Genomic DNA, 112558 nt, shown 5'->3' on the forward strand with positions numbered 1-112558 from the left:
CACCGGGAACGGCTCCCGGCCGGCCGCCACCGTGCCGTCGACCGGCCCGCCCGGCCCCGCCACCGGAAACGGCTCCCGGCCGACCCACACCGTCACGTCGGCCAGCCCGGCGTGTGCCACGAGCCGCCCTTGGCGCCGGATGCCGAAGTGCACGTCCTTGTCCCGTGACCGCACCCCGAACGCGGCGACCTCCCAGGGGTCGTCGACACCGCCGGTGATCTCGTCGAGGTCGGCCTTCGTGTACTGGGGGTGCCGGACGGCCGAGTACGTCATGAAGATCGTCGTCGCATCAGGGCCGCTCGGCCGACCACAGCCCCCGCAGCCACTCCGCGCACGCCGCGTCCCCCGCCGGGAGGTGTGTGCCCGGGAAGAGGCGGGTCCAGGCGCGGGTGGGGGCGAGGGCGCCCAGGCGGGTCGCCAGGGTCAGGGCGCGGCGGAGTCCGGGCAGCGTACGGCCGTCTCCCGTCCAGGGTTCCAGGTACGCGTCGCGCAGCCTGGGCAGTGCCTGCGGGCCGTACCGTTCGCGGACTCTGCGGGCCGGGACGGTGAAGCTGCAGAAGGGGTGGGAGAGGTTGGCGTCGCCCCAGTCGAAGAACGTGAAGCGGCCGGGCGCGGGGCGCAGGAGCTGGCCGTCGTGCAGATCGCAGTGGTCGAGGGAGTCGGGGACGCCGGTGGCGGCGAGTTCCGCGCACCAGTCGAGGAGGCGGGGGCGGAGGGCGTGCAGGCGGGTCCGGTCCTCCGGCTCCAGGGCGGTGTTCGCCGCGACGGCGGCGTCGAAGATGCCGGGCAGGGCGGCGGCGCGGGCGTCCGGGACACCGAGGCGGCCGAGCTCGTCGACGTACGGGAGCAGCGCGCGCTGCATGCTCGCGTACTGCCGCAGCGCCTCCTCCCAGGCCCGGATGTCGGCGGCGCCGCGCTCCAGCGCGTCCCGGAAGAGTTCGCCGCCGTGCGGCAGCAGCGACCAGCCGCGTCCGGCGTCGACGGCGAGCGGCTCCAGCACGTGTTCCGGAACCCGGCGGGCCAGCGCGGCGGTGAGCGCGCCCTCGAAGGCGCTGCCGGGCGGGTTGGCCTTGAACCATACGGACCGGACATCGGCCCCGTCGGTCACCTCGATGCGCACGAGCACCGACCACGGCCGCAGCCGCACCCGCCACCGCTCCGCCGTCACGCGCAGCCCCCGCGCGGCGAGTCCCTCCCGTATCCAGTCGAGCGCGGCGCGCCGCCACTCCTGCTGCTCCCAGGGGGTCACGGCGTCCCGGTAGGTCCCTCGGTCCACGACCGTCGGCGTCTGTCGCTGCACCTGGTCATCCGAACATCGCCGACGCCGGCGGGACCAGCGGTTTTCGCCGCGTCGCCGGGCACTGAGAGGATCACCGGGACCGTAGGTGTGCGTGAGGTGGGGAAACATGGGGCTCGTCGTACTGCTCTGCATCCTGGTGCTGGTGGTGTTCGGGTGTGTCTGCGTGGTGTGGGCCGCGCGCGGCGGGCCGCGGTGGGTGCGGGGCGTGGCCGCGGTGACGACCGGGCTGGGCGAGGTCGTGCGGGTCCTGGCGAAGAGCAGCAAGCGGAGCGGGAGAGGCAACTCCGGTTTCGGTTCCGACTCCGGCGGTGACGGCGGCAGTGACTGAGCCGATCCGGCCCGCCCCTTAACCCCGCCGCCGAACGCGTGCATCATTGCGAGGTCGTTGTCGATGATGCTGACGAGGTGAGCGGTGCGCGTGCGAAGAGCCGGGACGGGGACCGCGGTGCTCTGCGGTGTGCTGCTGGTCGCCTCCTGCGGGCCCACCCAGCACGCCGAGAGCGACGACCGTGCGACCGGCGCCGCCGTGCGGGCCGACAGCGCGCCCGCGCTGCTGCCCGTGCCGCGCGGCGACGGCAGTGAGGTCCCCGACGACTTCAACGGGGACGGACACCGCGACCTCGTCCTCAACGACCTCGTCAAGGCGGAGAGCCACACCGACGACCCCGGCATCGGCATCGTCTACGGCAGCGCGCGTGGACTGCGTTCGGGGGCGCGGCAGTTGGTGAGCGCCAAGAGGCAGGCGGTGGCCACCAAGGGGCAACTCCCGGCCGTCTTCGACGCGGAGGCGAGCTGTGACCTCGACGGGGACGGGTTCACCGACCTCGTCGTCTCCACCGACCCGCCCTTCGACGGACAGGGGCAGCCGCCGGTCCCGTTGCAGGTGCTGTTCGGTTCGCCGTCCGGGCTGGCCGGCAAGGCCGTCAAGCTCGCCGTCCCGGCCCGGGCCCGCGCGGGCAACGACTGGGCGGACCAGCCGGTGTGCGGGGACTTCGACGGGGACGGTGCCGAGGACCTGGTGCTGCACGCCTCGGGCGGTCGGCTCAGCTATCTGCAGGGACCTTTCAGCAGGAAGGGTGCCCCGCGGCGGGCCGGTGCCCCGATCCCGTCGCCCGGCCAGGTGCCCACCGGCCCGGCCGCCGACGTGAACCTCGACGGGTACGACGACCTCGTCGTCCGTACCGCCGAGGGCACCGCCGCCTCGGCCGTCGTCCTCGGCGGGCCCACCGGACCGACCCGGACCGGTGCCACCCTCCCCGCCGGCATCGACGTCGCCCTCGGCCGCTTCGGCAAGGGCAAGGCGTGGGACGCGGCCGTCGGTGCGATGGGCGGCACCGCGCTGCGCTACGACCTGCCCGACGCCGTACGCGGCACCCTCGCGTCCCCGGGTTCGATGCTCGACGCCGCCGACTTCGACGGGGACGGGCGGAGCGAACTCGTCTCCAGCGGCTCGCGGGTGAAGGTCTTCAGGGGGCTGGCGACGGGATTGTCCGCGTCGGCCCTGGTCACCGTGGAACCGCACGCCGTCGGCACCTCGCGCGTCGTGGGCGTCGGCGACTTCGACGGGGACGGCCGGGCGGACCTCGCGGTGCGCACGTACCGGGGCGAGACGAGGGACACCGTCGCGGTGTTCCCCGGCGCGAAGAAGGGTGTGGTGTCCGCCGAACCGGCCGTCACCTTCTCCACGTCCGCGTTCCTCACGGGGTGAGGCACGGCGCTCGCCGAAGGTGACCGGCTGCGGGGCGGCATCCTGCGTACGGTGTGGTGTCGGGTCGCCGGAGGGTGACCGGCCGCGCGGCAGCACCCTGCGTACGCACAGGTGCCGGGGTGCCGGAATGCAACCCTCCGTGTGGGCCCGCGCTCTGCAGCACCATGCGTCCCCGTCTCCCCCGCACCCTGCCGGCCCGCACCGCACACCTATTCTCTTCCGTCAGCTCGTCCGCCCCGCCTGGCTCCAGGCCCGCTGCTGCGGGTTCGCCGTCGCCCTGTTCGGCGGCATGGCGGCCGCCACCCTGCTCCCGCCGCTGCCGGTGGCGCGCTACGACCTGCTCCTCGCGTACGGCGTCCTGCTTGACCGGCGTGGGCTTCCTGCTGGGCTGGGAGACGCGTCGTGAGGTGCCGCTGTACGGCGGGTTCATGTACGCGGCGGTCGGCAGGTACCTCTGCCGTGCCTGGCGGCTGCTGGAGCTGTCGCTGACCGGCTACCGGGCCCGCGCCACCGCCGCCACCGCCGTCCTGCTGTACGCCGGCTTCCTCACCCGCCACTGGACACCCGACCTGCGCCTGCCGCTCGCCGCGCTGCCGGCGGCGATGACCGCGGGCTGAGTGCACCACACGGTCGGCGCCCGCCGGTACCGGATGCCGCCGGCCCTGTCCTGCGCGCTGCTGATCAGCGTCACCTTCGTCATCTGCGGGACGCGGGCGCACACGGCGACGCCCCCTGCCGAAACCTCGGACAGGGGGCGTCGTACGGCCGTACCGGCCTCGCGGGCTACTTGACCGGCTCGGACTCCGGGGCGGTCTCCGTCTCCTCCTCGCCGGCCGGGTCGACCGGGGTCTTGACGGACTCCAGCAGCAGCTGGGCGACGTCGACGACGGTGATCGACTCCTTGGCCTTGCCCTCGTTCTTCTTGCCGTTCACGGAGTCCGTGAGCATGACCAGGCAGAACGGGCAGGCGGTGGACACGATGTCCGGGTTGAGGGAGAGGGCCTCGTCGACGCGCTCGTTGTTGATGCGCTTGCCGATCCGCTCCTCCATCCACATCCGCGCGCCACCGGCGCCGCAGCAGAAGCCGCGCTCCTTGTGGCGGTGCATCTCCTCGTTCCTCAGGCCCGGGACGTTGGCGATGATCTCGCGCGGCGGCGTGTAGATCTTGTTGTGGCGGCCCAGGTAGCAGGGGTCGTGGTAGGTGATGATGCCCTCGACCGGGGTGACCGGGGTGAGCTTGCCCTCGTCCACCAGGTGCTGGAGCAGCTGGGTGTGGTGGATGACCTCGTAGTCGCCGCCGAGCTGCGGGTACTCGTTGCCGAGCGTGTTGAGGCAGTGCGGGCAGGTGGCGACGATCTTCTTGGCCGACTTGGGCTTCGCCGACTCGGGCACGACCTTGCCGTCCTCGTCCATCTCCTCGCCGAAGGCGGCGTTGAGGGACATGACGTTCTCCATGCCGAGCTCCTGGAACAGGGGCTCGTTGCCGAGGCGGCGGGCGGAGTCACCGGTGCACTTCTCGTCGCCGCCCATGATGGCGAACTTGACGCCCGCCATGTGCAGCAGCTCCGCGAAGGCCTTGGTGGTCTTCTTGGCGCGGTCCTCCAGGGCGCCGGCGCAGCCGACCCAGTACAGGTACTCGACCTCGGAGAGGTCCTCGATGTCCTTGCCGACGACCGGCACCTCGAAGTCGACTTCCTTCGTCCACTCCAGGCGCTGCTTCTTGGCCAGGCCCCAGGGGTTGCCCTTCTTCTCCAGGTTCTTGAGCATCGTGCCCGCCTCGGACGGGAACGCGGACTCGATCATCACCTGGTAGCGGCGCATGTCGACGATGTGGTCGACGTGCTCGATGTCGACCGGGCACTGCTCGACGCAGGCGCCGCAGGTGGTGCAGGACCACAGGACGTCCGGGTCGATGACGCCGTTCTCCTCGACGGTGCCGATCAGCGGGCGCTCGGCCTCGGCGAGGGCGGCGGCGGGGACGCCCGCCAGCTGCTCCTCGGACGCCTTCTCCTCGCCCTCCATGGTCTTGCCGCCACCCGCGAGCAGGTAGGGCGCCTTGGCGTGGGAGTGGTCGCGCAGCGACATGATCAGCAGCTTCGGGGAGAGCGGCTTGCCGGTGTTCCAGGCCGGGCACTGCGACTGGCAGCGACCGCACTCGGTGCAGGTGGAGAAGTCCAGCAGGCCCTTCCAGGAGAACTGCTCGACCTGGGAGACGCCGAAGACGTCGTCGTCACCGGGGTCGGTGAAGTCGATCGGCTTGCCGCCCGACGTCATCGGCTGAAGCGCGCCCAGGGCGGTGCGGCCGTCGGCGTCGCGCTTGAACCAGATGTTCGGGAAGGCGAGGAAGCGGTGCCAGGCGACGCTCATGTCGGCGTTGAGCGAGACGACGATCATCCAGATGAAGGAGACGCTGACCTTGATCCCGGCGAACAGGTAGACCAGGTTCTGCAGCGTGGAGACGTCGAGGTCACGCAGGGCGGCGACCAGCGGGTACGAGGCGAAGTAGGCGGCCTCGTAGTGCTCCACGTGGTGCAGCGAGCCCTCCAGGCCGCGCAGGATGTAGATCACGGTGCCGATGGTGAGGATGACGTACTCGACGAAGTACGCCTGCCAGGCCGTGGACCCGGCGAAGCGGGACTTGCGGCCGGCCCGGGAGGGCAGGTTCAGCAGCCGGATCGGGATGAGGATCGCGATGCCCACCGTGGTCATCACGGTGATGAACTCGACGTACATCTCCCAGGGCAGCCAGCCGCCGATGACCGGCAGCTGGAAGTCGGCCTGGAAGAGCTGGCCGATGGCCTGGCCCAGGATCGGGATCAGGGTCAGGAAGCCGATGGCGACGAACCAGTGGGCGAAGCCCACGATGCCCCAGCGGTTCATGCGCGTGTGACCCAGGAACTCCTTCACCAGGGTGACGCTGCGCTGGTAGGGGTTGTCGGTCCGGGCACCGGCCGGCAGCGGCTGTCCGAGCATGAAGAAGCGGACGAACTGCGCGATGACGCGTGCGAAGAGTGCTGCGCCGACCACGGTCAGGACCAGCGACACGATGATCGCTGCGAGTTGCATGTCGGGGGCTCCTCGGGCCTGGGCGGGGCGAGATTACTAAGCGGTAACTTATGCAGTCCTCTTGAGGGTACCCGCATCCTCGTTCGCACTGTAGCCAGCGCCGCGGTGATCTGTGTCGCTGAGGGTTGCCTTAAGGGGCGGCGGTGAGCATGTGGCAATCCGAACGTGTTATTCGTACCAAATTGGTACATTCGTGACTACTTTAAGACGGTGCTCTATGGGATCGCCGCCGCCACGACCGCCCTGCTGCTGACCGCCGTCCTGGCGGCCGTACTCCGTGCCCCCGCCCTGCGCCTGGGCCTCGTCGACCGCCGTCGCCAGCAGCGCAAGGTGCCGCTGTCCGGGGGTGTGGCCGTGGTCCTCGCGACCTGTGCGGTCGCCGTCCTCGGGGAATGGGCGGGGGTCGCGCCGGTACGGGCCGGCGGGCTGCTGGTGGCGGCCGTCTCCGTCGCCGCCCTCGGCCTCGTCGCCGACCTGTGCCGGGTCCGCGCGCGCGTGCTCCTCGTCGGTACGGCCGTGGCCGCGGCCTGCGTGGTGCCGTACGAGGAGACCGGCGTCGTCGGCGGGGTGCTCGCCGTGGGCTGGATCGCGTTCGTGGCGCTCGGGTTCCGGGCCCTGGACCACGCCGACGGGCTCGCCGGGACCGTCGGGGTCGTCGCCGCCTTCGGGGTGGGCGCCTGTGCGGCGGCCGAGGTGATGGACGGGCTCGCGGTGCTGCTGAGCGTGCTGGCCGCCGCGCTGACCGGGTTCCTCATGCACAACTGGCCGCCCGCGCGCGTGGGGCTCGGCTCGGGCGGGGCGCTGTTCGCCGGGTTCGTGCTCGCGGCGGCGGCCGTGGTGGCCCGGACCGGGCACGAGGCGGCCGCCAGCGCGGGCGTGCTGTTCGCGCTCAACGCGGTCGCCGTCGCCGACGTCCTCCTGGTCGTGGCCGCCCGGCGGCTGGCCGGGCGGCGCGGTCCCGACCATCTCGGGCACCGGCTGCGCAGGCTCGGGCTGACCCCGCAGGGGACGGTCGTGGTGCTCGGGCTCGGGGCGTTCGCCGGGGTGCTCGTCGGGGTGCTGGAACACCTCGGGTGGGTGGGCGGAACGGGGGCGCTGTGGGTGGCCTCGGGTGCCCTGGTCGGCGTCCTCGCGCTGCTGCGAGTGAAGTCTTCCAGGGTTCCTCGACCGGTATCGCCGCAGGTCAGTCCGCAGTTGCGTGTAAGGAACGGATAAGAGTTGAGCCTCACAGGCTCAGGTCTGTTGACCCATTCGTCGGCGTCATGCACACTTGAGTCCGTTCCACTCAAGTCAGCTGGAGGAATCAACCATGGCACGTGCGGTCGGCATCGACCTGGGCACGACTAACTCCGTCGTCAGCGTTCTCGAAGGCGGCGAGCCCACCGTCATCACCAACGCCGAGGGTGCCAGGACCACGCCGTCCGTCGTCGCCTTCGCGAAGAACGGCGAGGTGCTGGTCGGCGAGGTCGCCAAGCGCCAGGCGGTCACCAACGTGGACCGGACCATCCGTTCCGTGAAGCGCCACATGGGCACCGACTGGAAGATCGAGCTGGACGGGAAGCCCTTCAACCCGCAGCAGATCTCGGCGTTCATCCTCCAGAAGCTGAAGCGGGACGCCGAGGCCTACCTGGGCGAGAAGGTCACGGACGCGGTCATCACCGTGCCCGCGTACTTCAACGACTCCGAGCGCCAGGCGACGAAGGAAGCCGGTGAGATCGCCGGTCTCAACGTCCTTCGCATCGTCAACGAGCCCACCGCGGCGGCGCTCGCCTACGGCCTCGACAAGGACGACCAGACGATCCTCGTCTTCGACCTCGGTGGCGGCACCTTCGACGTGTCCCTGCTGGAGATCGGCGACGGCGTCGTCGAGGTGAAGGCCACCAACGGTGACAACCACCTCGGTGGCGACGACTGGGACCAGCGCGTCGTCGACTACCTGGTGCAGCAGTTCAAGTCCGGTCACGGCGTGGACCTCGCCAAGGACAAGATGGCGCTCCAGCGTCTGCGCGAGGCCGCCGAGAAGGCGAAGATCGAGCTGTCCTCGTCCACCGAGACCTCGATCAACCTGCCCTACATCACCGCCTCCGCCGAGGGCCCCCTGCACCTCGACGAGAAGCTCACCCGCGCCCAGTTCCAGCAGCTGACCGCGGACCTCCTGGAGCGCTGCAAGACGCCGTTCCACAACGTCATCAAGGACGCCGGCATCTCCATCAACGAGATCGACCACGTCGTCCTCGTCGGTGGCTCCACCCGTATGCCCGCCGTCGCCGAGCTCGTCAAGGAGCTGACCGGCGGCAAGGACGCCAACAAGGGCGTGAACCCGGACGAGGTCGTCGCCATCGGCGCGTCCCTCCAGGCCGGTGTCCTCAAGGGTGAGGTCAAGGACGTCCTGCTCCTCGACGTGACCCCGCTGTCCCTCGGTATCGAGACCAAGGGCGGCATCATGACCAAGCTCATCGAGCGCAACACCACGATCCCGACCAAGCGGTCCGAGATCTTCACGACGGCCGAGGACAACCAGCCGTCCGTGCAGATCCAGGTCTACCAGGGCGAGCGCGAGATCGCGGCGTACAACAAGAAGCTCGGGATGTTCGAGCTGACCGGTCTGCCGCCGGCGCCGCGTGGCGTCCCGCAGATCGAGGTGTCCTTCGACATCGACGCCAACGGCATCATGCACGTGACCGCCAAGGACCTGGGCACGGGCAAGGAGCAGAAGATGACCGTCACCGGCGGCTCCTCGCTGCCGAAGGACGAGGTCGACCGGATGCGCCAGGAGGCCGAGCAGTACGCGGACGAGGACCACCGCCGCCGCGAGGCCGCCGAGACCCGCAACCAGGGCGAGCAGCTCGTCTACCAGACGGAGAAGTTCCTCAAGGACAACGAGGACAAGGTCCCCGGCGAGGTCAAGACCGAGGTCGAGGCCGCCGTCGAGGAGCTGAAGAGCGCGCTCAAGGGCGAGGACACCGCCGAGATCCGCACGGCCACCGAGAAGGTCGCCGCGGTCTCCCAGAAGGTCGGCCAGGCCATGTACGCGGACGCGGGCGCCGCGCAGGCCGCGGGCGGCGCCGACGCGGGTGCCGAGGCCCCGAAGGCCGATGACGACGTCGTCGACGCCGAGATCGTCGACGAGGACCGCAAGGACGGTGCCGCGTGACGGAGGAGACCCCGGGCTTCGAGGAGAAGCCCGACGTCCCCTCCGGCGCGACCCCCGACGACGCCGAGCCGAAGGCCGCCGCCTCGCCCGAGGGCGAGGGGGCGGCCCCGGCCGGGGACTCAAACGCACAGATCGCCGGTCTGACGGCCCAGCTGGACCAGGTGCGCAAGGCGCTCGAAGAGCGCACCGCGGACCTCCAGCGGCTCCAGGCCGAGTTCCAGAACTACCGCCGCCGCGTGGAGCGGGACCGGATCACGGTCAAGGAGATCGCCGTCGCGAACCTCCTGACCGAGCTCCTGCCCGTGCTCGACGACATCGGCCGCGCCCGGGACCACGGCGAGTTCGTCGGCGGATTCAAGTCCGTCGGCGAGTCGCTGGAGACCGTCGCGGCGAAGATGGGACTGCAGCAGTTCGGCAAGGAGGGCGAGCCCTTCGACCCGACGATCCACGAGGCCCTGATGCACAGCTACGCGCCGGACGTCACCGAGACGACCTGCGTGGCGATCCTCCAGCCGGGGTATCGCATCGGCGAACGCACCATCCGCCCCGCGCGGGTGGCCGTCGCCGAGCCGCAGCCGGGCGCGCAGACGGTGAAGGCCGAGGAGGCGTCCGAGGCCGGCGAGGAGAAGGACAACAGCTCTGAAGAGGGCTGAAGTCGCCATGGGTGACCGGAAGGAGGGGCGTCGGGGATGAGCACCAAGGACTTCATCGAGAAGGACTACTACAAGGTCCTCGGCGTCCCCAAGGACGCCACCGAGGCCGAGATCAAGAAGGCGTACCGGAAGCTCGCCCGCGAGTTCCACCCGGACGCCAACAAGGGCAACGCCAAGGCGGAGGAGCGCTTCAAGGAGATCTCCGAGGCGAACGACGTCCTCGGTGACCCCAAGAAGCGCAAGGAGTACGACGACGCCCGCGCGCTGTTCGGCAACGGCGGCTTCCGCCCGGGGCCGGGCGCGGGCGGCGGCTCCTTCAACTTCGACCTGGGTGACCTCTTCGGAGGCGGTGGCGGCCAGGGCGGCCAGGGTTCCGGCGGCTTCGGCGGCGGCATCGGGGACGTGTTCGGCGGTCTGTTCAACCGCGGTGGTGCCGGGGGCACCCGGGTGCAGCCGCGGCGCGGCCAGGACATCGACACCGAGGTCACGCTGAGCTTCACGGAGGCCATCGAGGGCGCCACGGTCCCGCTGCGGATGTCCTCGCAGGCCCCCTGCAAGGCGTGTTCGGGCACCGGCGACAAGAACGGCACACCCCGTGTGTGCCCGACCTGCGTCGGCACCGGCCAGGTGGCCCGGGGCTCGGGCGGCGGCTTCTCGCTCACCGACCCCTGCCCCGACTGCAAGGGCCGCGGCCTGATCGCCGAGCACCCCTGCATGGAGTGCAAGGGCAGCGGCCGCGCCAAGTCCTCGCGCACCATGCAGGTCCGCATCCCCGCCGGGGTGACGGACAACCAGCGCATCCGGCTGCGCGGCAAGGGCGCGCCGGGTGAACGGGGCGGCCCCGCGGGCGACTTGTACGTCACCGTCCACGTGGACGCCCACCCGGTCTTCGGCCGCAAGGACGACAACCTCACGGTCACCGTCCCGGTGACGTTCGCGGAGGCGGCCCTCGGCGGCGAGGTGCGGGTACCCACCCTGGGCGGCCCGCCCGTCACGCTGAGGCTGCCGCCCGGCACGCCCAACGGCCGCACCATGCGCGCCCGCGGCAAGGGCGCGGTCCGCAAGGACGGCACCCGCGGCGACCTGCTGGTCACCGTCGAGGTGAGTGTCCCCAAGGACGTGACGGGGAAGGCTCGTGAGGCGCTGGAGGCGTATCGCGAGGCGACCGCGGACGAGGACCCGCGGGCGGAGCTGTTCCAGGTCGCGAAGGGAGCATGAGAGAGATGGACGGCCGTCGACGCAACCCGTACGAACTGACCGAGGAAACCCCGGTCTACGTCATCTCGGTGGCGGCCCAGCTCTCCGGCCTGCACCCGCAGACCCTCCGCCAGTACGACCGCCTCGGCCTGGTCTCCCCGGACCGCACCGCCGGGCGGGGCCGCCGCTACTCGGCCCGCGACATCGAACTGCTGCGCACCGTCCAGCAGTTGTCGCAGGACGAGGGCATCAACCTGGCCGGCATCAAGCGCATCATCGAGCTGGAGAACCAGGTCGCGGCGCTGCAGTCCCGGGTCGCGGAGATGGAGGCGGCGCTGGAGGGCGCCGCCGCCACGATGCGGCAGCGGGAGGCGGCGGTGCACGCCTCGTACCGGCGTGACCTGGTGCCGTACCAGGAGGTGCAGCAGACCAGCGCGCTGGTGGTGTGGCGGCCGAAGAAGGCCAAGGACTAGGCAGACGCATGCGGAAGGGGCCCGGAGGACGAACCTCCGGGCCCCTTCCGTGTCACCGGAGGGCTTGTCACCGCCCGCTGAAGAACTCCAGCGAGGTGCCCTCGTACCCGACGCGGCCGTAGTAGTCGACGGCGTGGACGGTCACCGTGCAGGGGCCGTTGTACGGCGCGACCCAGGAGATCGAGCCCGTCGTCGACAGCTGGGTGCCGCTGTCACCGCACGCCCCGGAGACCTCCCAGGAGTACCCCTTCAGCAGCCGCCCCTCGTCGCCCGCGCCCGGTGCGGCCGTGACCTGGATCGCGGAACGGCCGGGCACGCCGTTCGAGACCAGCGTCAGCTGCGGCGCCTTCGGCCCGACCGCCGTCGCTTTCGTGACCCGCTCGGCGGAGACCACCTCCGAGGGCAGTGACTCCCGGCTGTCGGCTCCCACGGTCGCGACGTAGTAGTACGCCGTGCCCGCGGGCGCGGTCCGGTCCTCCCAGCCGTCGCCGCCCGTGCTGCCGATCCAGGTCCAGGCGCTCTGGGCGCCGGTACGGCGGTAGACGTGGTAGCTGCCGACCATGTCGGGCGACGCCGTCCACGTGAGCATCGTGAGGTCGTCGGCCGGCGGCTGCACCGCGAGCCCCGTCGGCGCGGCCGCCGTCGAGGCCACGTCCCGGCTCGCGGTCACCTCGTCGGACACGGGCGAGACGTTCGCCGCGGTGTCGACGGCCTGCACGGAGAAGGCGTAGGGCAAGCCCGCGTCCTCGACCGGTACCGGCGAGCTGAACGACGTCCCGAACACCAGGTCCGGCCCGTCCGGGTCGGGGGCTCCGTCGCGGGAGGTCCACACCTCGTAGTGGTCGATGTCCTTCGACGGGGAGGCCTGCCAGGTGAGGGAGACACCGGCCGTGGTGCCGTCCGCCGCGAGACCGGTGATCCCCGCGGGGGCGGTGCGGTCGACGGTGGTCACGGGCTGGTCGGTGGTGCCGGTGGAGGTGTTGCCGGCTTTGTCGTAGGCGCGGATCTCGTAGTAGTACGTCTCGCCGGTGGGGGGCGGGGTGTCGGTGTACGAGGTGGAGGTGGTCGTCGCCAGCGGGGTGGTGCCGAAGGAGGTGCCCTTCAGGCGGCGGTAGAGCTTGTACCCGGCGAGGTCCATCTCCTTGTTCTTGGCCCAGGTCAGCTTGGTCTTGCCGGTGGTCTGGTCGTAGGTGACCGAGGTGCCGGTCGGGGTGAGGGGCTTGACGGTGTCGACGGTCGCCGAGGTGCGGGGTGTGTAGGTGAACTTGACCTTCGCGGAGCCGGTCCAGTTGGCGTAGTCGACGCGCAGGCTGTGCTTGCCGGACGGGATCGTCAGGTTGAGCGTCTTGGAGACGGTGGTGGAGGTGTTCTTCCAGAGGTCGATCTTGCGGACGCCGTCGATGTAGACCCGGATGCCGTCGAGGCCGGAGGCGGCGAGGGTGAAGGGGCCGCCGGAGCCGAAGTCGCGGGTCACCGACCAGCGGACGCCGAAGTAGTTCGACGGCAGGCCCGAAGCGGGGGCGCCGGTCTAGTTCTGGTCGATGGCGCTGTCGCAGTCGGTCTTCTTCGGGGTGCCGGAGAAGGTGGTGTTCGCGAAGAACTGGCGCTTGAAGACCGGCGAGGTGCAGGTCGTCGCGGCGGACGCGGGGGCGGCGGTCGTGGCGAGCAGACCGCCGGTGACGGCGAGCACGGCGGCGGACACGATCGTCGTCGTACGTCTGGCTGGCTTCATTCGATCCTCTGAGCGGATGGGGAACGGCCGGTGGAAGCCGTCGTGATCACGACTCGCGAGGAATGGAGTTGGTTGTACGGATCTTTGCCTTCGCTGTGCCTCCCCTTGAATGGGGAGTCCGTAAAGGGCGTTTGGAGATGGTTCCGTGATGTCTTCACAAGCTGAGCGGAGCGTGGCGTTGCGCACTCGTTAAGTGGTTCCGCTTGACGCTGGGGGGCGGGGCCGCGTTGGCTTTTCAGTCATCTGGGTCGCAAAGCTGCGCCCGCGTCCGGAAGGCACCAGAAGTGAGCTCCCCAATGCGTCGTACCGCCATATGCACGGCCGTGTCCTCGTTGGCCCTGTCGCTGACCGCCTGCGGGGCATTGGGCGTATCGGGGGACAGCACGGACGCGAGCCCGACCAAGGGCAACGACGTGACCATCGGCGTGCTGATGCCGGAGACGACGAACACCCGCTACGAGGACTTCGACTACCCGATCATTCAGAAGAAAGTGTCGGAGCTCACCGGCAAGCTGGGCCAGACCGTCTACGCCAACGGCGAGGCGGACGCCAAGAAGCAGACGGCGCAGATGCAGAAGATGATCGACGACAAGGTCGACGTCATCCTGCTGGACGCCGTCGACTCGCACGCCATCGCCCCCATGGTGAAGAAGGCCAAGGCCGCCGGCATCCCGGTCATCGCCTACGACCGGCTCGCCGAGGGCCCGATCGACGCCTACGTCTCCTTCGACAACGAACTCGTCGGCGAGGTGCAGGGCCGCACCCTCATCGACGCGATGGGCTCGGAGGTCGACACCTCCGACAAGATCGTCATGCTCAACGGCTCGCCCTCCGACCCGAACGCCGGACAGTTCAAGGCGGGCGCGCTCTCCGAGCTCAACGGCAAGGTGACGATCGCCAAGTCGTACGACGTCGACGGCTGGAAGCCGGCCATCGCGAAGAAGAACATGGCCGCCGCGATCTCCGCGATCGGCAAGGACAACATCGCCGCCGTCTACTCCGCCAACGACGCCATGGCCGGCGCCGCCATCGAGGCGATGGAGGACGCGGGCATGACCGACCTGCCGCCGATCACCGGCCAGGACGCGGAACTGGCCGCCGTGCAGCGGATCGTCAGCGGCGAGCAGTACATGAGCGTGTACAAGTCCTACCCGCTGGAGGCCGAGGCCGCCGCCGAGATGGCCGTGGCCAAGATCCAGGGCAAGGACATCCTGTTCGACTCCCTCACCCAGGACCGCGTCGACAGCCCCACCGACAAGGAGATCCCGGCCCAGCTGGTGTCGGTGGCCGCGCTGACGCAGGCCAACATCAAGAGCACGGTCGTCGCCGACGGCATCTACAACGTGAAGCAGATCTGCACCGCGAAGTACGCCTCGGCGTGCACCCAGATCAAGTTGAAGTAGGTCCCGGTGAGGCGGGCGTCATGGGGACGAACACCCCGTTCGGCGCCCGTCCGATGGGCTTGGTGCTGGTGAAGCTGGTCGGGTCGTTGTCGCCGGACACCTTCAGGCCGGTGACCTTCGCGCCCTTGGGGACGTCGTACCAGAGCTCGACCTCCATGAGGGTGTGGCCGCCGAGCCGCACCTTCTCCGACTGGCGGCGCACCGCCATCGCGAAGGAGTCGGGCCGGGACCGGTCGCCGGTGACGCCCGCGACGCGCTGCCGGGCCGACTCGTAGGTGTGGTAGTTCGGGTCGTTGTTCGCCACCCGCAGCCGTGCGGCGCAGAACTGCCCCGCCGGCGGGGCGTCCGCGTGGGAGCCCGTCACGCCCGTGATCCCGCACTGCAGGGACAGCAGGGTGAAGGTGAGATGCCCGTCCTTGTGGGACTTCTGGGCCGTGCCGCCGGAGGCGTCGCCGTCGTCGCCGCAGCCGGCGGTCGCGGCGAGGAGCAGGGCGGTCAGGGGCAGTGCCAGGAGGCGGAGCGGGCGGCGCGCTGTCGGCATGACGGCGATTGTGCGCCCTGCGCCCCGGAAAGGGGAGAAGGGCGGCACAAGCCAAGTGTGTTCACGCCACACGCGTGAGGTTGCGCGGGGCGTGCTCGGCCGCCGTGCCGGTCGTCGGGGCCGTCGGAGCCGTCGGAGCCGTCGGGGCCGCGAACTCCAACAGGCGTGAACTCGCCGTATGTTCCGCCGGTTCCGTCCGGGCGGGCGGCTCGGGCAAGGGGTCCGGCGGGGCCGTCTCCACCAGGCTGGAGGCGGTGATGGTGAGGTCGCCGTGCGGGTCCAGGAGGTCGAGGCCGGTGGCCTGGGTGCCCCAGTAGTCCCCGTACGACCAGGTCGCGGTCGCCGGGCCGACGGTGACCCGGGCGTCCAGGGTGGTCTGGCCGGGCGGGGGCAGCGGGGTCATCCGGACCTCGTTGTGGGAGGAGGGCGCGGGCTGGGCGTCCGACACCCGTGTGACGTGCTTGATCCTGAGGCGGCGGGTCATTCGCTCACGCCCCTTCCTGGGCCCGGATCACCGGCCCCCGGTACGGGAAGAACCGCTCCGCGACCGCCTCCGCCAGGGCCGTGCGGGCCTGCTGGAGGTCGCCGAGCAGAGCGGGAAGCTGAAACTGGAGGGCGTTCAGGTCGAGGTATTCGAGGCGGGTGCGCAGCCGCCCGATCGGACGCCGCGCCGGGTCCTGCCGGGGGCCGCCGAGGGCGCTCAGGCACTCCTCGGCGGTCGTCAGCGCGCGGAGCGCGAAGCGCGGGAAGCCCCGTTCCAGCAGCAGGAATTCAGCCATCCGCGCGCTGTCGCCGACACCGCTGTGCACGCGCGTACGCACGCCTTGTCCCGCTCGGCGAAGAGGGAGGGGGCAGACCCGTCAGGGCCCGCCGGTTCTCGATGACGTACGAAACGCCGCTGGGTACGCGGACGTTGTCCTCCAGCACCCGGAAGTCCCCGGCCTCGTCCCGGACGAGGTCGAGCCCGGCGACGTCGATGCGTACGCCGCCGGGTGGTTCGACCCCGTGTGCCACCCGGTGCAAGTTGGGGGGAGTTGAGAAGCAGCCGCCAGGGCACGACATCGTCCTCGTAGGCCCGGCAGTGCCCGTAGGCGTCGGCGAGACAGGCTCAGGCTCCCAGGGCGCGCACCCGCTGCCCGCCCCCGCGTTGCACGAGGTCCCATTCGACGGTGTCGAAGGTTCTCGGCACGAGGTCCAGCGGCCAGGGCCGCTCCTCGCCCGCTCGCCCGCGAAGGCGTAGGTCACGCCCCGGTCGGTGAACGCCAGGGCCATCCGGTCGGCCCGGAAGCGCAGTTCACCGGGCTCGATCGGCTGAAGCGCCGCCGGCGCCGGCCCACAGGCGGTCCTGACCTCACCCGGCCGCACAAACATCTCGTCCCACGCGTCGGCCAACGCGTACGTGGCAAATGTGTCCGCCATGAGGGGACGTTAGATGCGGTGCGTGACGCGGTGATCACCGGCGGACTTCCGGCGGCGCACGCGGAGAATCGGATTCCGCCGGGCGGGCGGCCGGTACGGAGGGGACCACCAGCTTGTTGCAAGGCGCCGGTCGGAGGCCCGACGATAGCGGGGCGAACCGGTGGTTTCCCTCGGTCACACCGGGACGAGCCGTGTTGCGGAGCTGGTCTGGTCCGCGCATAGTTGCGGAGCCGTAGGGGTGTGTCCGTGCCACAAGCGCGCGCACGCCGGGCACAAGAGGCTGGATGCGGGGGTGGGCTGGGCGATGGCCGGGCACGGGACGGACGAGCATCCACACGGTGCTGACCGACTGTGCGAGGCCGGGGATCGCGTGTATTCCCGGGCCGTACGGCGGGGCCGGGTGCCGCGTGCCGACGCGGAGGCGGTGCCGTGCCTGCTGGAGCTGGCGCTGCTGCACCCCGACCCGGACGACATGGACTGGCTGGTCCCGACGTCCCCGCAGGAGGTCATGACCCGGCTGCTGCGCGGGGTCTACGACGAGGTCAGCGCGAGTCAACGACGGATGGGCTCGGCGGTGGCCGCGTTCGAGTGGTACGCCGGTCTGGGCGCGCACCTGTCGGTGGCGGGGACGGCGGCCGACCGTTCCGCGATCCGGGTCCTGGACGGTCTGTCCCGCATCCAGGCGGCGATGGACGAGGCGACGCAGGCGTGCACGACGGAGGTGCTGACGGTCCAGCCGGGCGGCATCCGCCCCGAGCACGAGCTGACGGAGGGCCTGCACCGGGCGCTCGCGCTCCGCGGCCGGGGTGTCCGCATGCGGGACCTGTACACCCACGTGGCCCGGCACGGCCAGGGCCTGCTCAACTACCTGGAGCTGATGGGCGACGCGGTCCAGGCCCGCACCCTCGACGAGGTGATCGACCGCCTGATCCTTTTCGACCGTACGGTGGCGTTCATCCCGGCGAACGCGGACCGCACGCTGGCGCTGGAGCTGCGCCACCCGGCGCTGGTGGGCTTCCTGGCGACGGTCTTCGAACGCCTGTGGCGCCTGGCGATCCCGCTGACCGCCCCGCTCCCCGACACCGGCATCGAGGGCATCTCCAACCGGGAGCAGTCCATCGCGGCGCTGCTCGCGGAGGGCCACCAGGACGCGGTGATCGCGGAACGGCTGGGGATAAGCGTGCGTACGTGCCGGGCGCACATCGCGCGCCTGTCGGAGACCCTGGGCGCGGCGAGCCGCACGCAACTGGGCGTCCGCATCGCCCAGGTGGGCCTGGACGGCCCGCCCCGGCCCAGCGGCGGCGCCGCTTCCCTCACGATCCCTGATCAAGAATCCCGGAGCGTCCGATGAGGTAGCCGAGCTGCGCCCGGCTCTCGCTGCCGAGGGTGGCGGCGAGCTTGGCGATGTGCTCACGGGCGGTGCGGATGTTGAGGCCGAGGCGGTCGGCGATGACGGCGTCGGTGTGGCCTTCGATGAGGAGGGCGGCGATTGCGCGCTGGCGGGGGGTGACGCCGTTGAGGGTGGGCTGCTGGACCGCCTGGGGGTGCATGGGGGTGGCGAGGCGCCAGAGGCGGTCGAAGGTGGTGGCGAAGTAGTCGACCATCGCGGGGACGCGGATCTCGAGGGCGCGTGTGCGGTCCGTGCTGGCAGGGATGAAGGCGACCGTTCGGTCGATGACGATGAGCCGGTCGGTGATCTCGTCGAGCGAACGTGCCTCGGCGTCCCCGCGCAGCCGCTCGTAGCGGGCGATCACGGTGGGGGAATGGCGCAGGGTGTGCTGGTACAGAGCGCGGATCCGGCCGCCGCGGTCGAGCAGGGCCTGGTCCCGGTCCAGGGCGGCGGCCAGCCGGGTGGCGGCCGTGTTGCCGTTGTACGGCTGGATGGCGAGGAGCTCGACGGAGGCCTGGGCCATGGCCTCGGAGATGGCCTGGTTGATCTGGGCGAAGCCGGTGAGGGCGCTGATCGCCGACGGGTCGGTCACCGTCCGGGGCCCGTCGATCCGCATCAGCGGCTCGAACAGCTCCGCCAGTTCCTCCTCGCGCCGGCGCTCGTCCGCGATCCGCTTCTCCGAACTGCGCAGCAGCCGGTGGAGGGCGACAGCCGGGGCGACGGGCTCCAGCCGGTCGGGGTCCGCGACGGTGGGGTGCAGCAGCCCGGACTCCACCAGACAGGGCGCGCGTTCGGCGTCGCCGCCGCGCACGTGCCCCTCGCGCAGTGCCCGCTCGTACACCTCGGTTCCCGCGGCGCACAAAGTTCCCGCGATGTGCGCCGGATGCGGCGCCGCACTCACTGCTCCGTCTCCTCCTGTTTGAGAATGCCGGACTCCGCGATGAGATAGCCGAGCTGAGCCCGGCTGCCGCTGCCGAGGGCAGCCGCCAGCTTGGCGATGTGGGCCCGGCAGGTGCGGACGTTCATGCCGAGCCGACGGGCGATGGCTTCGTCGACGTGGCCGTCGATGAGCAGCTTGGCGATGGTGCGCTGCACCCCGGAGATGCCCTCGGGCGTCGACTCGTAGGGCACCTCCTCCATGAGCGGGGTCGCCCGCTGCCACAGCTGCTCGAAGACCTTGATGAGGTACTGCACGAGGCCGGGGTGACGCAGCTCCAGGGCCACCTGCCGGTCGTCCTGCGCTGGGATGAACGCGACCGTCGTGTCACAGATGATGAGCCGCTCGATGAGTTCCTCGAGGGTACGGATCTCGACCTTGGCGCCGGCCATCTTGTCCATGTACGCAAAGGTGCTCTGACTGTGCCGGACGGTGTGCTGGTACAGGGTGCGCATGGCGATGCCGCGCTCGATCAGCGGCTTGCTGCGCTTGAGAGCCTGGCTCAGGATGTGCTCCGGCCGGCTGCCGCCGGGCTGCACGGTGAGGACCTCGGTGCGCGCTTCGGCGATCGCCACGTCGAGGGCGGAGTGGATGCGGTCGATACCCTCCAGGACCGTGATGGCGTGGGTGGTCGCGGGCTTCTGGGCGCTGATCGCGAGGAACGGCTGGAAGGTGTCGGTGAGGTTGAGGGTCAGCCGCCGACGGTCCTGGATCTCCCGTTCGAGCGGCTGGAGTTGCTGCGCGAGCACGACGGAGGGCGGCACGGGGCGTAGCCAGCCGGGGTCGTCCGGATCCGGGTGAAGCAGTGCGAATTCGAGCAGACAGGGCGCCGGTTCCACCTCCCCGCGAGAGATGCGTCCGGAGCTGAGTGCGCTTGCGTAGAGGCGCGATCCTTCGGGGCATAGGTCAGTGATGCCGTGAGGATGTGTCGGTTTTGTGCGGTTTATTGGCAAATCTCCACCCCCCAGGGTCCTGAACGTGCAGGAACATGATGCATCTCTTGTGTGGCATTGACGTGCCTGAATGAGCCATCGTCTTGTTTCGCGGGGGAGAGGAAGCCATCAAGTGAGGACGAAGCCGACCATGAATAAGAGAATGCTTCGCTCGGTGCTTGCCGCTGCCGTCGTTGCTCTGACGCTGGCCCTGGGTACGGCCGGTCCTCTCGGCGACGTCGGATGGAGTGCCGACAACAGCGCGGCGGCACAGTCGCCGGGTGACGTCGGTTGGGACATCCGGGCCTCCTCCGCGGACGTCGGCTGGAAGATCGCGGCGGGTGCCGACAGCACCCAGGACGTGGGCTGGTAGGCGAAAACATGACCACGCCACCCGACGACCGCTCCTTCCGTCGCGAAATGGCCACGGCCTATCGCTCCGGATGGCACTTCATCGACCTGGTCACCGCGATCCCCCACTCCGGTGACTCGTTGATGGTGACCGTCTTCGGCGAGCCGGTCGTCGTCACCCGCGACGACGACGAGGACGTGCGGGCGTACCGGTGTCTGCGGCGGCCTCGGGGGGCGCCGCAGCCTGTGCGGTGTGCCATTCGGTACGGAATGATCTTTGTGAACCTCGACCAACGAGACCATCGGCTGGTGGAACCGGAATCCCCCACCCCACGGACCATCTCAGCCACCCCCCGCAGTGCCTGACGCGATTCCCCCGTCGTAACAGATCGCTCAGGCGCTTCCCCCCGCAGCGGCGTCACCGTGACCTGAACACGGTGACGCCGCTGCAGTTTCCGGTGACATTTCCGGGTATCCGCCCTTTCAAGTCATGGCCGGAAATCGTCAGCGGCCGCGAAGGCGGGCGCGCTCAGCCGCGTCCCAGTGCTCTCGTCAGCTCGATCTCGATCACCACCCGGGACGGATTCGGCGACGGCGTGCGCTCATAGCGCTCCGCGTACCGCCGCTCCGCCTCCGCGACCCGCTCGGGGTCCGTGCGGACGTAGGCCCGGCCCTCCAGCGTGGCCCATCGCCGGCCCGCCACCTGGCACACCGCCACCCGGGCCCCCTCCGGCCCGGCCGCCCGTACATGGCCGGCCTTCGCGCTCGCCTTGTTCGTGATCACCCGGGCCAGCCGCGCCTCGGGATCGTAGGTCACTCCGACCGGCACCACATGCGGGCTGCCGTCCGGGCGCAGGGTCGTCAGGGTGCACAGGTGCCGTTCCCGCCAGAAGCTGAGGTAGAGCGGGTCCGGTGCGCCGGGGTCCTGGGTGTACGTCGCCATGCCTGGAAGGTAGCCCCTTCAAGGTTTCCGGAAGCTCCTGAAGCCTCCCGCCAGCCATCTTGAGTGGAATAGACTCAACTTTGTGTACGTTGGATGAGTCAGTCCAGGGAGAGCCGACACCGAGGAGGAGTACGCGAACGTGGACGCCGAGCTGACCAACCGGAGCCGGGACGCGATCAACGCGGCCGAGAAGCGCGCCGCCGCCGAGGGACACCCGGACCTCACCCCCGCACACCTGCTGCTGGCTCTGCTCCAGGGACAGGACAACGAGAACATCGTCGACCTGCTGGCCGCCGTCGAGGCCGACCTCGCCGCCGTCCGCGCCGGCGCGGAGAAGATCCTCGCCGGACTGCCCAGCGTGACCGGCTCCACCGTCGCGCCCCCGCAGCCCAACCGCGAGCTGCTCGCCGTCGTCAACGACGCCGCCACCCGCGCCAGGGACCTCGGGGACGAGTACCTCTCCACCGAGCACCTGCTCATGGGCATCGCCGCCAAGGGCGGCCAGGCCGGGGACGTACTCTCCTCCCAGGGCGCCGACGCCAGGAAGTTGCAGGACGCCTTTCAGAAGGCGAGGGGAGGAAGAAGGGTGACCACCGCCGACCCCGAGGGCTCCTACAAGGCCCTGGAGAAGTTCGGTACCGACTTCACCGCCGCCGCGCGCGAGGGGAAGCTCGACCCCGTCATCGGACGGGACCAGGAGATCCGGCGGGTGGTGCAGGTGCTCTCCCGCCGCACCAAGAACAACCCGGTCCTCATCGGTGAGCCCGGCGTCGGCAAGACCGCCGTCGTCGAGGGCCTCGCCCAGCGGATCGTGAAGGGGGACGTGCCGGAGTCGCTGAAGAACAAGCGGCTCGTCGCCCTGGATCTGGGGGCCATGGTCGCCGGGGCCAAGTACCGCGGCGAGTTCGAGGAGCGGCTGAAGACCGTGCTCGCCGAGATCAAGGACTCCGACGGGCAGATCATCACCTTCATCGACGAGCTGCACACCGTCGTGGGGGCCGGCGCGGGCGGGGATTCCGCCATGGACGCCGGGAACATGCTCAAGCCCATGCTCGCCCGCGGTGAGCTGCGCATGGTCGGCGCGACGACCCTCGACGAGTACCGCGAGCGGATCGAGAAGGACCCGGCGCTGGAGCGCCGCTTCCAGCAGGTGCTCGTCGCCGAGCCGACCGTCGAGGACACCATCGCCATCCTGCGTGGACTCAAGGGCCGTTACGAGGCCCACCACAAGGTCCAGATCGCCGACAGCGCGCTGGTCGCCGCCGCCACCCTCTCCGACCGCTACATCACCTCCCGCTTCCTGCCCGACAAGGCCATCGACCTCGTCGACGAGTCCGCCTCCCGGCTCCGCATGGAGATCGACTCCTCGCCCGTCGAGATCGACGAACTCCAGCGCTCCGTCGACCGGTTGAAGATGGAGGAGCTGGCCCTGGAGAAGGAGACCGACCCGGCCTCCCGTGAACGCCTGGAGAAGCTGCGCCGCGACCTCGCCGACAAGGAGGAGGAGCTGCGCGGCCTCACCGCCCGCTGGGAGAAGGAGAAGCAGTCCCTCAACCGCGTCGGTGAACTGAAGGAGAAGCTCGACGACTTGCGCGGCCAGGCCGAACGGGCCCAGCGCGACGGCGACTTCGACACCGCCAGCAAGCTGCTGTACGGCGAGATCCCCACCCTGGAACGGGACTTGGAGGAAGCCTCCGAGGCCGAGGAGGAGGCCGCCAAGGACACCATGGTCAAGGAGGAGGTCGGCTCCGACGACATCGCCGACGTCGTCGCCGCCTGGACCGGCATCCCGGCCGGACGCCTCCTGGAGGGCGAGACCCAGAAACTCCTGCGCATGGAGGAGGAGTTGGGCAAGCGGCTGATCGGCCAGCAGGAGGCCGTGCAGGCCGTCTCGGACGCCGTCCGCCGCACCCGCGCGGGCATCGCCGACCCCGACCGCCCCACCGGCTCCTTCCTCTTCCTCGGCCCCACGGGCGTCGGCAAGACCGAACTCGCCAAGGCCCTCGCCGACTTCCTCTTCGACGACGAGCGGGCCATGGTCCGCATCGACATGTCGGAGTACGGCGAGAAGCACAGCGTCGCCCGCCTGGTCGGCGCGCCCCCCGGCTACGTCGGCTACGAGGAGGGCGGCCAGCTGACCGAGGCCGTCCGCCGCCGCCCGTACTCCGTGGTCCTCCTCGACGAGGTGGAGAAGGCGCACCCGGAGGTCTTCGACGTCCTGCTCCAGGTCCTGGACGACGGGCGCCTCACCGACGGCCAGGGCCGCACGGTCGACTTCCGCAACGCGATCCTGGTCCTCACCTCCAACCTGGGCAGCCAGTTCCTGGTGGACCCGCTCACCACCGAGCAGGAGAAGAAGGAACAGGTCCTGGAGGTGGTCCGTACCGCCTTCAAGCCGGAGTTCCTCAACCGCCTCGACGACCTGGTCGTCTTCTCGGCCCTGTCCAAGGAAGAGCTCGGCCGTATCGCCCGCCTCCAGATCGACCGCCTGGCCAAGCGCCTCGCGGAACGCCGCCTCACCCTGGAGGTCACCGACGAGGCCCTGGCCTGGCTCGCCGACGAGGGCAACGACCCGGCCTACGGTGCCCGCCCCCTGCGCCGCCTCGTCCAGACGGCCATCGGCGACCGCCTCGCCAAGGAGATCCTCGCGGGCGAGGTCAAGGACGGCGACACGGTCCGCGTGGACGCCTTCGGCGACGGCCTGATCGTGGGACCGGCGACGGGCAAGACGCTCTGACCCCGGGTACCCGGACCCCCGGCGACCAGATCGAGTCAGCCCACGGCTGACAGGCCCCGCCGGGGGTTGCCACCCCCCTCCCCGCATGGGGGAGGATGGCGGAATCCGTACGAAGGGAAAATCACGGTGACCATCGACCCGTCCTCGATTCCGAACTTCGGGGGCCAGCCCGAGCCGCAGCCGCAAGGACCGGCGGGCCCCGTCGTCCCGGATCAGGACCTCGTGAAGCAGCTCCTGGAGCAGATGGAGCTGAAGTACGTAGTCGACGAAGAGGGTGACCTCGCGGCTCCGTGGGAGCAGTTCCGTACGTACTTCATGTTCCGGGGTGAGGGGGACCAGCAGGTCTTCTCCGTCCGGACGTTCTACGACCGGCCCCACAAGATCGACGAGAAGCCGCAGCTGCTGGAGTCCATCGACGACTGGAACCGGCGCACCCTGTGGCCCAAGCTCTACACGCACACCCACGACGACGGCACCGTCCGCCTCATCGGTGAGGCGCAGATGCTGATCGGCACCGGTGTGAGCCTGGAGCACTTCGTGTCGTCGACGGTCAGCTGGGTGCGGGCCGCCATCGAGTTCGACAAGTGGCTCGTGGAGCAGCTCGGCCTGGAGCAGGAGATCAACGACGCCGAGACGCCCGACGGCGACGGCGACGGCGACGGCGACGAGTAGGACGTCTCTGCTCTACAGCGGCGTGTTCGCGATCACGACGAGATACGCCCCGTAGCCGAACGAGAGCCCGGCCAGGGCACCGGTCACCACGACCGCGTGCCAGGGCCGGGCTCTCGCCGTGCGGACCAGGGCCCGGGCGAGCGGCAGCAGCAGCGGGAACGCCGGGAGCAGGAAGCGCGGCTTGGACTCGAAGAAGCCCGAGCCGCCGAGGGTGATGAGGAGCAGGACGCCGGCGTAGACGGCCAGGGGGAGCGGGGGGCGGTCCAGGAGGAGCAGGGCGTAGAGGAGGACCGCCGCGGCGACGATCAGCATCGTCACCGGGAAGACCAGGCGGTCGCCCTGGAGGATCAGATGGCGGGCGAAGCGCAGCGAGCCGCGGCCGAAGTCGAAGCTGGAGCCCCACCCGCGCTGCACCGCGAAGTAGCCGCCCAGCGGGTCACCCTTGCGGAGGCCGACCCACAGGACGTACGCCGACCAGCCGAGCGGTGCGAGCGCCGCGCCCGTCCACAGCCTGTGGGTAACTTTTCCGCGCCGTCGCCCCGCCTCGCAGGCCGCCGCCGCCAGGACCGCCGCCGCCACCGCGAGACCGTTCGGCCGGGACAGACCGGCCAGCGCGGCCAGCGTGCCCGCCCACAGCCAGCGGCCGGTGAGCACGGCGTACAGCGACCAGGCGGCGAAGGCGGTCAGGACCGGTTCCGTGTACGCCATCGACAGCACGACCGAGTGCGGCAGCAGGGCCCACAGCAGCACCAGGGCGGCGCCCACCGCGCGGCCGTGCAGCCGGGTGCCGACCGCGTGGATGCCGCAGGCCGCCGCCGCGGCGGCCGTCCAGGAGACCAGCAGGCCCGCCGCGCCGCCGCCCAGCGGGCTGACCGCGGTCACGGCGCGCACCAGCGCCGGGTAGAGCGGGAAGAAGGCGAGGTCGCTGTAGACGACGCCGGGGCGGATGTGGAGGGTGTGGCCGTAGCCGTGCGCGGCGATGCCCAGGTACCAGCGGGAGTCCCAGGACCGGCCGAGCAGGGTGAGCGGGTGGTGGCCGGTGGCCCAGGCGGTCGCGGCGAGCACGGCCAGACCGGTGAGCCGGGCGGCGGCGAACAGGCCGAGCGCCACCACCAAGGGGTGGGGCGGCGCGGCGCGTGCGGCGGGGCCGGGCTGTGCGACGGGGGGCGGCGCGAGCGTGCTGGCATGGGTCACATCAGCACATTGCATAAGAAGTCAGGCATAAGCGAGCATCATGCGCCCGGTGTCTGGCCGCGCTGCCGCAGGAAGGGGGCGCCCGCCTCCCGGTGGTCGTAGAAGACCGCGTCGAGGATGGCCACGACGCCGGCCCGCTCCGGCAGGGCGCGGCAGACGCGAAGCCGTCGCCCTCGTGGGACCGGGCGGCGCCCAGGGGGCGGTTCTGCCTCGCGCCGGGCGACCGTCCGGGCCCCGCCACCGCCAGGTCCGCCGCCGACCGCACCCGTACCGACGCCGAGAGCCTCGGCGAGGCCCGGCACCTGACCGCCGGCTGGAGCGCTGGCCGGCTGACCGCGCAGCGCTCGCGCAGCGAACCACGGATCAGCCGCGCCCGCGCCCTGCGCAACGGCCGGGCCACCACGAGACGGCGCGCCAGCAGCCGCGGCACACCGTGCGTACCGCGCTCGCGCACCAGGACGTCGGCATCGCTGTCTTCCCACTGGCCACCGCTGACGAGGTCGGTGAAGACGCGGCGGACATGGGCTTCGGGGCAGAGCTGCCCGGGGCCGGCCCCCGGTGGCGGGCGGCGGGGCATGCCGCCGCGGGCCGGGTGCCGGCGCCGTCGTCGCCCCGCTGCGCTCAGGCGGTGAGCAGGGGGCGGGTCAGGCCGAGCCGGGCGGCGAGGACCGCCGTCTCGACGCGGTTGCGGGTGCCGAGCTTGCTGTAGATCACGCTCACGTGGTCCTTCACCGTGGCCGGGCTCAGCACCAGCTGACGGCCGATCTCGGCGTTCGACAGTCCCCCGGCGAGCATGGTGCAGACCTCGGACTCGCGGGGAGTGAGGGCACTGACCCGGGCCCGGACCTCCACGGGCAGGCTGGTGCGGTGCAGCTCGTCGATCAAGGAGAGCATGGCGTCCGAGGTGACGACCCGGTTGCCGGCGGCGACGGTGGCGATCGCGTTGTGCAGCACCTCGGGCGCGGCGTCCGGGTGGAGGACGGCCGCGGCCCCGCCGCGCAGCGCCTCACTGGCGACGTCCGCATCGACGTCACGCACCAGCAGGATGATCTCCAGCTGCTGCCTCTGGCGCCGGAGCGCGCTGAGATAGCGGGAGATCCTGCGGGCGGACGGACGAAGGCCGGCCACGATGATGTCGGGGCGGTACCGGCGGGCGGCCAGGGCGACGTCGCTCTCGCTGCACGTGCCTTTGACCTCCACACGGGGCGCCCCGTCCAGCACCGCACCGAGGCCCAGCCTCGCCAGATGATCATCGTGTGACACAAGAACGCCAATCACGTGCTTCCCCCATGTGTGGTTTTGCTCCCGCCTGTTGGTCATCAAGCGGAACTTAGCGATCAATCGTGCGGGCACCACGAACCGATCTCAATCTTTTCTCTCAAAGTTGAGCTTCTGCAGAGGTTCGTGAGCCGTTGCCTGTGTGAACCATGTGAAGAATAGGCCAACTTCCGACACCTGTGCCGCGGACGCCGGTGTCCCGTGCCGACCCGTCCGGCGTGCCGCGCCGCAGCCCCGCGGAAGTCTCGACTACGGCGCTGACCTGATCTTTCTGTCCGCGCGCGCCGCCGCGCCGGTACCCGCCTGGCGGGCCCGCCGCCCTGCCGTCCGGCGGGGTTCGCCCCCCGCCGGACGGCGGGGTGACGGGCCCCGTACGGCCGATGTGCGGACCGGACAGCCATGGGCATCATCCATCCCGCGATGCCTACAGAAACATCACAGCCAGGGGGTCAAGTGCAGGGACAGCGCGCCACATTCACCCCGTCGGATCTGGAGGCGGTACCGGCGGTCAACGCTCTGCTGGGCCGGCTCGGTCTCGGACGGCTCGCGACCGAGGACGTGGAGTCTCTCTTCGGCCGCAATGAGAACTGGGCCGGGACGACCTCGGCGGGCGTGGGCGTGTTCGTCAAGCGGGTCTCCCTCGACGGCGGCCCCGAGGACGCGGCGCTCCGGATCGCCCGCAGCCGGTCCTTCGCCACCATGATCGCGGCGCACGGTTCCCCCGACCTTCACACTCCGGAACTCATCGGGGAGGACGCCACCTCCCAGGTGCTGGTGTTCCGGCTGCTCGACGAGACGCGCACGTTCGCCGAACTGTCCGCGGACGAAGAACTGGACGCGGCTCTGGCCCGGCGCGCCGGACGGGCCGTCGGTGTGCTGCACGGCCTGGGCGAGGCCCTCGACGGCACGACTCATGCGGACGGCCTGGACCGCTCGTCCTTCCCCTTCCCCAGCCTGGGGCTGCTGCGTGCGCTTCCCCTCAGCGGCTTCATGAACCTGACCTTCGCGGAGGTCACGCTCTGGCGCATCCTGCACGGCGACCCCGAACTCACCGAGGCTCTGGCCGCGTTGCGCCGCTCGGAGGCGGCCGCGCCACAGGTCACGGCCCACTGTGACCTGCGCTTCGACCAGTTCCTGCTGTCGCACGGCACGCTCCATCTGACCGACGGCGAGGAGTTCCGCTGGGCGGACGCGGCCCGCGACATCGGCTCCCTGGCAGGCGAGTGGCTCTTCCGAGCCATCACCGGCCTCACCTCACCCGGGCGGGACGCCCCGCCGGCCGCGCTCGTCGTGCGCGAGGCCACGCACGAGGAGATCGTCGCGCGCGGTGTCGCCGAGATGGACCGGGTCCGTCCGCTGATCAGCGCGTTCTGGGCCGGTTACCGCTCCACCCGGACCACCGCCGACTCGCAACTGGCCACCCGCGCCACCGCGTTCGCGGGCTGGCACATGATCGACCGCGCCATGGCGACGGCCGGCCGCGGCAGCCGGCTGCCCGCGGTCACCCGGGCGGCCATGGGCGTGGGACGTACCGCACTGCTCGCCCCGCAGAACTTCGTCGGGGCCCTCGGACTGGAGGCAGGACGATGACGACGCTGCGGACCGACCCGATACCCCTCACCGTCGACGGGCTCGCCCCCCGGCTGGCCCGGGCGCTCGACACGGTGCACATCGCCGACGACGGGCTGGCGGCCCGCGTCGGAACGGCCGAGGTCACCGCCGACACCCCGGTGAAACTGCGCGACCGGCTGGCCGTGTCGCTCTACGAGAACCTGCACGCGGGCCGCCCCGGCGGTGAGGAGACGCTGCCGCGCACCCTGCGCGACACTGCCTTCGAACAGCCCCTGCACGAGGCGACCCCGCACACCACGACGCCGTACCGGGCCCGGATGCACGGGCTGCATGACGACCAGCCCGTGATGGAGATCGAGGGCGTGCGCGTGCTGGTGCCGGCCACTGGTCCGCACGGCCCGACGGACCCCGACGGCACCCTGCGCGCCGCGGCCCTGCGCGCGACGCGGGCATCCGAGGCGGTGTGGGCCGACCTCGTGGTGCCCGCCGTGCGGCCCGCGCTGTCACCGGGGTTCTTCCTCGCGGACGGCTCGCGCGGACGGCCCGCCGGCGGGCCGGTGCTGCGCCTGTACACGCACATCACGCAGGCCCGGTACGCGGCGGACGTGTGGGGCGTCGTGCTGGGCGCACTGGAATCGGCCGCGGTCCCCTACCGGGCCAAGGTGTCCTCCTCCCCGCTGCTGTTCCCGCGCCGTGACGCGCTCGTCGTCTACCTGGACACCGGCGCGCTGCACGCCCTGGACGCGGTGCGCGAGGCGGTGCGGGACGTGCCGGGCCTGGGGCCCGACACCTCCCCGTTCACGTACGAGATCGCGCCGGGCTTCGCTGCCGCGTGGGAGCCCGACGACGAGCGGCCGGGCCGCCGCCACATGAGTTTCGGCGAGCACCGCTCCGCCCTCGTGGCGCAGGCACTGGTCGAGCACGCCCTGTCCCCGGAGCACCCGTCGCGGGACGCGGCGGTCGCCCACGCGCTGCGCGAGGCGGGCGTCGACCCGGCCCACCCGGCGCGCGGGCTGCGCCAGCCGCACGCCGATCCGCGGGTGAGTCCGCGCAAGGAGGCGTGAGCGTGCCCAGGCCGCCGGCGCTGCCGGCCAAGGACAAGACACGGCTGGTCCTCTCGGTACTGGCCAAGGAGTGCACGGTCTCGGAGGCCGCCCGCGCTGCCCAGGTGTCGGAGCAGTCCATCGCGAACTGGCGTCGCCAATTCATCGAGGGCGGCAGCATGGCGCTGGCCGGTGCGGCCCCGCCGTCGGGCTCGCAGCGCGAGGCGGCCCTCACCGAGGAGGTGCACCGGCTCAAGCAGGCGCTCGGCGAGGCGTACGTGGAAGTGATGGCCTGGCGGCGCACGGGGGACCGCCCCAGGGTCCCTTCGAGGACCTCGAAGCGCTCCGCACCGAACTGGGAATCCCCGTTTCGAGGTACTGCGTGATCTTGGGAATCCCTCGCCGGACCTACACCCGGCGACTGCAACAACATCGAACGCGGGAGGAGCACGACGATGCACGGTCCGACTGATGTCGTGACGCCGGCCATCGCCGTACGGGACCTGACCATGCGGTACGGGCGCCAGGACGTGCTGCGGGGAGTCGATCTGACGGTCGAGCAGGGGGAGTTGCTGGCCCTGCTCGGCCCCAACGGGGCGGGGAAGACCACCACCGTCGAGATCCTCGAGGGCTTCCGGACGCCGACCGAAGGACACGTCGAGGTGCTGGGCCAGGACCCGGCGCGCGCGGACGAACGGTGGCGCGCGCAGGTCGGCGTGGTGCTCCAGTCCTGGCGCGACCACGCCCGGTGGCGGGTGGGCGAACTGCTGGAGCACGTCGCCTCGTACTACCCCGCGCCGCGTTCCGTGGCCGGGACCCTCGACACGCTGGGGCTGACCGCGCAGGCCCGCAAGACGTGCCGGGAGCTCTCCGGCGGCCAGCGGCGACGCCTGGACGTCGCCCTGGGGATCATCGGCGACCCGCGGCTGCTGTTCCTGGACGAGCCGACGGCGGGATTCGACCCGGTGGCGCGCCGCGAGTTCCACGAGCTGATCGAGCGGCTGCGGGAGGACGGCATGACGATGGTGCTGACCACGCACGACCTGAACGAGGCGGAGCGGCTCGCCGACCGCACGGCCGTGCTGATCGACGGCCGGATCGCCGCCTTCGGCACGGGCGCGCAGCTCGCCGAGGAGGCGCGGGCACGGGCCCGGGTCGTCTGGACGGACGGCGGGGAACGCCGCGAGCAACGGGCGGCGGACCCGTCCCGTCTGGTGTGGGAGCTGCACCAGAAGTTCGGCGGACCGATCCCTGGGCTGGAGGTCCACCGGCCCACGTTGGAGGACGTGTACCTGCGCATGGTCGCGGAGGCGGAGGGGTGAACATGAAACGTGGGGACGGGACGTCGCCGGGGCCGCGCGGCGCCGGACACGGGTCCGGGCGGGTGCTGGCGGTCGGGGTCCGCCGGGGGCTGATCGAGGTGCACCAGCTGGTGCGCACTCCGCGCGAGGCGTTCACGCTGCTGAGCACCCCCCTGCTGTTCATCGTGCTGGGGGCGGTCGTCGACGGCGACATACCCGGCTCGGCCGTGCCGATGGCTGATCTGCTGGTGGCCGGCGGCGTGACCACGATGGTGGTCCAGGCGGGGCTCCTGACGTTGGTGCAGACGCTGGCCGTGGAGCGGGAGGACGGCACCCTGCTGCGCATGCGGGCGGTGCCGCACGGCATGCCCGCCTATCTCGTGGCCAAGACCGTCGTGGTGGTGACGACCGCGGTGGGCGGTGGCGCGCTGACCCTGGCGGCGGGAGTGCTGGTGCTCGGCACGTCGGGGCCCGGGAGCGTCCGGGACTGGCTCGTGCTGCTGTCCGTGCCCGCCATCGGGCTGCTCGCCCTGGTTCCGCTGGGCGCGGTGCTCGGGGCCGTACTGCCCAACGCCCGTGAGGCGCTGGGCTTCCTGATGATCCCGCTGCTGGCCCTGATGCTGTTCTCGGGCATCTACTTCCCCGTCACCTCGTTGCCGGGCGCCGTGCAGGACGTCGTCCAGGGCTTCCCCCTGAAGTGGACGGCCCAGGGCGTGCGGGCCGCGCTGCTGCCCGACGCGGCGCTCGCCGCGGAGGCGGGCAGCACCTGGGATCTGCCGAAGGTGTACCTGATCAACGGCGCCTGGGCCCTCGCGGGCTTCCTGGTCGCCCCGCGCGTCCTGCGCCGGATGACCCGGCGCGCGACCGGCGCCCGACCCGAGAAAGCCGAGGCTGAGGCATGAACCGTCCCCTGAAGCACATATCCGCGATCTTCCCGATCCAGCCCGACGCACTGGACCCGATGGTGGAGATCGGCACGTTCGCCCGCGACGCCGGGGTGCGCCGACTCTGGCTCGGGCAGTCGCTGCGGGTCGAGACGCACCTGGCGCTCGCGGCGTTCGCCGCCCGGGTCCCCGGGGTGGCGCTCGGCACCAGCGTGGCGCTGACGATCCTGCGCCACCCGTACCAGGCGGCTGTCGAGGCGCGCTCGATCAGCGCGCTGTCCGGCGCCCCGTACGTGGCGGGGTTCGGCCCGGGACCGGTGGGTTTCCAGCGCCAGCTGCTCGGCGAGCCGTACCCGAAGCCGCTGCGCGCCATGCGGGAGTACGTGACGGTGATGCGCCGGCTGCTGGACAGCGAACGGGTCGTGCACGAGGGCGAGTACTTCACGTCGACGGCACCGCTCATGCACGTACCGGCGCCGCCCATCGAGGTGGGCCTCGGGGTGCTGCGCACCGGCATGGCCCGCACGGTGGGCGAGGTCGCGGACGCCGCGATCACCTGGTTGACACCGCACTGGTACATCAAGGACGCGCTGATCCCCGCCATGGTGCGGGGGGCCGAGCAGGCCGGGCGGGTCCGTCCGCCGCGGGTGGTGTCGGTGCTGCACGCCGCGCTGGAGCGGCCCGGCCGCAACCTGCGCCGCACCGTCTTCACGGCGACCGGACCGCACCTGTCGTCGGAGCACTACACGGACATGCTGCGCCGTGCCGGCGTGCCGGCGGACCCGGCCGAACCGGTCAAGGGCGCGGAGGCACTCATCGAGCAGCAGGTGTTCGCCACGGGCACGGCGCAGGACATCGCGAAGGTGGTCCGTGCGCATCGCGAGGCCGGGGTCGACGAAGTGGTGCTCAACGTCTGCGGTGTCTATCTCACCGAGGGCGACCGGGCGGCCATGGAGGACCTCGGCGAGATCCTGGAAGCGGTCGCGGCCGATGACTGACACGACGCTCCATCCGGAGCTGGGCGAGATCCCGGTGTTCCGTGGGCGGCGGCTGGTCCTCGTGGTGACCGGTTCCCTCAGCGCGGCGCACACGCCGTTCTGGACGAACTGGCTGCGGCACGCGTACCCGGAGACGGAGCTGCGGGTGGTGCTGACGCGCTCGGCGGGCCGGTTCGTGACGCGGCAGGCGCTGGCCTCGCTCAGCGGTACCGCGGTCGAGACGGATCTCTGGCCGGACGAGCCCGCCACGAGCGCCCTGCACGTCGAACTGGCGGAGTGGGCGGACACGTTCGTGGTGGCGCCCGCGACGCTCGGCTTCTGCACCCGGCTGGCGAACGGCATGGGCGACAGCCCCGTGCTGCTGGCCATGCAGTGCAGCACGGTCCCGCAGGTGCTGGCGCCCGCGCTGCCGCCCGGCGGTCTGACCTCCCGGGCGTACGAGCGGGCCCGGGACCTGCTGGCAGGGGCACCGCACGTGGCGGTGGTGCCGCCGGTCGCGGGGCTGAGCAGCACCACCGGTCGCCGGGACGCCGCGCTCAACGCGCCGATGCCGACGGTGATCGCGACAGCCGAACGGCTCCGGACGGCGATCGCGCGGCAGCGGACCGCCGGCCGTCCGGACACCCGGGCCGCGTCGTGACCTCCCGGAGCGCCTTGGCGCGAGCCACCCCCGAGGACCCGGAAACCGTGCGGAGGCCGCCCGCCCTCGCCCTGTTCGGCACCGGATACCTGGCGACGCGGGTGACGCGGGCCGGCGACGGCTTCCTGTGGTCCCGTACCGCCGGGCCGGACCGGCCGGAGGACTTCACGCCGGTGCCCGCGGCTCTGGCCCGTGCAGCGCGCGCCGCGCGGGGCTGGGCCGTCGGGGGCACCCGGGTGGTGCTGGGGGCCGAGGAGCGGGTGCGGGCCGAGGACTACGGGCCGCTGCCGATCCGCGGAGCGGGCGTCGTCGAGCGCCGCTACCCGGCGCCCGCGCCGTACTCGCTCGGGCATGTACTGGGCAACCGGGCAGCGGCTCCCGCGCACTGGGCCGCCCTGCCGCGGCTGCTGGAGCGGGTGGGCGAGGTACTGCGGCAGGTGCACACCTCCTTCGCCGACGTCCCCGTGGCCGGGGGCCCAGCCGGACCGCGCAGGCTGGCGCACTGGCTGGCGGGTCGTCAGAACATCGGCCGGGCAACGCGGTTGTGGCAGGAGGCCCACCGCGTCCTGGGGCCCGAGCGGATGGCCGTGGCCGCCTCCTGGTGCACGGACCCGGGCGCGAGCACGGCACCGCCCGTGCTGCTGCTCGGTGGCACCGGACTGGGCTCCCAGGTGCCCACCCCTGATGCGGCCGACTGCGTCCTGCTGACCGGCGAGGAACTCGCAGCCGGGCCCGCCTCCCACGATCTGGGCTGGATCGTCGGTGAGCTAGCCGAGTTCCGGCTGCTGCACTTCACCGGGTCGGCCGAGGACGCCGCCGCCCACTGCGCGTCGGCGACCGCGGCTCTGCTGCGCGGCTACGCCGGCGGCCCGGGACCTCGTCCGGCGTCCGCGGGCCTCGACGCGGTGGCACGGTCGGCCGTGCTCCGCATGTTCACGCACTGCCTCGACTACGCGGCGTTCGTCGGCTGGGACGACCGGTTCCCCGATCACCTGGACGTGCTCGCCGCGCTGCTGGACCACCCCATGGGCACCATCGACGGCCTCACCGGCGCACCCGTGGCACCGGACGTGGCCTTGGAAACGGAGGAATCGTGATAGCGCAGAACGCCCATTACAACGAGAAGATGGCCAGCGTCTACGAGCAGATGTACCCCATCGGCTTCGACACGGACGCGGCCCTGGAGTTCCTCGCCACGCTCGCGGAGCCCGGCGCGCGGGTACTCGAACTCGGTGTCGGCACCGGAAGGATCGCCGTCCCGATGGCCGAGCGGGGTTACCGCGTCTTCGGCGTCGACGCGTCCGAGTCGATGATCGCCAAGTTGGCCGAGCGGGACAGCAAGGGCGAAGTCACCGTGGAGCTCGGTGACTTCACCCAGCCGGGACTCGACATGGGCGGCGATTTCCCGCTCGTGACACTCGTCCTGAACACGTTCTTCGTGGCCGTCTCGCGGGAGGCGCAGCTCAACTGCCTGCGCAACGTGCGCGACCAGTTGGCGCCCGGGGGCCGTTTCGTTCTGGAAGCCTTCGACCCGTCGCCCTACCACGTGCTCACCAAGCCGGACCTGTCGATGCGCTTCCTCGGCGAGAACGCGATCATGCTGGACACCTTGATGGTGGACCGCTCACAGCAGCTCATGGTCGCCACGCATACGATCCTGGACGGCGGAGCGCCGCAGACCACCCAGCATGTTCTGCGCTACGCGTTCCCCCAGGAGATCGACCTGCTGGCCGAGTTGGCCGGGCTCCGGCTGGTGGAACGCACTGCCGGCTGGCGCAAGGAACCCTTCACGGCGCTCAGCCCCCGGCATGTGTCCGTGTTCGAACGGGCAGAATAGCCGGGTTTATCGAAGACCCACCGGGCTCCGGCCAGGAAACCGGGGCCGATACCCGAAACAAGGGAGGCCAAGCATGATCGAGAACATCTCAGGGGCCATCGCCGTCGGCATCTCGACGATCCTGGGCGTGGCCGGCGAGAACACGTCGAAGAAGCGCGCCCAGGCGTTCACCAAGCGCTACGGGTCCTACGAGGGATTCCGGCAGCAGGTGGACGAGGACCGCGTCCAGGGGGTCCTCAGGACCCGCGGGAAGGTGGCGGCGATCAAGGAGGTGCGTGACAACTACCCCTACGTCTCGCTGCCGATGGCCAAGCGTTACGTGGAGCAACTGCCCGCCTGACGGTCCTGCCCCCCCCGGGCGCCGCCGCGGACCTTTCTCCCGGCGGCGCTTTTCACGGGTCACAAAGAGCGGACAGGTGCGAGAAAAAAGCGGAGGCAAAGCTTCACCGTAATTCCGGTGAGTCATATTTCTTTTTCCGTGGTGTAATCCCCGGTGAATCGTATAGAAAAGAAGTCGACGGCGGAACGGTTCCGTCGATCGTCTTCTTTCGAGGAGTCCTGGTGAACACCACCGACACCCTGCTCGCCGGCTACGCCGCGTACACCTCCGCCGACGAGATCGCCGCCGCCCAGGACGGCGGAGCGCCGGAGATCAGCCCGGTCAGCCTCTCGATCGCCGTCTCCATCGCCGAGTCCTCCTACGCCTGCAGCGCGGGCCTCAGCATGAGCGTGGGCGTGACCGTCGGCAAGGGCTGCTGAGCCTGCCGCCAAAGGCCCCTCATTTCCGCCGTCCCGCTCTCGGTCCACGCGGCCGGGCAATTCCGGGCTCCGGTCGCTCCGAAGAATTCAGGACCGCATCCGGATGTCCGGCGGGACAGGAAAGCAATTCCCTTCAGGCGCAGAACACGGCGCCGCATTCCCATCCCGAAAAGGAGTCACCGTGAACACCACCGACACCCTGCTCGCCGGCTACGCCGCGTACACCTCCGCCGACGAGATCGCCGCCGCCCAGGACGGCGGAGCGCCGGAGATCAGCCCGGTCAGCCTCTCGATCGCCGTCTCCATCGCCGAGTCCTCCTACGCCTGCAGCGCGGGCCTCAGCATGAGCGTCGGCGTGACCGTCGGCAAGGGCTGCTGACCAAGCCCCCCGGCTTCCTGTGACCCGGCCGGCCCGGCACCCCGACCCGGGTGCCGGGGCGGCGGTCGCCCTTGCCGGCTCCCTCCCACCCCGTACCGCCCGCAACCGGACACCCGAAGGGACGCGCACCGTGCGGCAGTTGACTCTCGAGAACGGACTGCGCGTCGTACTCGACGCCCGGGGCGGCCCGCCCGCCGTCGGCGTGGCCGTCCACTACGGCACCGGATTTCGCGGCGACCCCGCCGGACGCAGCGGTTTCGCCCACCTCTTCGAGCACGCCATGTTCCAGGGCAGCGCCTCGGTCGGTCCCGGCGAACACATCCGGGCCGTACAGGGTTCGGGCGGAACCGCCGGCGCGTCGACGCACCAGGACTACACGGACTTCTACCAGGTCGCCCCCACCGCGGCACTGGACCGGCTGCTCTTCCTGGAGGCCGACCGGATGGCCGGCGTCCGGCTGGACGCGCACGGCCTGGACATCCAACTGCGGGTGATCCGTGAGGAGATCGCCACCCAGGTCACCGGCCGCCCCTACGGCGGCTTCCCCTGGACCGTCCTCCCGTCCGTGCTGTACACGTCGTTCGCCAACGCCCACGACGGTTACGGGGATCTGGCCGGGCTGCGTCAGGTGACGCCCGAGGAGTGCGTCGCCTTCCACGCCGCGCACTACGCGCCGTCCCGCGCCGTGCTCACCGTGTGCGGCGGCTTCGACGAGACCGAGGCCGAACGCCTGGTGCTCCACCACTTCGCCGCCCTGCCCCCGCGGCCCGCTGCTCCCCCGCCCGACCTCGCCGAAGCGCCCCCGGTCCGCGCACGCGCCGGCGACCACGAGGACGCCCGCGCCCCCCTGCCCGCCCTCGCCCTGGGCCACCGGCTTCCGGATCCGTCCCACGCGCTGCCCGCCTACGTCGCCCACATGGTGCTCGCGGCCCTGCTGACCGGCACCGACCGGGCCCGGCTGACCGCCCGCCTGGTCACCGGGACCGGCCTGGCCACCGCCGTCCGGGCCGGCTGCGGCTTCTTCGGACCACTCCAGGCCCGCGACCCCGACACTTTCCAGACCGTCGTCACGCTGCGGCCGGACGCCGACGCCGAAGACGTCCGCGCGGAGACCGACCGCATCCTGACCCGGCTCGCCGAGCACGGCCCGACGGCCGACGAACTGACGCGCACCCGGACCCAGCTGTGCGTCTCCCTCTCGCGGACCTACGACAGCCTGGTGCATCGCACCCGGCACATCGGCGCGTTCACGCTGTTGCACGGCCGCCCGCACCTGGTCGACGCGCTGCCCGGCCTGGTCGGCCGCTGCACCGCCGACGAAGTCGCCGCCGCGGCCCGGAACCTGCTGGCGGTCCCCTGCGCGGTCCTGCGCCTGCACGTCCGGGAGGTGGCTCCCGTATGACCGCGCGCGCCACCGCGCTGCCACCGTTGGGCCCGCCCCGCGCATTCGTCCCGCCGCCGTGCACCGACACCGTGCTCGGCACCGGTCTGCGCCTGGTGACCGTGCGGTCCAAGACGGTGCCGCTGGCCGAGATCCGGATGCTCGCACCGCTGCCCGCGCACGCCGTCGATCCGGCCACCGCCGACGTCCTGGCCGGCCTGACCGCGCAGGAGTGCACCCGCGAGGTCACCGCGGGCGTCGACGAGGACCCCCGTCGCGAGGGCACGCTCGTCTCCGTCACCTGGACGGGCACCTGGCTCGCCCTGAACGCGTCGGTGCCGGCGACCGCCGCGCCGTGGGCCCTGCGGCTGCTCGCCCGCGTGCTCGCCCGGCCCCGGCTCACCGAGGAGGCGTGCACGGCCGCGGCCCGTTCTCTCGCCGCCCGGGCCCCGGGACGGCTCGCCCATCCGCGCACCGCGGCGCACGCGGCCCTGTACGCGCACGCCTACCCGGGCTGCCGGGAGCGGCATCCGGGACCGGACGCGCTGCTCGCCGTCACCGCCGCCGAGGTGACGGCGCTGCACGCGGCGCACGTCCATCCACGGGGCGCGTACGCGGTGGTCGTGGCGCCCGACGACCTCGCCGAAGAGGCGTCGCGTGCCTACGCCCTGTGGACCGGCACCGGGACCCGGCCGGCCGCGCCGCCGCCCGCGCCGCCGCCGGCCGGGCACGGGATACGCGCCGTCCCGTGGGGCGGCGACGCGACGACGGCGCAGGTTCTGCTCGCCGCCCCCGCACCGGACCGGACCGATCCCTCGTTCGCCGCGCTCTCACTCACCAACTGCCTTTTCGGCGGGTATTTCTCGTCGCGACTCATGCGGGAACTGCGGGAGAATGAAGGACTGGCCTATCAGATCGAATCAACCATCGACGATTCTTTCCCTCGTCCCTCCGTCCTGATCTCTTATGCGACCGCTCCGGAAAATGTCAGCCGATCTCTGCGCGCAGTGACACGGGAATTGCGAGATCTGACGTCCCGCCCGCCCGGCGCGGCGGAGATCGACGCCGCCCGCGCGCACATGACCGGCCTCACCTGGATCGGACAGACCTCCCAGTCGGGCCTGGCTTCCGCGTACGCCGGGGTGCTCGGCCACGGCCTGGACCCCGGCTGGCTGACCACCTTCCCCGAACTGCTGCGGCAGGTGACACCCGCGCAGGTCGCGCAGGCTGCCGCCGCACACTACGGCCCGCACCGGTTCACCGGTGTCGCCCTGGGCGCACCGCCCGGCGCGCGGGCCGAGTACGCACTGGAGTGAGAAGGAACTCGGAACCCGCGCCAAGAAGGCCGGTGGAACAGTCCCGACGGACTGTTCCACCGGCCTTTTCCGTTGTTTCGGACCAAAGCATCGAAGTCGCGAAAGTGAGCCAGTAAAGAATCTTTCCGATGCGTTGTCACAGCCAGCCGCGTGATTCCCCCAAAGAAAGGGGATGGCTCGTCGGTGGCGTCCGTGAGAGAAATTCCAGCGTCAGCTTCTTTTCCACCAGATCGCCAACGGAGGAATCATGAACACCGCGGACCAGCTCATCGCCGGCTACACCGCCTACACCGACTCGGCCGAGATCGCCGCGGACGCCACGGCCGAGGCCCCGGCCATCAGCCCGACGACCACGATCACGATCGTCTCGGTCGAGTCCGTGCTCGCGTCGATCGGTGCGTCCGCCAGCTTCAGCGCCGGTTACACCGTCTCGTCCGGCTGCTGATCCGACGCCGGCCGGCGCCCCACGGGGCGCCGGCCGGCGTCCTCACGACCGTCCTCGGAAGGGACTCCCGCATGAAGACCGGCTCCACCACCCCGGCGACCGCCGCACACCGCGTCCAGGTCTTCCGCGACCTGGTCCGGGACAACTCCGCATCGGTCGTCACCGCCCTGCTCCTGAGCCTGGCGGCGACCGCCGCCACCTTGGCCGTCCCGCTCCTGGTCCGGGACCTCATCGAGGCCCTCGGCCAGAACGACTCGGTCATCGACGTGCTGGCCTGGATGGTGCCACTGGCACTGGGCGGCGCCGCGGCCTCCTCCCTCTCCGGGTACCTGCTGGCCCGCACCGGGGAGCGGTTCGTCCTGCGGCTGCGCTCGCGGGTCATGGAACACTCGCTGCGCATGCCGCTGCCCGCCGTGCGCGCGGCGGGTCCCGGCAACCTCGTCGCCCGGATCACCTCGGACGCCATGCTGCTGCGATCGGTGGTCGACGTCGGAGCCGTGCAGGTGCCGGTCGCCGTGGCCTCCATCCTCGGCACCATCGTCCTGATGGCGATGATCGACCTGCTGCTGGTGGGACTGGCCTTCGCCGCGTTCGCCCTCGCCGGCCTGGCCATCTGGTACGTGCTGCGCCGGGTCCGCAAGGGCTACGAGTCGATCCAGATCGCCACCGGGACGCTCGCCCAGCGGTTCACCACCGCCCTCACCTCGCTGCTGACGGTGAAGGCATACCGGGCGGAGCGGCGCACAGCCGAGGCGCTCACCGATGACGCCGCCGCCCTCACCGACCAGATGCTGCGCGCGTCCCGTCTGCAGTCGGTGGTGCTGCCGCTGATGTCTCTCGGCCAGGAGGTTGCGCTGGCCGGCATCGTGATCGCCGGCAGCGCCCGGATCACCGACGGCGCGCTGTCCCTGGCGGACTTCATCGCCTTCATCCTCTATCTGCTGCAGTTGGTCAGCCCGGTCACCATCCTCGTCATGGGGTTCGGCCGGCTCCAGACCGGCCTCGCCGCGAAGGCCCGCTTCGAGGACCTGCTGTCCGCACCGACCGAGCCCGACGAGGCGCACGTCGGACCGCTCACCGGCATCCCTTCCGACGACACCGCGACCCACGCCGTCCGGTTCGAGCAGGTGTCGTTCTCCTACCCCGGCCGGCCCGCCCTGCGAGACGTGTCGTTCAGCGCGCCGCGCCGCGGACTGACCGCCGTCGTCGGCCACTCGGGGGCAGGCAAGTCGACTCTGTTCCACCTGATCGAGCGCTTCCTGGACTGTGACCAGGGCACGCTGAGCGTGCTCGGCCGTGACGTGGCCCGCTGGCCGCTGGGCGAGTTGCGCTCGCGGATCGGTTACGTCGACCAGTCCTTCACCCTGCTGGAGAGCACCGTCCGGGAGAATCTGCTGCTCGGTCTCGGCGACACTCGCGACGCGGACCTGGCCGCCCTGGACGAGCGGCTGATGGCGGCGCTCGCGTCGGTAGGGCTCGACGACGCGGTACGGGCCCTGCCACAGGGTCTGGACACCACGCTGGGCCGGGAGACGGACCTGTCGGGCGGCCAGCGCCAACGGCTCGCGCTCGCCCGGGCGCTTCTCAGCCCCGCCGAGATACTGCTCCTGGACGAGCCGACGTCGCAGATGGACGCGGACAACGAACTGCGCCTGCGGGACGCCGTCGACGAGTTGGCCCGCGAACGGTCCGTCCTGGTCATCGCGCACCGCATGTCGACGATCATGCACGCGGATCACGTGGTGGTGCTGAAGGACGGGACGGTGGCCGCCACCGGCACGCACACCGCGCTGATCACGACCGACGCCCACTACCGCGACCTGGTCGAGAAGCAGCAGTGGGCGCCCCTCGAACAGGTGGGCGCCGGAGCCTGACTCCTGGCCGGCCCGCCCCGCACGCCGCCCCCGGCGCGTCCTTCCCCCGGGACGCGCCGGGGGCGGACCGCGTCCCGGCCGCCGGACAGGGGACCGCTGCCGCGCCGAATCCTCGTCCGCAGAGGGTGGACCCGGGCGACGTCCTCGGCATGCGGCCGCCCGCGTACCGCGCTCTCCCGGAGCGCGGCCCGGAGACTGTACTGGTCGACGACCCTGCTCGTGACCCGCCGCCCAGCCCGTTCACGCCCCCGCTCCCCATCCGTCTGACCTGCGGAAACGCCATCAAGGCCGGCAGGCTCCCCAGCAGACCTCATGCGGGACGAAGAGGGTGTGAGCTCAGGACGCCAGGTGCCGCAGCCGGCTGGCGGCCTCGTCGAGAACGTCGTCCCTCTTGCAGAAGGTGAAGCGGACCTGGCTGCGGCCGGCGTCGGGGTCGTCGTAGAAGACGGAGTTGGGGATGGCGACGACGCCGCAGCGTTCGGGGAGGGCGCGGCAGAAGGCGTAGGCGTCCTTCTCGCCGAAGGGCGTGATGTCGGTGGTGATGAAGTACGTGCCCTGCGGCTGGTAGACCTCGAACCCGGCCGCGCGCAGGCCGTCGCCGAGCAGGTCGCGCTTGCGGCGGAGGTCGGTCCGGAAGCCGTCGAAGTACGCGTCCGGCAGGCGCAGCGCTTCGGCGATCGCGTACTGGAAGGGGCCCGCGCTGACGTACGTCAGGTACTGCTTTGCCGTCCGGACGGCGGAGACGAGCGCGCCGTTCGCCGTCACCCAGCCCACCTTCCAGCCGGTGAAGGAGAAGGTCTTGCCCGCCGAGCCGATCGACACCGTGCGGTCCCGCATGCCGGGGAAGGCCGCCAGCGGCAGGTGCTCGGCGTCGTCGAAGAACAGGTGCTCGTACACCTCGTCGGTGACGACCAGCAGGTCCCGCTCGACCGCCAGCTCGGCGATCGCGGTGAGCTCCTCGCGGGTGAGGACCGTGCCGGTGGGGTTGTGGGGCGTGTTGATCAGCAGCAGCCGGGTGCGGTCGGTGACCGCCGCGCGCAGCTCGTCGAGGTCGAGGCGGAACCGCCCGTCGGCCGGCCGCAGCGTCACCGGCACCCGGGTGCCGCCCGCCATCGCGATGCAGGCCGCGTAGGAGTCGTAGTACGGCTCCAGGGCGATGACCTCGTCGCCGGGTTCCAGCAGGGCGAGCAGGGCGGCGGCGATGGCCTCGGTCGCGCCCGCCGTCACCAGGACCTCGGTGTCGGGGTCGTAGGACAGTCCGTACCACCGCTGCTGGTGCGCGGCGATCGCGGCGCGCAGCTCGGGCACGCCGGGGCCCGGCGGGTACTGGTTGCCGCGTCCGTCGCGCAGCGCCCGCACGGCCGCCTCCCGGACCTCCTCGGGGCCGTCCGTGTCGGGGAAGCCCTGGCCGAGGTTGATCGAGCCGGTCCGCACGGCGAGCGCGGACATCTCGGCGAAGATCGTCGTCCCGAACCCGGCGAGCCGGCGGTTGAGGTGCGGGCGTGCGGTGGAGGTCATGCCGGTCATCCTGCGCCCAAGCTCTGGAGTTCCTCAACTCTGCTTTGGCCGGTGAGCCGCGGGGGCATCTCCCTCGCACGCAAGACCCCAGGCGCCCACGGGGGGACGTCTCGGGGGACACGAAAGGAGGGTGACGCCATGGTTCTCGGCATCATCCTGGCAATGGTCCTGATCGGGTTCGTGGTCGCGATCATCGCGGCGGCGAGCAGGGGGAGCTCGCGCGCTGTGCGCGCGGGTCGGCGCGGCGGCAGCAGCGGAAGCGGCAGCAGCTGGTGGGCCGACGGGGGGTCCAGCGGCGGCGGTTCGTCGTGCGGCTCGTCGAGTTCGTCGTGCGGTTCGTCCAGCTCCTGCGGGGGCGGCTCGTCGTGCGGCGGCGGGTCGTCCTGCGGGGGTGGGGGCGGTTGCGGCGGCGGCAGCTGAGCCGGGCTCCGGGGGAGGCGGAAGGAAGGCGGCGCCGTGTTCGCGGCTCTCGTCATCGTCCTGGTGGTTCTGTACTGGGCCCTGCTCCTGTGGCTGATCAGATGGTCGGTGCGGCGGAGCGGCGGCCGGCGGAGGTATCTCTTCGGGAGCTCCGGCGGCAGCGGCGGCGACACCAGCGGCAACAGCTGGGCGGACGGGGGCGGTGACAGCGGCGGCTCGTCGTGCGGCGGCGGGTCGTCCTGCGGAGGAGGCGGTGGGGGCGGATGCGGTGGAGGAGGCGGCTGACACGGGGCAGCTGAGCTCCTCACGGCATCCGGACGAGCCGGGCCCGCACGAAGGTGGGGCCCGGCTTTCGCGTGGGGGCGTGCGGATGCCCCGGCGTACGCCTCCGCGGTCCCGCGTGCGCCGTAGTTGAACAGTTGAACTGTGGAGCCCTCTGAGGGATGGAAACGCCACGAAGTTGGGTAAAAACGCTGTGGCGGCGCCACAGTTCATGATTCCCTCTAAATCACCAACGCGGGCCCTCGGCCGTCCTACGGACACGTCAGCTGCTCATCCCGACCGGGCCGACCGGGCCGCATCCCCGCCGGTGTCGACCCGGGTGCGCCGGCGCCCTCACACCGCCCTTTCTTTGCGTGCTTGCGGAGCCGACCCATGCTCACGACCCTGAACACCTCCTACACCGACACGCGCGCGGCCGACCTCGCCTGGGCCCTGGGACGCGAGCCGCTCCCGGCGCTGGCCACGCTCGACCTCGAACTGGCCGGGGCGAACCTTCAGCTGAGACTGCTCGGCGCGTCCCACCAGGTGCTCCTCGAGGAGGAGCGGGGCACCTGTTCGGAGACGGTGGCGTGCATCCCGGGCAGCAGCACCCCGCTGCCGCTGGGCGTCGCCAAGCGGGTCGGCGACTGGGAGTACGAGTTCGCGGCCCGGGTCGAGCTTCTCTCACCCGGTCAGTTCGCTGGTCGTGCCCAGGAGTTGCTGGCCCTCGTCGCCGACCATCCGCACGGCCTGGCGGGCGTCTTCCCCGGCAGTCCGCACGCCTTCACGGCCCTGCTCGCCCAGCGCCACGAGGGACAGGTGCTGTGGCGGACCTGGCACGCGTACCCGCAGGACGGCCAGTTGGTGGCGACGCGGACACGCGTCGGCGTCAAGGTTCCTGCCGCGCTGTAGGCCGGGTGCGCACGCCCCGGCGGCTGCCGGTCGACGCCCCGGCCGTCGACCCGCTCCGCCGGGCGCGTAAACCCCGACCGGCCCGGTGACCGCGAGTTCCACACGTGTGGGTGACGAAGCGTGCCGTTTCCGTGACGTACCGTCGCAAGGTGATCGAACCGCACGCGCCCGCCCCTCCCGGCACACCGCCGCCCTGGGCCGGTCCCGTGCGGCTTCCGGTGCGGCCCGGGGTGGGGCGGTTCCTGGTCCTCGCGGGCGTCTTCGTCTGCGCCGCGTGCGGACTGGTGTACGAACTCGAACTCGTCGCCCTCGCCTCGTACTTGATCGGCGACTCGGTCACCCAAGCCTCCGTCGTGCTGTCCGTGATGGTCTTCGCGATGGGGGTCGGCTCGCTCCTCGCCAAAGGGCTGCGGCGGCACGCCGCGGCCGGCTTCGGCGCGATCGAGGCCGCGCTCGCCCTGGTCGGCGGATGCAGCGCGATGGTGCTGTACGCCGTCTTCGCCTGGACCGGCGACTGGGGCGGCCTGTGGGCCGACGGGCCGCGCTGGCTGCTGGTCGCGTTCTCCCTCGCCATCGGCCTGCTCATCGGCGCCGAGGTCCCGCTGCTGATGGAGCTGATCCAGCGCATCCGCCGCCAGGACGCGGGCGGCGCCGTCGCCGACCTCTTCGCCGCGGACTACGTCGGCGGCCTGGTGGGCGGCCTCGCCTTCCCGTTCCTCCTGCTGCCCCTGCTCGGCCAGCTCACCGGCGCCCTGATCACCGGCACCGTCAACGCGATCGTGGGCGGCGCCCTCGTGCTCGGCCTGTTCCGCCGCGACCTGACCCGCCGGGCCCGCTGGCTGCTGGTGATCGCCAACCTCACCGTGCTCGGTGTCCTCGCCGCGGCCGCCGTCCTCGTCGACGACTTCGAGCGTGCCGCGCGCCACGCCGTCTACGGCGACGACGTCCGCGTCGCGGTCCAGACCGACGTCCAGGAGGTCGTCCTCACCGGCGGCACCGGCGGCCGCCCCCTCGACCTCTTCCTCGACGGCCGCCTCCGCGTCAGCGGCCGCGACGAACGCCGCTACCACGAGGCACTCGTCCACCCCGCGATGAACGGCCCGCACGCGCGCGTGCTGATCCTCGGCGGCGGCGACGGACTGGCGGCGCGCGAGGTCCTGCGCCATCGGGACGTACTCCGGGTGGACGTCGTCGAACTCGACGCCGGGGTCGTGCGACTGGCCCGCACCGACCCCGCCCTCGCCGCCCTCAACGGCCATGCGTACGGCGACCCGCGCGTCCACGTCACCACGTGCGACGCCTTCGGCCGGCTGCGGCAGGCGCGGCCCGCGGCCTACGACGTGGTGATCGCCGACCTGCCCGACCCGGGCATCACGGCCAGCGCCAAGCTGTACTCCCAGGAGTTCTACGGCCTCGCCCGCCGCGCCCTGGCCCCGGGCGGCCGACTGGTGGTGCACGCCGGGCCGGTCTCCTCCCGCCCCCGCGTCTTCTGGACGGTCGACACCACGATGCGCGCGGCGGGGCTGCGTACCGTGCCCTATCGCGTCGGCGGGCGCGCCGAAGGGTTCGCGGCCGGGCCCGACCGGGTGACCGGCGCCTCCCGGGCGCCCCGGGACTGGGGCTTCGTCCTGGCCGCCGCCGGTGCGGCGCCGCGCCTCGGCCTCGACCCGCAGGCCCCGCCGCCCCGGACCCTGACCTCGGCGTCCCTCGCGGCGGACGCCCGGTCCGTGGCCCGCACCCGGCTCACCGGCCTGGCACCGTCGACGCTGGTGCACCCCGCGTACACGGACTGAACGGGACACGCGCCCGCATGCGGACGGCGGCCCGCCCCCTCCCCGGGAGGGACGGACCGCCGTGTTTCCCCCGCTTCCCCGCGGTGGCTCAGACGACGTTCAGCGCGTTGTACGAGGCGACCTTCCAGCCGCGGGTGCTGTTGACCTTCAGGTAGTACTTGCCGGCGGAGCGCTTGAAGGTGACGTTGTGCTTCCAGCCCCAGAAGGTGACGGTGCCGTTGCCGTTGTCCACCAGCGAGGTGTCCGCCGCGCCGAGGGTCTTCGGACCGGCCTTGCCGTCCACCACCAGCCCGGCGTTCAGCCGGCTGTTGTACAGCTTCTGCCAGGACTTCACCGCGGCCGTGGTGTTGGACCCGTACTTGCCGTCGATGTCCGCCCAGTCGAACGTGGAGCCGTTCTTCTCCTTGGCGCCGTCCGCCCACAGCAGCATCTGCACCAGCGCGGTCGCGTTGCTGTTGGCGTGGCTGGTGGCGGACAGGGTGCCCTCGTCGCCCCAGTCGTTCGTCGGGCCGCCCGCCCCGGAGACGTACCCCTGGGAGACGCTCGCCGACGCCGGCGTCGCGGTGAGCGCGAGTCCGCCGCCGACGGCCGTGACGACGGCGAGCGCGAGAGCCTTCTTACGCAGAGACATGCGTGGTTCCCCTTCTGTCGCGCGGGCCGGGTTCCCCCGTTGAGCCCCCGTTTCGGCCCGCACCGGAAAGCTAGGGCGCACCCCGCCCGCCCCGAATCCCGCACTGGTTGGACGTTCGGCCCAACCTCGGCGGTAACCGCGCGGTTCCTGCAACTTCCGCGGTACCGCCGGAGGTTGACGCCCCCGCCCCGGCACCGGGGTTACGCTGCGGCGATGCGGATCCACCCCCTCGTCGTCGACGGCCTGATCACCGCGGCGCAGACGACCGTGGCCGTCCTCCTCGGGCGGGAGTCGGCCGCCCAGGGGTGGCCCGCACCCGACGCCCTCGCCTGGGTCCTCGTCGCCCTCGCCAACCTGCCGACCGTCCTGCGCAACCGGGCCCCCGTGCCGGTCTGCGTCGGCGTCCTCGCGGTCTTCGCCGCCTACACCACCCTCGGCCACTGGCCGGTGGTCAACTCCCTCGGCCCGATGCTCGCCTTCTACACCGTGGCGGCCCTGCGCCCGGCCCGCACCACCGCCGTCTGCGCCGCCCTGCTCGCCGGGTCCTGGATCTACGCCGGACTGGTCACCGAGGGCAGCTCCATGGCCTCGGTCGTCGCCCAGTCCCTCGCCTACACCCTCGTCCTGTGGTGGTTCGGCCACGCCGCCCGCCGCACCGCCGAACTGACCCGGCAGCTCAAGGCCGAACAGGCCGAACGGGCCCGCCGCGAGGTCGCCGAGGAACGCGTCCGCATCGCCCGCGAACTGCATGACGTGGTCGCCCACCACATGGCCGTCATCAACGTCCAGGCCGGCCTCGCCCGCTTCGTCTTCACCTCCGACGCCCGCACCGCGCGCGAGGCGCTCGACACCATCGCCGGCGCCAGCGGCGAGGCGCTCGCGGAACTCCGGCGCATGCTGGGCCTGTTGCGCGCCGACGTTGTCCAGGGCGCGGCCGACGGGGCCCCGGCGCCCGGCCTCGGTCAGCTCGCCGACATGGTGGAACGGGTCCGCGCGGGCGGCGTCCCCGTGGACCTCCGCATCACCGGCGCACCGCGCCCGCTGCCGCCCGGCGTCCAGCTCTGCCTCTACCGCGTCGTCCAGGAGGCCCTCACCAACGTCCTCAAACACGCCCCCGGCGCCCGGGCCCGCGTCGAACTCGCCTACCGGGCGGGCGAGATGACGGCGTCCGTCACGAACGAGGCGACGACCGACGCCGGGAAGGGGGTGAATCCGGCCAGAAAACAGGAGCGCGGCGGGCAGGCCGGCGGGCATGGCTTGATCGGAATGCGGGAGCGCGCCAAGCTCTACGGCGGGTCGATCGTCGTCGGCCCGCGCAGCGAGGGGGGTTTCGGCGTGCACCTGACCCTGCCGACGTCGGCACAGAGCGCACGCCGGGGGGACGCCGTCGCGGAATGACCGACACCGGCAATGAGCAACCGGCGATCAGGGTGCTGGTCGTCGACGACCAGTTCCTCGTCCGCGGCGGACTGGTCGCGCTGCTGCACGCCGCCCCCGGCATGGAGGTGGCCGGCGAGGCCGCGGACGGCGCGGAGGCCGTCGCCCTGGCCGCCAAGACCCGCCCCGACGTCGTCCTCATGGACATCCGCATGCCCGGCACCACCGGCATCGAGGCGACGGAACGCATCCTCGCGGCGGCGACCGACCCACCGCCCCGCATCCTGATCCTGACCACCTTCGACCTCGACGAGTACGTCTACGGCGCCCTGCGCGCGGGCGCGTCCGGCTTCCTCCTCAAGGACGCGGGACCCGAACGCCTCCTCGCCGCGGTGACCGCCGTCCACCGCGGCGACGCCCTGTTCGCACCCGCGGTCACCCGGCGCCTGGTCGAGGCCTACACCCGTACGGCCGACGGCACCGCGTCCGGCGCCGGCGCCCCGCCCGACCTGTCCGCCCTGACCACCCGCGAGGTCGAGGTCGTCACGCTGGTCGCCCGCGGCCTGACCAACGCGGAGGCCGCCGACCTGCTGTTCATCAGCGAGGCGACCGTGAAGACGCACCTCAACCGCACGATGACGAAGCTGGGGCTGACGAGCCGGGCCCAGGTGGTGGTCGTGGCGTACGAGACGGGGCTGGTGACCCCGGGCGGCTGAACGCGCCGGCTCGCTGCCGCCGCCGTGCCGCCTCCTGAGCGCGCCGACACGAGGGCGCGGTCACTTTCGACCAACGGGGGTGCACTCCGCGGTCCGCTGGGTAGGCTCCCGGACCATGGAGCATGAGGTGTTCGTTCCGGTTCCGGCCGAGCGACTCAGGGAGGCGCTGGCCGATCCCCTTCGGGTCGCCCGGGCCGTTCCCGGGCTCCAGCAGGACGCCGGCGCGGAGCCCGTCACCGGGCGGCTGAAGGTGCGCGTCGGCAGTCACTCGGTCACCTACCGGGGCACTGTACGGCTCACCCCGCAGGACGACGGTTCGTACGCCGCCGAGGGCGACGCCGTCGAGACCCGCGGCACCGGCTCGGTCAAGCTGGCGCTGGCACTGCGGCTCACGGAGGCCGAAGGAGGAACGACCCTCACCTTCGAGGGCACGGCTTCGGCGGACGGCCGCATCACGGAGTTCCCCGAGGGCGCGGTGTCCTCGACGGTGACCCGGCTGCTGAACCGTTTCGCGGAGAACCTGGGAACACCGGCAGAGGACGAGGGGACGCCCCCGGACAGCCCGGAGCCGACGCAGCAGCCGACGCAGCCGACGGGGCGGACGCAGCCGACGGGGCGGACGGGGCCGGAGCAGCCCACCGAGCCCGAGCCTGAACCGGCATCCGAGCCTGAGCTCGAACCTGAAGCCGCATCCGAGCCCGGGCTCGCACCCGAGCCCGAGCCCGAGCCCGAGCCTGAAGCCGCATCCGAGCATGACCTCGCATCCGAGCCCGCATCCGAGCCCGAGCCCGCATCCGAGCCCGAGCCCGCATCCCAGCCCGAGCCCGCATCCCAGCCCGAGCCCGAACCCGCCTCCGGCACCGTCACCCCGCACCCGCCGGAGGACTTCACCGAAGCGTCCGCGCCGCCCGCCGAGGCGGCCCATGCCCGGCGCACGATGATCGGCCGCAGCGCCGAGGAGGTCGACCACGCGCCGCCGCGCGGCCGCTACGCGCCCGTCCCCGCGCCCCAGACCATCGCCCCGAACTCGGTGCTGCGGTGGGCGGCCCCCGCCGCGGCGGTCGTGCTCGCGTCGGCGATCGTGGCGGGACGGGTGCTGCGCAGACGGCGGTGACCGGCCGCGAGGGCGGTGGCCCGGACGCCCCCTTGATCACCCCAGTAGGGTCGTCCCGTGAGTAACGAACCCATCACGCTGACCGCGGGCGACGCGGAGGTGACCGTACTGCCGGGCAGCGGCGGACGGATCGGCGGACTGCGGGTCGACGGGGTCGAACTGCTGCGGCAGGGCGACCGTTTCGGCTGCTTCCCGATGGTGCCCTGGTGCGGGCGGATCAGGGACGGACGGTTCCGCGACGGGGCGACGGTCCAGCAGATGCCGCTGAACTCCCCGCCGCACGCCATCCACGGCACCGCCCGCGACGGCGCCTGGCGCCTCGCCCGCGCCACGGCCGACGAGGCCGTCATCACGTACGACCTGGTCGAGCCGTGGCCCTACCCCGGCCGCGTCACCCAGGCCGTCGCCCTCACCCCGGACGCCCTGACGCTGACCATGTCCGTGGAGGCGTACGACTCCTCCTTCCCGGCCCAGATCGGCTGGCACCCGTGGTTCAACCGCAACCTCGGCGGCGAGGACGTCCGGGTCGCCTTCGCGGCCGGGTGGCAGGAGGAGCGCGGGGACGACCATCTGCCCACCGGCAACCGGATCGACCCCGAGCCCGGCCCCTGGGACGACTGCTTCGGCATGCCCGGCGGCGTCGACGTCACCCTGACCTGGCCGGGGCAGCTGGAGCTGAAGGTCGCCAGCCGCGAGGAGTGGGTCGTCGTCTACGACGAGCAGGCCGAGGCCGTGTGCGTGGAGCCGCAGACCGGGCCGCCCAACGGGCTGAACACCCTGCCGCGCCTGGTCACGCTGCTGGAGCCGCTGGAAGCCGCGACCACCTGGAGCTGGCGGCGCCTCTAAGCTGGGCGGCATGACGGACGTACGCGGCGCGCTGCTGCAGCAGATCAAGGACAAGGCCGTGGTGCACGGCAAGGTGACCCTGTCGTCGGGGCTGGAGGCGGACTACTACGTCGACCTGCGGCGCATCACCCTCGACGGGGAGGCCGCCCCGCTGGTCGGGCAGGTGCTGCTCGACCTCACCGCCGACCTGGAGTTCGACGCGGTCGGCGGGCTGACGATGGGTGCCGACCCGGTCGCCGCGTCCATGCTGCACGCCGCCGCCGCCCGGGGACGGCGGCTGGACGCCTTCGTCGTCCGCAAGACCGCCAAGGCGCACGGCCTGCAGCGCCGCGTCGAGGGCCCGGACATCGCGGGCCGCCGCGTCCTCGTCGTCGAGGACACCTCCACCACCGGCGGCTCCCCGCTGGCCGCGGTGGAGGCCGTGCGGGAGGCGGGCGCCGAGGTCGTCGCCGTCGCCACGATCGTCGACCGCGCCACCGGTGCCGCCGAGAAGATCGAACAGGGTGCCGGGGTGCCGTACCGGTTCGCCTTCTCCAAGGACGAGTTGGGCCTGGACTGAAAGGGACCGACAACCGGGACTTATGGCCGCTCGGAGCATCTCGGTTCGTCTGGAAAGATGGGGCCCGACGACGACGTCGCACCCCCACACCAAGGTCTAGGTCAGGGCCGTAAGCACGTAGTACGCCAACCCGCACACTCCAAGGAGCGGACAGATGCCCATCGCAACCCCCGAGGTCTACAACGAGATGCTCGACCGGGCGAAGGCAGGCAAGTTCGCCTACCCGGCCATCAACGTCACCTCGTCCCAGACCCTGCACGCGGCACTGCGCGGCTTCGCCGAGGCCGAGAGTGACGGCATCATCCAGATCTCGACCGGTGGTGCCGAGTTCCTGGGCGGTCAGCACAACAAGGACATGGTCACCGGCGCCGTCGCCCTGGCCGAGTTCGCGCACATCGTCGCCAAGAAGTACGACATCACGGTCGCGCTGCACACGGACCACTGCCCGAAGGACAAGCTCGACGGGTACGTACGTCCGCTGCTCGCGGTCTCCGAGGAGCGCGTCGCCCGCGGCGAGAACCCGCTCTTCCAGTCGCACATGTGGGACGGCTCGGCCGAGACCCTCGCCGACAACCTCTCCATCGCGCAGGAGCTCCTGGAGCGCGCCCGCGCCGCGAAGATCATCCTTGAGGTCGAGATCACCCCGACCGGTGGCGAGGAGGACGGCGTCTCGCACGAGATCAACGACTCGCTGTACACCACCGTCGACGACGCGATCCGTACGGCGGAGGCCCTGGGCCTGGGCGAGAAGGGCCGCTACCTGCTCGCCGCCTCCTTCGGCAACGTCCACGGCGTCTACAAGCCGGGCAACGTCGTCCTCCGCCCCGAGCTGCTGAAGGACCTCAACGAGGGTGTCGGCGCCAAGTACGGCAAGGCCGCCCCGTTCGACTTCGTCTTCCACGGCGGCTCCGGCTCCACGGCCGAGGAGATCGCGACCGCGCTGGACAACGGCGTCGTCAAGATGAACATCGACACCGACACCCAGTACGCCTTCACGCGTCCGGTGGCGGCCCACATGTTCCAGAACTACGACGGCGTCCTGAAGGTCGACGGCGAGGTCGGCAACAAGAAGACCTACGACCCGCGCACCTGGGGCAAGCTCGCCGAGGCGGGCATGGCGGCCCGCGTGACGGAGGCCTGCGCCAATCTGCGGTCCACGGGCACGAAGATCAAGTAACCCGTAGTCCTGCGTCGTATGCGGTGAGCCCGGTGCCTCGGCGCCGGGCTCACTGTTTACTGGGGGGCATGGCGGACGTCCGGCTGGCCTCGGTGCAGGGCAAGTGGATCCTGCTCACCACCGTGCTCGGCTCCAGCATGGCGATGCTGGACTCGACCGTCGTCAACGTGGCGCTCCCGCGCATCGGCCGGGATCTCGGCGCCGACCTCGCCGCGCTGCAGTGGACGGTCAACGCGTACACGCTGACGCTGGCCGGGCTGATCCTGCTCGGTGGTTCGCTGGGGGACCGGTACGGGCGGCGCAAGGTCTTCGTCGTCGGTGTGGTGTGGTTCGCGACGGCCTCACTGCTGTGCGGGCTCGCCCCGAACGTCGGGGTGCTGATCGGGGCGCGGGCGCTGCAAGGCGTGGGCGGGGCGCTCCTCACCCCCGGGTCCCTGGCGCTGATCCAGGCCTCCTTCCATCCCGACGACCGGGGCCGGGCGGTCGGCCTGTGGTCCGGCTTCGGTGGCATCGGGGCGGCCGTCGGACCGTTCCTGGGCGGCTGGCTGGTGGACGGGCCCGGCTGGCGCTGGGTGTTCCTGCTGAACGTCCCGCTGGCGCTGCTCTGCGCCCCCATCGCCGTACGGCACGTCCCCGAGTCGGACGGGGGCACCTCCCGCTCGGCCGGAGCCGGGAGCGGAGGAGCCCGCCGGCACGCCGGTTTCGACGTGCTGGGCGCGCTGCTGGGGGCGCTCGCGCTGGCGCTGGTGACGTACGCGCTGATCGAGGGGGACTGGATCACGGCGGTGCTCGGCGTGGGCGCCGGCGTCGCCTTCGGGTACGTCGAGAAGCGGCGGCCGGACCCGATGATGCCGCTCGGGATCTTCGCGTCCCGGCAGTTCACGGCCGTCAACCTGGTCACCCTGTGCGTCTACGCGGCCATCAGCGGCTTCTTCTTCCTCGCCGCGCTCCAGCTCCAGGTCGTCGCCGGTTACTCGGCCCTCGGCGCCGGTACGGCACTGCTGCCGACCACCGTGATGATGCTGCTGTTCTCCGCCCGCTCCGGCGCGCTCGCGGACCGGATCAGCCCGCGCATCCCGCTCACCGTCGGCCCGCTGCTGTGCGCGGTCGGGATGCTGCTGATGCTGCGGGTCGGGCCGGACGCGCACTACGTCGCCGACGTGCTGCCCGCCCTGCTGGTCCTCGGCCTCGGCATGGTCGCCCTGGTCGCCCCGCTCACCGCGACCGTGCTGGCCTCGGTGGACGTGGCCCGGGCGGGGCTGGCCAGCGGTATCAACAACGCGGCGGCCCGGGCGGCCGGGCTGATCGCGGTGGCGGCGCTGCCGATGATCGCCGGGATGGGCGAGGAGGCGTACCGGACGCCGGGGGCCTTCGACGACGCGTTCGGGCGGGCGATGGTGGTGTGCGCGGGGGCGATGATCGTGGGGGCGGCGGTCGCCTTCACGACCGTACGGGCGCTGCCGCCGGACTGCACCCGCCCCGAGTGCCTGCACCACGGCTCCGTCACGGCTCCGCCGCTGGAGGGGCAGCGGACGCGCGGGAGACTGGCGTAGGAGACTGGGGGCATGTCGATTCACGAGAACCTCCTCGGGGGCCCGCCCCCGACCCACCTCCCCGACGACCCCGAGCCCCGCGAGCTCCTGGCGAACGGCACGGCCCCCGCGGACGTGGCCGCGAAGTACCCCACCTCCTCGCTGGCCTGGGCCCAGCTGGCCGACGAGGCGTTCGAGCGGGGCAGCGTCGTGGAGTCGTACGCCTATGCCCGTACGGGCTACCACCGCGGCCTGGACTCGCTGCGCCGCAACGGCTGGAAGGGCCACGGCCCGGTCCCCTGGGAGCACGAGCCGAACCGCGGCTTCCTGCGCGCCCTGCACGCCCTCGCCCGCGCCGCCGGGTCGATCGGTGAGCAGGAGGAGTACGAGCGCTGCAGCCAGTTCCTGAAGGACTCCTCGCCCACGGCGGCACAGACGCTGGGCTGACCTGCCGCGACACACTGTGCGGGCCCGGCTGTGATCCAGTCGGGCCTTGCGCGCCACGGGGGTGACGGCTGAGGATTCGGGTGGGGACCGGGGCCCCCGTGTCGGTAACGGCAGGGGCGGACCGCTACCCGGAGTACACAACAGGAGACAGCGATGTCCCACGAGGCTCACGAGAAAACGGAGCCCGAGACCCCGCATCTCGACTTCGAAGGCACGACGCCGTACGAGGACTACGTCAAGGCGGACGTGCTCACCCACCTCCAGCACACCCTCTCCGACGATCCCGGAGAGATGGTCTTCCTGGTCACGACCCAGGTGATGGAGCTGTGGTTCACGGTCATCGTCCATGAGTGGGAGACCGCGGCGCGGGCGCTGCGCTCCGACGACGTGCCCGTCGCGGTCGACGCGCTGAAGCGTTCCGTACGGGAACTGGAGGCGCTGAACGCCTCCTGGCGGCCGCTCGGCCAGCTCACCCCGGCGCAGTTCAACTCGTACCGGGGGGCTTTGGGCGAGGGTTCGGGCTTCCAGTCGGCGATGTACCGGCGGATGGAGTTCCTGCTCGGCGAGAAGTCGGCGTCCATGCTCGTCCCGCACCGCGGCGCGCCGCGGGTGCACGCCGAACTGGAGAAGGCGCTGCACGAGCCGAGCCTGTACGACGAGGTGCTGCGGCTGCTGGCCCGGCGCGGGCATCCGATCCCGGCCACCGTGCTGGCGCGTGACGTGTCGCAGCGGTACGAGCCGTCGGCGGAGGTGGAGGCGGTCTGGACCGACCTCTACTCCGGAGACGGCAATGCTGAACTCGCCCGGCTGGGCGAGGCGTTGACGGACGTCGCCGAGCTGGTGTGGCGGTGGCGCAACGACCACCTGGTGGCCACGCGGCGCGCGATGGGCGCCAAGGCGGGCACGGGTGGCTCCGCCGGGGTGGCCTGGCTGGAGAAGCGGGCCCAGAAGAACGTGTTCCCCGAGTTGTGGACGGCGCGGTCGCATGTCTGAACTGGCGCTGCGGGCGCAGAAGTTGGACGCCGACGACGAACTGGCCGAGGTGCGTGGGCGGTTCGTCCTCGACGAGGTCGTCTACCTGGACGGCAACTCGCTGGGCGCGCTGCCCGCCGCCGTCCCCGGACGCGTGGCTGACGTCGTACGGCGGCAGTGGGGCGAGCTGCGCATCCGGTCCTGGGACGAGAGCGGCTGGTGGACGGCGCCCGAACGGATCGGCGACCGGATCGCTCCGCTGGTGGGGGCGGCGGCCGGGCAGATCGTGGTCGGGGACTCGACAAGTGTCAATGTCTTCAAGGCACTTGTGGGGGCGGTGCGGCTGGCGGGTGGGCCTTCTGGCGGTTCGTCTGCTGATTCGGTTGCGGGTTCGTCTGCCGGTTCTGCCGCCGGTTCTGTGGTCGGTTCTGTGGTCGGTTCCTCTGCCGGTCGGGACGAGATCGTCGTCGATGCGACCACCTTCCCGACCGACGGGTACATCGCCGAGTCGGCGGCGAGGATGACCGGGTGCACGCTGCGTCCGGTGACGCCGGACGAGGTGCCGGGGGTGCTGAGCGAGCGCACGGCTGCGGTGCTCCTGAACCACGTCGACTACCGTACGGGCCGTCTGCACGACCTGCCGTCGCTCACGGCCGCGGTGCACGCGGCGGGCGCCGTGGCGGTCTGGGACCTGTGCCACAGCGCGGGCGCGCTGCCGGTCGGACTCGACGAGCACGGCGTCGACCTGGCGGTGGGCTGTACGTACAAGTACCTGAACGGCGGCCCGGGTGCACCGGCGTACCTGTATGTGCGCTCCGACCTCCAGGACCGCTTCGACTCGCCGCTGCCGGGCTGGAACTCGCACGCGGAGCCCTTCGGCATGAGGTCCGCGTACGAACCGGCGGCGGGCGCGCTGCGCGGGCGCGTCGGTACGCCGGACATCCTGTCGATGCTGGCTCTGGAGGCGGCACTTGACGTCTGGGACGGAGTGTCGATCGAGGCGGTGCGGGCCAAGTCCCTCGCCCTGACCGACTTCTTCCTGGAGTGCGTGGCCGCGTATGCGCCCGCGGGGCGGGTGGAGTCGGTGACGCCGGCGGCACACGCGGAGCGCGGCAGCCAGGTGGCGTTGCGGTGCGACGACGCCGGGGACGTCATGAAGCGGCTGATCGAGCGGGGCGTGGTCGGGGACTTCCGCCACCCGGACGTGCTGCGCTTCGGGTTCACGCCGCTGTACGTCGGCTTCAGCGAAGTGGAGCGGGCGGCAAGGGTGTTGGGGGAGATCCTGGCCGCCGGCTAGCTCGTTCTGTACACCCCCGCCGTCGCGGCGGCGTGCGCGGCTCGCGCCGCGCGGTCGGCCGCGGCGGGGGTCGGGGGCGTTCCGGTGGTGAGGAGCGTGTAGTAGAGCGGTGCGGACACGGCTCGTACGACCTCCTTCGCGTCCGTGCCGACGGGCAACTCCCCACGCCGTACGCTCTGTTCGACGCAGGGCGCCCATTCGGCGACCCGGATGTCGTAGAACCGCCGCAGGGCCTGTGCCGTGCGTTCGTCGCAGGTGGCCGCGGCGATCACCGCGCGGAACAGGGCGCCCTGGCGGGGATCGGCGAGGGTGCGCTGCACGAGGCGGGCGTTGGCCTTCAGGTCGTTGAGAACGTTGCCGGTCTCCTCGCGGGGCAGGGACTGTTCGGCCATGTCGGCGAGGAGGTCGGCGACCAGACCGGTGACCGAGCCCCAGCGCCGGTACACGGTGGTCTTGCCGACGTCGGCGCGGCGGGCCACGTCGGCGAGGTCGAGACGGTCGAAACCGTGCTCGGCGAGGACATCACCGGCCGCCCGCAGCACGGCCGTGCGGACACGGGCGGTACGCCCTCCGGGACGCACGGTGCCGGGTTCGGCGGACATATCGGCCTCCATGGTGACGTTCGGGGTGTCCGGTGGGGGACAGTCGGGGGGCGGTCGGGGTGACCGGCGGGGGCGGGTCGGGGTGTTCGGCGGGGGGCGGTCGGGGTGACCGGCGGGGGCGGTCGGGGTGTTCGGCAGGGGATGGTCGGGGGACGGTCGTGCGAGATGGTCGTGCCAGGCGGTCCAGCGTAACGAAACAGCAGAACCGTTTAACCCTCACCGAGCGTGACATCCGTGTGTCCGCGCACGTCACGGGCCTGATACCGTCCCCGCCAACAGTCGAATTCTCGTCCAAATGCGTTTCATCGCTGAGAGGTTGGAGCATGCCCGACGACTCCGCAGCAGCCCGGGCCGCCGCCGAGGAGGAGTCGGCGTTCTCCCACCCGGCCGTCGACCCCGACGTCAGCTCCGCGTACGGCGACCACCCCGACCAGGTGATCGACTTCTACACCCCCAGGAGTGAGATCCCGGCCGGGGCGCTCGCCCCGCTGGTGGTCGTGCTGCACGGGGGCGCGTGGCGGGCGCCGTACGACCGGCGGCACATCACTCCGTTCGCGGACTATCTGGCGAGGCGGGGGTTCGCCGTGGCCAACGTGGAGTACCGGCGGGGGGCGTTGCTGCCGGGGCAGGACGCCTCCGGCGGGCCGGTCGCCGGGCGGTGGCCGGACACGTTCGACGACGTGGCCGCGGCGATGGACGCGCTGCCCGCACTCGTACGGGACGCTCTCCCGCAGGCCGACCCGCGCCGCACGGTGATCACCGGGCACTCGGCCGGCGGACACCTGGCGCTGTGGGCCGCCGCCCGGCACTTGCTTCCGCAGGACGCCGCGTGGCGCACCGACCGTCCCGCCCCGCTGCGGGGTGTGGTCGCGCTCGCCCCGATCGCCGACTTCGCGATGGCCGGGAAGCTGGACGTGTGCGGGGGTGCCGCGCTGCAACTCCTCGGCGGCGAGGAACACTTCGCGTCCCGTCAGCCGTACGCCGACCCGGCGCTGCTGCTGCCGACGGGCATCGCGACGACGCTGGTGCAGGGCCGGACCGACGACGTGGTGCCGCAGGCGGTGGCCGAGGCGTACGCGGACGCGGCGGCGAAGGCGGGGGAGGTGGTGGGGGTGACGTTGCTGGAGGACGTCGGCCACTTCCCGCTGATCGATCCGGCGGCGGACGCGTGTGCGGTGGTGGCGGAGGAGATCGCGCAGTTGGCCTGGTGACCCGCCCCTGTTCATACCCGTAGTACTTGAGAGCTACGGCGGATGTGAGCTCCCCGGCGGGACGCGGACGACGCGTCCCGATCCGTAGTTTCCCAGTCAGTTGAGCCCGAGGGACGGGCGGACCGGGAGGGGGACGGACATGGGGCTCTTGAGCAACCGGCGCGACTTGCGGGCGATCATGCGCGGCTGTGGCTGCGGGGAGTCTTGCCGCACGGGGGGTGCGGGTGGTGCGAGTGGCTGCGGGGAGTCTTGCCGCACGGGTGGTACGGGCGGTGCGGGTGGCTGGGGTGGCTCTGGCGGTTCGGGTGGTCTAGGGGGCTCGGGTGGCCCGGGTGGCCCGGACGGTTCGGGCGGTTCGGGCGGTTCGGATGGTTCGGGAGGCTCGGGTGGTCTGGGTGGGCGCAGTGGCGCCCTGCGAGTGCGGGCGAGCGAAACGCCCCCGCCCGCACCGCCACCTCGCCGCACCCACAAATGGCGTCGAGCCGTCCTCGCCGCTCTCATCACCGGCGCCGTGGTGCTCCCCCTCTCCGCCGCGGCCCGCCCCGAGATCCCGGCCCCACCCCCGGCAGCCCTCCCCCCGCTGACGGCCTCGACTCTGGACACGGCGTACGCGGCCAACAGAGCCAACGCCGCCGAAGCCGCCCGGATGGCCGCCGCCCACGGCGACACGCACCGAGCCGCGGCCGACCGGGCCATGGCCGCCCGCTCCCGCCACCTCCTCCACTTCGACGGCCGTGGCCAGGGCCAAGCCATAGAGGCCTTCGGCGACTTGGCCCACACCGACCACATCGCCGTCCTCATCCCCGGCTCCGACACCTCCCTCGACACCTACGACCGCTTCCGCACCGAGGCGACGGCCCTGCAACGCGAGCTGAACCGCGCCGACACCCGTACCGCCGCCGGCACGACTGTCATCGCCTGGCTCGGCTACAAGACCCCGGACACCATCAGCGCCACGGTCACGACCACCGGCAGAGCCGACGAAGCCGCCCCGCGGCTAAGGGAGTTCATACGCCGGCTGCACGGCATCGCCGACCGGCACGCCACCGTTTCTCTCCTGTGCCACTCCTACGGCTCGGTCGTCTGCGCCCGCGCCGCCACCGGCCTGGACGTGACCGACCTCGTGCTCCTCGGCAGCCCCGGCACCGGCGCCGACACCGCCGCGGCCCTGCACACCCGCGCCCGCGTCTGGGCGGCCCGCGGTACCGACGACTGGGTGGCGCAAGTCCCGCACATCAGAACGGACTTCTTCGGCACGACCGTCGGATTCGGCACCGATCCCATGTCCCCGTCCTTCGGCGCGAGCGTCTTCGCGGCGGGCGACGGCGGTCACAGCGACTACTACGACCCCGGCTCGGTCTCCGTGGCCAACCTGGCCCGGATCGTCCTGGGCGAGACCTCGGAGGTCACCCGTGCGTGAACCGACCCTGCGCCGGACTCCGCTCTCGGCGCTGCGCCGGACCACCCTCTCGGCCCGGCGCCGCCCTGCCCCTTCGGCCCCGCTTTCGGCTCCGCGTTGGGCGCTGTGCCGGACCGCCCTCCCGGCCCGGCGCCGGCCTGCCCCCTCGCCCCCGCTTCCGGCTCCGCATCGGGCACTGTGCCGGACCCCGCTCCCGGCCCGGCGCCGGCCTGCCCCCTCGCCCCCGCTTTCGGCTCTGCGTTCGGCATCGCGCTGGACTCCGCTCTCGGCCCCGCTCTCGTCCCTTCGCTCGGCCCGGGAGGGCATACGTGAGGGCGCCGCTCGCGTGGACGTCGCCACGCCCGCCGGCCGGGACCGGGCCGTGGACGCCCTGCGGGCCATCGCGATCCTCGGCGTGGTGCTCGGTCACTGGCTGGTGACCGCGCTGGTGGCGGACGGCCGCGCCCTGCACACCGCGAGCCCCTTGCAGCACATGCCCTGGCTGGCCCCGATCTCCTGGGCGTTCCAGACCCTGGCCGTGTTCTTCCTGGTCGGCGGCCATGTGGCCACCCGGAGCCTCGCCACCGCCCGGGCCCGCGGGACGACCTATGGCGCGTGGCTGGCCGCCCGGCTGTCCCGGCTGTTCAAGCCGGTCGCGGCCGTCCTCACCCTGTGGACGGCGGCGGCGGCCGGACTGCTCCTGACGGGCGCCGAGTTCGGCACGGTGCACACGCTGGTCAAGCTGGCCCTGTCGCCCCTGTGGTTCCTCGTGGTCTTCGCCGTGCTGACGGTGGCGACCCCCCTGCTGACCCGGCTGAACCCGCTGTGGCCGCTCGCCGTCGTCCTCCATGTCGACCTGATCCGCTTCGGCCTCGGCGGCCCGTCCTGGCTCGGCTGGGTCAACGTGGCCGCGGGCTGGCTGGTGCCGTTCACGCTGGGCGCGGCCTGGACGCGCGGCGAGCTGGAGCGGCGTCGGGCGGGCTGGACTCTGCTGGCGGGCGGTGCGGTGGCGACGGCGGCGCTCGTCGCGTGGGCGGGTTATCCGACGTCGATGGTCGGCGTCCCCGGCGCCGCGGTGTCCAACCTGAATCCGCCGACGCTGGCCGCCGTCACCTTCGGCCTGGCCCAGTGCGGCCTGGCCCTGCTGCTGCGTAACCGGCTGCGGGGGACGATGCGCCGACCGCTCGCCTGGGCGGCGGTCGCCCTGGTGAACCTCTCCGCGATGACGATCTTCCTGTGGCACCAGACGGCCCTGATGGCGACCACCGCCACCGGACTCCTCGCCGGTCGTCTCCCGGGCCTGCACACCGTCCCGGACGACCTCGGCTGGGTGGCGGCCCGGCTGGTCTGGCTGCCGGTGTTCGCCGCCGTCCTCGCCGTCTGCTGGACGGCGTTCCACGGGTACGAGCAGGGGCGCCGGCGGGGCGGTGGCACCCGGGTGGTGCGGGTCGGTCGCCCGTCCGAGCGGGGTGCGGCGAGGGAGGTGCGGCATGTCTAGGCTGAGCCGCGTGACGGAAACGGGGATCCAACACGTGGTCGCGGGGCGGGTACTGCGCTGGCTGCGGATACTGCGCGACGACCTGTGGACCGCCCGCGCCGATCCGCTGCCCCCGTCGATATGGCTGCGCTGGCTGCCGCACGGCCTGCTGTGCCTGATCGCGTTCGGTGTCACCGTCGCCGGCACGCCCCAGCTCCAGGACAGCGCCGGGCTGGCCTTCGGGTGGGCCTTTCCGCTCTCGCTGGCGCAGGGGTGCGCGGTGCTTCTCGGGATGTGGCGGCCGATCCCGGCGTTCTGGCTGTCGACGACGGCCTCCGTCTGTTCGGCCCTGCTGGTGCACGGCTTGCTCGGTGGTCCGGCCGGGGGGTTCACCTGGCCCTGGAGCACGACCGGGATCATCACGCACGTGGTCGTGCTGCTGCTGCTCGCCCTGCGGGTGCGGGCCCGGGTCCCCACCGAGGCGCTGGCCCTGACCGCACTGCTCACCTATGTCCTGCAAGGACTGTGGGGCGGTCCCGACTACACGAGCACCGGGGTGCTCACGTTCTTCCTCTGCGCGGTGGCCGTGGTGCTCGGTGCCGCGCTGCGCGGTCGCCGCGAGGCCCGCGCGCAGCTCGTCGAGCAGACGTCGCTGACCGCCGAGGAGCGGGCCCGGCGCACGCTCCTGGAGGAACGCAGCCGGATCGCCCGCGAGCTGCACGACGTCGTCGCCCACCACATGTCCGTGATCTCCATACAGGCGCAGGTCGCCCCGCACCTCGTCGAGAACCCGTCCGACGAGCTCAAGGAGAACCTGGAGGGCATCCGGGAGAACGCGCTGGAGGCGCTGACCGAGCTGCGCCGGGTGCTGGGTGTGCTGCGCTCGGAGCACCCCGACACCCCGGACCCGGACGGCGCGCCCGGCACCGGCATCGACGCCGGTTATGCCCCGCACACTCCGCAGCCCACCCTCGACCGGCTCGACGCGCTGGTGGAGAACACCCGGGCGGCCGGGCTGACCGTCCAGGTCGACGTGACGGGCACCCGGGGGCCGCTGCCGCAGGGCCTGGAGCTGTCGGCGTACCGGATCGTGCAGGAGGCACTGAGCAACGTCCTGCGCCACGCGCCCGGCGCGACCGCCACCGTCCGGCTCGTCCACCTCAAGCACGGGGTGGACGTCCGGGTCACCAACTCGCCGCCCACCCGCCCGGCGCCGCTCTCCCGGGGCGCCGGGCACGGCCTGCTCGGCATGCGGGAGCGGGCGGCGATGCTCGGCGGCACGCTGCGCGCGGGGCCGGCGCCCGACGGCGGCTTCGAGGTGGCCGCGTACCTGCCGACGGCACCTCCGTGGGCCGAACCCCCCACCTCCGCCACCGCTCCCGCTCCCACCTCCGCCACCGCCCCCGCTCCCGCTCCCACCTCCGCCGCCACCGCCCGTGCCCCTTCCTCCGCGGCCTCCGGCCCTACCGCCCGTCGCCCTTCCGCCCCGGCCTCCGGCACCACCGCCCATCACTCGTCCGCCCCGGCCTCCGGCCCTACCGCCCCTGACCCTTCCGCTCCCGCCTCCAAGGACGACTCCGCATGACGAGCAGCCCCGACAGCCCCATCCGCGTACTGATCGCCGACGACCAGCAGATGGTCCGGCAGGGCTTCACCGTGCTGCTCAACACCCAGCCCGACATCGACGTGATCGGGCAGGCGGTCGACGGGCTGGACGCGGTGGCGAAGGTCGCCGAGCTCGCGCCGGACGTGGTGCTGATGGACATCCGCATGCCGGAGCTCGGCGGGATCGAGGCCACTCGCCGGATCACCGAGGCGACCCCGCAGATCAGAGTGCTGGTGCTGACCACCTTCGACCTCGACGAGTACGTGTACGAGGCGCTGCGCGCGGGCGCCTCGGGCTTCCTGCTGAAGGACGCCTCCGCCGACCAGCTCGCGGAGGCGGTGCGGGTGGTGGCGGCCGGTGACGCGCTGCTCGCCCCCGGCATCACCCGGCGGCTGATCACCGAGTTCTCCCGCCTCGACAAGCGTCCCCGGACGCCGCTGAAGCAGCGCGTCGGCGATCTGACCGAGCGCGAGACGGAGGTGCTCGCGCTGATCGCGCAGGGCCTGTCCAACGCGGAGATCGCCCAGCGGCTGGTGGTGGCCGAGCAGACGGTGAAGACGCATGTGGGCCGCATTCTGGTGAAGCTGGGGCTCAGGGACCGGACACAGGCGGCGGTGTTCGCGTACGAGTCGGGGCTGGTGCGGCCGTCGGGGTACTGACGCGCGGATCACCCCGGCCGGGACCCGTAGTACTTGAGGGGGAGGCGGAGGGACCCATCTCACTGGTGACGACGCGCACCCCCGGCCGCGCCTACCGTTTTCAGCGTGACCGAGACGACCGAGACGCACGCAATGCCTCCGCACGGGGGCGGACACGAGGCGTACAAGCCGCGCAGCCCGGAGGTCCGGGCCGCCCTGGACGCCCTGCGGGGCCTGCGCCAGGACCTGTTCCACGACGCCTTCGCCTACCGCCCGCTGCCCCGCATGGCCGTGGACGGCCCCCTCACCCGCCGGCTGTCCGGCAGGGCGAGGGAGTACGCGGCCTGGACCCCGCACGCGGTGGTGGCGACCGCCGGTGTGCTGGCCATGTTCAGTGCCTGGGCGAGCGGCCAGGGCACCGTGGCGGCGGTGCTGTGCGGCCTGTTCGCGCTGGCCCCGGTGCTGGTCACGCTGATCAGGCCGGTCGGCGCCTTCTGGCTCTCCCTGGCCTCGACGACGGCCGTCGCCGTCCTCGGCACCAGCTGGTCCAACTGGCCCTGGCTGCCCGGCAGTTTCGTCTCCCATCTGACGGTCCTGACGGTCGTGGCGATACGCACCCGGCCGCGCACCGCGGCGTGGATGTGGGTGCTGACGGCGGTGTACGGCTTCCTGTGCGAGACCGTCTTCGGCTGGGGCCACTACGCCACCAACACCGGACCGATGCTGGTCGTCTCCGCGATGATCCTGCTCGTCGTCACGGTGGGGCACATCCGTCGCACCGCGGAGCGGGAGGTGACCGCCCAGCAGACCGTCACCGCGCACGAACGCTCCAAGCGCACCCTGCTGGAGGAGCGCTCCACGATCGCCCGGGAGCTGCACGACGTGGTCGCGCACCACATGTCGGTCGTCGCCATCCAGGCGGAGGCGGCTCCCTACCGGGTGGAGAACCCGCCGCCGGAGCTGGAGCGGGCCTTCGCCACGATCCGCGAGAACGCGGTGGCGGCGCTCACGGAACTGCGCCGGGTCCTGGGTGTGGTCCGCGCCGAGGACTACGAGGCCCCGGACGCTCCGCAGCCGACGCTCGCCGACCTCGACGGGCTGCTGGCCAACGTCCGGGACACGGGCCTGACCGTGCGGAAGACGGTGACGGGTGCGGTGCGCGAGCTGCCGCAGGGCGTGGAGCTGTCGGCGTACCGCATAGTCCAGGAGGCGCTGAGCAACACCTTGCGCCATGCGCCGGGCGCGACCGCCCAGGTGGAGATCGGTTACGTCCTCGGCGGCCTGGGCCTGCGCATAGTCAACGGTCCGCCACCCGCCGGGGCGCTGCTGAAGCCGTCCCCCGGCGCCGGTCACGGCATCACGGGGATGCGGGAGCGGGTCTCGATGCTGAACGGTGAGATGACGGCGGGCGGAACGGACGAGGGGGGTTACGAGGTGGCGGTGTACCTGCCGGTGCCGAGTGCGAGCGAGGGTGACGCATGACCATCCGCGTGCTGATCGCGGACGACCAGATGATGGTGCGCGAGGGCTTCTCGGTGCTTCTCAACGCGATGCCGGACATCGAGGTCGTCGGTGAGGCGGTCAACGGGCGTGAGGCGGTGGCGAAGGTCCGCGAACTGGGCCCGGACGTGGTCCTGATGGACATCCGCATGCCGGAGTTGAACGGCATCGAGGCGACGCGCGAGATCGTGGCGGCGGACGGCGCGGCGAAGGTGCTGGTGCTGACGACGTTCGACCTGGACGAATACGTCTACCAGGCGCTGAAGGCGGGCGCCTCGGGCTTCCTGCTGAAGGACGCCTCGGCCCGCCAACTGGCGGACGGTGTCAGGGTGGTGGCCTCGGGGGAGGCCCTGCTGGCCCCTTCCGTGACCAGACGTCTGATCACGGAGTTCTCGAGGCTTTCCGCCGCCCCCCGCCTGATGTCCTCCGCCCATGGGGCCTACGGCGACCTCACCGAGCGCGAGACGGAGGTGCTGGTCCTGATCGCGCAGGGCCTGTCGAACGCGGAGATCGCCGAGCGGCTCATGGTGGCGGAGTCGACGATCAAGACCCATGTCAGCCGCGTCCTGGTGAAACTGGGGCTGCGGGACCGGACGCAGGCGGCGGTGTTCGCGTACGAGGCGCGGTTGGTGACGCCGGGATAGGGGCCGGGGAGGCGTTCGAAAAATAGGGTGGGCTTCAGCCGATGAGTTCCTTCATGATCAGCGGTCTTAGATCACAGTTGGACACGAGACAGACAGATGACGGAGAAACCGATCATGCGCACTCTCATCAGCACCGCTTTCATCTCCCTCGACGGAGTCGTGGAGGCCCCGGGCGGCGAGCCCGGTTACCGGAACGCCGGGTGGACCTTCAAGGACATCGAGTTCCTCCCCGAGGCGTTCGAGATCAAGGGCCGTGAGCAGCAGGAAGCGACGGCGATGCTCATGGGGCGGACCAGCTACGAGGCGTTCAGCCCGGTGTGGCCCGACATGGAGGACTTCGCCGACTACAAGGTGATGCCGAAGTACGTGGTGTCGACGACCCTCACCGAGGACGACCTGGTCTCGAACTGGGGCGAGACGACGATCCTGCGTTCCCTCGACGAGGTCGCCGAGCTGAAGAAGACCGAGGGCGGCCCGATCATCGTCCACGGCAGCGCCTCCCTCAACCAGGCCCTCGCCGACGCCGACCTCATCGACCGCTACCACCTCCTCGTCTTCCCGGTGCTCCTCGGCGCCGGCAAGCGGCTCTTCTCCACCACGGACAAGGACAAGCAGCAGCTGAAGCTGGTCGAGCACGAGGCGTACGCGAACGGCCTGCAGAAGAACGTGTTCGACGTCGTGCGGTGACGGGGCTGCCGGGCTGCCCGGCTGCCCGGCTGCCGGTCTGGGGGCCGCCGGGCTCGCCCCGCCAAGTGCGGAGTCTCTAGTGCCAGTTGCTGATCTGGACGTCATCCGGCGAGGGCTCGCCCTTGCCGGTCTCGACCAGCTTCTTGAGGCTCATCAGGTAGGTCGCCCACTTGGTGCTGCAGTGGTACATGAACTCCACCGGCTCCCTCCAGCCCTCGTGCCGGAACAGCACGATCGTGAAGTCGTCCTCCTGCTTCAGTTCGAAGCGGACCCGGGTGCCGATCCATTCCTCGGGCCCCTCGACGACCTCCCAGACCAGGCGCTCGGCGGGCTGCGCCTCCAGGACCTTCATGGCGAACCCGCCGGGCACGAAACGGAACCGTATGACTCCCCCGACGCGGGGGTCGCCCTCCGTGTCCTGCGTCCACCAGTTCGCGAGTCCTTCGACGGTGGTCAGCGCCGCGTAGACGGCGTCGGGGGAGGAGACGACTCCGATCCTGTGCTTGATGTCGAGCATCTCGATACCTCTCTCTGGTGTCGTGCGGACAGTGCTGTGCGGTGAGCGTCCGGCAGGGCGCTCGGCAGGTCGTCCATATGGCTCCCGGCTCAGTTCTCCCGGTCGCGCTGGATGGCCTCGGCGATCCGCTTGATGCGATGCAGCCGGGCATCCCAGGCCGCTCCGACCGACGTCAACTGAGCGACCGCACGGGCGAGTTGGGCCTCGTCCACCTCGTAGCGGCGCTCGCGCCCGGACGGGGTGGCGTGGACCAGGCCGACCCGGTGGAGTACGCCGAGGTGTTTGGCGACCGCCTGCCGCGTGACCGGCAGCCGTTCACTCAGTGAGGTCGCCGTGCCGACGCCGTCGGCCAGCATCAGGTCGAGCATCCGGCGCCGGGTCGGGTCCCCGACGGCCGACCACAGTTCGTCGTCGACGGTGACGCTCACGGCGTGGACACCAGCCGGTCCGTGTAGGCGACGAGGCGCGGCAGGAAGTGGTCCCAGCCGTTGACGTGCTCGCGGTACGCGTTCTCGAGCACGGCCGCCTCCCAGCCCTTCTCCCGGAATCCCGTCTCGGTGAAGCGCAGCAGCGTGCCCGAGCCCGACGGGACCAGGTCGAAGGTGACCAGCAGCGAGTTGGCCGGTGTCGCGACCTCGCCCTCGTCGTACACCCACCGGAAGGAGAACCGCCGGGGCGGATCGGCCTCCACCACGGTGAGTGAGACGACCGTGGCGTCCGGCGCGCTCGGGTCCCCGAACGAGATGACCCCGGTGGCACCGGGCACCGGGGTGAGCTCGGCCTCGTCCGGCCACCACTCCCTGAGGTGTTCCGGCCGGCTGACGACCTCGTAGACCACCTCTGGCGTGGCGCCGATGCGGATCTCCCGCTCGATGCTGCCGTACTCCATCCGGCTCACCCAACTCTCTCGCAACCTTTGGTTGCGCATCACTGTAACCCCCGAGCCTGTTACGTGCAACCATCGGTTGCACGTCGCTTGCTTGCGCCGACTCCGCCCGCGCGGTGTAGCGATGTACCCGCACGCGCACCCGGGTCTGCCCCTCACCCCCACCCCGTCCTCCTCGGCCCTCATCAACCACCTGAAGGAAGAAGCCCCCCGCATGGAACAGCGAGTCACCCTCATCACCCTCGGTGTCTCCGACCTCGCCCGCAGCAAAGCCTTCTACGAAGCCCTCGGCTGGCGTGGCCAGGAGGTCCAGGAGACCGTCTTCTTCCAGGCCGGCGGTCTCGGACTGGTCCTCTGGGGCCGGGACAAGCTCGCCGCCGACTGCGGTCTGGAGGCCGGCAAGGAACCGCCCTCCTTCGGCGGCATCGTCCTCGCGCACAACGTGCGGTCCGAGGCCGAGGTCGACGAGTTGCTGGCCGCGGTCGCACGAGCCGGCGGCACCATCACCAAGCCCGCCGCCCTCAACGAGATCGGCTTCTACTCCTCCGCCTTCACCGACCCCGACGGCCACGCCTGGGAGATCGCCCACAACCCCGGCTTCCCACTGGCACCCGACGGCACCCTCCCCCTCCCCACCCTCACCTCCCCGTGACCCGCGGCCTCCGCCGCCCCCCCGGTGTGTGGAGCGTTTGTTTCGGGGGCGAGGGCAAAAGCCCAGGTCGGTGTGGGCGGTCGTGAAACAAACGCTCCAAACGACGCCCACCCCCGCCCCCGCCGCGGGCGGGCTGGTCAGGAGGGCCGGGGCGGATTAGCGTCCGGGCATGGCCTCCTTTGACCCGTGGGACCCGGACTTTGTCGGCGACCCGTACCCCTCCTACGCCGACCTGCGCGCCAAGGGCCGCGTGCACTACTACGAGCCCACCGATCAGTGGCTCGTCCCGCACCACGCCGACGTCTCGGCGCTGCTGCGGGAGCGGCGGCTGGGGCGGACGTATCAGCACCGGTTCTCGCACGAGGACTTCGGCCGCACCCCGCCGCCCGCCGAGCACGAGCCGTTCCACACCCTCAACGACCACGGCATGCTCGACCTGGAGCCCCCGGACCACACCCGCATCCGCCGCCTGGTGTCGAAGGCGTTCACGCCGCGTACGGTCGAGCGGCTCAAGCCGTATGTCGCGCGGCTCGCCGGGGAGCTGGTGGAGCGGCTGGTCGAGAAGGGCGGCGGCGATCTCCTCGCCGACGTCGCCGAGCCGCTGCCCGTCGCGGTCATCGCCGAGATGCTGGGCATCCCGGAGGCCGACCGGGCGCCGCTGCGGCCCTGGTCCGCCGACATCTGCGGGATGTACGAGCTGAACCCGCCGGAGGACGTGGCGCGGAAGGCCGTACAGGCCTCGGTCGAGTTCTCCGACTACCTGCGCGCGCTCATCGCCGAGCGCCGCACGGCCCCCGGCGACGACCTCATCTCCGGTCTCATCGCCGCGCACGACGAGGGCGACCGGCTCACCGAGCAGGAGATGATCTCGACGTGCGTACTGCTGCTGAACGCCGGGCACGAGGCGACGGTCAACGCGACCGTCAACGGCTGGTACGCCCTGTTCCGCAACCCCGGCCAGCTCGCCGAGCTGCGCGCCGACCACTCCCTGATCCCGTCCGCGATCGAGGAGTTGATGCGCTACGACACCCCGCTCCAGCTCTTCGAGCGCTGGGTCCTGGACGACATCGAGATCGACGGCACGACGATCCCCAGGGGCGCGGAGATCGCCATGCTCTTCGGCTCCGCCAACCACGACCCGGCCGTCTTCCGGGACCCCGGGCGCCTCGACCTCACCCGCGCGGAGAACCCGCACATCTCCTTCAGCGCCGGCATCCACTACTGCATCGGCGCCCCGCTGGCCCGTATCGAGCTGGCCGCCTCCATGACCGCTCTGCTGGAGAAGGCACCGACCCTGAGCCTGGCCGCGGAACCGGCGCGGAAGCCGAACTTCGTGATCAGGGGGCTCGAGGGGCTCAGCGTCGAGGTGGGGTAGACCGGGCACCGGCCCGAGGCTGCTGTGGCGTGGGGACCAATGACCCTCCTCGCGGGACGAACGGCCCCGAGCGGTTTCCGGCCCCGGTGTGACGATGAAAGTGAGTCCACATTCCCGAGGGGTCCCGAGGGGGTGACGTCATGAGTCACACTGCCACGTCACCGGAGTACGACCGGGCGAAGGCACGTGCCGAGAAGAAGCGGAAGTACCGCGGCGACCTGATGGGGTACGTCGTGATCAACGCATTCCTCGTCGTGGTCTGGGCGGTCACCGGCCTCGGCTACTTCTGGCCGGGCTGGGTGCTCGGAGCGTGGGGAGTGTTCCTGATCCTCTCCGCCTGGGATTTGTACTTCCGCCGCGATGTGACCGACGAGGAGATCCAGCGGGAGCTGCGCGGCCACAAGTGACCGTGTTCCGCGCGGACGGTGGAGGTGGAGAGGGGGAGAGACGATGCGCCTCCCGAGGAGAGACATCATCGCCACCGCGTTGGTGGCCGCGGGCGCAGTGGTCTACCTGCTGAAGGCCGCCGATGCGGTGCTGCCGGGCACGGGAGGCACGCGAGCGGCTGCGGCGATCATTCTCGCCCTGGGCTTCGCGGCCTCGGCGTCGGCGGTCGTGCCGGGGTTCGAGGAGCTGTGGCACGGCAGCAGGGTCTACTTGGTCGCCGCGTCCCTGTTGGGCGTGGTCGCACTCGTCGGCGGGGTGCTGACGCTGGCCGCTGCTCGTGACACCGCGCTGGCCGTCCTCATGGCCGCGACGACGGCACTGTGGCTGATGGCCACGATCCGGCACGCCGTCCTCGCCAGGGCAGCGGCACCGTTGTCGGCCCCCGCGCCTTCGAGCCCGGTCGCCGGGAAGGAGGGGCATCCTGCCGTCTGACCGCGGCGGGCGGCCTCCGGCAGCAGGACGGATGCCGCCCGATGCGGCGCTGAGCCGACCTCATGACGCCCCCAGGCGTCGGGCCGCGAGCAGGACCTCGTGGACGGCGCCCGGGGGTTCGAGGGCCATGAAGCCCGCCTCCTGGCCCTGGTGGCAGATCTTCAGGCGGGCCCGTCGGTGGCCAGGCGCAGTTCGGGCCAGGGGTACGCCCACAGGAGGTTGGCGTGCTCCCGGAGCTGTAGGTGCCGGGAGGTCAGCAGCAGCTGGAAGGGCGGGTTCTCGTACTGGGTCGGGGCCCGCCGGGGCGGGTGCGGCGGCCGCACCTTGTAGGTGCTGAGCAGCAGCTCGCCCGGCGCGAGTGTCTCGGCCCGGAGGGCGTTCTCACGGCCCGTCCGCGTCCCCGCCCAAGACTCGCCGGAGCGCCGGATGGCTGCATCCTGCACGGAGTTGCCGTCATCGTCCGATCCGGCGGGCCAGGGCCCAGGCCGCAAGGGCGACGCCGGTTCCGCCGAGCACAGCGAGCGGCAGTTCGGCGTAGAGCACACTCCAGTCCGGGCTCTGCTCGAACCGCCAGAGCCGGGCCCGTACGTCGACGGACCACACCGCCAGTCCCGCACCGGCGCCTGCAGCCGCGGTCAGACACCCTGCCGCGGCCTGTGCACGTTGTCCCATGCCCAGGACGGACGCGAGCGGGCCGCGCGCGGGTTCCCGGCGTCCCGTCAGGTGGTCAGATCCCGTCGCCGCACTCCGGACAGCCCCGCGGCCACCAGCACCACCGCCAGCCCCAGCAAGGCCACCACCGGCCCCCAACTCATCTCCGTACCAGGCAACTTCGGCAGATGTCCGAACGGCGACAGGTCCAGCACCGCCTGCGGAGCGTCCAGCGCCGGGCCCACCCAGCCGATCAGCAGGACCGCGCCCGCCACGGCCCATGCCGCCGGAGCGGCCCGCGGCAGCAGCCCGTACAGCGCGACCGCCAGGCCGCCGATCACCCACACCGCGGCCACCTGGACCAGGCACGCGCCGAGGATCGGGCCGATCTCCTTGCCGTAGCCGGCGGCGAAGCCCAGGCCGGTGATCAGCATCAGGAGCACCGAGCCGCCGAAGGCGACGACCAGATGGCCGGCGGCCCAGCCCAGGCGGCTCACCGCGGTCGCCAGGACCGGCTCGGCCCGGCCCGAGGTCTCCTCGCCGTGCAGCCGCAGCACCGAGCCGACCACGTACAGCGCGGCGATCAGGCCCATCATCCCGACCATCGACGCCAGGAACGCGTCCTCCAGGCCGCTCTGGCCGCCCATCCGCTCGAAGATCTCGCGCGCGTTGTCGTTGTCGCCGACCAGGTCCGCCACGCCGTCGGTCAGGCCGCCGTAGACCACGCCCACGACGAAGAACGCGGCGCTCCAGCCGTACACGCTGCCCCGCTGCAGGCGCCAGGCCAGCGCCCCCGCGGTGCGCAGCCGGCCGGTGGGCGGGCCGGGGCGGGTCGGGAAGAAGCTCATGCCGACGTCCCGGCGGGACGCCAACTCGTAGGCCAGTCCGGCCTGGAGCAGCACCGCCGCGGCGAACAGCACGAGCAGCCACCAGCGTTCGTCCGCGTACGGGCGCAGGTTCTCCAGCCAGCCCAGCGGGGACAGCCAGGTCAGGACCGAACTGCCGTCGTCCGTCGCCGAGTCGCCCGCCGCGCGCAGGACGAACGCCAGGCCCAGGACGGCGGAGGCGAGGCCGCGCGTCAGCCGCGCGCTCTCCGTCAGCTGGGCCGCGATCGCGGCCACCGTGGCGAAGACCATGCCGACCGCCGCCACCCCGAGGCCGAGCGCGAGCGCGCCCGCGGCTCCCTGGCCCGCGAGGCCCACCGTCACCAGCAGCGCGAGGACCGCGTTCGCGACGGCCGCCGCCAGCAGCGCCGCCGTCAGCGACGCCCTGCGGCCCACCATCCCGGACGCCACCAGCTCCTGCCGGCCGCTCTCCTCCTCGTCACGGGTGTGCCGTACGACGATGAGGAGGCTCATCACCGCTGCCAGCAGGCCCGCGTAGACCCCTGCGCGCCAGGCCGTCAGGGCGCCGAGCGAGGTGTCGAAGACCGGGCCGATCAGGGCGCGGAAGGACGCGTTGGTCTCCACCTGGCGGATCAGGTCGGCACGTTCGGACGCGGTGCCGTACAGGCCCTTCAGGGTGTTCGGCATGGAGAGGACCATCAGGGCGTTCACCGCGACCCAGACCGGGATCATCAGCCGGTCGCGGCGCAGGGAGAAACGGAGCAGTACGCCGGTGCCCGCGAGGGTGGTCATCACGACGCCGCCTCCTGGTAGTGGCGCAGGAAGAGCTCCTCCAGGGTCGGGGGCGTGGAGGTCAGCGAGCGCACGCCCGACTCGCTCAACTGCCGCAGGACGGCGTCGAGTTTGTCGGTGTCCACCTGGAGGCTGACCCGGTGGCCCTGGACGTCCAGGTCGTGGACGCCGGGCAGCGAGGACAACCCGTTGGGGGCGCCCGCCAGTTCGGCCGACACGCTGGTGCGGGTCAGGTGGCGCAGGTCGGCCAGCGAACCGGTCTCGACCGTACGGCCGTTGCGGATGATGCTCACCCGGTCGCACAACTCCTCGACCTCGCTGAGGATGTGGGAGGAGAGCAGGATCGTGCGGCCCCGGTCGCGCTCCTCCTCCACGCAGCGCTGGAAGACCTCCTCCATCAGGGGGTCCAGGCCCGAGGTCGGTTCGTCCAGGATGAGCAGGTCGACGTCCGAGGCGAACGCGGCGACCAGGGCGACCTTCTGCCGGTTGCCCTTGGAGTAGGTGCGGCCCTTCTTGGTGGGGTCGAGTTCGAAGCGGTCGATCAGGTCGGCGCGGCGCTTGGCGTCGAGCCCGCCCCGGAGCCGGCCCATCAGGTCGATGACCTCGCCGCCCGACAGGTTCCGCCACAGGGTCACGTCGCCGGGGACGTAGGCGATCCGGCGGTGCACCTCGACCGCGTCCGCCCACGGATCGCGGCCGAGTACCTGTGCGGCGCCCGCGTCGGCGCGCAGCAGGCCGAGCAGGACCCGGATGGTGGTGGACTTTCCGGCGCCGTTGGGGCCGAGGAAGCCGTGCACCTCGCCGGTCTCGACCGCGAGGTCCAGGCCGTCGAGCGCGTGGGTCCGGCCGAACGACTTGTGCAGTCCGGAGACCGTGATTGCCTTCGTCATTCTTCAGAACGTACGCTACATTCAGAAATTTGTGAAGTTAAGGAAGCGTATGAACGCCGGATAGGGTGAGGGGATGAGTGACGTGGCAGGTCGGGACCCCGAAGCGGTGTCGAACTTCGTGGAGCGGTTCGCCGCGCAGCTCGTCGAGGCGGGGCTGGCGCGCATGCCGGCCCGGGTCTTCGCCGCGCTGCTCGCCTCCGACAGCGGCGCCCTGACCTCCGCCGAGCTGAGCGAACGGCTCCAGGTCAGCCCGGCCGGGGTCTCGGGGGCGGTGCGCTATCTGTCCCAGGTGCACATGCTGTCGCGGGAGCGCGAGCCCGGCTCACGCCGCGAGCGGTACCGGGTGCACAGCGACCAGTGGTACGAGGCCCTCACCAACCGCGAGGCGATCATCAAGCGCTGGGAGGACGCCCTGCGCGAGGGGGTGGCCAGCCTGGGGGCCGAGACACCGGCCGGCCGCAGACTGGCCGAGACGCTCGCCTTCTTCGAGTTCATCGAGAAGGACGTCGCCGAGATGATGACGCGCTGGCAGATCCACCGCGCCAAGCTGTTCGGCGAGCGATAGCGGTCAGCGCTCCTTCGTCTCCTCCAGGACCGTCCGGCCGAGGAGCTGGTGACGGACCGGGTCCCGGCGCTTCACGTACTGCGCGTACCCGACCCCCGCCGCCGCGACCAGCGCCACCAGCCACGGGGCCGCCTTCAGCACCGGCGAGCCGGACTCCCTACGCCCGCCGCGCCCGTGCCGGACACCAGCAGCGCCACGACCGCGAGCATCTAAGGCTGTCCTGCGCGTTGGCGGCGGGGAAGCCGGCGGGGCTGACGGGGAGGGCGCAACACGACGCCGATGACGGGACGACCGACGACTACCGAGGCATCCCGCGCCGCAGCAGGCCGGCCCGCTCGCGCAGGCGTACGGCCCTGTCCTGGGCGTCGGGCAGGGGCACCTGGATGTCGGTGAGGCCCGTGAGCCGGTCGGTCGTCACGGAGGGCCGCACCTCGACGCCGGCCCGCTCGGCGAGCACCAGCACCGTCGCGACGAAGCCCTCGGAGAGCGCGTCGATGATCGAGTGCCGGGTGCGGTCGTGGAGGTCGAGGAGGGCATTGACGTACGGCTCGAAGGCGGCCGGATCGATCTTGCACTCGTCGTTCTCCATGGGCCCGAACCCGGAGGGCACGCCCAGCTCCTCCTCGTACAGCCGCACATGGCGCAGGAACAGGCGGGCGGCTCCGTTGGAGGGGTTCCACAGGGTCTCGTCGCCTACGTCGAAGTACTGGCTCATGTGCCCTCCCGGTGTGATCGGCGGACCGGCACGGTAACAACGCCCCATGTGCCACTACTGCGGTTGCCGTGAGATTCCGCTGATCAAGGAGTTCATCGCCGAGCACGAGCGGGTCACCGACGCCGCCGGGGACGCCCTGCGGGCGCTGGAGCGCGGGGAGCCCGGGCGGGCGCGGGAGCTGGTCGACGCGATGGCGGCCGAGCTCGACAGCCACTGGCGGGGCGAGGAGAACGGGCTGTTCGCGGTGATGCGGGCGGACCCGGAGTACGCCGGCTACATCGACGCCCTCGTCGCCGAGCACCGTGAGCTGGCCGCGCTGCTGCCGACGCTGGACCTCGCCGACCCGGGTGACGTGCACACGCTGACGGAGGCCGTGCGGGAGCTGCACCACCACATCGCCAAGGAGGAGGACGGCCTGTTCCCGGCGTCGCTGACGGCACTGTCGGGGGAGGAGTGGAACGCCTCGATGGCGGCGTGGCGGGCGGCGCATCCGTCCCCGGAGGCCTGAGCTTCCGCGCGCACCTCATCGCCCCGGCAACGTCAGCCCCAGCGCCCCCTCCCACACCGTCCAGGTCCGGCGCCGTACCGGGCCCGCCACGCCCGCGTCCGCGCGGTAGCGGAAGTCCGTGCCGGTCACCGTCACCGTTCTGCCGCTGGCCCGCAGCAGGGACGCCTCCGCGCCCACCGACACCGGCCGCACCTCGACCTCGGCGAGACCCGACGCGCCCGGTGTCACCGACACCGCCTCCACCGGCTGGCCCAGGTCGACCAGCGTCACCCCGTCCACCTCCACCCGGAGCCGGGAGGGCCCGGGCGCGGGCGGCACGGGCTCGCGGGCGGGCCGGGCCGGGACCAGGGTCCGTACCAGGGTCTGGCAGGTCCGCAGCCAGGGCCGGCCGGGAACGGGCGCCGGCCCTTCCGGCTCCTCCTCCGGTGCCGACGGCACGCCCAGCGGCGGGATGCGCAGCGCGCCCAGCACCACCCCGTCGCTGTCGTCGACGAGCAGGTCGAGCCGCCGCTCCACCCCGTCCAGGACCGTCCGCGCGGCGGCCACCGCGCCGGTCGGCACGCCCAGGGCGCGGGCGACCGTGAGCGCCCCGCCCACCGGCACGAAGGACAGTGCACATCCGGCCAGCTCCCGCTGCCGGTGCAGCAGGGACACAGCACGCATCAGCGCCCGGTCGTCGCCGACGACCACGGGCCGCCGCGAGCCCCTGCGGGCGAGCGCGCGGGCGAAGTCCTCGGGCCCCTCCGGCAGGCAGACCTTCATGGCCGCACCCGCGCTGAGCACGTCTTTCGCGATCCGGACGGACTCGCCGTCCGTCCTGCGGGCGACCGGATCGATGACCACCAGCAGCTGATCGGAAGTCGCTGAAGTCGCCACCTCGGTCCTGCCTCGCTTCCTCGGGTAGCATCTTTGTGCAAGAGCCCCTTGCGCTATTGCGCCAGGGGCTTCGTCTATTCCGGGGCATCCGGGTCCGACGGGTTCACGGCCGACGACGGCCGGAGGTGGCCGAAGCAGGTCGCCAGGGTACGAGGCACAAGGCCGTGTCACGTACGCCCCCGACCTTGGACATGCCCCGCCCGGAAGGGGTGTACGCGCGTGCCCGCACTTGTGCTGCTCGGTGCTCAGTGGGGTGACGAAGGCAAGGGAAAGGCGACGGACCTGCTAGGCGGGTCTGTCGACTATGTGGTGCGCTACCAGGGCGGCAACAACGCCGGTCACACGGTGGTCGTGGGCGATCAGAAGTATGCCCTGCACCTGCTCCCTTCCGGAATCCTGTCCCCGGAGTGCACTCCGGTCATCGGCAACGGTGTCGTAGTCGACCCGTCGGTCCTGTTCTCCGAGCTGAACGGGCTGAACGAGCGAGGCGTCGACACGTCCAAGCTCCTGATCAGCGGTAACGCTCACATCATCACGCCGTACAACGTCACCGTCGACAAGGTGACGGAACGCTTCCTCGGCAAGCGGAAGATCGGCACCACCGGGCGCGGCATCGGCCCGACCTACGCCGACAAGATCAACCGTGTCGGCATCCGCATCCAGGACCTCTACGACGAGTCGATCCTGACCCAGAAGGTCGAAGCGGCCCTCGACGGCAAGAACCAGCTGTTGACCAAGGTCTTCAACCGCCGCGCCATCGAGGCCGGACAGGTCGTCGAGGAGCTGCTGTCCTACGCGGACCGTCTGAAGCCGTACGTCGCCGACACCGTCCTGGTGCTGAACCAGGCGCTGGAGGCCGACAAGGTCGTCCTGTTCGAGGGCGGCCAGGGCACCCTCCTGGACATCGACCACGGCACGTACCCCTTCGTCACCTCCTCCAACCCGACCGCGGGCGGCGCCTGCACGGGTGCGGGCGTGGGCCCGACGAAGATCAGCCGGGTCATCGGCATCCTGAAGGCGTACACCACGCGTGTCGGCTCCGGCCCGTTCCCGACCGAGCTGTTCGACGAGGACGGCGAGGCGCTGCGCAGGATCGGCGGCGAGCGTGGTGTGACCACGGGTCGTGACCGGCGCTGCGGCTGGTTCGACGCGGTGATCGCCCGCTACGCGACCCGCGTGAACGGCCTGACCGACTTCTTCCTCACCAAGCTCGACGTCCTCACCGGCTGGGAGCAGATCCCGGTCTGTGTGGCCTACGAGATCGACGGCAAGCGGGTCGAGGAGCTGCCCTACTCCCAGACCGACTTCCACCACGCGAAGCCGGTCTACGAGACCCTCCCCGGCTGGTCCGAGGACATCACCAAGGCGAAGTCGTTCTCCGACCTGCCGAAGAACGCCCAGAACTACGTCAAGGCGCTGGAGGAGATGTCCGGCGCTCCGATCTCCGCGATCGGCGTGGGCCCGGGCCGGGACGAGACGATCGAGATCAACTCGTTCCTGTAGGACGTATTGCTGTAGGGCGTACGCGCGCCTGTGGGCCGGTCAAGGACTTCCTTGACCGGCCCATGGTCTTTTCCTGGTTCCGCCGGGAAGCGGAGGACGGCAACCATCTACGCGGGTAGTTGTGCCCGCCAACTGGAGGCTGACGGAGGCCGGAACGCCGGTCTTCCAGGGGAGGAGCCGGGCTCACCGGAACGCCGCCGCGTGCGCTCGCGCCCACTGCGTGAACGTCCGCGGCGGGCGGCCCAGTGCCTCGGCCGCCGTCGGCAGCACGTCCGCGCCCCGGCCGTCCTCCAGGGTGCGGCGCATGATCGCGTCGACGACCTCGGCCGGGAAGCCGTACCTCTCCATGCCGGCACGGGCCGCCTCCGGCGGGACCGGGCGTAGGCGCAGGTCGCGGCCGAGGAGCCGGCCGAGGAGCGACAGCTCCTGCGCCGGGGTCAGGGACTCGGGGCCGCTCAACTCGTAGGTCATCCCGGTGTGTTCGTCGGTCGTCAGGGCCAGCGCCGCGATCTCCGCCAGGTCCGCCGGGTCGATGCTCGCCGCCGGGCGGTCCGCGAAGGGGATCGCCACCTCGTCGCCGGACCTCAACTGGCCCGCCCACTGGAGGGCGTTGGACATGAAGCGGCCGGGGCGGAGCAGGGTCCAGGCGGGGGCGGCGGCGACGACCGCGGCTTCCGCCGCCGCGTGCCAGCGGGCGATCGGGTCGCTGCCCGCGCCGCCGTCCAGCACCGACAGCTTCACGAGTCGCCGTACGCCCGCGCCCCGCGCCGCCTCGGCGAGGGCCAGGTCATGGGTCGGGACGGGGGCCGCGCCCACCGGCTGGGCCGACATCAGGAAGGCCGCCGAGACCCCCGCGAACGCCGCCGTCAGGCTCGCCGGGTCCTGCGCGTCGCCGTACACCGCTGCCGCGCCGGCGGGGAAGCGGGCCGCGTCGGGTCGCCGCGTCATGGCGCGTACGGGGGTGCCGGACGCCGCCAGCCGCCGTACGAGCTCTCCGCCCACGTGTCCCGTCGCACCGGTCACCAGGATCATCGCCGTCTCCCTTCAGGTGGCCTCCAGCGTGCTCCGGGCAGCCTCGCGGCGCGTCGCACCGGGGGAGGTGCTCGGTGTCCTCCCGGTGGAGTACGGCTCCCGGTGGGGTACGAGAAGCGACATATAGGGCATACGCTGTAAACGTACGCGTGTCGGCCAACGGGAGAAGGTGAGTGCGATGCGCGTCCTGCTCAAGGCGTCCATGAACACCGAGAAGGCGAACGACCTGATCCGCAGCGGAAAGCTGCCCCAGCTGATGCAGGAGACCCTGGAAGCCATCAAGCCCGAGGCCGCCTACTTCACCCTCGACCACGGTGTCCGCACCTGTTACCTGGTCTTCGACATGAAGGACAGCTCTCAGATGCCGCCGATCGGCGAACCCTTCTTCATGGACATGGACGCCCAGCTGGAGATGACGCCGGTCATGAACGCCGAGGACCTGCAGAAGGGCCTGTCCCAGCTGCGGTAGCGCCCCCCGCCTCAGCTGAAGATGATCATCGAGCCCTGTGCCAGGCTCCGGGTCGCCGCCGCGTGCAGGCCCAGCCAGACGTGCCGTTCCCGGGAGAACGGGCTGGGGTCGTACGGTGCGGGGACGGCCGGTTCCTCCAGCTCCGTGGGGCCGAGCGGCGGCTGGGGGGCCGCCGGGGGGTTGGCCGGATCTATGCCGATCGCCGGGCCGACCAGCTGCAGCTCCCGCAGCAGGGCCTGCGAGGAGCCCAGGGGGCCGCCGCCCGCGAGGAGTTCGTCGTTGGCGAGCGGGTGCGGGAAGTCCACGGGGACGTACGCGCCCGCGTGGTCGTAGTGCCAGACCAGGTGCGACTGCTGGGCGGTCGCCTCGAACATCTCCAGCAACTGCTCGTAGTCCCCGCCGAGTTCGTCGACCGGGGTGACGGGCAGCCCGCAGACCTGGAGCAGATACGCGCGGCGCAGGAAGTGCAGGGCGTCGTAGTCGAAGCCGGCCACCGGGGCGACCTCGCCGGACAGTCCCGGCATGTACTGGTACACCGGCACCGGTGGCAGCCCGGCCTCGGCGAGCACCTTGTTGTATTGCGCGAGTTCCTCGGCGAACGGGTTGTCGGGCGTGTGGCACAACACGTCGACGAGCGGTACCAGCCACAGGTCACAGGCCAAAGAGGGCTCCTCGGATAGCTCGGTGCGGCACGACGGTCATAGCTCCGTGTAGCGGAGTGGTCAGGGAAGAGTAGTCGTGAAGTCCCCATACCCACACCCCGGGTGCCCAGCTCATTCCCTTGTGCTCATTCCGCGGCGGTCATTCCCGGCCGGATTCCCCGGCCAGGCGCTCGATGACGGCGAGCGAGTGGGCGTTGTACGCGGCGACGATCGCCCGCGCGGCCGTGGTGTCCCGGCGGACCAGCGCGTCGACCAGACCGGTGTGCTCCGCCCACAACTCGCCGCGCAGATCGTCGATCCGGCGCAGGTGCTGCACCGCGCACACCCAGGACTGCACGCGCAGCCGGTGCAGGAAGTCGGAGAGGTAGGGGTTGCCGAACAGGGCGCTCAGCTCGCGCCAGAACCGCAGGTCATAGCCGATCAGGACGGTCAGGTCACCCGCCCCGGCCGCCCGCTGGGCCTCCTCGCCGCGGCGCCGCACACCGGCCAGCAGGGCGGGGATGCGGGTGGCGTCCGGCTCGTCGACCAGGCCCAGATGGCCGTCGTCGAGCGCCCTGAACATGCCGTCGATGACGAGGGCGCGGGCCTCGATGATGCCGCGGTAGTCCGCGACCGAGTACTCGTGGACCCGGAAGCCGCGGTGCTGGTCCGCCTCCAGCAGACCCTGCGCGGCGAGATCGACCAGCGCCTCACGGACCGGCGTCGCCGACACCCCGTACTGCTCGGCGATCTCCTTGACCGTGAACTCCTGCCCGGGCTGGAGCCGTCCGCCCAGCACCTCGTCGCGAAGCGCGTCGGCGATCTGCTGCCGCAGGGTGCTGCGGGTCACGGCGCCGTTGCCGCTGCTGCCGGACATGGTCGGGCCTCTCCCTGGGGGCGTTCGGGTGGCGTGCACGTATATGTCTACGAGCACGCCACCTTACGCGTTCGGGTTCCCGGGGCCCGGGGTCCGGGGGTCGTCCCCCGGAAAACGCGGCAACCCGTGGCGTCCGGAAAGGCCGTACGCCTACTCCGTGTACTCGTCCGCCACGGAGAGCGCCGCGTCCAGCGCGGAGAGGCCCTCCTTCAGCTCGGCCTCGGAGACGTTGCACGGCGGCACCACATGGGTGCGGTTCATGTTGATGAACGGCCAGATGCCGTGCTTCTTGGCGGCGGCGCCGAACGCGGCCATCGGGGCGTTCGCCTCCCCGGCCGCGTTGTACGGCACCAGCGGCTCGCGGGTCTCCTGGTTCCGGACCAGGTCCAGCGCCCAGAACATGCCGACGCCGCGCACCTCGCCGACCGAGGGGTGCCGCTCGGCGAGCGCGCGCAGGGCGGGCTCGACCACGGCGGTACCGAGGTTCTTCGCGTTCTCGACCACGCCCTCCTCCGCCATCACGTTGATCGTGGCGACGGCGGCGGCACAGGCCAGCGGGTGCCCGGAGTACGTCAGACCGCCCGGGTAGGCCCGCTTGCCGAAGGTCTCCGCGATGGCGCCGGAGATGGCGACACCGCCGAGCGGCACGTACCCGCTGTTGACGCCCTTGGCGAAGGTCATCAGGTCGGGCACGACGCCGAACAGGTCGGCCGCGAACCACTCACCGGTGCGTCCGAACCCGGCCATGACCTCGTCGAGGATGAAGACGATCCCGTACCTGTCGCAGATCTCGCGGACCCCGGCCAGGTAGCCGGGCGGCGGGACCATGATCCCGGCGGTGCCGGGGATGGTCTCCAGGATGATCGCGGCGACGGTGCCGGGGCCCTCGAAGGCGATCGTCGTCTCCAGGTGCTCCAGCGCCCGTGCGCACTCCTGCTCCTCGGTCTCCGCGTAGAAGCGGGAGCGGTACAGGTACGGCGCCCAGAAGTGCACGACACCGGCGGAGGCGCTGTCGGAGGCCCACCGGCGCGGGTCGCCGGTGATGTTGACCGCCTGCTGGGTGCCGCCGTGGTACGACCGGTAGGCGGAGAGGACCTTGGCCCGCCCGGTGTGCAGGCGGGCCATGCGCACCGCGTGCTCGACGGCGTCCGCGCCGCCGTTGGTGAAGAAGATCTTGTCCAGGTCGCCGGGCGTCCGCTCGGCGATCAGCCGGGCCGCCTCCGACCGCGCCTCGATGGCGAAGGCGGGCGCGAACGTGGACAGGGTCGCGGCCTGTTCCTGGATCGCGGCGACGACCTTCGGGTGCTGGTAGCCGATGTTCGTGTAGACGAGGCCGCTGGTGAAGTCGAGGTACCGCTTGCCGTCGTAGTCCCAGAAGTACGACCCCTCCGCGCCGGCGACGGCGAGCGGGTCGATGAGCTCCTGCGCGGACCAGGAGTGGAACACATGCGCACGGTCCGCGGCCTTCACGGCGGCGCCGACCTCGGGGTTTGGCTGAGGGGTCATGCGGGTGAGGGTAAATGTCCGCGATGCGGAAGCGGTATCGGCGTCCTGTCTGCGGACGCGGGGTTTCCGCGACAGGTTGTCGGGCTTGGCGGCGTTACGGAACCGTCGAACCCGGGACGGCCGTCCCCTCGTACGCCCCCACTATCGTGGCCCTGACGCACAGGGGCGGGTCGGGGGAGTACGGGGGAGTGCCTGCGATGGAGAAGCTGGGGGCCGGGGATCCGCAGGGGATCGGGGCGTATCGGCTGCTGGCGCGGCTCGGGGCGGGCGGGATGGGGCAGGTGTACCTCGCGCGGTCGGAGCGGGGGCGGACCGTCGCCGTCAAGCTGGTGCGCGAGGAACTCGCCGCGCAGGAGGAGTTCCGGGGCCGGTTCCGGCAGGAGGTGCAGGCCGCCCGGCAGGTCGGCGGGTACTGGACCGCGCCCGTCCTCGACGCCGACACCGAGGCCGCCGTGCCCTGGGTCGCCACCGGGTACGTCGCCGGGCCCAGCCTCCAGCAGGTCGTCGGACACGATCACGGGGCACTGCCCGAGCGGTCGGTGAGAATCCTCGCCGCCGGGCTCGCGCACGCGCTGAAGGACATCCACGCCGCCGGGATCATCCACCGGGACCTCAAGCCGTCCAACGTCCTCGTCACCATCGACGGGCCGCGGGTCATCGACTTCGGCATCGCGCGGGCGCTGGAGACGGTGACCGACGGGGGTCTGACCAGGACCGGCGCGCTCGTCGGCTCGCCCGGCTTCATGGCGCCCGAGCAGGTGCGCGGCGACCGGATCACGCCCGCGTGCGACGTCTTCTGCCTGGGCTCCGTGCTGGCGTTCGCCGCCACCGGCAAGCTGCCCTTCGGCGCCGGGGGCAGCGGGGTGCACGCCCTGATGTTCCGGATCGCCCAGGAGGAGCCCGACCTGGAAGGGGTCCCCGAGGGCCTCGCCGACCTCGTCCGGGACTGCCTGAAGAAGGACCCCGCCGCCCGGCCGACCCTGGACCAGGTCCTGGAACGCACCGGCGCCGAGGACACGGTGTCCGGCGGACGCTCCCGCGACCCGTGGCTGCCGAGCGCACTGGTGGCCCAACTCGGTCGGCACGCGGTGCAGTTGCTGGAGACGGAGAATCCGGAGAGCGCGGACGGCGGTGGTGGCGCCGGGGGCGTGGCCGGTGAGGTGACCCCGGAGCATGCCTCGGCCGCCGCCGAGGACGCGCCGCCGGTGTCCGGGCGGCCGGGGGCCGGGACGCCGCTGAACCACCTGCCGACGGCCGTCGGCCCGTACGGCGAGCCGACCCCGCCCGCACCCGTGGGCGGGCCCCCACCCGCCCACCCCGCCTACGGCTACCCCCAACAGGCCCAACAGGCCCAGCAGTACGCGTCGCCGCCCGCGTCCACCCCCGCCTACGGCCACCCCCAGCAGCCCTGGTCGCCGGGCGTCCCGGCCCAGTACAACCCGTACGCCGGCGGCCCGAACCCCGGCGCGACCCCGCCCTACGGCGCCACCCCGCCCTACGGCCCCGGCGCGCCCTACCCGCAGCAGCCGCACCCCCAGCCCGACCCCCCGCGGCGCAACGGCCGCTCCACCGCCGCGCTCGTCATCGTCGCGCTGGTCGTCGCGCTCGGCGCCGGCGGCTCGGTCTACGCCCTGATGAGCGGCGGCGGTGACGACAACGCCGGACCCACGCCCACCACGAGCGCGCCCACGACACCCGGCCCCTCTCCCACCCCCACCTCCAGCGCCCCCGAGCCCTCCCCGACGCCCACCACCTCCGCCCCGGCGGACGGCGCCGTCCCCGCCGGCTATCTCGGCACCTGGACCGCGGACATCGACAACGCCGACGGTCACCACACCCGTCAACTCACCATTCAGGGAGGCGAGGTGGGCGACACGGTCCTCTCCCTCGTCGCCGACGGCCCCGACTACCACTGCGTCTTCCAGGCCGCGCTCACCGAAGCACCGGGCGCCGACGGCCCGTTGGAGATCGGCCCGTCCACGGTGACCGTCGGCCAACCCGCCACCTCCTGCACCCCCGGCGCCGCCAGCGAGATCACCCTGAGGCCGGACGGCACGCTGGAGCGCGTCAACACGGGCAACGGCGAGAAGCTGACGTACACCAAGCAGTGACCCGAAGTCCGCGCCGCCGCCGGGCGGTTGCACCTGCGCGCTCGTGCGGCCGTCTTCCGTGCGGGCGGCAGGAGGGGTTGTGTGGGTGACGGCATTCCTGCCCCGCCGTCCCGCTGACCCCAGGAGGTCGCATGCGCCCCACCAGAAGAACGGTCCTGACCGCGACGGGAGCGACGGCGCTGGCCGCGGGAGCGGGAGCGGGCGCGGGCGCGGCCGAGGCGGCGCCCTCCGGTGGCAGGCCGCCGGCCACCGCCCAGCAGCCCAGCCGTGAACTCCGTTCGCTGTTGCGGGAGATCGACCCCGCCCGCATCGAGGCCACGGTCCGCAAGCTGGTCTCCTTCGGCACCCGCCACACTCTCTCCGCCCAGGACGACCCGGTCCGCGGCATCGGCGCCGCCCGCGACTGGCTGCTGGCGGAGCTGCGTTCGTACGCCGCCGCCTCGGGCGGCCGGATGACGGCGGAACTCCAGTCGTACGTCCAGGAGCCGGGCCCGCGCATCCCGACGGCGACCCGGATCACCAACGTCGTGGCGACCCTGCGCGGTTCGGTGACGCCGGAGCGGGTCTACGTCGTCTCGGGGCACTACGACTCCCGGGTCACCGACGTCATGGACTTCACCTCCGACGCGCCGGGCGCGGACGACGACGCGTCCGGGGTGGCGGTCGTGCTGGAGCTGGCGCGGGTGATGGCGCGGCGCCGGCCCGCCGCGACGATCGTGTTCGCGGCGGTGGCGGGGGAGGAGCAGGGGCTGTTCGGATCGGGGTATCTGGCCCAGCAGTTCAAGGCCGCCGGGACGGACGTCCAGGGCATGTTCACCAACGACATCGTCGGCAGCTCCACCGCGGACGACGGCACGCGCGACCCGTACACGATCCGTCTCTTCGCCGAGGGCGTCCCCACCTCCGAGACCCCCGAGCAGGCCGCGATCCGCCGCTCGGTCGGCGGTGAGAACGACTCCGCCACCCGCCAACTCGCCCGTTTCGTCAGGGACGTGGCCGACAACGACGCGACCGGCATGCACGTGCGGGTCATATACCGCCGGGACCGTTACCGCCGCGGCGGCGACCACATCCCGTTCCTCGAACGCGCCTACCCGGCCGCCCGCTTCACCGAGCCCGCCGAGGACTTCGCCCACCAGCACCAGGACGTCCGGGTCGAGGACGGCAAGCAGTACGGCGACCTGCCCGAGTTCTGCGACTTCGACTTCGTCGGACGGGTGGCCAAGGTGAACGCGGCGGCCCTGTGGACCCTCGCCCAGGCACCCGGCACCCCCCGGGGCGCCAAGATCATCACCACCCTGCTCACCAACTCCACCCAGCTGGTGTGGACGAGGGGAACGGAACCGGACCTGGCCGGCTACGAGATCGTCTGGCGGGAGACGACGGCACCCGAGTGGACGCACGTCGTCCCGGTCGGCGATGTGACGACGTACGAGATCGACCTGTCGAAGGACAACGTCTTCTTCGGCGTGCGCGCGGTGAACGCGAAGGGCCTGAGAAGCCCGGTGGCCTTCCCGGACCCGCAGACCTGATCGGGGGCCCTGGGCAGGGGGTGGCGGCGCCGCGACCGGGCGCCCGTACTCGCCTCAGGGGCGCGGCGACCGGCATCCGCACTCGTCTCAGGGGCGCCGCGACCAGGCACCCGCACTTGCCGCAGGGGCGCAACGACCGGCATCCGTACTCGTCTCAGGGGCGCCGCGACCAGGCACCCGTACTCGTCTCAGGGCTGCGGGGGCGGTCTGCCCGATCGACGGTGACGGCCGGGTGCCCGCGTCCGTGCGGCAACCTCAGCCGGCCCCTGCGGCGCCGCCGGGCTCAGCTCAGCGCGCCTCCGGCGGCCGCTGTCGAGGCATGTTCGGTCGCGTGCCCCCCGCCCCCGGGGGCAGCGGGAACCGGCCCTGCACCACGTTCCCGTCCGGCCGCGACGCCCCCGCCACGGCGGTCTGGATGCCCAGCGGCGCGGACCCGGTCCGGAACTCCACCATCCAGTCGGTCGTCTCCACCCGCACCAGCTCGGTCACGTCCTCGGAGAACCGCCGCAGCACCGCGAGACACCGCTCGGCGGCCTCTCCGGCGGTCCCCTCGGTCGGCCCCAGCACCTCCCGCACGCTCTCCGAGGCCCAGTCGAACTGGAGCACCTGGAGCCGCCGCTGCACGGCCTGCGCGGTGGCCACATCCCTTATCCACCCGGAAGTGACCCCGAAGAACCGATCAACCGCGACACACGCGACGGCGAGGAGCAGCGCGAGATACCCCCAGGCCGCGACGCCGCCGACCACCCCGGTCAGATCGAGCAGCGGCAGCGAGGCCCCGGCGACGGCACCCGCCGCCGCACCGCCCCGCAGAACCCGCGCGCCCCGCCGCTTCCACACCCGGTCCGCGAGGTACCAGGCGGCGGTGTCGAGCGCACCGCGCTCCACCCACCGGTACAGCTCGTCGAGCCGGGGCGCGGGCTCGCCCCAGTCCCCGAGGGGAAACGTCCGGCCCGTCAGGTCGCCCGGCCGCAGCCCGGCCGTTTCCCCGCCCCGCCCGTCCTGCGGCGGACCCTCGGGCTGCATCTCCGGCTGACCCACCCGGCACTCCCTCCACGACCGATCACGCTGCGTAATGCACGTGTGACGCATGATGCCGACGTGCCGGACCTTTCCTACCTCCCAATGGGTGGCGAAGGTGCGGCTTTCACCTCTTTTCCGCCCGGAAGTGGGGCTTGATCAGGTATAGGCCTCGACGTCATCTCACTCGAAAGAGTGCTGGGGCGATGCCTGCGCGGAGCACGTAGGCTCATGACAGAGGACCGGACGGGCCCAGGACGGGCCCAAGACACAGACCTAAGAGCGGGAGCTGATCGTGATCCCCGGTGGTGGCCAGCCCAACATGCAGCAGCTGCTCCAGCAGGCCCAGAAGATGCAGCAGGACCTGGCGAACGCGCAGGAGGAACTGGCGAGGACCGAGGTCGACGGCCAGGCCGGCGGCGGCCTGGTGAAGGCGACGGTCACCGGCTCCGGTGAGCTGCGCGCCCTCAAGATCGACCCGAAGGCGGTGGACCCGGAGGACACCGAGACCCTCGCCGACCTGATCGTGGCGGCCGTGCAGGCGGCCAACGAGAACGCCCAGACCCTCCAGCAGCAGAAGCTCGGCCCGCTGGCCCAGGGCCTGGGCGGCGGCATCCCGGGCCTGCCGTTCTAGGACGGGACCTGCCTTTCTAAGAAGGCGGTCCGCCAACTACCGTACGTACGTGTAAGGAACCCCAGGAAGGACGGCAGTCCGTTGTACGAAGGCGTGGTGCAGGACCTCATCGACGAACTGGGGCGGCTGCCCGGCGTCGGTCCCAAGAGCGCCCAGCGGATCGCCTTCCACATCCTCCAGGCGGAACCGACGGACGTACGGCGTCTCGCGCAGGCCCTGATGGAGGTCAAGGCGAAGGTCCGCTTCTGTGCGACCTGCGGCAATGTCGCCCAGGAAGAGCTGTGCAACATCTGCCGTGACACCCGCCGCGACCCCTCCGTCATCTGCGTGGTGGAGGAGCCCAAGGACGTGGTCGCGATCGAGCGCACCCGGGAGTTCCGGGGCAAGTACCACGTCCTGGGCGGCGCGATCAGCCCGATCGAGGGCGTGGGCCCGGACGACCTGCGGATAAGGGAACTCCTGGCACGTCTGGCGGACGGCACGGTCACGGAACTGATCCTGGCCACGGACCCCAACCTGGAGGGCGAGGCGACCGCCACCTACCTCGCCCGCATGATCAAGCCCATGGGCCTCAAGGTCACCCGCCTGGCCAGCGGCCTCCCGGTGGGTGGCGACCTGGAATACGCGGACGAGGTGACCCTCGGCCGCGCCTTCGAGGGGAGACGACTCCTAGATGTCTGACGCCACGCTGCACGCGACCAGCCAGAATCCCGACGACTTCGCGGTCCAGATCGCCGACCAGGTGGAGAGCTTCCTGGTGGCGGTGACCGAGGTGGCGAAGGGCGACGAGCCCGACTCGGCCGTCCCCTTCCTGCTCCTGGAGGTCTCCCAGCTCCTGCTGGCCGGCGGCCGCCTGGGTGCCCACGAGGACATCGTGCCGGACGAGCGCTACGAGCCCGACCTGGGCCCGGAGCCGGACGTGGACGAACTCCGCGAGAACCTGGCCCGCCTGCTGGAGCCGGTCGACGTGTACTCGGAGGTCTTCGACCCCTACGAGCCGCGCAAGTCGCCGGTCCCGGCCCGCATCTCCGACGACCTCACCGACGTCATCACCGACCTCCGCCACGGCATGGCCCACTACCGCGCCGGCCGCACCACGGAGGCCCTGTGGTGGTGGCAGTTCTCCTACTTCTCCAACTGGGGCACGACGGCGTCCGCGACCCTCCGCGCCCTCCACTCGGTCCTGGCCCACGTCCGCCTGAACCAGCCCCTGGAGGAACTGGACGGCCTCGACACCGACCAGAGCATGGGCGACGAGACGCTGGAGTTCGAGGCCGGCAAGGTGATGGCGGAGGAGATCGGGGCACCGCTGGGAGTGCGCCCCGGGAAATGACCCGCTTTTCCGTACGGTGTGGGGCGCGGCGAACACGCTGCGCCCCACAACGCGTTTACGGGGACGGGAGGGGACGGGCGCTCTCTGGCGGCGGCACCCCGTGCCTACAGCCCCGCATCCTCCAGCACCGCCCGCAAGGTCCCCGTCTCCACGAAGGGTGCCGTAACCGTCGGCTCGCTGTACCACCGCAGCGGCCACGTGTTTCCGTCCAGCGCCGGAATCCCGATGTACGTGACGGTCCGTGCCCCTCTCCCGCCGAACCGCTGCACCCCCAACGGCCAGCTGTGCGCGCGCACTTCGCCGGGCGCGAGCAGGAAGTACATCCAGCGGAAGCCGAGCACCTCGCACACGATCGGCCCGGCGTCGCCGTCCGTGGCCTCGATGAGCCGCGCGGCGACCTGCTCCCCCCGCACCCCCTCGATCCGTACGGCGTCGAAGTGGACCCCGGAGAGACGGAGTTGGTGACCGGAGGCGGGGACCCACTCGAGGGGGTCGATTGCGTTCGTCATGGTCACACGGTGGCGTCGACGAGGCTACGCTCGGTAGTGACTGAGGTGATACACGCCGGGGTGTATCGGTCGGAGGTGCGCGCTGTGGCCGTCCAGTACAACTCCAACTCTGTCCCTGCCAGCTGGCGTTACAGCGGAAACCAGATGAAGCGGTGGCGCACGAAGGCCAACGTCAGCAGAGAAGAGCTGGCGGCCGCCTCCAACTACTCGCTCGACACCATCAAGTCCATGGAGCAGGGGGTGCGCATGCCGACCCCACGCGCGCTGGACGCGGCAGATGAGTTGTGCGGGGCAGAAGGGTTCCTGAGCGCGGCCAAGGAGTACGTGAAGAGGGAGCCGTTCCCGCCTCGGGCGCAGGACTACATGCTCTACGAGCAGCAGGCGATCAGCTTGTGGTGGTACGAGGTCGCGCTGATCCCCGGCCTGCTGCAGACGGAAGGGTACGCGCGGAGACTGATCGGCAACCACTGGCCGCCCGTGGACGAGGAGACGGTCGAGGAGCGGGTTGCGGCTCGGATGAACCGGCAGCAACTCCTCGACAGTAGGCCGCCGGTGGCATGCAGCTTCGTGGTGTTCGAGGCGGCACTACGTGCGCCGCAGGTGGACGCGGCCCAACTGCTCTGGCTTGCGGGGGTGGGCCGTACGAACGCCGTCTCGATTCAGGTGCTGCCGTTTGCGCGGGCCACCTCGTCGGCTCTCATGGGGCCGATGGTGTTGTTGGAGACGCGTGACCGTGAGCGCTTTGCCTACTCGACAGGCCAGTCGTTCAGTCAGCTGACCGCCGATCCCGAGATCGTCAGCTCTCACACCGAGCGGTTTAGCATGATCCGCATGGAGGCCCTCGGCCGTGCTGAGTCAGCCGAGTTCATCGAGGGGATGGCGAGAGAACTATGAGCGAGCAACCGATCTGGTTCAAGTCAAGCTATAGCGACTCCGAGGGCGATGCCTGCGTCGAAGTGGCATTCGCCACCGCAATCCACGTACGAGACTCCAAGCTCCCCTCCAGCCCCGAACTCCACTTCCCCGCCCCCGCTTGGTCCGCGTTCATCTCCGCAGTTCAGCCCGGAGCTTGAGCCCCGGGCCCCGAGGCTCGGGCCCCGAGCCCTTCCATGGGTTTTTGGGTTTTGGGTTGGTTGAATTCCAACCCAACCAACCAAGCCTGAACGGGAGTTAGGGCGCCTCACCCCGAATGGGTGACGTTGTGTGATCGGCTTGCGGCGGGACGTGAAACCGCTCTAGGTTCGCGGCAAACACCAGCAAATAGTTCGGCCCCGGTCGGTGAGCCAACACCGGCTCCGGGGCCTGACCTACGGATCGAACGAGGCTCGATCGTGGCTTACTCCCAGCCTAGCCCTGCTCTGCCGTCCCCGTCTCACCCGTTGGCCAAAACGGGTTACGGCAAACGCCCCACCGGTGACGAAGACCCGCACGCCGACCCGGACTTCGCACATCTGAGTCCCCGTGACCGCGAGATCGCCGTCTTCGTGGACCATCTCGAAGAGGGCCACGCGATGGGCTACAAGGCGATCGCGGCGGAACACCCGATGTACGGCCAGCAAGCGGTCCGCACCTCGATGGGCCGCATCACCCTCGCCGGCCACCTGCGCTGGGCAGGTCAAGGGCGTGCCGGATGGGAACCACAGCGAGATCTCCATGTGGCTTCTGGAGCAATGCATGCAGTTGCGTCCTGACCTCCGGCTCTATCCCGAGCGGGGTCTCAAGACAGAGGCGTGCCGGAAGGGGCGTGCCCGCGCGGACGCCATTCTGGTGCCCAGGCGAAGCCTCAAGGGGCATGGAGGGTGGTCCGAGGCCGAGGAGGTGCTCATGGCGGTCGAGATCACCTGGCCCGCTACCGCCACGAGGAGAAGCTCCCTTTCGGCGCCGCCGTCCAGCTCCCCGACCCGGTGAACATCACCCTCGAAACAGAGCCCCTCGAGGAGTTCGCGGACTGATCACATCCCCAGCCCCCACAGGCCCTTGGCCAACGCCGTCACCCCGCCCGTCAGCGCGAGCAGCAGGACCAGCAGGCGGGCTCGGTGTTCGGGGATGCGGGAGGCGAGCCCCCTGCCGATGATCCCGCCCGCCACCATGGCCGCGACCACGGAGACCCACTGGGGCGCGCGCAGCTCCGGCATCCCGTTCGCCGCCACGGAGAAGGCGTTGACGACCACGCCGTAGAACATCGCGTTGGGCACGAACTCCCGTACCGTCCACCCCGCGTTGAGGGCGTACAGGGATATCGGCGGTCCACCCACCCCCGCCGCCGAGTTCATGAACCCGCCGACCGCCCCGGCGGCCACAGCCCCTTTCCTGCCGCGCAGGGCGGGGAGGCGGGCGCCGCGCATGACCAGCAGTACGGCGACGGTCACCAGCCCTCCCATGACCAACAGCAGCACAGGCTCCGGGAGTTGGCGTGTCATCCAGGCCCCCGCGGGCACCGTGCAGGCCGCCGCCACGCACAACGGCACCATCGCCGCGGGCCGCACCCGCCGCCATCCGCCCACCAGCCCCACGGCACAGATGGCCCCCGAGGCGCAGTTGGCCAGCACCACCCCCTGCGCCGGCCCGAGCAGCAGGATCAGGGCGGGTACGGCGACCAGGGCGAAGCCCATGCCGGTCAGCCACTGGACGGAGGAGCCGAGCAGGACGATGCCCCCCAGCAGCACGTCGCCCTGCCATCCGCCTGTCATGGTGCGGTCTCCTTCACTGCCCCACGGGCGCCTCGAGCAACCAGGTGCTGACTCCATGCCGTAGCGGTCGGGACCGACCGGCGACGCGGCGTCCCTCCTCGGCCGGGCGCGGCGCATCACCGCCCCTGTCCGCGCGATGATCTCCCGCACCCCGAACGGCTTGGACACGTGGTCGGAGCGACTCGGCGACCGGCTCATCGTCTTCCACCAGCAGTACGCGCACAGCCGCACCCTAATGCTTGAAGTTTAAAGACAGCCGGTGACGGGTGACCTGGGCCACTTTGCGGAGTGGTCCGGTGTGAGCGGGGGCAGGGACCGTGCTGGGCGTCCGGTCTCACCATGTGGTTTCCCGAAGGTCGATTTCGGACGCTCGATAGACTGAGCCGACCGCAGTACATATGCGTATGTGCGGATAGTGACTGACTGAGCGAGGAGCGCACGTGGGCCTTGTCGTGCAGAAGTACGGAGGCTCCTCCGTAGCCGATGCCGAGGGCATCAAGCGCGTCGCCAAGCGGATCGTGGAAGCGAAGAAGAACGGCCACCAGGTGGTCGTCGTCGTTTCCGCGATGGGCGACACGACGGACGAGCTGATCGATCTCGCCGAGCAGGTATCCCCGATGCCTGCCGGACGTGAGTTCGACATGCTGCTGACCGCCGGAGAGCGTATCTCCATGGCCCTGCTGGCCATGGCGATCAAAAACCTGGGCCACGAGGCCCAGTCGTTCACCGGTAGCCAGGCGGGTGTCATCACCGACTCGGTCCACAACAAAGCGCGGATCATCGACGTCACGCCGGGCCGCATCCGGGAGTCCCTCGACAAGGGCAACATCGCCATCGTCGCGGGCTTCCAGGGCGTCAGCCAGGACAAGAAGGACATCACCACGCTCGGCCGCGGCGGTTCCGACACCACGGCCGTGGCGCTGGCCGCCGCCCTGGACGCCGAGGTGTGCGAGATCTACACCGACGTGGACGGCGTGTTCACCGCCGACCCGCGCGTGGTGAAGAAGGCGAAGAAGATCGACTGGATCTCCTTCGAGGACATGCTGGAGCTGGCCTCGTCCGGCTCCAAGGTGCTGCTCCACCGGTGTGTGGAGTACGCCCGGCGGTACAACATCCCGATCCACGTCCGGTCCAGCTTCAGCGGGCTGCAGGGCACCTGGGTCAGCAGCGAGCCGATCGAGCAAGGGGACAAGAAGGTGGAGCAGGCCATCATCTCCGGTGTCGCGCACGACACCTCCGAGGCCAAGATCACGGTCGTCGGCGTGCCGGACAAGCCGGGCGAGGCCGCCACGATCTTCCGGGCGATCTCCGACGCCGAGATCAACATCGACATGATCGTGCAGAACGTGTCCGCCGCCTCCACCGGCCTGACGGACATCTCCTTCACGCTGCCGAAGTCCGAGGGCCGCAAGGCCATCGACGCCCTGGAGAAGAACAAGGCGGGCATCGGCTTCGACTCCCTGCGCTACGACGACCAGATCGGCAAGATCTCCCTGGTCGGCGCGGGCATGAAGACCAATCCCGGTGTCACGGCCGACTTCTTCACCGCCCTGTCCGACGCGGGCGTGAACATCGAGCTGATCTCGACCTCCGAGATCCGTATCTCGGTCGTCACCCGCGCCGACGACGTCAACGAGGCGGTCCGCGCCGTGCACACCGCCTTCGGGCTCGACTCCGACAGCGACGAGGCCGTCGTCTACGGAGGCACCGGCCGATGACTGCCAAACCGACGCTCGCGGTCGTGGGTGCGACCGGGGCCGTCGGTACGGTCATGCTCCAGATCCTGTCCCAGCACGCGGACATCTGGGGCGAGATCCGTCTGCTCGCCTCCCCGCGCTCGGCCGGCCGCAAGCTGGCCGTGCGCGGGGAGCAGGTCGAGGTGCGGGCCCTGACCGAGGAGGCCCTCGACGGCGTCGACGTCGCCATGTTCGACGTGCCCGACGAGGTCTCCGAGCGCTGGGCGCCGGTCGCCGCGGCCAAGGGCGCGGTGGTGGTCGACAACTCGGGCGCCTTCCGGATGGACCCGGAGGTGCCCCTTGTCGTCCCCGAGGTCAATCCGCACGCCGCCCGCGTCCGGCCGCGCGGCATCATCGCCAACCCCAACTGCACGACCCTGTCGATGATCGTCGCCCTGGGCGCGCTGCACGCCGAGTTCGGGCTGCGCGAGCTGGTGGTGTCGTCGTACCAGGCGGTGAGCGGGGCCGGTCGCGCCGGGGTGGAGACGCTGCGGCAGCAGCTCGCCCTGGTCGCCGGTACGGAACTGGGCACGCACCCCGGGGACGTGCGGCGGGCCGTGGGCGACAACACCGGGCCGTTCCCGGAGCCGGTCGCGCTGAACGTCGTGCCGTGGGCCGGGTCGCTGCGGGAGGACGGCTGGTCGTCGGAGGAGATGAAGGTGCGGGACGAGTCCCGCAAGATCCTCGGCCTGCCCGAACTGCCCGTCGCCGTCACCTGCGTCCGTGTCCCGGTGGTCACCACGCACTCGCTGACCGTCCACGCCCGCTTCGAGGGCGAGGTCACCGTCGCCAAGGCGCGCGAGATCCTCGCCACCGCGCCGGGCGTCGTGCTGTTCGACAACCCGGCCGCGGGGGAGTTCCCGACGCCGGCGGACGTGGTGGGCACCGACCCGACCTGGGTGGGGCGGGTGCGCCGGGCGCTCGACGACCCGACGGCGCTCGAACTCTTCGTCTGCGGTGACAACCTGCGCAAGGGCGCGGCGCTGAACACCGCGCAGATCGCCGAGCTGGTGGCGGCCGAATTCACGGGCGCCTGATCCGGACGGGTTTGTAAGATCTGTGAACCAAGTGTGAGCGGGTCGATGGTCCGGACCACTTGCTGTGGACGTCGTTGTCGTCCGAAGATTTTCCTTCCCGCTCTCCGCAACCGCGCGCAGGGCGGGAAGCGTCTTTGCGAACGCCCTTGAGGGGCTGTGGGGGCGCGGTGCGAGGTGTGGGGACACCTCGGTCATTCGGGACATAGGGGAAGAGCGGGTAGGCATGAGGGCGTTTCACGCACGGTCAGTTGTGCTGCCTGACACCAGACGGCCGGTCGCGGGGGATGACGCAAAAGTGACACGCGGCACGTACAACCCTGCCGGGGGGAAGTGTGTCCAACTGGCGTGGCAGAGGTACTCGACTTCAGCACGGCACGTGGCGGTGCGGCCCTTCGGCCCCGCCCCGCGGCCCTCCGACCCCGCATGCCCGGCACGCCCGGCGGCATGCCGGTGATCGCGCCCATGCCCGCAGCGCGGCCCGCCCGCATCCCGAACCAGCGCGACGGCGCCGAGGACGTCACGGCGGCCGGCACGACCGTCGACCACCTCACCGAGACCTACCGGGCGCACTACAGCTCCCTGCTCCGTCTCGCCGCCCTCCTCCTCGACGACACCGCCTCCTGCGAGGACGTCGTCCAGGAGGCCTTCATCCGCGTCCACTCCGCGCGCAAGCGCGTCCGCGACCGCGACAAGACGCTCGCGTACCTGCGCCAGACGGTCGTCAACCTCTCCCGCTCGGCCCTGCGCCGCCGCATCCTCGGGCTGAAGCTGCTGTCCAAGCCGATGCCGGACATGGCGAGCGCCGAGGAGGGGGCGTACGACCAGCTGGAGCGCGACTCCCTCATCAAGGCGATGAAGGGACTCCAGCGCCGCCAGCGCGAGGTCCTCGTCCTGCGCTACTTCGCGGACATGACCGAGGCGCAGGTCGCCGAGACCCTCGGGATCTCGCTCGGCTCGGTGAAGGCGTACGGTTCCCGCGGCATCGCCGCGCTCCGCGTCGCCATGGAGGCACCGGCATGAGCGGGGACCACGAGGAAGGCCGGGACGGGCGGCGCCACCTGCACCGTCCCTTCGACTGGCACGAGCCGGGCGGGGGCGAGCAGGACAACCCGAAGCAATCGCACGCTGGGAACGGAACTGTGAACCACGGCCTCGACGACCAGAGCCCCGAAGACGGGTTCGACTCGGACGAGCTGGCACTGCGACGCATGCTGCACCAGGCGGTCCAGGAGATCGAACCGCGCGACGGCACGCTCGACCACCTGCGGCAGGCGGTGCCCGCCCGCCGGGCCCGCAAGCGGCAGGCCCTGGTGGGCATGGCCGCCGCGGCGCTCTTCATCGGCACCGCCGTCCCGGCCCTGCTGCACGTCTCCGGCGCCACCGGCTCCGACGCCGACCCGCTGAACGCCGGCCACTACTCGCAGGCCCAGGGCGGCGCGAGCGAGGGCAAGGGCCCCGACGGCGGCGAGTCCACCTCCGGCGGCAGCTCCGGCAAGGCCGAGGACAAGGGCAAGGACGACAAGGGGAGCAAGGACTCCGACAAGGGCGGCGGCACCGGTGGCGCCACCGGCCCCGCCGCCACCAGCACGGCCGGTGTCCCCGCCTGCACGGCCACGGACCTCGGTTCGGCCACCGCGAGCTCCGGCGCCCCCGACGCCTCCGGCGCGGTCTACGGCACCTTCCGCTACACCAACACCTCCACGGCCGCCTGCACGATCGCGGGCCCCGGCTCGATCAGCCTCGCGGTGTCGGGCGCCGCGGACTACGCCAAGGTCGGCCAGGCCCGGCACGTCGTCGGCGACGCCGCGGCCGCCTTGCCGGACCCGTCGACGGAACTCGCCTCCCTGGTCCTCCAGCCCGGCTCCTCCTACGACGTCCGGTTCGCGTGGGTCCCCTCCGAGACCTGCCCCACCACCTCCGGTGGCGGCACGGGCGACCCCGACCCGACACCCGATCCGACGCCCGACCCGTCGCCGACCGAGGACGCCGGCACCACGACGGGCACCTCCACCGGCGGTGACACCGGCGTCACCACCCAGCTCGTCAGGGAGGACGGCGGCACGGCCGACGGCAGCGTCACCATCACCAACTCCGCCGAGGGCGGCGTCGCATCGGCAACGACGACGGTGAGTAACGCGTGCGCCGGGACGGTCTACTGGACGGGCGTGCTGACGGCTTCCTGACGGACGCCCGAAGGCCGGAGGCCTACGCCACGCACGTGCCGGCCGCCTGCTGGACGGGCGGGGCGGCCGTCTCCTGACGGGGCGGCCGAAGGGCCGCTGGCGGGGTGCGCGGTGGTCTGGTGAACAGGCGCGCCGGCCGCTTTCTGACACGGCGCCCGGAGGATCGCTGAGTTGGCATCCCGGCCGTTTTCCCGAGCGGGCGACTGGAGGATTGCTGAGCCCGGCGTTCCGGCCGTCCTTCCGAGAGCGGGCGGCCGGAGGTCTACTGAGTCGGCGTCCCGGCCGTCTCCTGAGTGGGTGACGTGGTCTGTTCCGGCAGGAGGCCCAGCTCCGCGTCCCGGGCGAACTCCACCTCGCGCCGCAGCAGCCGGAACCACATGAACACCACGAACCCGGCGAAGACGAACCACTCACCGGTGTAGCCGAGGTTCTGGAACGCCTTCAGGTTCAACCCGCTGTCGGCCGGCGCGCTCGCGGGCACGGCCTTCATCCCGGAGTCCGCCTTGTCCAGCGTCACCCAGGCGTCGTACAGCTCGTACGGCACCAGGTTCACCAGTGAGGCCGCGCTGATCGCCGAGGTCTGCCCCGCGGGCAGCCCGCCCTTCGCGCTGACCCCGTTCTCGCCGGGCTGCTCGGACGCCTGCAAGGCACCCGTGACGGTGACCTCGCCCGTCGGCGCGGCCGGTGCCTTCGCCGGATCGGCGGCCCCCGGCAGCCAGCCCCGCACCACCGGCAGCGCCTTGCCGCCGTCGGTCCGCAGCAGCGTCAGCACATAGAACCCGCGCTCGCCGTCCAGCTCCCGCCCCGGCACCAGCAACTGCTTGCCGTACCGCCCGCTCACGGTGGCCTGCCGCCCCGACGTCTCCTGGTCCACGGGCAGCAGCTCGGCCAGCGGCGCGGCGGCCTCCCGCTCGTTCGACGCGGCCTGGGCGCTCGCGCGGTCGTGGTCCTGCATCCGCTCCTCGAAGCGGCTCAGCTGCCAGGAGCCCATGAACACGCAGAACGGGATGGCGAGCAGCACGAAGACGTTGATCCCCCACCAACGGGGCGTCAGCAGAAACCGGTACACACCTCAACGGTACGGGTCAGCCCGGCAGGGGCCGCCCGCGGGGTCAGTACCGCTCGGTGAGGTGGTCCCGGCCGGCCGGCGGCTCGTACGGCTCGGGCCAGAAGTCGGTGACGGCGGATATCCGACCGCTCTCGTCCCCGGTGAAGAACGAGACGCCGTACATCTCCTCCAGCCCCACCGTGAAGTGGATCCAGGTGACCACCTGCTCCGGCTCGGCGACGATCCGCTCGATCCGCAGGTGCCAGTCGCCCGGATACTCCCGGTTGAACCGCACGTACCGCTCCCGCCCGCTGATCCGCTCCCGCGTCTGCGGCAGCGTGTACACCACGTCCGCGGCGAGCGTCCCCGCGAACGTGTCCCAGTCCCGCGCCTCCGCGGAGGCCCAGAAGGTCTCGACTGTCCTGCGCAGATCGGTCATGCGGTCGAGTCTGCACCCGGCCACTGACAATCGGCCGGGCTGTGCACGGCCCTGTGCACGGGCTCGTGCACAGGCGCGAAGTTGTCCACAGGGTGGGACCCACGCCAGTGAATTGTCTGTGCGGGCGGGCAGTATGGGCCCATGACTGAGAGCAACGGGTCCGCCGCGCCCGAGCAGAACGAACAGCGCGATCTTCAGGAGGTTCCGAGCGAACAGCACGAAGCGATGCCGGACTGGGAGAAGCGCTTCCGGGCGCCCCGGGTCTCCCTGCCGGACTGGGCGGAGGACGCGCCGGACCGCTCCCTGTTCGTGTCGAACGCGACGGGGACGTACGAGCTGTACGCCTGGGACCGGGCCACGGACGAGCAGCGCCAGGTCACCGACCGGCCGAACGGCACGACGGACGGCGTGCTCTCCCCGGACGGCGCGTGGATCTGGTGGTTCGACGACAAGGACGGCGACGAGTTCGGCGTCTGGCGCCGCCAGCCGTTCGCGGGCGGCCCGGACGAACCGGCCGCCCCCGGTCTGGACGCCTCCTACCCGGCGGGCCTGGCTCTCGGCCGCGACGGCCGCACGGCGGTGGTGGGCCGCTCGACCGACGAGGACGGTACGACGATCCATGTCGCGCGCACCGGCGAGCCCCCGGTGGAGATCTACCGCCACCGCGAGTCCGCGGGCGTCGGCGACCTCTCCCACGACGGCTCGCTGATCGCCCTCGAACACACCGAGCACGGCGACGCGATGCACTCGGCGCTGCGCGTGGTCCGCCTGGACGGCACGCCGGTCGCCGAACTGGACGACACCAAGGGCGGCACCGAGGAGCTGGGCCTGGAGGTCCAGGGCTTCGCGCCGGTCGACGGCGACACCCGCCTGCTCATCGGCCACCAGCGCCGGGGCCGCTGGGAGCCGCTGGTGTGGGACGTGGCGTCGGGCGAGGAGACGGACCTGGCGCTGGACCTGCCGGGCGACGTGAGCGCGGAGTGGTACCCGGACGGCACGGGCCTGCTCATCGCCCACAGCCACGAGGCCCGCAGCGAGCTCTTCCGCTACGACCCGGCGACCCGCGAACTGGTGAAGATCCCCACCCCGGCGGGCACGGTCTCCGGCGCGACGGCCCGCCCCGACGGCAGCGTGGAGTACCTCTGGTCCTCGGCGGCGCAGCCCTCCACGGTCCGCTCCACGACCGGCGCGGTCGTGCTGGACCCGCCGGGCATGAAGTCCCCCGGCTCGGTGCCGGTGGAGGACGTGTGGGTGGAGGGCCCCGGCGGCCGTATCCACGCCCTGGTCCAGAAGCCGGCGGGCGCGACCGGCCCGCTCCCCACGGTCTTCGACATCCACGGCGGCCCGACCTGGCACGACAGCGACGCCTTCGCGGCGGGCCCGGCGGCCTGGGTGGACCACGGCTACGCGGTGGTCCGCGTCAACTACCGGGGCTCCACCGGCTACGGCCGCGCCTGGACGGACGCCCTCAAGCACCGAGTCGGCCTGATCGAGCTGGAGGACATCGCGGCGGTCCGGGAATGGGCGGTGACGTCCGGCCTCGCCGACCCCACCCGCCTCATTCTGACCGGCGGCTCCTGGGGCGGCTACCTCACCCTCCTCGGCCTCGGCACCCAGCCCGACGCCTGGACCCTCGGCATCGCGGCGGTCCCGGTCGCCGACTACGTCACGGCGTACCACGACGAGATGGAAGCCCTGAAGGCCATGGACCGCACCCTCCTCGGCGGCACCCCCGAAGAGGTCCCGGAACGCTTCGAGGCCTCGTCCCCCCTCACCTACGTCGACCAGGTGAAGTCCCCGGTCTACATCTCGGCCGGCGTGAACGACCCCCGCTGCCCGATCCGCCAGATCGACAACTATGTGAAGCGCCTGGAGGCAAGGGGCGCGGTACACGAGGTGTACCGCTACGACGCGGGCCACGGTTCGCTGGTCGTGGACGAACGCATCAAGCAGGTGAGGCTGGAACTGGACTTCGCAGAACGCCACTTGGCAGCCCCCGCCCAATCCTGACCCCAGCCCAACACCCACCCGAACAACCCCCGGCCCCACCCGAGCCGCAACGGGCAGCCGCACCGCCGGTACGGCTGCCCGTCTGCTCCAACGTCGTAGCCGCGGCCGGTCGTCCTGCTGCTCCATCGTCGTAGCCGCGGCCGGTCGTCCTGCTGCTCCATCGTCCTAGCCGCGGCCGGTGGTCCTGCTGCTCCATCGTCCTAGCTGCGGGCAGTCGTGCCGCTGGGGCGGCACGGGTGGGCGCAGCGGCACCCCGCAAGCGCGGGCGAGCGAACCCCACCCCCGCCCGGCCCCGGCGCAGGGTGCCCCCAAGGCCCGCCTCAGCTCACCGCACCGTCCCGCGCCCGCCGCCGCCCCAGCAGCTCCGCCAGCCCCCGCCGCGTAGCCGCCAACACCACCCGATCCGACCCCTTCAGCACATAGTTGTCGGGCAGATCCCACACCAGCCCCGAGGGCACAGCCCCTTCTGCATAGGCCCCCTCCACCGCAGGCTCACCCCCACCTCCAACTCCCGCCCCGGACCCGGCTCCAGACCCGGCTCCAGACGCACCCCCACCCCCACCCCCGGCACCGTCCCCAGCCGCGGCCGCGGCCGTGTCCAACGCCAACACCCGCCACGCCCCCGCCCGAAACGCCTCCCCGACCGTCCGCCCCTCCAACTGCGGATGCCCATTCACCTCCAGAGCCGCGAACAACAACACCCGCCGCTCCACAGGAATCGCCCCCAGAATCTGCCGCCCCATCATCGCCCCGGCGAACGCAGGCGCGGCCAGATGAGAAACACTCCGGCTCCGCGTCGACGCCCGCGGATACGCGGCCCGCAGCGTCCGGTACACCGCCGTGGCGAAGTCGTCGTCGTACAGCCGCAACACCACCCGCAGATCCGGCCGCACGGACCGCGCGTACAACGCGGCCTCCAGATTCGTCGTGTCGGAACTGGTCACCGCCAGCAGCGCATGCGCCCGATGGATCTTCGCGGCCTCCAGCACCCCCTCCTGCGTCACATCCCCGAGCACCACCGGCACCCGCAACCGCCGAGCCGTGGCCAACCCCCGCGCCTCGGCCCCCGATTCGACGCACACCACGGGAATGTCCAGCTCCCGCAACCGCGTGAGCACCCGCGTACCGATCTTCCCCAGCCCGAGGAGCACCACATGCCCGCCCAGCCCCCGAGGGGGTTTCCGCAACGCCGACGCCGACCGGAAGGTCCCCAGCGCCTCCAGCACCGCGGCCAGCAGCACCGGCAGCAGCAACAACCCCACCAGTCCGGCCAGCAGTTGCAGGACCTGTCGCCCGATCGGCGCCCCGAGCGCGGGATCGTTGATGGCGAAGAGATCGAGGAGCGTCTCGTAGGTGGCGAACAGCGGATGCTCACCCGTCACCACCCACAGCGCGACGGCGAGCGCGGCCACACACCCCACGAGCCCGGCGAGCGACCACCGCAGCCGCCGCGAGAACAGCGAGGAGAACGGCGGCACGATCCCGCCGCCCCGCCCGGCGGGCAGCGGCGGCCCGGTGTACGACACCTGCTCCAGTACGACGGTCCCGCGCCCACCGGAGTCCCGCACGACCGCGGAATCCGGCAGCAACTCGGGCCCCTGCTCCCCGCCGACGGACCCACCGCCGCCGTCGGCGCCACCCGTGCCGTTGCCGGTGGGGGAGAGCAGCGCGAGCGTGGCGAGCCCGGACCCGCCCGCCTGCCCCGGCGGCCGCTCCACCGCCCGCAGCAACAACCCGTCCGTCTGCACGACCTTGCTGGTACCGGCGACGGCGGAGGCCACCAGCGCGGGCGCGGCGGTATCGGCGTCGGACAGCACGGTCGTAGAGGCATCGAAGCCCCCACCGCCGACGCCACCACCGGCACCCTCGCCGCCGCCACCGCTGCCCTCGCCGGAGGCCAACGCGGCGGCCTGGTCGAGGAGTGCCTCGATGTGCTGCCCCAACCGCCGGTTGTAGAGCCGCAGTACGAGCCGCAGCCGAGGGTTGAGCCGGCGGGCGGTCAGCGCGGCGCGGATGTTGGTCTCGTCGTCGTCGTACACGAGCGCCAGCGCCGCGGCCCGCTCCACACCCGCGTCGGCGAGCACGGCCTCGGTCGCCTCGGCGGCCTCCAACAGCCTTTCGCCACCGACGGGTTCACTTCCGCCGGTCCGCCCGGCGGCGGCGCTGACCACCCGGTCGAGCAGCGCCGCCGACGCGGCCCGGGCCCGCCCGACCACGGGCGGCCGTACCGTCCGCTCGGACGCCGGTACGACGAGCGTGACCTGTTCCCCGTACACCCCACGCAACTCGGCGGCGAGCCGATGCGCGAGCCCGTCGTCCCCGCACACCACCATGTGCCCGGCCGTGTCGCCCTGCCGACTCTGCTGACCTTGCTGACTCTGATTCGGAAGGCTCGCCACGAGGGAAAAGACTGCCGCAATGGGACGGGTGGTTCCAGAAGTGATCAGGGGTGAGGTGATCGGAACGTGCTGAACGCCCGTGCCCCGCGCGCCGTACAGAAGGGGAGGGAGCTCGGCGGAGACCCGAGCAAGACCCACGCCCTTCGCACCACCGGAGGTACCCCACCCGTGGCGATCACCGAAGAAGCCCCGCCCACGGCGGGCCAGACGCCACCCCCGAAGGACGAACAGCGAACGCCGACGGACGAACAGCGAACGCCGACGGACGAACACCGGGCGCCGACGGACGAGCAGCAGGAGCCGAAGGGCGAACAGCAGTCGCCGGCGGACGGACAGCAGTCGCCGGCGGACGGACAGCAGTCGCCGGCGGACGGACAGCAGTCGTCGGCGGACGAGCAGCAGACGCCGAAAAGCGACGACCAGGCCCGTCACCTGAACTCTCCCCTCCTGCTCACCATGGCCCTGCTCCTGGTCCTCCTCCTCCAGGGCACGATCCGCGGTGCCCTGTCCGCCCCCGTGATGCAGAGCTGGATGACGGTCTTCGTGGCGGTGACCGTGCAGGCGCTGCCGTTCCTCGTGCTCGGCGTGCTGCTGTCCGCGGCGATCGCGGTGTTCGTACCGCCGGCGTTCTTCGCCCGCGCCCTGCCGAAGAGCCCGGCGCTGGCGGTGCCGGTCGCCGGGGTGGCGGGCGCGGTGCTGCCGGGCTGCGAGTGCGCGTCGGTGCCGGTGGCCGGGGCGCTGGTACGGCGTGGCGTCACCCCGGCCGCCGCGCTCGCCTTCCTGCTCTCCGCCCCGGCGATCAACCCGGTGGTGCTGACGGCGACGGCGGTCGCCTTCCCGCGGAACCCGGAGATGGTGTTCGCCCGCCTGGTCGCGGGCCTGCTGACGGCGTGCGCGATGGGCTGGCTGTGGCTGCGCCTCGGACGCGCGGACTGGTTGCGGCCACCGGCCCGTGCGTCGTACGAGGGGCAGGGCAGGGGAGCGGCGTTCTGGGGCTCGGTGCGGCACGACGTGATGCACGCCGGCGGGTTCCTGGTCGTCGGCGCGATGGCGGCGGCGACGCTGAAGGCGGTCGTACCGGAGCACTGGCTGCGCGCTGCGGCCGGCAACCCGGTGGTGTCGGTGCTGGCCCTCGCGATCCTCGCCGTACTGCTGTCGATCTGTTCGGAGGCGGACGCGTTCGTGGCGGCGTCGCTGTCGCAGTTCTCCCTCACGGCCCGGCTGGCGTTCCTGACGGTGGGCCCGATGATCGACCTGAAGCTGTTCGCGATGCAGGCGGGCACCTTCGGCCGCGGCTTCGCTCTGCGCTTCGCGCCCGCCACCTTCGCCCTCGCCGTCCTGGCGGCGGTGCTGACGGGGGCGGTGCTGCTGTGAACCGGCATGCCCAGTCGGCGGTCATGTTCCTGCTCGGCGCGACCCTGCTGCACGCGGGCTCCACCGATCTCTACCTGCGCTACGTCAAGGCCGGCCTGCGCCCGCTGCTCCTGCTGTCCGGCGCGGTCCTGATCGCGGCGGCGGTGGCGACGCTCTGGTACGAGCGCCGCAGCAAGCAGGCCGAACACCACCACGACGATCACCACGACGACCACCGCGAACCCCGGGTCTCCTGGCTCCTGCTCCTCCCCCTCCTCGCCCTCGTCCTGGTCGCCCCGCCCGCCCTCGGCTCCTACAGCGCCATGCGCACCGGCACGGCACTCCAGCAGGCGTACGGCTACGAGGACCTGCCCGCCACCGGCCCCCTGCGCCTGGGGGTGGCCGACTACGCGGGCCGGGCGGTCTACGACCACGGCCGTGAGCTGCGTGGCCGCGAGATCAAGGTCACCGGCTTCGTCGCCCTGGACCAGGCAGGCCACCCCTACCTGGTGCGGATGGCCCTGAACTGCTGTGCCGCGGATGCCCAGCCGGTGAAGATCGCCCTGACCGGGAAGATCCCGCCGGTGCTGCAACCGGACGCCTGGCTGGAGGCCACCGGCACCTACACCCCCGAGCGCACCGAGGACCCGGTGAACAACGGCCCGATCCCGTACCTGAAGGTCACGTCGGCCCGCCCGGTGGCGACGCCGGCAGACCCGTACGACGAGACCTGGAACAACTGACGGGCCGCCCGGCAGCTTCCTGATCAGGGCAGCCTCAGGGCTGCCCTGGGGGGCACTGAACACATGCACGGCCAGCCCGCCCCCCCCGGGCCCGGCCGGCACGTGCAGGCTTTCGAAGTCCAGCTCCAGCAGCCCGGCGACGGGATGGCGAAGCCGTTTGCGTCCGGCCGCGCACATCGTGGCCTCGGCCCGTACCCGCCCCTCAGCCGGTGACGAGGGCCAGGGTGAAACCGTCGTACCCCTTGGACCCGACGGTCTGCACGGTCGTGGCGGTCAACCGAGGCTCCGCGGCGATGAGTTCGGTGAACCGGCGGACCCCCTGGACCCTCGGGTCGCCGCTGTCGGGGTCGGTGACGGCACCGTCCCGGACGACGTTGTCGCCGACGATGACACTGCCGGGCCGGGTGAGCTTCAGCGCCCATCGCAGATAGTCAGGGTTGGACGGCTTGTCGGCGTCGATGAAGACGAGGTCGAAGGGCCCGGCGCCCTCCTCCGCCAGCAGCGGCAGCGTGTCCAGCGCCTTGCCGAGCCGCAGGTCGACGACGCCCCCGAGCCCGGCCCGCGCCACATTGGCCCGGGCCACCTCCGCACACCGCTCATCGGCCTCCAGCGTCACCAGCCGCCCGCCCTCGGGCAGGGCACGGCCCAGCCAGATGGTGCTGTAGCCGCCGAGGCTACCGATCTCCAGAATGGTCCTGGCACCCCGGAGGGTGGCGATCAGATTCAGCAACTTGCCTTGATTGGGAGCGACTTGATGATCAGGCAGCCCGGCCGCGGCGCTGTCCCGCACGGCGTCGAGCAGCGGGGCGTCCTCCTCCACGAGGAGCCCGTTGAAGTAGTCGTCGACGGCGGTCCAGGTGCGCTGCTGCGACACGGAGGCTTCTCCTTCTCGGCGTGAGTAAGTTCCCTAAAGGAACTTACTCGAAGGGAAGGAAGTCACACCACCGAATTCCGCCCCGCACCCACTCAGCCGCTCAGTACTACGACTGGTAAGGCTGCTGCGCCTGCCCGTACCCCTGCCCCTGATGCCCGGCGTGGGGACCCGCCTGGGCCTGCGCCTGGAGCTGCTCGGCCTGCTCCTTGCCGATCTTCACCTCCGTACCGCAGAAGGTGCACTGCGTCGCGTACTTGGTGGAGATCGGAAACAGCGGAACGAAGAACAGCGTGAACTTCGTGACGCGCTTCCGAAGGGTGTGCGCGGCGGGATTACCGCAGCCACCGCAGACCAACGTGAGTATCGCGAGCTGGTAGAGGTAGCCCTTGGTACCAAAGATGATCATCGAGAAGAGGTCCTTACGGAGTCGGTGCCTGTGTCCTGCGGCCTGTGTGGTGCGGCCTCTGCGGCCCCCGGTACCCGGCAACCGGCCACCGCGGCCTACGGCTCAGGCTACGGCCCACATGAACGCCACCGGCAGACTCATCCGCCGCCGCAACGCACCGCAACCCGGTGTGCCCGCCAGAGCTGTCCGGAGTGTTGGCGGTTCGGTGGGCGGCCATGCGGCGGCCACCACGCCTACACAGGGCACCTGCGACCGACGAGGATCCCATCTCGCGGCGAAGCCACAGATACGCAGAAACAGGTGAGGCACCTACGGAAATCCGTAGGTGCCTCACCTGCTGTTACGGCTGTCGGGGTGGCGGGATTTGAACCCACGACCTCTTCGTCCCGAACGAAGCGCGCTGCCAAGCTGCGCTACACCCCGATGTCGCTGCAGGTCCTGCTTGTCGCGGCGACGTCGTTTACTTTAGCCCACTGGTGGCTGGAGACGAAATCCGGTTTTGGCCCGGTGGTGGACGCGGTGCCGGATGGGGTTCGGGCGGACGTGGTCGAGGGCCACGAGGAGGACGGCCAGGGCGTAGAAGGAGAGGCCCAGGAGGAGGGCGTTGCCCAGGACGGTCTTGTAGCCGTGGAGGTCGACGTCCAGGAACGGGTAGAGGTAGCGGGCCGGGGTGCCGGGGAGGAGCAGCTCGCCGCGGGTGAAGGAGAAGGCCAGGTAGGCGAGGGGGTAGAGGAGCCAGGTCGCCGCCTGGCGTAGGCGGAGGCGGCCGGGGGCGGTCAGGAACAGCCAGTCCAGGGTCGCCGCGATCGGCAGGGCCGTGTGCAGGACGACGTTCGCGATCTTCGCCCAGCCCGTCGGCGCGGCAGCGTTCGTCATGGAGAACGGGGCCGTCGTCTCCGCCAGGAGCAGGTGGTACACCAGGCCGGTCAGCAGGACGTACAGCAGCGTCGCACCCGTCAGCGCGGCCGGCAGTGGGCGGCGCGCGGTCCAGGCCCTGCGGGCCGACGCCACGGAGACCAGTGCCAGCAGGACGGCGCTCTGGATCGTGAAGTAGCTCAGGACGCGGGCCGGGCTGCCCAGGAGTACGTCGATCGTCACCGCCGCGGTGGCCGTGAGGGCGACCAGCAGGCGGTACGTCGCGGCCAGCGGGCGGCGTACGGGGGCCACCACGGCCGTGGCGGGGACGGGGGAGGGCAGCAGCGCGGGCACGCCCGGGACCGCGGGCAGGTCCGGGATGTCTCTGGGTATGGGGGCGGTCATGCCCTCACGCTAAGCAGGGCTGACAAAAGGGGCGATACGGGCGGGCCGTGCGGGTTATCCCGGGTGCGTGGGCCCGGCTTGAACCGCGGCTCGCGCCTCGCGCGGGCCCCGCCCGAAGTACGCCCCCGCCCCAGCCCCTACTCCCGCCCCAGCCCCTACTCCCCCCCCCGAACCCTTACTCCCGCCCCACCAACGTCAGCAACGTGGCCTCCGGCGGGCACGCGAACCGTACCGGCGTGTAGCGGTTGGTGCCGCAGCCCGCCGAGACGTGCAGGTACGACGTCCTGCCCTCCGCCGTGTGCGTCGACAGGCCTTTCACGCGGTCCGTGTCGATGTCGCAGTTGGTGACCAGGGCGCCGTAGAAGGGGATGCACAGCTGACCGCCGTGCGTGTGGCCGGCCAGGATCAGCGGGTAGGCGTCAGCCGCGAAGGCGTCCAGCACCCTCAGGTACGGCGCGTGCACCACGCCCATCGAGAAGTCCACCGAGGACGACGGACCGCCCGCCACCTCCGTGTACCGGTCCTTCTTGATGTGCGGGTCGTCCAGTCCCGTCAGCTCCACCGACACGCCCTCGACCTTCAGCGTGCCGCGCGTGTTCGTCAGGTTGAGCCAGCCCGCCGCGTCGAAACCGTCCCGCAGGTCCTCCCACGGGTTGTGGACCACGCTGACCGCGGGCGGGTTGCCGTTCAGGCCGTGCCGGCCGCTCGCCTTCTCCAGGAGGTAGCGGGCGGGGTTGCGCAGGCTCGGGCCGTAGTAGTCGTTGGAGCCGAAGACGTATGCCCCCGGGAACTCCATCAACGGGCCCAGCGCGTCCAGGACTTCCGGCACGCCCTCGGTGTCCGACAGGTTGTCGCCCGTGTTGATCACGAAGTCCGGGCGCAGCCCCGCCAGCGACCGCAGCCAGCGCTGCTTCTTGCGCTGGCCGCCGACCATGTGGATGTCGGAGACCTGAAGCACGCGCAGGGGCCGCATGCCGGCGGGGAGGACGGGGACCGTCACCCGTCGGAGGCGGAAGGAGCGGGCCTCGAAACCCGCCGAGTACAGCAACCCGGCGGCGCCAACCGCCGCCATTCCCAGGGGAACTCCGTATCGCGCGCGCATGCCTCCATCGTGTCAGACCGCGAGCGCCTGCTTGACCAGCGTCCGTGGTCCGTCACGCGCGGTCCGCTGGATGTGCGGTCCGCTGGATGTGCGGTCCGCTGGATGTGGGGTCCGCCGGATGCGCGGTGCGCCCCGGTGCACGACCCGCTGGATGCGCGGTCCGTCAGACGCATGGTCCGTTAAATGCGCGGGCGTCCGTCGTCGTACACCTGCGAGAATCAGACCCATGACCACCACGCTCAAGTCGAAGCTGCAGGAAGACCTCAACGCCGCGATCAAGGAGCGCGACGAGCTCCGCTCCTCGACGCTCCGGCTGACGCTCGCCGCGATCACCAAGGAGGAGGTCGCGGGCAAGGAGAAGCGCGAGCTCTCCGACGACGAGGTCCTCAAGGTGATCGCCAAGGAGGCGAAGAAGCGCCGCGAGGCCGCCGACGCCTTCGCTCAGGGTGGTCGCGCCGAGAGCGCCGAGCGGGAGAAGGCGGAGGGCGAGGTGCTCGCCGACTACCTGCCCAAGCAGCTGTCCGACGACGAGCTGAACGACATCGTCGCCCAGGCCGTCGAGGAGGCCAAGGCCGCCGGCGCCGAGGGGCCGCGGGCCATGGGCGCGGTCATGAAGATCGTGAACCCCAAGGTCGCCGGCCTGGCCGAGGGCGGCCGCGTCGCCGCCGCGGTGAAGAAGCTCCTCGCCGGCTGAGACACAGCACCCAACTGAGCGAGCCACACCGCCCGGCCAACCGCCGACCCCGGCCAACCGCCGACCCCGGCTCACCGCCCGGCCCCGGCCGCCCGGCGACCCCGGCTCACCGCCCGACCCGCCGCCCGGCAAACGATCGGCCCCTTCGTCCTCGCACAGAGACAGAGAGATCTCTCTACGAGGACGAAGGGGCCGTCGCCTTTAAGGCCGCCTTGAAGCCGCCTTGAAGCCGTCTTGAAGTCCCCTTGGACCGTCAGACCCCGGCGTCACCCATTGCGGCCCCCGTTCCCGTTGTTCCCCTGGAACAGGTTCTCCGGGATCGAGAACGTCGGCGTCGGGAAGCCGCCCCCGTCGGTGCCGCCGTTGTCCTGGCCGCCGTTGTTGCCGTTGCCGTCGCCGTTGTTGCCGTCGCCGTTGCCGTTCCCGTTGCCATTCCCGTTGCCGTTCCCGTCGCCGTCACCGCGGTCCGGGTTGTCCTCCGGGAGGCGGACGTAGTTGAACCCCGGGGCGTCCTTGCCGGCGAGGGCGCCGGTCATGGCGTCCTTCCAGATCGGGCCCGGGACCTTGCCGCCGTAGACGAGGTCGTAGTACTGGCCGCCGATGTAGATGTTCCTCATCTCGACCGTCTGGGACGCGCTGCCCACCCAGACCGCGCCCGAGAGGTTCGGCGTGTAGCCGACGAACCAGGCGTTCTTGCGGGAGTCCGTCGTACCGGTCTTACCGGCGTTCTCACGGTCGGAGAGGCCCGCCGTCTGGCCGGTGCCGGAGTCGACCACGCCCTTGAGGAGCTGGTTGACGGTGTCGGCGGTGGTCTCGGACATGGCGCGCGAGCAGGTCGACTTGGGGACCTCCAGCGACTTCTGCTCCTGGCCGACCTTCTGGGTGATCGACTCGATGGCGACCGGCGTGCAGTACATGCCGCGGGCGGCGAAGGCGGCGTACGCGGTGGCCATCGTCAGCGGGGAGATGCCCTTGGAACCCAGGGCGATGGCCGGGACCTCGGGGAGCTTGTCGCCGTTGCCCTGGATGACCTGGAGCTTGTTGGTCATGTTGACCACGGGGCACAGTCCGATGTCGGAGATCATCTGCACGAAGTAGGTGTTGACCGACAGCTCCATCGCCTTGCGCAGACGGTAGGGGCCCTTCTCCGACTCCGACTCGTTCTCCAGCTTCTCGCCGTTGGTGTTGACCCACGGCTTGCTGTCGCAGGTCTGCACCGGGCTCGGGTACTCCATCTGGTACGGCGACGAGTACTCCTGGTTGGCCGGCCGGCCCTCCTCCAGTGCGGCCGCCGCGACGAACGGCTTGAACGTCGAACCGGTCGGGAAGCCGAAGTTGGAGCCGCCCATGCTGTGGTTGACCGAGTAGTTGATCTCGGTCTCGTTCTTGCCGTAGCCGTAGGGCTTCGACTGGCCCATGCCGAGGATCTTGCCGGTGCCGGGCTCGACGAGGGTGGCCGCGGCGGCGACCTTGTCCGACTTGTTGACGTGTCCCTTGAGCGAGGCCTGGACCGATTCCTGCGCCTGCGGTTCGAGGGTGGTCTTGATCGTCAGACCGCCCTGGTTCCAGACCTTGGCACGCTGTTCCTTGGTCTTGCCGAAGACCGGGTCGCTCTTGAAGACGGCCTCGACGTACTGGCAGAAGAAGCTCGCGCCCTTCACGGCCGTGATGCAGCCGTTCTTGGGCTGGCTGACCTTCAGGCCCAGCTTCTCCTTCTGCGCCTTGGCGGCCTCGGCCCGCGAGATGTCGCCGACCTCGGCCATGCGCTGGAGCACGACATTGCGCCGCTTGGTGGCCTCCGCCTCGTCGTTGACCGGGTCGTACCGGCTCGGCGACTGGACGATGCCGGCGAGCAGCGCGGACTCGGCGAGGGTGAGGTCCTTGGCGGACTTGGAGAAGTAGCGCTGGGCGGCGGCCTCGACGCCGTAGGCCTGCTGGCCGAAGAACGTGATGTTCAGGTAGTTCTCGAGGATCTTCTTCTTGCCCAGCTCCTCCTCGACCTGGATCGCGTACTTCAGTTCGCGGATCTTGCGGCCGATGGTCTGCTGGGTGGCCTCGGCGACCTTGGTCGGGTCGTCGCCGGCCTCCTCCACGAAGACGTTCTTCACGTACTGCTGGGTGAGGGTCGAGGCGCCCTGGGCCACCCCGCCGCTCTGGGCGTTCTGGTTGAGGGCGCGCAGCACGCCCTTGAGGTCCACCGCACCGTGCTGGTAGAAGCGCGAGTCCTCGATCGCGACGATCGCCTTCTGCATGTACGGCGAGATGTCCTTGAGCTCGACCACCGTGCGGTCACGGGAGTAGACCGTGGCGATGGTGCCGCCCTTGGCGTCGAGGATCGTGGTGCGCTGGCTCAGCGGCGGCGTCTTCAGGTTGGCCGGGAGCTCGTCGAAGCTCTCCACCGATCCCTTGGCCGCGAGTCCG

At 71.6% G+C, this 112558-nt stretch carries 115 protein-coding genes, 1 tRNA gene and 4 pseudogenes (1 of these 120 cut by a window edge); 76 read left to right on the forward strand and 44 right to left on the reverse strand.

Features of this window, described 5'->3' with window-relative positions; genetic code table 11:
• Both DI272_RS45495 and DI272_RS24430 read right to left on the reverse strand, forming a co-directional pair.
• Positions 1 to 273, reverse strand: a pseudogene (locus DI272_RS45495) (GNAT family N-acetyltransferase); the annotation flags it as partial.
• 16 nt (positions 274 to 289) lie between these two features.
• Positions 290 to 1300 carry an aminoglycoside phosphotransferase family protein gene (locus DI272_RS24430; protein ID WP_258314653.1) on the reverse strand — a complete coding sequence of 337 codons (1011 nt, stop codon included), beginning with the start codon at positions 1298 to 1300 and terminating at the stop codon, positions 290 to 292.
• Between the two features lie 106 nt (positions 1301 to 1406).
• Between DI272_RS24430 and DI272_RS24435 the strand changes: the two genes are divergently transcribed.
• The 3 genes from DI272_RS24435 to DI272_RS24445 all read left to right on the forward strand — a co-directional run bounded on the left by DI272_RS24435 (position 1407) and on the right by DI272_RS24445 (position 3625).
• On the forward strand, positions 1407 to 1628 hold the full coding sequence (locus DI272_RS24435) for a hypothetical protein (RefSeq protein WP_109497425.1): 222 nt from the start codon (positions 1407 to 1409) through the stop codon (positions 1626 to 1628).
• Between the two features lie 84 nt (positions 1629 to 1712).
• Positions 1713 to 3008, forward strand: coding sequence for a VCBS repeat-containing protein (locus DI272_RS24440; protein ID WP_109497426.1), 1296 nt, complete (start codon positions 1713 to 1715; stop codon positions 3006 to 3008).
• A gap of 371 nt (positions 3009 to 3379) precedes the next feature.
• A complete protein-coding gene (locus DI272_RS24445; protein WP_258314902.1) occupies positions 3380 to 3625 on the forward strand; it encodes a DUF817 domain-containing protein in 246 nt (81 codons plus the stop codon).
• 166 nt (positions 3626 to 3791) lie between these two features.
• Here DI272_RS24445 and DI272_RS24450 read toward each other — a convergent pair whose 3' ends face one another.
• Positions 3792 to 6074: a (Fe-S)-binding protein gene (locus tag DI272_RS24450; protein ID WP_109497427.1), complete on the reverse strand. Its 2283-nt coding sequence runs from the start codon at positions 6072 to 6074 to the stop codon at positions 3792 to 3794.
• A gap of 210 nt (positions 6075 to 6284) precedes the next feature.
• On the opposite strand from DI272_RS24450, the gene DI272_RS24455 reads away from it, so the two are divergent.
• The 5 genes from DI272_RS24455 to DI272_RS24475 all read left to right on the forward strand — a co-directional run bounded on the left by DI272_RS24455 (position 6285) and on the right by DI272_RS24475 (position 11551).
• Complete coding sequence (locus tag DI272_RS24455) at positions 6285 to 7289, forward strand: MraY family glycosyltransferase (RefSeq protein ID WP_109497428.1); 1005 nt, start codon at positions 6285 to 6287, stop codon at positions 7287 to 7289.
• A 94-nt stretch (positions 7290 to 7383) separates the two neighbouring features.
• On the forward strand, positions 7384 to 9228 hold the full coding sequence (dnaK, locus tag DI272_RS24460; RefSeq protein ID WP_109497429.1) for a molecular chaperone DnaK: 1845 nt from the start codon (positions 7384 to 7386) through the stop codon (positions 9226 to 9228).
• Positions 9225 to 9881, forward strand: coding sequence for a nucleotide exchange factor GrpE (grpE, locus tag DI272_RS24465; protein ID WP_109497430.1), 657 nt, complete (start codon positions 9225 to 9227; stop codon positions 9879 to 9881). The genes dnaK and grpE overlap by 4 nt, the downstream gene beginning before the upstream one ends.
• A 36-nt stretch (positions 9882 to 9917) precedes the next feature.
• Positions 9918 to 11099 carry a molecular chaperone DnaJ gene (dnaJ, locus tag DI272_RS24470; protein WP_109497431.1) on the forward strand — a complete coding sequence of 394 codons (1182 nt, stop codon included), beginning with the start codon at positions 9918 to 9920 and terminating at the stop codon, positions 11097 to 11099.
• Positions 11100 to 11104: 5 nt separating this feature from the next.
• Complete coding sequence (locus DI272_RS24475; protein ID WP_079306105.1) at positions 11105 to 11551, forward strand: heat shock protein transcriptional repressor HspR; 447 nt, start codon at positions 11105 to 11107, stop codon at positions 11549 to 11551.
• A 67-nt stretch (positions 11552 to 11618) separates the two neighbouring features.
• Here DI272_RS24475 and DI272_RS46025 read toward each other — a convergent pair whose 3' ends face one another.
• The gene (locus DI272_RS46025) at positions 11619 to 13025 is read right to left on the reverse strand and encodes a cellulose 1,4-beta-cellobiosidase (RefSeq protein ID WP_375138063.1); all 1407 of its coding nucleotides are present in this window, start codon (positions 13023 to 13025) and stop codon (positions 11619 to 11621) included.
• 54 nt (positions 13026 to 13079) lie between these two features.
• Positions 13080 to 13283, reverse strand: a complete 204-nt coding sequence (locus DI272_RS46030) for a hypothetical protein (protein ID WP_309221667.1) — start codon at positions 13281 to 13283, stop codon at positions 13080 to 13082.
• Positions 13284 to 13579: 296 nt separating this feature from the next.
• On the opposite strand from DI272_RS46030, the gene DI272_RS24485 reads away from it, so the two are divergent.
• Positions 13580 to 14686, forward strand: coding sequence for a substrate-binding domain-containing protein (locus DI272_RS24485; protein WP_109497432.1), 1107 nt, complete (start codon positions 13580 to 13582; stop codon positions 14684 to 14686).
• Here the strand turns inward: DI272_RS24485 and DI272_RS24490 are convergent.
• From DI272_RS24490 to DI272_RS24505, 4 genes and pseudogenes are all read right to left on the reverse strand, one after another.
• Positions 14673 to 15227, reverse strand: a complete 555-nt coding sequence (locus tag DI272_RS24490) for a DUF4352 domain-containing protein (protein ID WP_109497433.1) — start codon at positions 15225 to 15227, stop codon at positions 14673 to 14675. The genes DI272_RS24485 and DI272_RS24490 overlap by 14 nt on opposite strands.
• A gap of 61 nt (positions 15228 to 15288) precedes the next feature.
• Positions 15289 to 15711 (reverse strand): transglutaminase N-terminal domain-containing protein, encoded by a 423-nt coding sequence (locus DI272_RS24495; RefSeq protein WP_109497434.1) that lies wholly within the window; start codon positions 15709 to 15711, stop codon positions 15289 to 15291.
• Between the two features lie 4 nt (positions 15712 to 15715).
• A complete protein-coding gene (locus DI272_RS24500; RefSeq protein WP_258314654.1) occupies positions 15716 to 16048 on the reverse strand; it encodes an alpha-E domain-containing protein in 333 nt (110 codons plus the stop codon).
• 8 nt (positions 16049 to 16056) lie between these two features.
• Positions 16057 to 16646, reverse strand: a pseudogene (locus DI272_RS24505) (circularly permuted type 2 ATP-grasp protein); the annotation flags it as partial.
• 304 nt (positions 16647 to 16950) lie between these two features.
• On the opposite strand from DI272_RS24505, the gene DI272_RS24510 reads away from it, so the two are divergent.
• Positions 16951 to 17997 carry a helix-turn-helix transcriptional regulator gene (locus tag DI272_RS24510; protein WP_109501009.1) on the forward strand — a complete coding sequence of 349 codons (1047 nt, stop codon included), beginning with the start codon at positions 16951 to 16953 and terminating at the stop codon, positions 17995 to 17997.
• On the opposite strand, the gene DI272_RS24515 is transcribed toward DI272_RS24510, so the two are convergent.
• Together DI272_RS24515 and DI272_RS24520 are read right to left on the reverse strand one after the other, a co-directional pair.
• Positions 17960 to 18937, reverse strand: a complete 978-nt coding sequence (locus DI272_RS24515; RefSeq protein WP_109497436.1) for a helix-turn-helix transcriptional regulator — start codon at positions 18935 to 18937, stop codon at positions 17960 to 17962. The two genes, DI272_RS24510 and DI272_RS24515, sit on opposite strands and share 38 nt — an antisense overlap.
• Positions 18934 to 19941, reverse strand: a complete 1008-nt coding sequence (locus DI272_RS24520) for a helix-turn-helix transcriptional regulator (protein ID WP_375138119.1) — start codon at positions 19939 to 19941, stop codon at positions 18934 to 18936. The genes DI272_RS24515 and DI272_RS24520 overlap by 4 nt, the downstream gene beginning before the upstream one ends.
• A gap of 139 nt (positions 19942 to 20080) precedes the next feature.
• Between DI272_RS24520 and DI272_RS24525 the strand changes: the two genes are divergently transcribed.
• Both DI272_RS24525 and DI272_RS24530 read left to right on the forward strand, forming a co-directional pair.
• Positions 20081 to 20278 (forward strand): hypothetical protein, encoded by a 198-nt coding sequence (locus DI272_RS24525; RefSeq protein ID WP_258314655.1) that lies wholly within the window; start codon positions 20081 to 20083, stop codon positions 20276 to 20278.
• 8 nt (positions 20279 to 20286) lie between these two features.
• Positions 20287 to 20622: a hypothetical protein gene (locus DI272_RS24530; RefSeq protein WP_059194145.1), complete on the forward strand. Its 336-nt coding sequence runs from the start codon at positions 20287 to 20289 to the stop codon at positions 20620 to 20622.
• 163 nt (positions 20623 to 20785) lie between these two features.
• On the opposite strand, the gene DI272_RS24535 is transcribed toward DI272_RS24530, so the two are convergent.
• Positions 20786 to 21199, reverse strand: coding sequence for a pyridoxamine 5'-phosphate oxidase family protein (locus tag DI272_RS24535; RefSeq protein ID WP_109497438.1), 414 nt, complete (start codon positions 21197 to 21199; stop codon positions 20786 to 20788).
• Between the two features lie 139 nt (positions 21200 to 21338).
• Here DI272_RS24535 and clpB point away from each other — a divergent pair, with 139 nt between their 5' ends.
• A complete protein-coding gene (clpB, locus tag DI272_RS24540) occupies positions 21339 to 23936 on the forward strand; it encodes an ATP-dependent chaperone ClpB (RefSeq protein WP_109497439.1) in 2598 nt (865 codons plus the stop codon).
• A 126-nt stretch (positions 23937 to 24062) separates the two neighbouring features.
• On the forward strand, positions 24063 to 24608 hold the full coding sequence (locus DI272_RS24545; protein WP_109497440.1) for a YbjN domain-containing protein: 546 nt from the start codon (positions 24063 to 24065) through the stop codon (positions 24606 to 24608).
• Between the two features lie 12 nt (positions 24609 to 24620).
• Here DI272_RS24545 and DI272_RS24550 read toward each other — a convergent pair whose 3' ends face one another.
• Together DI272_RS24550 and DI272_RS24560 are read right to left on the reverse strand one after the other, a co-directional pair.
• On the reverse strand, positions 24621 to 25802 hold the full coding sequence (locus DI272_RS24550) for a hypothetical protein (RefSeq protein WP_258314657.1): 1182 nt from the start codon (positions 25800 to 25802) through the stop codon (positions 24621 to 24623).
• Between the two features lie 621 nt (positions 25803 to 26423).
• Entirely contained in the window at positions 26424 to 27002 is a 579-nt protein-coding gene (locus tag DI272_RS24560; protein WP_181387308.1) for a response regulator transcription factor, read from the reverse strand.
• Positions 27003 to 27533: 531 nt separating this feature from the next.
• Here DI272_RS24560 and lxmK point away from each other — a divergent pair.
• The 16 genes from lxmK (at position 27534) to DI272_RS24640 (ending at position 41509) form a co-directional block, all read left to right on the forward strand.
• A complete protein-coding gene (lxmK, locus tag DI272_RS24565; protein ID WP_109497442.1) occupies positions 27534 to 28670 on the forward strand; it encodes a class V lanthionine synthetase subunit LxmK in 1137 nt (378 codons plus the stop codon).
• Positions 28667 to 29716 (forward strand): T3SS effector HopA1 family protein, encoded by a 1050-nt coding sequence (locus DI272_RS24570; protein ID WP_109497443.1) that lies wholly within the window; start codon positions 28667 to 28669, stop codon positions 29714 to 29716. The genes lxmK and DI272_RS24570 overlap by 4 nt, the downstream gene beginning before the upstream one ends.
• Positions 29717 to 29718: 2 nt before the next feature.
• On the forward strand, positions 29719 to 30081 hold the full coding sequence (locus tag DI272_RS24575; protein WP_109497444.1) for a transposase: 363 nt from the start codon (positions 29719 to 29721) through the stop codon (positions 30079 to 30081).
• 69 nt (positions 30082 to 30150) lie between these two features.
• On the forward strand, positions 30151 to 31017 hold the full coding sequence (locus tag DI272_RS24580) for an ABC transporter ATP-binding protein (RefSeq protein ID WP_258314658.1): 867 nt from the start codon (positions 30151 to 30153) through the stop codon (positions 31015 to 31017).
• Positions 31018 to 31019: 2 nt separating this feature from the next.
• A complete protein-coding gene (locus DI272_RS24585; protein WP_109497445.1) occupies positions 31020 to 31898 on the forward strand; it encodes an ABC transporter permease in 879 nt (292 codons plus the stop codon).
• Positions 31895 to 32878, forward strand: a complete 984-nt coding sequence (locus tag DI272_RS24590; RefSeq protein WP_109497446.1) for an LLM class flavin-dependent oxidoreductase — start codon at positions 31895 to 31897, stop codon at positions 32876 to 32878. The genes DI272_RS24585 and DI272_RS24590 overlap by 4 nt, the downstream gene beginning before the upstream one ends.
• Positions 32871 to 33518: a flavoprotein gene (locus tag DI272_RS24595; protein WP_109497447.1), complete on the forward strand. Its 648-nt coding sequence runs from the start codon at positions 32871 to 32873 to the stop codon at positions 33516 to 33518. Before DI272_RS24590 ends, DI272_RS24595 begins: the two co-directional genes overlap by 8 nt.
• Positions 33519 to 33565: 47 nt before the next feature.
• Positions 33566 to 34615 (forward strand): hypothetical protein, encoded by a 1050-nt coding sequence (locus DI272_RS24600; protein ID WP_109497448.1) that lies wholly within the window; start codon positions 33566 to 33568, stop codon positions 34613 to 34615.
• A complete protein-coding gene (locus DI272_RS24605; protein WP_109497449.1) occupies positions 34612 to 35355 on the forward strand; it encodes a bifunctional 2-polyprenyl-6-hydroxyphenol methylase/3-demethylubiquinol 3-O-methyltransferase UbiG in 744 nt (247 codons plus the stop codon). Before DI272_RS24600 ends, DI272_RS24605 begins: the two co-directional genes overlap by 4 nt.
• A gap of 73 nt (positions 35356 to 35428) precedes the next feature.
• Positions 35429 to 35695 carry a hypothetical protein gene (locus tag DI272_RS24610; RefSeq protein ID WP_109497450.1) on the forward strand — a complete coding sequence of 89 codons (267 nt, stop codon included), beginning with the start codon at positions 35429 to 35431 and terminating at the stop codon, positions 35693 to 35695.
• A 221-nt stretch (positions 35696 to 35916) separates the two neighbouring features.
• Positions 35917 to 36114 (forward strand): LxmA leader domain family RiPP, encoded by a 198-nt coding sequence (locus tag DI272_RS24615; RefSeq protein WP_109497451.1) that lies wholly within the window; start codon positions 35917 to 35919, stop codon positions 36112 to 36114.
• A gap of 181 nt (positions 36115 to 36295) precedes the next feature.
• On the forward strand, positions 36296 to 36493 hold the full coding sequence (locus tag DI272_RS24620; RefSeq protein WP_109497451.1) for an LxmA leader domain family RiPP: 198 nt from the start codon (positions 36296 to 36298) through the stop codon (positions 36491 to 36493).
• A gap of 130 nt (positions 36494 to 36623) precedes the next feature.
• Positions 36624 to 37895, forward strand: a complete 1272-nt coding sequence (locus DI272_RS24625; RefSeq protein ID WP_109497452.1) for a pitrilysin family protein — start codon at positions 36624 to 36626, stop codon at positions 37893 to 37895.
• Positions 37892 to 39190, forward strand: coding sequence for a pitrilysin family protein (locus DI272_RS24630; protein WP_109497453.1), 1299 nt, complete (start codon positions 37892 to 37894; stop codon positions 39188 to 39190). Before DI272_RS24625 ends, DI272_RS24630 begins: the two co-directional genes overlap by 4 nt.
• Before the next feature lie 247 nt (positions 39191 to 39437).
• Positions 39438 to 39635, forward strand: coding sequence for an LxmA leader domain family RiPP (locus tag DI272_RS24635; protein ID WP_109497454.1), 198 nt, complete (start codon positions 39438 to 39440; stop codon positions 39633 to 39635).
• Positions 39636 to 39706: 71 nt separating this feature from the next.
• A complete protein-coding gene (locus DI272_RS24640) occupies positions 39707 to 41509 on the forward strand; it encodes an ABC transporter ATP-binding protein (protein ID WP_109497455.1) in 1803 nt (600 codons plus the stop codon).
• 336 nt (positions 41510 to 41845) lie between these two features.
• On the opposite strand, the gene DI272_RS24645 is transcribed toward DI272_RS24640, so the two are convergent.
• Positions 41846 to 43036, reverse strand: coding sequence for a pyridoxal phosphate-dependent aminotransferase (locus tag DI272_RS24645; RefSeq protein ID WP_109497456.1), 1191 nt, complete (start codon positions 43034 to 43036; stop codon positions 41846 to 41848).
• 447 nt (positions 43037 to 43483) lie between these two features.
• Here DI272_RS24645 and DI272_RS24655 point away from each other — a divergent pair, with 447 nt between their 5' ends.
• The 3 genes from DI272_RS24655 to DI272_RS24665 all read left to right on the forward strand — a co-directional run bounded on the left by DI272_RS24655 (position 43484) and on the right by DI272_RS24665 (position 46413).
• The gene (locus DI272_RS24655; protein ID WP_109497458.1) at positions 43484 to 43732 is read left to right on the forward strand and encodes a hypothetical protein; all 249 of its coding nucleotides are present in this window, start codon (positions 43484 to 43486) and stop codon (positions 43730 to 43732) included.
• 369 nt (positions 43733 to 44101) lie between these two features.
• Positions 44102 to 44620, forward strand: coding sequence for a DUF2617 family protein (locus tag DI272_RS24660; RefSeq protein ID WP_109497459.1), 519 nt, complete (start codon positions 44102 to 44104; stop codon positions 44618 to 44620).
• Between the two features lie 149 nt (positions 44621 to 44769).
• A complete protein-coding gene (locus tag DI272_RS24665; protein ID WP_109501013.1) occupies positions 44770 to 46413 on the forward strand; it encodes a polyamine aminopropyltransferase in 1644 nt (547 codons plus the stop codon).
• 88 nt (positions 46414 to 46501) lie between these two features.
• Here the strand turns inward: DI272_RS24665 and DI272_RS24670 are convergent, their stop codons facing one another.
• On the reverse strand, positions 46502 to 47044 hold the full coding sequence (locus DI272_RS24670; RefSeq protein WP_109497460.1) for a peptidoglycan-binding protein: 543 nt from the start codon (positions 47042 to 47044) through the stop codon (positions 46502 to 46504).
• Positions 47045 to 47257: 213 nt separating this feature from the next.
• Here DI272_RS24670 and DI272_RS24675 point away from each other — a divergent pair, with 213 nt between their 5' ends.
• From DI272_RS24675 to DI272_RS24720, 10 genes are all read left to right on the forward strand, one after another.
• On the forward strand, positions 47258 to 48442 hold the full coding sequence (locus tag DI272_RS24675; protein WP_109497461.1) for a sensor histidine kinase: 1185 nt from the start codon (positions 47258 to 47260) through the stop codon (positions 48440 to 48442).
• Positions 48439 to 49137, forward strand: a complete 699-nt coding sequence (locus DI272_RS24680) for a response regulator transcription factor (protein WP_109497462.1) — start codon at positions 48439 to 48441, stop codon at positions 49135 to 49137. Before DI272_RS24675 ends, DI272_RS24680 begins: the two co-directional genes overlap by 4 nt.
• Positions 49138 to 49252: 115 nt before the next feature.
• Positions 49253 to 50251: an SRPBCC family protein gene (locus tag DI272_RS24685; protein WP_109501014.1), complete on the forward strand. Its 999-nt coding sequence runs from the start codon at positions 49253 to 49255 to the stop codon at positions 50249 to 50251.
• Positions 50252 to 50308: 57 nt separating this feature from the next.
• A complete protein-coding gene (locus tag DI272_RS24690; protein ID WP_109497463.1) occupies positions 50309 to 51097 on the forward strand; it encodes an aldose epimerase in 789 nt (262 codons plus the stop codon).
• A 10-nt stretch (positions 51098 to 51107) separates the two neighbouring features.
• Positions 51108 to 51656: an orotate phosphoribosyltransferase gene (gene pyrE, locus DI272_RS24695; protein WP_109497464.1), complete on the forward strand. Its 549-nt coding sequence runs from the start codon at positions 51108 to 51110 to the stop codon at positions 51654 to 51656.
• A 154-nt stretch (positions 51657 to 51810) separates the two neighbouring features.
• Positions 51811 to 52833 (forward strand): class II fructose-bisphosphate aldolase, encoded by a 1023-nt coding sequence (fbaA, locus tag DI272_RS24700; RefSeq protein ID WP_109497465.1) that lies wholly within the window; start codon positions 51811 to 51813, stop codon positions 52831 to 52833.
• Between the two features lie 68 nt (positions 52834 to 52901).
• A complete protein-coding gene (locus tag DI272_RS24705) occupies positions 52902 to 54386 on the forward strand; it encodes an MFS transporter (RefSeq protein WP_109497466.1) in 1485 nt (494 codons plus the stop codon).
• Between the two features lie 12 nt (positions 54387 to 54398).
• Positions 54399 to 54812, forward strand: a complete 414-nt coding sequence (locus tag DI272_RS24710; protein ID WP_030319763.1) for a DUF3151 domain-containing protein — start codon at positions 54399 to 54401, stop codon at positions 54810 to 54812.
• Between the two features lie 153 nt (positions 54813 to 54965).
• Positions 54966 to 55805, forward strand: a complete 840-nt coding sequence (locus DI272_RS24715) for a tryptophan 2,3-dioxygenase family protein (protein ID WP_109497467.1) — start codon at positions 54966 to 54968, stop codon at positions 55803 to 55805.
• The gene (locus tag DI272_RS24720) at positions 55798 to 57081 is read left to right on the forward strand and encodes a kynureninase (RefSeq protein ID WP_109497468.1); all 1284 of its coding nucleotides are present in this window, start codon (positions 55798 to 55800) and stop codon (positions 57079 to 57081) included. Before DI272_RS24715 ends, DI272_RS24720 begins: the two co-directional genes overlap by 8 nt.
• Here DI272_RS24720 and DI272_RS24725 read toward each other — a convergent pair.
• Positions 57078 to 57683, reverse strand: coding sequence for a TetR/AcrR family transcriptional regulator (locus DI272_RS24725; protein ID WP_109497469.1), 606 nt, complete (start codon positions 57681 to 57683; stop codon positions 57078 to 57080). The two genes, DI272_RS24720 and DI272_RS24725, sit on opposite strands and share 4 nt — an antisense overlap.
• 323 nt (positions 57684 to 58006) lie before the next feature.
• On the opposite strand from DI272_RS24725, the gene DI272_RS24730 reads away from it, so the two are divergent.
• The 8 genes from DI272_RS24730 to DI272_RS24765 all read left to right on the forward strand — a co-directional run bounded on the left by DI272_RS24730 (position 58007) and on the right by DI272_RS24765 (position 66845).
• Positions 58007 to 58894, forward strand: a complete 888-nt coding sequence (locus DI272_RS24730) for an alpha/beta hydrolase (protein ID WP_109497470.1) — start codon at positions 58007 to 58009, stop codon at positions 58892 to 58894.
• 511 nt (positions 58895 to 59405) lie between these two features.
• Complete coding sequence (locus tag DI272_RS24735; RefSeq protein WP_375138064.1) at positions 59406 to 60314, forward strand: alpha/beta hydrolase; 909 nt, start codon at positions 59406 to 59408, stop codon at positions 60312 to 60314.
• Positions 60315 to 60618: 304 nt separating this feature from the next.
• Positions 60619 to 61791, forward strand: coding sequence for an acyltransferase (locus DI272_RS24740; protein WP_258314903.1), 1173 nt, complete (start codon positions 60619 to 60621; stop codon positions 61789 to 61791).
• A complete protein-coding gene (locus DI272_RS24745; RefSeq protein ID WP_109497472.1) occupies positions 61784 to 63355 on the forward strand; it encodes a sensor histidine kinase in 1572 nt (523 codons plus the stop codon). The genes DI272_RS24740 and DI272_RS24745 overlap by 8 nt, the downstream gene beginning before the upstream one ends.
• Positions 63352 to 64035, forward strand: a complete 684-nt coding sequence (locus DI272_RS24750) for a response regulator transcription factor (RefSeq protein WP_109497473.1) — start codon at positions 63352 to 63354, stop codon at positions 64033 to 64035. The genes DI272_RS24745 and DI272_RS24750 overlap by 4 nt, the downstream gene beginning before the upstream one ends.
• A gap of 105 nt (positions 64036 to 64140) precedes the next feature.
• On the forward strand, positions 64141 to 65496 hold the full coding sequence (locus tag DI272_RS24755; RefSeq protein WP_258314660.1) for a sensor histidine kinase: 1356 nt from the start codon (positions 64141 to 64143) through the stop codon (positions 65494 to 65496).
• Positions 65493 to 66158 carry a response regulator transcription factor gene (locus DI272_RS24760; RefSeq protein ID WP_109497475.1) on the forward strand — a complete coding sequence of 222 codons (666 nt, stop codon included), beginning with the start codon at positions 65493 to 65495 and terminating at the stop codon, positions 66156 to 66158. The genes DI272_RS24755 and DI272_RS24760 overlap by 4 nt, the downstream gene beginning before the upstream one ends.
• Positions 66159 to 66272: 114 nt before the next feature.
• Positions 66273 to 66845, forward strand: coding sequence for a dihydrofolate reductase family protein (locus DI272_RS24765; RefSeq protein ID WP_109501016.1), 573 nt, complete (start codon positions 66273 to 66275; stop codon positions 66843 to 66845).
• 76 nt (positions 66846 to 66921) lie between these two features.
• Here DI272_RS24765 and DI272_RS24770 read toward each other — a convergent pair whose 3' ends face one another.
• From DI272_RS24770 to DI272_RS24780, 3 genes are all read right to left on the reverse strand, one after another.
• Complete coding sequence (locus DI272_RS24770) at positions 66922 to 67362, reverse strand: SRPBCC domain-containing protein (protein ID WP_109497476.1); 441 nt, start codon at positions 67360 to 67362, stop codon at positions 66922 to 66924.
• A gap of 89 nt (positions 67363 to 67451) precedes the next feature.
• Complete coding sequence (locus tag DI272_RS24775) at positions 67452 to 67790, reverse strand: helix-turn-helix domain-containing protein (protein ID WP_109497477.1); 339 nt, start codon at positions 67788 to 67790, stop codon at positions 67452 to 67454.
• A complete protein-coding gene (locus DI272_RS24780; protein ID WP_109497478.1) occupies positions 67787 to 68251 on the reverse strand; it encodes an SRPBCC family protein in 465 nt (154 codons plus the stop codon). Before DI272_RS24780 ends, DI272_RS24775 begins: the two co-directional genes overlap by 4 nt.
• A 211-nt stretch (positions 68252 to 68462) precedes the next feature.
• On the opposite strand from DI272_RS24780, the gene DI272_RS24785 reads away from it, so the two are divergent.
• The 4 genes from DI272_RS24785 (at position 68463) to DI272_RS24800 (ending at position 71154) form a co-directional block, all read left to right on the forward strand.
• A complete protein-coding gene (locus DI272_RS24785; RefSeq protein WP_109501017.1) occupies positions 68463 to 68900 on the forward strand; it encodes a VOC family protein in 438 nt (145 codons plus the stop codon).
• Between the two features lie 169 nt (positions 68901 to 69069).
• Positions 69070 to 70275 (forward strand): cytochrome P450, encoded by a 1206-nt coding sequence (locus DI272_RS24790; RefSeq protein ID WP_109497479.1) that lies wholly within the window; start codon positions 69070 to 69072, stop codon positions 70273 to 70275.
• A 140-nt stretch (positions 70276 to 70415) separates the two neighbouring features.
• Positions 70416 to 70682: a 2TM domain-containing protein gene (locus tag DI272_RS24795; protein ID WP_109497480.1), complete on the forward strand. Its 267-nt coding sequence runs from the start codon at positions 70416 to 70418 to the stop codon at positions 70680 to 70682.
• A gap of 43 nt (positions 70683 to 70725) precedes the next feature.
• On the forward strand, positions 70726 to 71154 hold the full coding sequence (locus DI272_RS24800) for a hypothetical protein (RefSeq protein ID WP_109497481.1): 429 nt from the start codon (positions 70726 to 70728) through the stop codon (positions 71152 to 71154).
• 161 nt (positions 71155 to 71315) lie between these two features.
• On the opposite strand, the gene DI272_RS24805 is transcribed toward DI272_RS24800, so the two are convergent.
• The 4 genes from DI272_RS24805 to DI272_RS24820 are packed head-to-tail and all read right to left on the reverse strand — an operon-like array spanning position 71316 to position 74332.
• Positions 71316 to 71597: a hypothetical protein gene (locus DI272_RS24805; RefSeq protein ID WP_109497482.1), complete on the reverse strand. Its 282-nt coding sequence runs from the start codon at positions 71595 to 71597 to the stop codon at positions 71316 to 71318.
• Between the two features lie 10 nt (positions 71598 to 71607).
• A complete protein-coding gene (locus DI272_RS24810; RefSeq protein ID WP_109497483.1) occupies positions 71608 to 71826 on the reverse strand; it encodes a hypothetical protein in 219 nt (72 codons plus the stop codon).
• A gap of 47 nt (positions 71827 to 71873) precedes the next feature.
• Complete coding sequence (locus DI272_RS24815) at positions 71874 to 73442, reverse strand: ABC transporter permease (RefSeq protein WP_109497484.1); 1569 nt, start codon at positions 73440 to 73442, stop codon at positions 71874 to 71876.
• Positions 73442 to 74332 carry an ABC transporter ATP-binding protein gene (locus DI272_RS24820; protein WP_109497485.1) on the reverse strand — a complete coding sequence of 297 codons (891 nt, stop codon included), beginning with the start codon at positions 74330 to 74332 and terminating at the stop codon, positions 73442 to 73444. Before DI272_RS24820 ends, DI272_RS24815 begins: the two co-directional genes overlap by 1 nt.
• 73 nt (positions 74333 to 74405) lie before the next feature.
• On the opposite strand from DI272_RS24820, the gene DI272_RS24825 reads away from it, so the two are divergent.
• The gene (locus DI272_RS24825) at positions 74406 to 74897 is read left to right on the forward strand and encodes a GbsR/MarR family transcriptional regulator (RefSeq protein ID WP_109497486.1); all 492 of its coding nucleotides are present in this window, start codon (positions 74406 to 74408) and stop codon (positions 74895 to 74897) included.
• A gap of 3 nt (positions 74898 to 74900) precedes the next feature.
• Here the strand turns inward: DI272_RS24825 and DI272_RS24830 are convergent.
• A pseudogene (locus DI272_RS24830) lies at positions 74901 to 75106 on the reverse strand (amino acid permease); the annotation flags it as partial.
• Positions 75107 to 75195: 89 nt separating this feature from the next.
• The gene (locus DI272_RS24835) at positions 75196 to 75612 is read right to left on the reverse strand and encodes a DUF6086 family protein (RefSeq protein WP_109497487.1); all 417 of its coding nucleotides are present in this window, start codon (positions 75610 to 75612) and stop codon (positions 75196 to 75198) included.
• A 46-nt stretch (positions 75613 to 75658) separates the two neighbouring features.
• On the opposite strand from DI272_RS24835, the gene DI272_RS24840 reads away from it, so the two are divergent.
• Positions 75659 to 76120, forward strand: a complete 462-nt coding sequence (locus DI272_RS24840; protein WP_109497488.1) for a hemerythrin domain-containing protein — start codon at positions 75659 to 75661, stop codon at positions 76118 to 76120.
• A gap of 15 nt (positions 76121 to 76135) precedes the next feature.
• Here the strand turns inward: DI272_RS24840 and DI272_RS24845 are convergent, their stop codons facing one another.
• On the reverse strand, positions 76136 to 76996 hold the full coding sequence (locus DI272_RS24845) for a diacylglycerol kinase family protein (RefSeq protein ID WP_109497489.1): 861 nt from the start codon (positions 76994 to 76996) through the stop codon (positions 76136 to 76138).
• Positions 76997 to 77215: 219 nt separating this feature from the next.
• Between DI272_RS24845 and DI272_RS24850 the strand changes: the two genes are divergently transcribed.
• Complete coding sequence (locus tag DI272_RS24850; protein ID WP_109497490.1) at positions 77216 to 78499, forward strand: adenylosuccinate synthase; 1284 nt, start codon at positions 77216 to 77218, stop codon at positions 78497 to 78499.
• 183 nt (positions 78500 to 78682) lie between these two features.
• Here DI272_RS24850 and DI272_RS24855 read toward each other — a convergent pair whose 3' ends face one another.
• Positions 78683 to 79531, reverse strand: coding sequence for an SDR family oxidoreductase (locus DI272_RS24855; protein WP_109497491.1), 849 nt, complete (start codon positions 79529 to 79531; stop codon positions 78683 to 78685).
• A gap of 178 nt (positions 79532 to 79709) precedes the next feature.
• Here DI272_RS24855 and DI272_RS24860 point away from each other — a divergent pair, with 178 nt between their 5' ends.
• Complete coding sequence (locus DI272_RS24860) at positions 79710 to 80000, forward strand: hypothetical protein (protein ID WP_109497492.1); 291 nt, start codon at positions 79710 to 79712, stop codon at positions 79998 to 80000.
• Positions 80001 to 80011: 11 nt separating this feature from the next.
• On the opposite strand, the gene DI272_RS24865 is transcribed toward DI272_RS24860, so the two are convergent.
• From DI272_RS24865 to DI272_RS24875, 3 genes are all read right to left on the reverse strand, one after another.
• Positions 80012 to 80662: a hypothetical protein gene (locus DI272_RS24865; protein WP_109497493.1), complete on the reverse strand. Its 651-nt coding sequence runs from the start codon at positions 80660 to 80662 to the stop codon at positions 80012 to 80014.
• Positions 80663 to 80801: 139 nt separating this feature from the next.
• Positions 80802 to 81518: a GntR family transcriptional regulator gene (locus DI272_RS24870; protein ID WP_109497494.1), complete on the reverse strand. Its 717-nt coding sequence runs from the start codon at positions 81516 to 81518 to the stop codon at positions 80802 to 80804.
• A gap of 150 nt (positions 81519 to 81668) precedes the next feature.
• Positions 81669 to 83024, reverse strand: a complete 1356-nt coding sequence (locus DI272_RS24875; protein WP_109497495.1) for an aspartate aminotransferase family protein — start codon at positions 83022 to 83024, stop codon at positions 81669 to 81671.
• A 197-nt stretch (positions 83025 to 83221) separates the two neighbouring features.
• Between DI272_RS24875 and DI272_RS24880 the strand changes: the two genes are divergently transcribed.
• Together DI272_RS24880 and DI272_RS24885 are read left to right on the forward strand one after the other, a co-directional pair.
• Entirely contained in the window at positions 83222 to 85135 is a 1914-nt protein-coding gene (locus DI272_RS24880; RefSeq protein ID WP_109497496.1) for a serine/threonine-protein kinase, read from the forward strand.
• Between the two features lie 131 nt (positions 85136 to 85266).
• Positions 85267 to 86667, forward strand: coding sequence for a M20/M25/M40 family metallo-hydrolase (locus tag DI272_RS24885; RefSeq protein ID WP_109497497.1), 1401 nt, complete (start codon positions 85267 to 85269; stop codon positions 86665 to 86667).
• A gap of 288 nt (positions 86668 to 86955) precedes the next feature.
• On the opposite strand, the gene DI272_RS24890 is transcribed toward DI272_RS24885, so the two are convergent.
• Entirely contained in the window at positions 86956 to 87708 is a 753-nt protein-coding gene (locus tag DI272_RS24890; RefSeq protein WP_109497498.1) for an SLATT domain-containing protein, read from the reverse strand.
• A 274-nt stretch (positions 87709 to 87982) separates the two neighbouring features.
• On the opposite strand from DI272_RS24890, the gene DI272_RS24895 reads away from it, so the two are divergent.
• The 3 genes from DI272_RS24895 to DI272_RS24905 all read left to right on the forward strand — a co-directional run bounded on the left by DI272_RS24895 (position 87983) and on the right by DI272_RS24905 (position 89654).
• Positions 87983 to 88321, forward strand: a complete 339-nt coding sequence (locus DI272_RS24895; protein WP_079309378.1) for a YbaB/EbfC family nucleoid-associated protein — start codon at positions 87983 to 87985, stop codon at positions 88319 to 88321.
• Positions 88322 to 88402: 81 nt separating this feature from the next.
• Positions 88403 to 89002 (forward strand): recombination mediator RecR, encoded by a 600-nt coding sequence (gene recR, locus DI272_RS24900; protein WP_109497499.1) that lies wholly within the window; start codon positions 88403 to 88405, stop codon positions 89000 to 89002.
• A complete protein-coding gene (locus DI272_RS24905; protein WP_109497500.1) occupies positions 88995 to 89654 on the forward strand; it encodes a DUF5063 domain-containing protein in 660 nt (219 codons plus the stop codon). Before recR ends, DI272_RS24905 begins: the two co-directional genes overlap by 8 nt.
• A gap of 104 nt (positions 89655 to 89758) precedes the next feature.
• Here the strand turns inward: DI272_RS24905 and DI272_RS24910 are convergent, their stop codons facing one another.
• Positions 89759 to 90169: a hypothetical protein gene (locus DI272_RS24910; protein WP_109497501.1), complete on the reverse strand. Its 411-nt coding sequence runs from the start codon at positions 90167 to 90169 to the stop codon at positions 89759 to 89761.
• Positions 90170 to 90247: 78 nt separating this feature from the next.
• On the opposite strand from DI272_RS24910, the gene DI272_RS24915 reads away from it, so the two are divergent.
• From DI272_RS24915 to DI272_RS45505, 4 genes are all read left to right on the forward strand, one after another.
• Positions 90248 to 91057, forward strand: coding sequence for a helix-turn-helix transcriptional regulator (locus DI272_RS24915; RefSeq protein WP_309221668.1), 810 nt, complete (start codon positions 90248 to 90250; stop codon positions 91055 to 91057).
• A complete protein-coding gene (locus DI272_RS24920) occupies positions 91054 to 91236 on the forward strand; it encodes a DUF397 domain-containing protein (RefSeq protein WP_109497503.1) in 183 nt (60 codons plus the stop codon). The genes DI272_RS24915 and DI272_RS24920 overlap by 4 nt, the downstream gene beginning before the upstream one ends.
• A gap of 306 nt (positions 91237 to 91542) precedes the next feature.
• Positions 91543 to 91854, forward strand: coding sequence for a hypothetical protein (locus DI272_RS24925; protein ID WP_258314662.1), 312 nt, complete (start codon positions 91543 to 91545; stop codon positions 91852 to 91854).
• Between the two features lie 108 nt (positions 91855 to 91962).
• Complete coding sequence (locus tag DI272_RS45505) at positions 91963 to 92115, forward strand: hypothetical protein (protein ID WP_258314663.1); 153 nt, start codon at positions 91963 to 91965, stop codon at positions 92113 to 92115.
• Here DI272_RS45505 and DI272_RS24935 read toward each other — a convergent pair whose 3' ends face one another.
• A complete protein-coding gene (locus tag DI272_RS24935; RefSeq protein ID WP_109497504.1) occupies positions 92116 to 92853 on the reverse strand; it encodes a sulfite exporter TauE/SafE family protein in 738 nt (245 codons plus the stop codon).
• 440 nt (positions 92854 to 93293) lie between these two features.
• Here DI272_RS24935 and DI272_RS24940 point away from each other — a divergent pair, with 440 nt between their 5' ends.
• The 4 genes from DI272_RS24940 to DI272_RS24955 all read left to right on the forward strand — a co-directional run bounded on the left by DI272_RS24940 (position 93294) and on the right by DI272_RS24955 (position 97809).
• A complete protein-coding gene (locus tag DI272_RS24940) occupies positions 93294 to 94571 on the forward strand; it encodes an aspartate kinase (RefSeq protein ID WP_109497505.1) in 1278 nt (425 codons plus the stop codon).
• A complete protein-coding gene (locus DI272_RS24945; protein WP_109497506.1) occupies positions 94568 to 95626 on the forward strand; it encodes an aspartate-semialdehyde dehydrogenase in 1059 nt (352 codons plus the stop codon). Before DI272_RS24940 ends, DI272_RS24945 begins: the two co-directional genes overlap by 4 nt.
• A 444-nt stretch (positions 95627 to 96070) precedes the next feature.
• Positions 96071 to 96646, forward strand: a complete 576-nt coding sequence (locus DI272_RS24950; protein ID WP_079309383.1) for a SigE family RNA polymerase sigma factor — start codon at positions 96071 to 96073, stop codon at positions 96644 to 96646.
• 119 nt (positions 96647 to 96765) lie between these two features.
• The gene (locus DI272_RS24955; RefSeq protein WP_109501018.1) at positions 96766 to 97809 is read left to right on the forward strand and encodes a hypothetical protein; all 1044 of its coding nucleotides are present in this window, start codon (positions 96766 to 96768) and stop codon (positions 97807 to 97809) included.
• A 262-nt stretch (positions 97810 to 98071) separates the two neighbouring features.
• On the opposite strand, the gene DI272_RS24960 is transcribed toward DI272_RS24955, so the two are convergent.
• Both DI272_RS24960 and DI272_RS24965 read right to left on the reverse strand, forming a co-directional pair.
• On the reverse strand, positions 98072 to 98878 hold the full coding sequence (locus DI272_RS24960) for an SURF1 family protein (protein WP_109497507.1): 807 nt from the start codon (positions 98876 to 98878) through the stop codon (positions 98072 to 98074).
• Positions 98879 to 98921: 43 nt separating this feature from the next.
• Positions 98922 to 99296: a nuclear transport factor 2 family protein gene (locus DI272_RS24965; protein ID WP_109497508.1), complete on the reverse strand. Its 375-nt coding sequence runs from the start codon at positions 99294 to 99296 to the stop codon at positions 98922 to 98924.
• A gap of 141 nt (positions 99297 to 99437) precedes the next feature.
• Between DI272_RS24965 and DI272_RS24970 the strand changes: the two genes are divergently transcribed.
• The gene (locus tag DI272_RS24970; protein ID WP_109497509.1) at positions 99438 to 101306 is read left to right on the forward strand and encodes a prolyl oligopeptidase family serine peptidase; all 1869 of its coding nucleotides are present in this window, start codon (positions 99438 to 99440) and stop codon (positions 101304 to 101306) included.
• 320 nt (positions 101307 to 101626) lie between these two features.
• Here DI272_RS24970 and DI272_RS24975 read toward each other — a convergent pair whose 3' ends face one another.
• Positions 101627 to 103639 carry an NAD-binding protein gene (locus DI272_RS24975; protein ID WP_109501019.1) on the reverse strand — a complete coding sequence of 671 codons (2013 nt, stop codon included), beginning with the start codon at positions 103637 to 103639 and terminating at the stop codon, positions 101627 to 101629.
• A gap of 234 nt (positions 103640 to 103873) precedes the next feature.
• On the opposite strand from DI272_RS24975, the gene DI272_RS24980 reads away from it, so the two are divergent.
• Positions 103874 to 105079: a permease gene (locus tag DI272_RS24980; protein WP_258314665.1), complete on the forward strand. Its 1206-nt coding sequence runs from the start codon at positions 103874 to 103876 to the stop codon at positions 105077 to 105079.
• Positions 105076 to 105801 (forward strand): TIGR03943 family putative permease subunit, encoded by a 726-nt coding sequence (locus DI272_RS24985; RefSeq protein WP_109497510.1) that lies wholly within the window; start codon positions 105076 to 105078, stop codon positions 105799 to 105801. The genes DI272_RS24980 and DI272_RS24985 overlap by 4 nt, the downstream gene beginning before the upstream one ends.
• Before the next feature lie 30 nt (positions 105802 to 105831).
• Here the strand turns inward: DI272_RS24985 and DI272_RS46260 are convergent.
• The 6 genes and pseudogenes from DI272_RS46260 to DI272_RS25015 all read right to left on the reverse strand — a co-directional run.
• Positions 105832 to 105981, reverse strand: a pseudogene (locus DI272_RS46260) (XRE family transcriptional regulator); the annotation flags it as partial.
• 22 nt (positions 105982 to 106003) lie between these two features.
• The gene (locus tag DI272_RS24995) at positions 106004 to 106675 is read right to left on the reverse strand and encodes an O-methyltransferase (protein ID WP_109497511.1); all 672 of its coding nucleotides are present in this window, start codon (positions 106673 to 106675) and stop codon (positions 106004 to 106006) included.
• 106 nt (positions 106676 to 106781) lie between these two features.
• Positions 106782 to 107081, reverse strand: coding sequence for a zinc-ribbon domain-containing protein (locus DI272_RS25000; protein ID WP_109497512.1), 300 nt, complete (start codon positions 107079 to 107081; stop codon positions 106782 to 106784).
• Positions 107082 to 107430: 349 nt separating this feature from the next.
• A tRNA-Pro gene (locus DI272_RS25005) sits at positions 107431 to 107504 on the reverse strand.
• A gap of 42 nt (positions 107505 to 107546) precedes the next feature.
• Complete coding sequence (locus tag DI272_RS25010) at positions 107547 to 108341, reverse strand: Pr6Pr family membrane protein (RefSeq protein ID WP_109497513.1); 795 nt, start codon at positions 108339 to 108341, stop codon at positions 107547 to 107549.
• 175 nt (positions 108342 to 108516) lie between these two features.
• The gene (locus DI272_RS25015; protein WP_109497514.1) at positions 108517 to 109443 is read right to left on the reverse strand and encodes a metallophosphoesterase; all 927 of its coding nucleotides are present in this window, start codon (positions 109441 to 109443) and stop codon (positions 108517 to 108519) included.
• A gap of 226 nt (positions 109444 to 109669) precedes the next feature.
• On the opposite strand from DI272_RS25015, the gene DI272_RS25020 reads away from it, so the two are divergent.
• Positions 109670 to 110137, forward strand: coding sequence for a GatB/YqeY domain-containing protein (locus tag DI272_RS25020; RefSeq protein WP_109497515.1), 468 nt, complete (start codon positions 109670 to 109672; stop codon positions 110135 to 110137).
• A 266-nt stretch (positions 110138 to 110403) separates the two neighbouring features.
• Here DI272_RS25020 and DI272_RS25025 read toward each other — a convergent pair whose 3' ends face one another.
• On the reverse strand, positions 110404 to 112558 hold the 3' portion of the coding sequence (locus DI272_RS25025; protein WP_109497516.1) for a transglycosylase domain-containing protein. It continues 122 nt past the right edge of the window; only the last 2155 of its 2277 coding nucleotides appear in the window; its start codon lies off the right edge, out of view — the gene reads right to left on this strand; the stop codon is at positions 110404 to 110406.

Origin of the sequence: Streptomyces sp. Act143 (genome assembly GCF_003143935.1) — a bacterium.
Lineage (GTDB): Bacteria > Actinomycetota > Actinomycetes > Streptomycetales > Streptomycetaceae > Streptomyces.

Coding starts and splice junctions, on each gene's coding strand:
- DI272_RS24490 (WP_109497433.1), bottom strand. CDS start 15,227: ATGCCGACAGCGCGCCGCCCGCTCCGCCTCCTGGCACTGCCCCTGACC.
- DI272_RS24715 (WP_109497467.1), top strand. CDS start 54,966: ATGTCCCACGAGGCTCACGAGAAAACGGAGCCCGAGACCCCGCATCTC.
- DI272_RS24785 (WP_109501017.1), top strand. CDS start 68,463: ATGGAACAGCGAGTCACCCTCATCACCCTCGGTGTCTCCGACCTCGCC.
- DI272_RS24640 (WP_109497455.1), top strand. CDS start 39,707: ATGAAGACCGGCTCCACCACCCCGGCGACCGCCGCACACCGCGTCCAG.
- DI272_RS25015 (WP_109497514.1), bottom strand. CDS start 109,443: ATGCGCGCGCGATACGGAGTTCCCCTGGGAATGGCGGCGGTTGGCGCC.
- DI272_RS24530 (WP_059194145.1), top strand. CDS start 20,287: ATGACCACGCCACCCGACGACCGCTCCTTCCGTCGCGAAATGGCCACG.
- DI272_RS46030 (WP_309221667.1), bottom strand. CDS start 13,283: ATGAAGCCAGCCAGACGTACGACGACGATCGTGTCCGCCGCCGTGCTC.
- DI272_RS24975 (WP_109501019.1), bottom strand. CDS start 103,639: ATGGTGGTGTGCGGGGACGACGGGCTCGCGCATCGGCTCGCCGCCGAG.
- DI272_RS24535 (WP_109497438.1), bottom strand. CDS start 21,199: ATGGCGACGTACACCCAGGACCCCGGCGCACCGGACCCGCTCTACCTC.
- DI272_RS24510 (WP_109501009.1), top strand. CDS start 16,951: ATGGCCGGGCACGGGACGGACGAGCATCCACACGGTGCTGACCGACTG.
- DI272_RS24780 (WP_109497478.1), bottom strand. CDS start 68,251: ATGGAGTACGGCAGCATCGAGCGGGAGATCCGCATCGGCGCCACGCCA.
- DI272_RS24580 (WP_258314658.1), top strand. CDS start 30,151: ATGCACGGTCCGACTGATGTCGTGACGCCGGCCATCGCCGTACGGGAC.
- DI272_RS24630 (WP_109497453.1), top strand. CDS start 37,892: ATGACCGCGCGCGCCACCGCGCTGCCACCGTTGGGCCCGCCCCGCGCA.
- DI272_RS24970 (WP_109497509.1), top strand. CDS start 99,438: ATGACTGAGAGCAACGGGTCCGCCGCGCCCGAGCAGAACGAACAGCGC.
- DI272_RS24570 (WP_109497443.1), top strand. CDS start 28,667: ATGACGACGCTGCGGACCGACCCGATACCCCTCACCGTCGACGGGCTC.
- DI272_RS24770 (WP_109497476.1), bottom strand. CDS start 67,362: ATGCTCGACATCAAGCACAGGATCGGAGTCGTCTCCTCCCCCGACGCC.
- DI272_RS24810 (WP_109497483.1), bottom strand. CDS start 71,826: ATGGGACAACGTGCACAGGCCGCGGCAGGGTGTCTGACCGCGGCTGCA.
- DI272_RS24745 (WP_109497472.1), top strand. CDS start 61,784: ATGTCTAGGCTGAGCCGCGTGACGGAAACGGGGATCCAACACGTGGTC.
- DI272_RS24750 (WP_109497473.1), top strand. CDS start 63,352: ATGACGAGCAGCCCCGACAGCCCCATCCGCGTACTGATCGCCGACGAC.
- DI272_RS24645 (WP_109497456.1), bottom strand. CDS start 43,036: ATGACCGGCATGACCTCCACCGCACGCCCGCACCTCAACCGCCGGCTC.
- dnaJ (WP_109497431.1), top strand. CDS start 9,918: ATGAGCACCAAGGACTTCATCGAGAAGGACTACTACAAGGTCCTCGGC.
- DI272_RS24705 (WP_109497466.1), top strand. CDS start 52,902: ATGGCGGACGTCCGGCTGGCCTCGGTGCAGGGCAAGTGGATCCTGCTC.
- DI272_RS24795 (WP_109497480.1), top strand. CDS start 70,416: ATGAGTCACACTGCCACGTCACCGGAGTACGACCGGGCGAAGGCACGT.
- DI272_RS24905 (WP_109497500.1), top strand. CDS start 88,995: ATGTCTGACGCCACGCTGCACGCGACCAGCCAGAATCCCGACGACTTC.
- DI272_RS24435 (WP_109497425.1), top strand. CDS start 1,407: ATGGGGCTCGTCGTACTGCTCTGCATCCTGGTGCTGGTGGTGTTCGGG.
- DI272_RS24935 (WP_109497504.1), bottom strand. CDS start 92,853: ATGACAGGCGGATGGCAGGGCGACGTGCTGCTGGGGGGCATCGTCCTG.
- DI272_RS24840 (WP_109497488.1), top strand. CDS start 75,659: ATGTGCCACTACTGCGGTTGCCGTGAGATTCCGCTGATCAAGGAGTTC.
- DI272_RS24485 (WP_109497432.1), top strand. CDS start 13,580: ATGCGTCGTACCGCCATATGCACGGCCGTGTCCTCGTTGGCCCTGTCG.
- DI272_RS24855 (WP_109497491.1), bottom strand. CDS start 79,531: ATGATCCTGGTGACCGGTGCGACGGGACACGTGGGCGGAGAGCTCGTA.
- dnaK (WP_109497429.1), top strand. CDS start 7,384: ATGGCACGTGCGGTCGGCATCGACCTGGGCACGACTAACTCCGTCGTC.
- DI272_RS24585 (WP_109497445.1), top strand. CDS start 31,020: ATGAAACGTGGGGACGGGACGTCGCCGGGGCCGCGCGGCGCCGGACAC.
- fbaA (WP_109497465.1), top strand. CDS start 51,811: ATGCCCATCGCAACCCCCGAGGTCTACAACGAGATGCTCGACCGGGCG.
- DI272_RS24675 (WP_109497461.1), top strand. CDS start 47,258: ATGCGGATCCACCCCCTCGTCGTCGACGGCCTGATCACCGCGGCGCAG.
- DI272_RS24875 (WP_109497495.1), bottom strand. CDS start 83,024: ATGACCCCTCAGCCAAACCCCGAGGTCGGCGCCGCCGTGAAGGCCGCG.
- DI272_RS24790 (WP_109497479.1), top strand. CDS start 69,070: ATGGCCTCCTTTGACCCGTGGGACCCGGACTTTGTCGGCGACCCGTAC.
- DI272_RS24710 (WP_030319763.1), top strand. CDS start 54,399: ATGTCGATTCACGAGAACCTCCTCGGGGGCCCGCCCCCGACCCACCTC.
- DI272_RS24920 (WP_109497503.1), top strand. CDS start 91,054: ATGAGCGAGCAACCGATCTGGTTCAAGTCAAGCTATAGCGACTCCGAG.
- DI272_RS24860 (WP_109497492.1), top strand. CDS start 79,710: ATGCGCGTCCTGCTCAAGGCGTCCATGAACACCGAGAAGGCGAACGAC.
- DI272_RS24820 (WP_109497485.1), bottom strand. CDS start 74,332: ATGACGAAGGCAATCACGGTCTCCGGACTGCACAAGTCGTTCGGCCGG.
- DI272_RS24870 (WP_109497494.1), bottom strand. CDS start 81,518: ATGTCCGGCAGCAGCGGCAACGGCGCCGTGACCCGCAGCACCCTGCGG.
- DI272_RS24730 (WP_109497470.1), top strand. CDS start 58,007: ATGCCCGACGACTCCGCAGCAGCCCGGGCCGCCGCCGAGGAGGAGTCG.
- DI272_RS24720 (WP_109497468.1), top strand. CDS start 55,798: ATGTCTGAACTGGCGCTGCGGGCGCAGAAGTTGGACGCCGACGACGAA.
- DI272_RS24595 (WP_109497447.1), top strand. CDS start 32,871: ATGACTGACACGACGCTCCATCCGGAGCTGGGCGAGATCCCGGTGTTC.
- DI272_RS25000 (WP_109497512.1), bottom strand. CDS start 107,081: ATGATCATCTTTGGTACCAAGGGCTACCTCTACCAGCTCGCGATACTC.
- DI272_RS24590 (WP_109497446.1), top strand. CDS start 31,895: ATGAACCGTCCCCTGAAGCACATATCCGCGATCTTCCCGATCCAGCCC.
- DI272_RS24495 (WP_109497434.1), bottom strand. CDS start 15,711: ATGACCCGCCGCCTCAGGATCAAGCACGTCACACGGGTGTCGGACGCC.
- DI272_RS24885 (WP_109497497.1), top strand. CDS start 85,267: ATGCGCCCCACCAGAAGAACGGTCCTGACCGCGACGGGAGCGACGGCG.
- DI272_RS24880 (WP_109497496.1), top strand. CDS start 83,222: ATGGAGAAGCTGGGGGCCGGGGATCCGCAGGGGATCGGGGCGTATCGG.
- DI272_RS24765 (WP_109501016.1), top strand. CDS start 66,273: ATGCGCACTCTCATCAGCACCGCTTTCATCTCCCTCGACGGAGTCGTG.
- DI272_RS24680 (WP_109497462.1), top strand. CDS start 48,439: ATGACCGACACCGGCAATGAGCAACCGGCGATCAGGGTGCTGGTCGTC.
- DI272_RS24670 (WP_109497460.1), bottom strand. CDS start 47,044: ATGTCTCTGCGTAAGAAGGCTCTCGCGCTCGCCGTCGTCACGGCCGTC.
- DI272_RS25010 (WP_109497513.1), bottom strand. CDS start 108,341: ATGACCGCCCCCATACCCAGAGACATCCCGGACCTGCCCGCGGTCCCG.
- DI272_RS24685 (WP_109501014.1), top strand. CDS start 49,253: ATGGAGCATGAGGTGTTCGTTCCGGTTCCGGCCGAGCGACTCAGGGAG.
- DI272_RS24660 (WP_109497459.1), top strand. CDS start 44,102: ATGCTCACGACCCTGAACACCTCCTACACCGACACGCGCGCGGCCGAC.
- DI272_RS24950 (WP_079309383.1), top strand. CDS start 96,071: ATGCCGGTGATCGCGCCCATGCCCGCAGCGCGGCCCGCCCGCATCCCG.
- DI272_RS24965 (WP_109497508.1), bottom strand. CDS start 99,296: ATGACCGATCTGCGCAGGACAGTCGAGACCTTCTGGGCCTCCGCGGAG.
- DI272_RS24945 (WP_109497506.1), top strand. CDS start 94,568: ATGACTGCCAAACCGACGCTCGCGGTCGTGGGTGCGACCGGGGCCGTC.
- DI272_RS24800 (WP_109497481.1), top strand. CDS start 70,726: ATGCGCCTCCCGAGGAGAGACATCATCGCCACCGCGTTGGTGGCCGCG.
- pyrE (WP_109497464.1), top strand. CDS start 51,108: ATGACGGACGTACGCGGCGCGCTGCTGCAGCAGATCAAGGACAAGGCC.
- DI272_RS24450 (WP_109497427.1), bottom strand. CDS start 6,074: ATGCAACTCGCAGCGATCATCGTGTCGCTGGTCCTGACCGTGGTCGGC.
- DI272_RS24815 (WP_109497484.1), bottom strand. CDS start 73,442: ATGACCACCCTCGCGGGCACCGGCGTACTGCTCCGTTTCTCCCTGCGC.
- DI272_RS24610 (WP_109497450.1), top strand. CDS start 35,429: ATGATCGAGAACATCTCAGGGGCCATCGCCGTCGGCATCTCGACGATC.
- DI272_RS24635 (WP_109497454.1), top strand. CDS start 39,438: ATGAACACCGCGGACCAGCTCATCGCCGGCTACACCGCCTACACCGAC.
- DI272_RS25020 (WP_109497515.1), top strand. CDS start 109,670: ATGACCACCACGCTCAAGTCGAAGCTGCAGGAAGACCTCAACGCCGCG.
- DI272_RS24760 (WP_109497475.1), top strand. CDS start 65,493: ATGACCATCCGCGTGCTGATCGCGGACGACCAGATGATGGTGCGCGAG.
- DI272_RS24475 (WP_079306105.1), top strand. CDS start 11,105: ATGGACGGCCGTCGACGCAACCCGTACGAACTGACCGAGGAAACCCCG.
- DI272_RS24725 (WP_109497469.1), bottom strand. CDS start 57,683: ATGTCCGCCGAACCCGGCACCGTGCGTCCCGGAGGGCGTACCGCCCGT.
- DI272_RS24825 (WP_109497486.1), top strand. CDS start 74,406: ATGAGTGACGTGGCAGGTCGGGACCCCGAAGCGGTGTCGAACTTCGTG.
- DI272_RS24835 (WP_109497487.1), bottom strand. CDS start 75,612: ATGAGCCAGTACTTCGACGTAGGCGACGAGACCCTGTGGAACCCCTCC.